75 protein-coding genes (1 of these 75 only partly in view) are annotated in these 87,329 nt (G+C 56.6%); 44 read left to right on the forward strand and 31 right to left on the reverse strand.

Going from position 1 to position 87,329, the window contains the following annotated elements; all coding sequences use genetic code 11:
- Window positions 1-38, reverse strand: partial view of a bifunctional phosphoserine phosphatase/homoserine phosphotransferase ThrH gene (gene thrH, locus RBB62_RS00775; protein ID WP_309396043.1) — the start only. The gene continues 568 nt to the left of window position 1, outside the view; the window shows 38 of its 606 coding nt (coding positions 1-38); it begins with the start codon at window positions 36-38; its stop codon lies off the left edge, out of view.
- Between the two features lie 150 nt (window positions 39-188).
- Window positions 189-680 carry a J domain-containing protein gene (locus RBB62_RS00780; RefSeq protein ID WP_309396044.1) on the reverse strand — a complete coding sequence of 164 codons (492 nt, stop codon included), beginning with the start codon at window positions 678-680 and terminating at the stop codon, window positions 189-191.
- 417 nt (window positions 681-1,097) lie between these two features.
- On the opposite strand from RBB62_RS00780, the gene RBB62_RS00785 reads away from it, so the two are divergent.
- A complete protein-coding gene (locus RBB62_RS00785; protein WP_269540651.1) occupies window positions 1,098-1,766 on the forward strand; it encodes a response regulator in 669 nt (222 codons plus the stop codon).
- Between the two features lie 158 nt (window positions 1,767-1,924).
- Here RBB62_RS00785 and RBB62_RS00790 read toward each other — a convergent pair whose 3' ends face one another.
- Window positions 1,925-2,773, reverse strand: a complete 849-nt coding sequence (locus RBB62_RS00790; protein WP_309396046.1) for a sirohydrochlorin chelatase — start codon at window positions 2,771-2,773, stop codon at window positions 1,925-1,927.
- 45 nt (window positions 2,774-2,818) lie between these two features.
- Between RBB62_RS00790 and RBB62_RS00795 the strand changes: the two genes are divergently transcribed.
- Window positions 2,819-3,421: an OmpA family protein gene (locus RBB62_RS00795; RefSeq protein WP_309396047.1), complete on the forward strand. Its 603-nt coding sequence runs from the start codon at window positions 2,819-2,821 to the stop codon at window positions 3,419-3,421.
- Window positions 3,422-3,520: 99 nt separating this feature from the next.
- On the forward strand, window positions 3,521-4,501 hold the full coding sequence (gene folE2, locus RBB62_RS00800; RefSeq protein WP_309396049.1) for a GTP cyclohydrolase FolE2: 981 nt from the start codon (window positions 3,521-3,523) through the stop codon (window positions 4,499-4,501).
- A 107-nt stretch (window positions 4,502-4,608) separates the two neighbouring features.
- Here the strand turns inward: folE2 and RBB62_RS00805 are convergent, their stop codons facing one another.
- Together RBB62_RS00805 and RBB62_RS00810 are read right to left on the reverse strand one after the other, a co-directional pair.
- Window positions 4,609-5,889, reverse strand: a complete 1,281-nt coding sequence (locus RBB62_RS00805) for a mechanosensitive ion channel family protein (RefSeq protein WP_309396051.1) — start codon at window positions 5,887-5,889, stop codon at window positions 4,609-4,611.
- A gap of 51 nt (window positions 5,890-5,940) precedes the next feature.
- The gene (locus RBB62_RS00810) at window positions 5,941-7,101 is read right to left on the reverse strand and encodes a SpoIIE family protein phosphatase (protein ID WP_309396053.1); all 1,161 of its coding nucleotides are present in this window, start codon (window positions 7,099-7,101) and stop codon (window positions 5,941-5,943) included.
- A gap of 231 nt (window positions 7,102-7,332) precedes the next feature.
- On the opposite strand from RBB62_RS00810, the gene RBB62_RS00815 reads away from it, so the two are divergent.
- Window positions 7,333-8,277: a prepilin-type N-terminal cleavage/methylation domain-containing protein gene (locus RBB62_RS00815; protein ID WP_309396055.1), complete on the forward strand. Its 945-nt coding sequence runs from the start codon at window positions 7,333-7,335 to the stop codon at window positions 8,275-8,277.
- A gap of 140 nt (window positions 8,278-8,417) precedes the next feature.
- Here RBB62_RS00815 and RBB62_RS00820 read toward each other — a convergent pair whose 3' ends face one another.
- Window positions 8,418-9,500, reverse strand: a complete 1,083-nt coding sequence (locus tag RBB62_RS00820) for a right-handed parallel beta-helix repeat-containing protein (protein WP_309396056.1) — start codon at window positions 9,498-9,500, stop codon at window positions 8,418-8,420.
- Between the two features lie 276 nt (window positions 9,501-9,776).
- On the opposite strand from RBB62_RS00820, the gene RBB62_RS00825 reads away from it, so the two are divergent.
- The 7 genes from RBB62_RS00825 (at window position 9,777) to RBB62_RS00855 (ending at window position 18,089) form a co-directional block, all read left to right on the forward strand.
- Window positions 9,777-10,598: an alpha/beta hydrolase gene (locus RBB62_RS00825; RefSeq protein WP_309396058.1), complete on the forward strand. Its 822-nt coding sequence runs from the start codon at window positions 9,777-9,779 to the stop codon at window positions 10,596-10,598.
- Complete coding sequence (locus tag RBB62_RS00830) at window positions 10,564-11,655, forward strand: LacI family DNA-binding transcriptional regulator (RefSeq protein WP_309396060.1); 1,092 nt, start codon at window positions 10,564-10,566, stop codon at window positions 11,653-11,655. The genes RBB62_RS00825 and RBB62_RS00830 overlap by 35 nt, the downstream gene beginning before the upstream one ends.
- 194 nt (window positions 11,656-11,849) lie before the next feature.
- Window positions 11,850-12,581 (forward strand): PEP-CTERM sorting domain-containing protein, encoded by a 732-nt coding sequence (locus RBB62_RS00835; protein WP_309396062.1) that lies wholly within the window; start codon window positions 11,850-11,852, stop codon window positions 12,579-12,581.
- A 165-nt stretch (window positions 12,582-12,746) separates the two neighbouring features.
- Window positions 12,747-13,928, forward strand: coding sequence for a hypothetical protein (locus RBB62_RS00840; protein ID WP_309396064.1), 1,182 nt, complete (start codon window positions 12,747-12,749; stop codon window positions 13,926-13,928).
- 167 nt (window positions 13,929-14,095) lie between these two features.
- Window positions 14,096-15,349: a hypothetical protein gene (locus tag RBB62_RS00845; protein WP_309396066.1), complete on the forward strand. Its 1,254-nt coding sequence runs from the start codon at window positions 14,096-14,098 to the stop codon at window positions 15,347-15,349.
- Window positions 15,350-15,465: 116 nt separating this feature from the next.
- Window positions 15,466-17,556: a hypothetical protein gene (locus RBB62_RS00850; RefSeq protein WP_309396068.1), complete on the forward strand. Its 2,091-nt coding sequence runs from the start codon at window positions 15,466-15,468 to the stop codon at window positions 17,554-17,556.
- A complete protein-coding gene (locus RBB62_RS00855; RefSeq protein WP_309396070.1) occupies window positions 17,556-18,089 on the forward strand; it encodes a hypothetical protein in 534 nt (177 codons plus the stop codon). Before RBB62_RS00850 ends, RBB62_RS00855 begins: the two co-directional genes overlap by 1 nt.
- Window positions 18,090-18,236: 147 nt before the next feature.
- On the opposite strand, the gene RBB62_RS00860 is transcribed toward RBB62_RS00855, so the two are convergent.
- From RBB62_RS00860 to RBB62_RS00875, 4 genes are all read right to left on the reverse strand, one after another.
- Entirely contained in the window at window positions 18,237-18,704 is a 468-nt protein-coding gene (locus RBB62_RS00860) for a hypothetical protein (RefSeq protein ID WP_309396072.1), read from the reverse strand.
- On the reverse strand, window positions 18,688-19,026 hold the full coding sequence (gene cutA, locus RBB62_RS00865; RefSeq protein WP_309396074.1) for a divalent-cation tolerance protein CutA: 339 nt from the start codon (window positions 19,024-19,026) through the stop codon (window positions 18,688-18,690). The genes RBB62_RS00860 and cutA overlap by 17 nt, the downstream gene beginning before the upstream one ends.
- A gap of 826 nt (window positions 19,027-19,852) precedes the next feature.
- On the reverse strand, window positions 19,853-20,800 hold the full coding sequence (gene trxB, locus RBB62_RS00870) for a thioredoxin-disulfide reductase (protein ID WP_309396076.1): 948 nt from the start codon (window positions 20,798-20,800) through the stop codon (window positions 19,853-19,855).
- Window positions 20,801-20,957: 157 nt separating this feature from the next.
- The gene (locus RBB62_RS00875; protein ID WP_309396078.1) at window positions 20,958-21,584 is read right to left on the reverse strand and encodes a peroxiredoxin; all 627 of its coding nucleotides are present in this window, start codon (window positions 21,582-21,584) and stop codon (window positions 20,958-20,960) included.
- 171 nt (window positions 21,585-21,755) lie between these two features.
- Between RBB62_RS00875 and RBB62_RS00880 the strand changes: the two genes are divergently transcribed.
- Window positions 21,756-22,766: a LysR family transcriptional regulator gene (locus tag RBB62_RS00880; protein ID WP_309396080.1), complete on the forward strand. Its 1,011-nt coding sequence runs from the start codon at window positions 21,756-21,758 to the stop codon at window positions 22,764-22,766.
- 45 nt (window positions 22,767-22,811) lie between these two features.
- On the opposite strand, the gene rpe is transcribed toward RBB62_RS00880, so the two are convergent.
- Window positions 22,812-23,462: a ribulose-phosphate 3-epimerase gene (gene rpe, locus RBB62_RS00885; RefSeq protein WP_309396082.1), complete on the reverse strand. Its 651-nt coding sequence runs from the start codon at window positions 23,460-23,462 to the stop codon at window positions 22,812-22,814.
- Between the two features lie 193 nt (window positions 23,463-23,655).
- Here rpe and RBB62_RS00890 point away from each other — a divergent pair, with 193 nt between their 5' ends.
- On the forward strand, window positions 23,656-26,367 hold the full coding sequence (locus RBB62_RS00890) for a mechanosensitive ion channel family protein (protein WP_309396084.1): 2,712 nt from the start codon (window positions 23,656-23,658) through the stop codon (window positions 26,365-26,367).
- Here RBB62_RS00890 and RBB62_RS00895 read toward each other — a convergent pair.
- On the reverse strand, window positions 26,364-26,987 hold the full coding sequence (locus tag RBB62_RS00895; protein ID WP_309396086.1) for a DUF445 domain-containing protein: 624 nt from the start codon (window positions 26,985-26,987) through the stop codon (window positions 26,364-26,366). The two genes, RBB62_RS00890 and RBB62_RS00895, sit on opposite strands and share 4 nt — an antisense overlap.
- A 51-nt stretch (window positions 26,988-27,038) precedes the next feature.
- Here RBB62_RS00895 and RBB62_RS00900 point away from each other — a divergent pair, with 51 nt between their 5' ends.
- The 5 genes from RBB62_RS00900 to RBB62_RS00920 all read left to right on the forward strand — a co-directional run bounded on the left by RBB62_RS00900 (window position 27,039) and on the right by RBB62_RS00920 (window position 33,243).
- Window positions 27,039-28,085, forward strand: coding sequence for a ligase-associated DNA damage response exonuclease (locus RBB62_RS00900; protein WP_309396088.1), 1,047 nt, complete (start codon window positions 27,039-27,041; stop codon window positions 28,083-28,085).
- Complete coding sequence (locus RBB62_RS00905) at window positions 28,082-29,692, forward strand: ATP-dependent DNA ligase (protein WP_309396090.1); 1,611 nt, start codon at window positions 28,082-28,084, stop codon at window positions 29,690-29,692. The genes RBB62_RS00900 and RBB62_RS00905 overlap by 4 nt, the downstream gene beginning before the upstream one ends.
- A 75-nt stretch (window positions 29,693-29,767) precedes the next feature.
- On the forward strand, window positions 29,768-31,027 hold the full coding sequence (locus tag RBB62_RS00910) for a glycosyltransferase family 4 protein (RefSeq protein WP_309396092.1): 1,260 nt from the start codon (window positions 29,768-29,770) through the stop codon (window positions 31,025-31,027).
- Between the two features lie 5 nt (window positions 31,028-31,032).
- The gene (locus RBB62_RS00915; RefSeq protein WP_309396094.1) at window positions 31,033-31,434 is read left to right on the forward strand and encodes a four helix bundle protein; all 402 of its coding nucleotides are present in this window, start codon (window positions 31,033-31,035) and stop codon (window positions 31,432-31,434) included.
- A gap of 60 nt (window positions 31,435-31,494) precedes the next feature.
- Window positions 31,495-33,243 carry an alpha-amylase family glycosyl hydrolase gene (locus RBB62_RS00920; RefSeq protein WP_309396096.1) on the forward strand — a complete coding sequence of 583 codons (1,749 nt, stop codon included), beginning with the start codon at window positions 31,495-31,497 and terminating at the stop codon, window positions 33,241-33,243.
- A gap of 7 nt (window positions 33,244-33,250) precedes the next feature.
- On the opposite strand, the gene RBB62_RS00925 is transcribed toward RBB62_RS00920, so the two are convergent.
- Complete coding sequence (locus tag RBB62_RS00925; RefSeq protein ID WP_309396098.1) at window positions 33,251-34,276, reverse strand: HAD family hydrolase; 1,026 nt, start codon at window positions 34,274-34,276, stop codon at window positions 33,251-33,253.
- 212 nt (window positions 34,277-34,488) lie between these two features.
- On the opposite strand from RBB62_RS00925, the gene RBB62_RS00930 reads away from it, so the two are divergent.
- Window positions 34,489-35,595, forward strand: coding sequence for a hypothetical protein (locus RBB62_RS00930; protein ID WP_309396100.1), 1,107 nt, complete (start codon window positions 34,489-34,491; stop codon window positions 35,593-35,595).
- 83 nt (window positions 35,596-35,678) lie between these two features.
- Here the strand turns inward: RBB62_RS00930 and RBB62_RS00935 are convergent, their stop codons facing one another.
- From RBB62_RS00935 to RBB62_RS00950, 4 genes are all read right to left on the reverse strand, one after another.
- Window positions 35,679-36,296 carry an HAD family hydrolase gene (locus RBB62_RS00935; RefSeq protein ID WP_309396102.1) on the reverse strand — a complete coding sequence of 206 codons (618 nt, stop codon included), beginning with the start codon at window positions 36,294-36,296 and terminating at the stop codon, window positions 35,679-35,681.
- Window positions 36,293-38,827, reverse strand: a complete 2,535-nt coding sequence (locus tag RBB62_RS00940) for a DNA topoisomerase III (protein WP_309396104.1) — start codon at window positions 38,825-38,827, stop codon at window positions 36,293-36,295. The genes RBB62_RS00935 and RBB62_RS00940 overlap by 4 nt, the downstream gene beginning before the upstream one ends.
- A 58-nt stretch (window positions 38,828-38,885) precedes the next feature.
- The gene (locus tag RBB62_RS00945; protein ID WP_309396106.1) at window positions 38,886-39,287 is read right to left on the reverse strand and encodes a GxxExxY protein; all 402 of its coding nucleotides are present in this window, start codon (window positions 39,285-39,287) and stop codon (window positions 38,886-38,888) included.
- A 61-nt stretch (window positions 39,288-39,348) separates the two neighbouring features.
- Window positions 39,349-40,431 (reverse strand): pyridoxal-phosphate-dependent aminotransferase family protein, encoded by a 1,083-nt coding sequence (locus RBB62_RS00950; RefSeq protein WP_309396108.1) that lies wholly within the window; start codon window positions 40,429-40,431, stop codon window positions 39,349-39,351.
- 245 nt (window positions 40,432-40,676) lie between these two features.
- Here RBB62_RS00950 and RBB62_RS00955 point away from each other — a divergent pair, with 245 nt between their 5' ends.
- Window positions 40,677-41,513 (forward strand): PEP-CTERM sorting domain-containing protein, encoded by an 837-nt coding sequence (locus RBB62_RS00955; RefSeq protein WP_309396110.1) that lies wholly within the window; start codon window positions 40,677-40,679, stop codon window positions 41,511-41,513.
- Here RBB62_RS00955 and RBB62_RS00960 read toward each other — a convergent pair.
- Together RBB62_RS00960 and RBB62_RS00965 are read right to left on the reverse strand one after the other, a co-directional pair.
- Entirely contained in the window at window positions 41,504-41,836 is a 333-nt protein-coding gene (locus tag RBB62_RS00960) for a hypothetical protein (RefSeq protein WP_309396112.1), read from the reverse strand. The genes RBB62_RS00955 and RBB62_RS00960 overlap by 10 nt on opposite strands.
- A 101-nt stretch (window positions 41,837-41,937) precedes the next feature.
- Entirely contained in the window at window positions 41,938-42,126 is a 189-nt protein-coding gene (locus RBB62_RS00965) for a hypothetical protein (protein ID WP_309396114.1), read from the reverse strand.
- 496 nt (window positions 42,127-42,622) lie between these two features.
- On the opposite strand from RBB62_RS00965, the gene RBB62_RS00970 reads away from it, so the two are divergent.
- The 3 genes from RBB62_RS00970 to metF all read left to right on the forward strand — a co-directional run bounded on the left by RBB62_RS00970 (window position 42,623) and on the right by metF (window position 49,395).
- Window positions 42,623-46,060 (forward strand): pyruvate carboxylase, encoded by a 3,438-nt coding sequence (locus tag RBB62_RS00970; RefSeq protein ID WP_309396116.1) that lies wholly within the window; start codon window positions 42,623-42,625, stop codon window positions 46,058-46,060.
- Window positions 46,061-47,390: 1,330 nt separating this feature from the next.
- Window positions 47,391-48,431 carry an acyltransferase gene (locus RBB62_RS00975; protein ID WP_309396118.1) on the forward strand — a complete coding sequence of 347 codons (1,041 nt, stop codon included), beginning with the start codon at window positions 47,391-47,393 and terminating at the stop codon, window positions 48,429-48,431.
- Window positions 48,432-48,510: 79 nt separating this feature from the next.
- Window positions 48,511-49,395, forward strand: a complete 885-nt coding sequence (gene metF, locus RBB62_RS00980) for a methylenetetrahydrofolate reductase [NAD(P)H] (RefSeq protein ID WP_309396120.1) — start codon at window positions 48,511-48,513, stop codon at window positions 49,393-49,395.
- A 699-nt stretch (window positions 49,396-50,094) separates the two neighbouring features.
- On the opposite strand, the gene RBB62_RS00985 is transcribed toward metF, so the two are convergent.
- Together RBB62_RS00985 and RBB62_RS00990 are read right to left on the reverse strand one after the other, a co-directional pair.
- A complete protein-coding gene (locus tag RBB62_RS00985; RefSeq protein ID WP_309396124.1) occupies window positions 50,095-51,042 on the reverse strand; it encodes an ABC transporter permease in 948 nt (315 codons plus the stop codon).
- An 87-nt stretch (window positions 51,043-51,129) separates the two neighbouring features.
- A complete protein-coding gene (locus RBB62_RS00990; protein ID WP_309396126.1) occupies window positions 51,130-52,260 on the reverse strand; it encodes an N-acetylmuramoyl-L-alanine amidase in 1,131 nt (376 codons plus the stop codon).
- A gap of 84 nt (window positions 52,261-52,344) precedes the next feature.
- Here RBB62_RS00990 and RBB62_RS00995 point away from each other — a divergent pair, with 84 nt between their 5' ends.
- On the forward strand, window positions 52,345-53,070 hold the full coding sequence (locus RBB62_RS00995) for a uracil-DNA glycosylase family protein (protein ID WP_309396128.1): 726 nt from the start codon (window positions 52,345-52,347) through the stop codon (window positions 53,068-53,070).
- Between the two features lie 220 nt (window positions 53,071-53,290).
- Here the strand turns inward: RBB62_RS00995 and rplI are convergent, their stop codons facing one another.
- The 4 genes from rplI to rpsP all read right to left on the reverse strand — a co-directional run bounded on the left by rplI (window position 53,291) and on the right by rpsP (window position 55,615).
- Window positions 53,291-53,794 carry a 50S ribosomal protein L9 gene (gene rplI / locus RBB62_RS01000; protein WP_309396130.1) on the reverse strand — a complete coding sequence of 168 codons (504 nt, stop codon included), beginning with the start codon at window positions 53,792-53,794 and terminating at the stop codon, window positions 53,291-53,293.
- 21 nt (window positions 53,795-53,815) lie between these two features.
- Window positions 53,816-54,187: a 50S ribosomal protein L19 gene (rplS, locus tag RBB62_RS01005; RefSeq protein ID WP_309396132.1), complete on the reverse strand. Its 372-nt coding sequence runs from the start codon at window positions 54,185-54,187 to the stop codon at window positions 53,816-53,818.
- Window positions 54,188-54,202: 15 nt separating this feature from the next.
- Entirely contained in the window at window positions 54,203-54,895 is a 693-nt protein-coding gene (trmD, locus tag RBB62_RS01010) for a tRNA (guanosine(37)-N1)-methyltransferase TrmD (protein ID WP_309396134.1), read from the reverse strand.
- A gap of 450 nt (window positions 54,896-55,345) precedes the next feature.
- On the reverse strand, window positions 55,346-55,615 hold the full coding sequence (rpsP, locus tag RBB62_RS01015; protein ID WP_309396136.1) for a 30S ribosomal protein S16: 270 nt from the start codon (window positions 55,613-55,615) through the stop codon (window positions 55,346-55,348).
- A 121-nt stretch (window positions 55,616-55,736) separates the two neighbouring features.
- Between rpsP and RBB62_RS01020 the strand changes: the two genes are divergently transcribed.
- From RBB62_RS01020 to RBB62_RS01070, 11 genes are all read left to right on the forward strand, one after another.
- Window positions 55,737-56,237: a cupin domain-containing protein gene (locus tag RBB62_RS01020; RefSeq protein WP_309396138.1), complete on the forward strand. Its 501-nt coding sequence runs from the start codon at window positions 55,737-55,739 to the stop codon at window positions 56,235-56,237.
- Between the two features lie 245 nt (window positions 56,238-56,482).
- Window positions 56,483-57,124: a pyridoxamine 5'-phosphate oxidase gene (pdxH, locus tag RBB62_RS01025; protein ID WP_309396140.1), complete on the forward strand. Its 642-nt coding sequence runs from the start codon at window positions 56,483-56,485 to the stop codon at window positions 57,122-57,124.
- 222 nt (window positions 57,125-57,346) lie between these two features.
- Window positions 57,347-59,263: a potassium transporter Kup gene (locus RBB62_RS01030; protein ID WP_309396142.1), complete on the forward strand. Its 1,917-nt coding sequence runs from the start codon at window positions 57,347-57,349 to the stop codon at window positions 59,261-59,263.
- 183 nt (window positions 59,264-59,446) lie between these two features.
- Window positions 59,447-60,250, forward strand: coding sequence for an SMP-30/gluconolactonase/LRE family protein (locus RBB62_RS01035; protein WP_309396144.1), 804 nt, complete (start codon window positions 59,447-59,449; stop codon window positions 60,248-60,250).
- 30 nt (window positions 60,251-60,280) lie between these two features.
- Entirely contained in the window at window positions 60,281-60,682 is a 402-nt protein-coding gene (locus RBB62_RS01040) for a Fur family transcriptional regulator (protein WP_309396147.1), read from the forward strand.
- Between the two features lie 158 nt (window positions 60,683-60,840).
- The gene (locus tag RBB62_RS01045) at window positions 60,841-61,239 is read left to right on the forward strand and encodes a hypothetical protein (protein ID WP_309396149.1); all 399 of its coding nucleotides are present in this window, start codon (window positions 60,841-60,843) and stop codon (window positions 61,237-61,239) included.
- A gap of 78 nt (window positions 61,240-61,317) precedes the next feature.
- A complete protein-coding gene (locus tag RBB62_RS01050; protein ID WP_309396151.1) occupies window positions 61,318-61,989 on the forward strand; it encodes a sulfite exporter TauE/SafE family protein in 672 nt (223 codons plus the stop codon).
- A 176-nt stretch (window positions 61,990-62,165) separates the two neighbouring features.
- Window positions 62,166-62,456, forward strand: a complete 291-nt coding sequence (locus tag RBB62_RS01055; RefSeq protein WP_309396154.1) for a hypothetical protein — start codon at window positions 62,166-62,168, stop codon at window positions 62,454-62,456.
- Between the two features lie 121 nt (window positions 62,457-62,577).
- The gene (locus RBB62_RS01060) at window positions 62,578-63,342 is read left to right on the forward strand and encodes a DeoR/GlpR family DNA-binding transcription regulator (protein ID WP_309396156.1); all 765 of its coding nucleotides are present in this window, start codon (window positions 62,578-62,580) and stop codon (window positions 63,340-63,342) included.
- Window positions 63,343-63,366: 24 nt separating this feature from the next.
- Window positions 63,367-64,782 (forward strand): rhamnulokinase, encoded by a 1,416-nt coding sequence (locus RBB62_RS01065; RefSeq protein ID WP_309396158.1) that lies wholly within the window; start codon window positions 63,367-63,369, stop codon window positions 64,780-64,782.
- A 127-nt stretch (window positions 64,783-64,909) separates the two neighbouring features.
- Window positions 64,910-65,737, forward strand: coding sequence for a hypothetical protein (locus RBB62_RS01070; protein WP_309396160.1), 828 nt, complete (start codon window positions 64,910-64,912; stop codon window positions 65,735-65,737).
- On the opposite strand, the gene RBB62_RS01075 is transcribed toward RBB62_RS01070, so the two are convergent.
- The 3 genes from RBB62_RS01075 to RBB62_RS01085 all read right to left on the reverse strand — a co-directional run bounded on the left by RBB62_RS01075 (window position 65,730) and on the right by RBB62_RS01085 (window position 69,230).
- Window positions 65,730-66,233: an NUDIX domain-containing protein gene (locus tag RBB62_RS01075; protein WP_309396162.1), complete on the reverse strand. Its 504-nt coding sequence runs from the start codon at window positions 66,231-66,233 to the stop codon at window positions 65,730-65,732. The genes RBB62_RS01070 and RBB62_RS01075 overlap by 8 nt on opposite strands.
- Window positions 66,234-66,409: 176 nt before the next feature.
- The gene (locus tag RBB62_RS01080) at window positions 66,410-67,846 is read right to left on the reverse strand and encodes a UTP--glucose-1-phosphate uridylyltransferase (protein ID WP_309396164.1); all 1,437 of its coding nucleotides are present in this window, start codon (window positions 67,844-67,846) and stop codon (window positions 66,410-66,412) included.
- Between the two features lie 691 nt (window positions 67,847-68,537).
- On the reverse strand, window positions 68,538-69,230 hold the full coding sequence (locus tag RBB62_RS01085) for a metal-dependent hydrolase (protein WP_309396165.1): 693 nt from the start codon (window positions 69,228-69,230) through the stop codon (window positions 68,538-68,540).
- 111 nt (window positions 69,231-69,341) lie between these two features.
- Here RBB62_RS01085 and RBB62_RS01090 point away from each other — a divergent pair, with 111 nt between their 5' ends.
- The 5 genes from RBB62_RS01090 (at window position 69,342) to RBB62_RS01110 (ending at window position 75,462) form a co-directional block, all read left to right on the forward strand.
- Window positions 69,342-69,929, forward strand: coding sequence for a thioredoxin family protein (locus tag RBB62_RS01090; protein ID WP_425499878.1), 588 nt, complete (start codon window positions 69,342-69,344; stop codon window positions 69,927-69,929).
- Between the two features lie 553 nt (window positions 69,930-70,482).
- Window positions 70,483-70,848, forward strand: a complete 366-nt coding sequence (locus RBB62_RS01095) for a DUF3302 domain-containing protein (protein ID WP_309396169.1) — start codon at window positions 70,483-70,485, stop codon at window positions 70,846-70,848.
- A 9-nt stretch (window positions 70,849-70,857) separates the two neighbouring features.
- Window positions 70,858-71,985 (forward strand): HlyD family secretion protein, encoded by a 1,128-nt coding sequence (locus RBB62_RS01100; protein ID WP_309396171.1) that lies wholly within the window; start codon window positions 70,858-70,860, stop codon window positions 71,983-71,985.
- Window positions 71,986-71,991: 6 nt separating this feature from the next.
- Window positions 71,992-73,470 carry an efflux transporter outer membrane subunit gene (locus RBB62_RS01105; protein ID WP_309396173.1) on the forward strand — a complete coding sequence of 493 codons (1,479 nt, stop codon included), beginning with the start codon at window positions 71,992-71,994 and terminating at the stop codon, window positions 73,468-73,470.
- Between the two features lie 84 nt (window positions 73,471-73,554).
- Complete coding sequence (locus tag RBB62_RS01110) at window positions 73,555-75,462, forward strand: hypothetical protein (RefSeq protein ID WP_309396175.1); 1,908 nt, start codon at window positions 73,555-73,557, stop codon at window positions 75,460-75,462.
- Between the two features lie 58 nt (window positions 75,463-75,520).
- Here RBB62_RS01110 and RBB62_RS01115 read toward each other — a convergent pair whose 3' ends face one another.
- Complete coding sequence (locus RBB62_RS01115; RefSeq protein WP_309396177.1) at window positions 75,521-76,660, reverse strand: mechanosensitive ion channel family protein; 1,140 nt, start codon at window positions 76,658-76,660, stop codon at window positions 75,521-75,523.
- A 123-nt stretch (window positions 76,661-76,783) separates the two neighbouring features.
- Here RBB62_RS01115 and RBB62_RS01120 point away from each other — a divergent pair, with 123 nt between their 5' ends.
- The 3 genes from RBB62_RS01120 (at window position 76,784) to RBB62_RS01130 (ending at window position 82,569) form a co-directional block, all read left to right on the forward strand.
- A complete protein-coding gene (locus RBB62_RS01120) occupies window positions 76,784-77,986 on the forward strand; it encodes a DUF2851 family protein (protein ID WP_309396179.1) in 1,203 nt (400 codons plus the stop codon).
- A gap of 82 nt (window positions 77,987-78,068) precedes the next feature.
- Window positions 78,069-81,212 carry a hypothetical protein gene (locus tag RBB62_RS01125; RefSeq protein ID WP_309396180.1) on the forward strand — a complete coding sequence of 1,048 codons (3,144 nt, stop codon included), beginning with the start codon at window positions 78,069-78,071 and terminating at the stop codon, window positions 81,210-81,212.
- A gap of 22 nt (window positions 81,213-81,234) precedes the next feature.
- Window positions 81,235-82,569 carry an anaerobic sulfatase maturase gene (locus RBB62_RS01130; protein ID WP_425499877.1) on the forward strand — a complete coding sequence of 445 codons (1,335 nt, stop codon included), beginning with the start codon at window positions 81,235-81,237 and terminating at the stop codon, window positions 82,567-82,569.
- A gap of 32 nt (window positions 82,570-82,601) precedes the next feature.
- On the opposite strand, the gene RBB62_RS01135 is transcribed toward RBB62_RS01130, so the two are convergent.
- The gene (locus RBB62_RS01135) at window positions 82,602-84,212 is read right to left on the reverse strand and encodes a GNAT family N-acetyltransferase (RefSeq protein WP_309396182.1); all 1,611 of its coding nucleotides are present in this window, start codon (window positions 84,210-84,212) and stop codon (window positions 82,602-82,604) included.
- Window positions 84,213-84,450: 238 nt separating this feature from the next.
- Between RBB62_RS01135 and recJ the strand changes: the two genes are divergently transcribed.
- On the forward strand, window positions 84,451-86,115 hold the full coding sequence (recJ, locus tag RBB62_RS01140; RefSeq protein ID WP_309396184.1) for a single-stranded-DNA-specific exonuclease RecJ: 1,665 nt from the start codon (window positions 84,451-84,453) through the stop codon (window positions 86,113-86,115).
- Between the two features lie 516 nt (window positions 86,116-86,631).
- Here the strand turns inward: recJ and RBB62_RS01145 are convergent.
- Window positions 86,632-87,069, reverse strand: a complete 438-nt coding sequence (locus tag RBB62_RS01145) for a hypothetical protein (RefSeq protein ID WP_309396186.1) — start codon at window positions 87,067-87,069, stop codon at window positions 86,632-86,634.
- Window positions 87,070-87,329 lie beyond the last annotated feature (260 nt).

Consider the following 87,329-nt stretch of genomic DNA (forward strand, 5'->3'; position numbering starts at 1 on the left):
ATAAGCACCCCTTCCAAGTCCAGGCAAACCAACTTCATGGCGTGCATCTTCGCGGGCGCGCGCTCTAGGTCAAGGGCAACGTGCCGGCAACGTGCCGTTGCATCCAATTATTTTGGGCAACGTGCCGTTGCATCCATTGATTTTTGCACTGCAAAAATGAGCGGAGAGGCAAGAGGCTTTGGGCGAAGCTACTTTTTAAAATGCGCCTTGGCGGCTTTGAAGGCCTCGTTGTATTCGCGGGTCTTTTGCTCGGCCAGCTCGACGAGCTCTTCGCCGAGGTCGGCTACGCGGTCAGGGTGGTAGCGCTTGAGGGCGTCGAGATAGGCCTTTTTGACGGCGCGGAAGTCGGCGTCGGCTGGTAGTTTAAAGATGGTGTGAAAATCTTGAGTCGCGGGAGTGCTCTTAGGCTGGGGAGGTGGTGTGGCGGTTCGTTGGCTGCTTTGGGCCTGTGTTGTCGGTTGTGGTTTAGGCTTCGGCTTGGAGTAGGAGGGGCTGCCGGGCTCGAAAAGGTGGTCCTTCTTAAATTGGCGAGTCAGCGTCAAACGTGCATGCGGATAGATGCGGCGCATTTTTTCCAAGGCCTCGCGAATAGTTTCCGCGGGCAAGGACTCCACGAACTCGCTGCCATCAGGCTGCACGAGCTGAAATTCAAACCACGGCTGATCACGCTGAGGAATCATCGGGGTGCAACAGTAGAGACCATGATGGGGGTGGCAACTCCAACTTGTTTAGTGGTATACGGGCGGGGGAATCACTCTATTCATAGCGTCGTGGCTGTGATCGAAAACGGATTTATTTGAGAGTGGAGCGCTATGCCATTTGGCCCCAGTGGAACGCCTCAATTCTTTGTCAGGTGATTTCTTGAGTGCAGTTTCTGGGGAGCCTTTGTTGGTCTGTATTGGCGAAGAAATCACTTTGTGGGGCCAGTTTTACGAAAAAAGCGTCAAAAAGCTTATATTAGGGCCGAATTGATTGGAAATTTGGATGTTTTACCTTTCCATATTGTTAGATTATGAGTTATATTTTTCATATCTCCGCAATGGAAGTTTCGACTTCATTAGTTTCTTAATCACTTAACCAACAAGACATTTTACGGCATGAAGACAGTAGCCATTATTGAAGACCAAACCGCCGTGCGCGAGATGATCGCGGATATTATCCGCTCTACGCCCGGCTTTGAAGTGATCGCCGAATCCGGCGAAGGCCAGGAAGCGCTTAACATTTGCCTGGAGCAGAAGCCAGATTTTATCGTTCTGGACATCATGCTCCCGGGGCTCAATGGCGCGGAAGTTCTGCGCCGTATTGCCAAGCAGCTCCGCAACAGCCGCGTACTCGTCTTCTCCGGCTATCAGAACCCATCCCTCGTTCGCGAGCTCCTTCAAGCTGGCGCTCATGGCTTCGTGGAGAAATCAGCTCCGCTTTCCGAGCTTCGCAAGGGTATTGATATCGTTGCCAACGGCGGTAGTTACTTTGGCCCGGAAGTCGCCCAAATGCTGCGCGAAGCTGTGCTCAACCCGAGCGCCAATGCTAAAAAGGGCGTCGAAGTCCTCACTGCCCGCGAACGCGAAATCCTTCAGCTCATCGCCGAGAGCTACAGCACCAAGGAAGTCGCGCAAAAGCTCAGCATCAGTGTGAAGACGGCGGAAAACCATCGCACCAATTTGATGAAGAAGCTCGATCTGCACGATGTTGCCAGCCTGACCCGCTTTGCGATTCAGCATGGCCTCGTCGAAGGCATGGTCCGCACCCCCCAACAAACCGCCTAAGCAGCGTCCCGCTGCACCGGTGGATTTGCCCAGTGGGCAAATGCTGATGGGCAATTACCTTTTGAAAACGCGTTCCGATTGGGGCGCGTTTTTTTGCTGACTTGATCGTTGGAGTAGCGAATGTGGAAATTCGCGATCCATTTGCGCAATGCGCAAATCTAACGGTCCAACGGGACGCTGGAGAGGATGTCTTCGATGAGGGGGTGGGCGCCGAGGGTGTCGGTGCGGAAGCAGTGAAGGCCGGGGATGTCGGATTCGGCGCTGGCGCAGATTTGCGCAATGTCGCCACCGTCGCCTGCGTGTTTGCCCGGCCCGAGGAATAACAGAGCCACAACGACATCCCCCGCAAACTCTGGCTTACGCAGTGTGCGCTCAAGGAGTGGTTCGTTGTAATCATATTCGGGGCCATCGCGACGCTCCATCGAAGCGACGGAGAACGCGCCGCAGCGAGCGCCCAGTAATCGCTGGACCTGTGCGCCGATCACATTGCGGACATCGGTTACCTTGGGCTCGGGGCTACCGTGGTCGACGACGATGACCGCCGGCTTCTTCAGCTGATGGCGGGCAATGGTGGAGTCGATGCGCTCGACGAGGGCGCGGGCAATACGGTAGCCTTGGGCGTCGGCGTCGAAGAGCGGTGGGGCTATTTCGAGTTGGAAATCGGCCCATTCGGGGTTCTCGGCGCGTAGCTTGGCGATGCGCTCTGGCAGGTAGCTGCTCAGCGCGCGGCTGGGGCCAATGAAATACGGCAGAACGCGAAAATGGCGTTCGCCGGCATGGAGGCGTCGGCGTAGGGCGGGGATGAACGTTTCTGCGGGGTGCCCGTCGAGTTGCTCGGGCGGGATCTTGCTTGAGTGCAGCACGGACACCGGCCAGACGAGTTGGCCAAGGCGCGAGGTCAGGTTATCCGCTGTGCGGCGGAGGGCGTGAATCGCTTCTGCGCGCAGCGAGCCGTTGTCGACGAGGAACAAGGTGGGGGCGATCGCGGGTTTTTTTTCAGATAACATGGAAATGACTTGCGCCTAGTATTAGGCCTGCAAAACTATGGCGGTATGTCCCGCGTTTTCAACTTCGCCTTTGTATCTTTATTCGCAGCTCTCGTTTTTTCCGGTTGTTCCGACACCGAACCCAAGCCTGATGACACTGTCATGGGCCCGCCAAATCGTCCAGCCGACCAAGACGTAATCAATGAATACGACATTGCCAATGGCGGCAACTCCTACACCGGCGGCGCTTGGAACGCGACGGACGAAACCGGCTTGGTAGAGCGCGGTGCTGGCCTTAATGGCGGTATGGGTGATGGTATGAATGGCCCGCAAAACGTGATGGACTCCATTTATTTTGGCTTCGACCAATACAGCATTCCCTCCGCGGAGCGCGCCAAGGTCGACGCTGCAGCTGATTACCTCCGCAGCAATCCCGGCGCCCGCATCATTGCGGAAGGCCACACGGACGCTATCGGCACTTCGGAGTATAACAACGGCCTCAGCGACCGTCGCGCCAACAGTGTAAAGACCTACCTTGAGCAACTCGGCATCAACGGCGGCCGCGTGGAAGTTCTCGCCATGGGCGAACTTCAGGCCGACCAAGGTGCCACCAAGGGCAGCGCAGCAACCGCTCAGGACCGCCGCGTGGACATCATTACGGTAGAGTAAACTTTTTCGTCGTCCTTCGCGGGACAGTGGAAACCCTCGAAATGGAGGGTTGCGCAATAGGCGTTTTGTGCTACGTTGTCTGGTTCGTCCTTACCTAAAATGAGTGATTCATTTTCCAGCATCAATCCGCAATCGGCCGCGCCCAAACCTGCCAAGCCGCAGGTTCACTACGACCAAAATTTCAAGGTGACTTCGGAATATCGAGAGTCCCTGCCCGATATGCAGAATGCAGATAGCGCCAATATTCACGGTGCCAATGTGCCGATTATGCAGGTGGGCATCAACAATTTCCGCCTTCCGCTCTCCTTTCTGACCGGTGACCAGCGTCAGATTACACTGGAAACATCGGTCACCGGCACAGTTTCTCTGGCTGCCGACGCGAAGGGCATCAACATGAGCCGGATCATGCGCGTGTTCTACGATTTTAAGGACCGCGTATTCGACCTTGAGCTGCTCGAAGAGATCCTCCTCCGATACAAGCAGGAGATCGGCAGCAGCCGTGCGCGTCTGAAGCTGAATTTCAACTATCCGATCCTCAAACCGAGCCTCCGCAGCAATCTCGAAGGCTGGCAGTATTATCAGGTCGCCTTCGAAGGTTTCCTCGACGATTTGAACCGATTCCGGAAGGTCATCCACTTTGATTTCGTTTACTCGTCGGCCTGCCCTTGCTCCTCGGAGCTGAGCGAGCATGCCCGCGAGGCGCGTAACATCTACGGCATCCCGCACTCGCAGCGTAGTAAGGCGCGCGTGTCGCTGGAGGTTCGCCAAGGCGAGCTGATCAGCCTCGAAGAAGTGCAGCAGCTTTGCCTCGCCGCGCTCAAGACCGAGACGCAGGTCATGGTCAAGCGTGAGGACGAGCAGGCCTTTGCCGAAATGAACGGCGCTTTCGTGAAGTTTGTCGAAGACGCCGCGCGCTTGCTCTACGAGCAGTTCGACGCCGACCGCCGCATCCGTGATTTCCAAATCGCCTGCGCGCACCTGGAGTCGCTTCACTCGCACGACGCGGTGGCGGTGATTAACAAGGGCCGCGAAGGCGGTTTCGATGCCGACTTCAGCCACTTCAAAGACCTCGTCTGCTAGCCAGCGTTCCGCTGGAGTGATAGGCAACGTGCCGTTGTATCCATAATTTTGGCCATTGGGCAAATGGTATTTCAAATGTAGCACAGGCGTCTCGCCTGTGTTTCGTTTTATACGGTTTCGTCCTCGGCGTCGGGGGCCTTAGGCGTGGCTTGGACGATGATCGGGGTGGTGCTTTTGAGGTGTAGATCGCGTTGTGGGAACGGAATTTCGATGCCCTCTTCCTTGAAGCGGTCCCAGATCTCTAGGAGCACCAGGCTTTGTACGTTGGCGACGCCTTCGTTCGGGTCGCGAATCCAGAAGCGGAGTTGCAAGTCCACCGAGCTGTCGCCAAAGCCTTTCAGCAAGCAAACAGGAGGCGGATCCTTGAGCACGCGGGTTTGCTTGGCCGCAGCAGCTTTGCAGATTTCGATGGCGCGGTGGGGGTCTTCGTTGTAGGAGATGCCCACATCAAGGCGGATACGCACGCGGTCGTGGCTGAAGGACCAGTTGACCACGCGCTGAGTGATGAGGTCTTCGTTTGGTATCAGGTGCTCGGTGCCGTCCCGGGTAATGACCGATACGTAGCGTGCGCGGAGGGAGTTGATCCAGCCATAGGTGCCTTCTAGTTCAATGACGTCGCCGGGTTTGATTGAGCGGTCGGACAGGAGGATGAAGCCGCTGATCAGGTTGGAAACGATTTTCTGGAGGCCAAAACCAAGACCAATGCCGAGGGCACCGCCAAAGATCGTTAAGGCTGACAAGTCTATGCCGACTGAGGTCAGCCCGATCACCATCGCGAGGACGATGAATATGATGCGGATAAACTTACCGATGAGCGCGCGGGTGGAAGGATTGATTCGGTCGATGGTGTCGACACGGCGCTCGATGAGCTGGGAGAGACCGATGCCGACCCACAGGGCGATGGCCAGTGAGATGGCGACTGTGATCAGGTCCCAGAAGGTCAGGGTCATGTTGCCCGCGGTGAAGGGCAGGTTTTTTCCTTTGAGAAAATCGATGACGACATCGTCAATGATCAGTACTTCGAAGGCGCTGATGAGGAAGAGAATTGTCGCGGTGGACTGCGCCCAGAATCGATCGCGAATAAATGACGTGGCGAAGCCAATTAGTGACCACAGCGTAAAGATCGTGGCAGCCATCCGAAAGATTGGCGCTGGGATGCCCGCCGACACCAATGTGATGGATATCAAGAGGCAAGCCAGAGCCAGAGCGATCAGTTCTTTGTTTTCGCCAAACCAAACCTTGGGGTTATAGCGTTCAGGCGTTTCTTTAAGCTCAGGGCGAAATGCAAGATAGAGACCCAGCCAGATCACGCTAACCACAATAACCTGCCACCAGTGGTCAGTATTCGTTGCTTCTTGCGCAGGGTAAAACCATTCCAGCGTGCTCATTAGCAAATATAATGCACGCAGCAGCGCGTTAAGTCAAGAAGGGCTAAGGGGTTACGGACCTTCAATGATGGCGAGTGTCAGGTCGTCTTCCATAGTGATCTCGTCGCCAATTTGGCGTACGCGCTCGGTAATGGAATCAGCCTGATGCTGTGGCGATAGCTGAATGGTTGAGCGAATGAGTTGTTCGAAGGACAGCTCGCCGTATGCGTCGAGAATTTCTGGGATGCCGTCAGTGTAGAGAAAAATGCGGTCTCCGGTGTCGAGCACGCCGTGCACGGTATCTGAAGACGGTTGGTCCATCAGCCCCATTGCCAGGCTTTCGGTGAAGGAGAGCGTTTCGAGCGTGCGCGTTTGCTTACGGTAGATAATGGGCGCCGGATGGCCGGCATTGGCCGCAACATAGCTTAGATGGCCGGATTTTTCCAAGAGGAAATGCCCGGATACAGCGGACATGAATCGGTTCGTAAACTGACCAATGAGCAGTTTGTTCAGGCTGGTGATGAATTCTGACGGGTCGCCATCGTATTTGGCGGCGATCTGATCAGTCAAATGCCGGACAAGGACGGTGTACATTGCAGCGGATAGACCGTGTCCGCAGACATCGCCAACAAAGAAGAAGGTGAATTTCTTGGGCGTGACCGGGAAGACGATGATATCGCCACCGACAGCCTCCATTGGCCGATAAGAGACGCCGACAGTCATACCGTCGAAGTCGGGCACACGGCCAGGGATCATCAGCTTCTGCACTTGGCGCGCGCTTTCCAGGTCGCGCGAGAGGATATCGTTCTGGTGCTGAATAACAGCCTGAGCCCGGTGTTGCTGGGTGATATCTCGCGAGATGCCCATAATGCCAGCAATTTTCCCGGATTCCAAAAAGAGTGGCACCTTGGTAGTGGAAACCCAAGTGACACTGCCATCACCCCAGACTTCGCGCTCCTCTTTGCCAATCACCGGCTTGCCGGTTAGGATAATGTTGCGCTCGTCTTCGAAGGCGTCTTTGGCGTGCTCTTCGTTGAAAAAATCGAAGTCGGTCTTGCCAACTAATTCATCCGAGCTTTGGCAACCGTGCTTTTGCGCTAGGGCTTTGCTGACGACGAGGAAACGGCTGCGCAGGTCCTTAAAATAGACACGATCGGGTGTCTGATCCATCAGCGCCTCAAACAGTTTGCGACTGCCAGGCGTCATTGGGCGCGTTATCTCGTCTTGGGACATGAGGCCAAGGCTAGAATGACTTGCGCGTAAATCAACTCATTTGCCATCTGAAATGTTAACTTCGCGAAAATGGGTGGGAAAAGAAGGAGCGTCGGCCTTCCCAGGCCGACGCTCCCATAATTGCAACGAGTTTAGGAGAAAAGTCTTACGCCAATGGCTTGTATGCTGGATTTCAACCTTCGGCGCAGCACCGTAAAATCCTCATTTATAAGCCTGTGGCTCGTTTGCTACATGGCCCACGTTGTGGCAGGCGCGAGAGAAATCAAGGTCGAACTTGGCATTAACGATATTTATGTCAGTAAATCTGTTGCGCAGTGCAGCGATCGGCTGGACGAAAGCGTTCAGATCTTTTGTTTCCCCATCTTAATCGACCTTTATGGGTTTGTGGATAATGTTACACTGCCACTTTGTTGCCATTGGTTTAGCTTATGGGATATACTACCGATAATCTTATTTACCCTTATGCGACGTCCCCCCCCAGCAGCATTCACTCTCGTTGAACTCTTAACCGTAATTGCGATCGTAGGAGTACTTTCTGCGATTTTAATCCCTGTGGTGGGTAATATTCGTGAAAAGGCAAATCAAGCAGGTTGCACGTCCAACTTGCGCCAATTGCATATGACAGCGATGGCGATTACTGCGGATAACGACGGTATTTTACCTGCTGCGCAAATTAATCACTCCGATAGTGGTTCGGATAATTCGAAATGGGTGAATACCGTCCTGGATTATGTTGATTATCCCTCGCTTAACGACTTCAAGAGGTCGTTTTCCTGCCTTAGCTATGAGGGGAACAATAGTGGCACTTTTTGGATGCTAGGGTATGCCTACAATGAAAGCCCGGCTTATCAAGGGGATAGTTCAGGCCTGCCGAATTCAAAGCTTAAGCGCTCGAACTACCGCGTAAATGATTATGATGACAAAGAGCGCATCTATTATCGCTTAAGCGAAGTGACATTCCCTGAGCGTCGCATCATGTTTGTGGATTCTGATGCTTGGCATATTAATCGTGGGTTCAGTGAGTCTATTCATCCTGATATCGAGCGTCATGGAAGTTTTGCCAATGCCGTGTTCTTTGATGGGCATGTCGAGCAAATGTTCTCGCTGGACGATATTAAGCTCTCGGTCAGCGACCCACAGAAATACACGCCAAAGAAAAAAACTGGCGAGGGTTAGTTCCTGCGCGCAGTCCTTCATCGATACTATTAACAGGACCTCCGCGCTTCATCTGAATTTGCGATGAGGTGGGCTTTGGATCGCAGAGCTTCCTCCCAGGGCAACTCTGCAATGCAAAGTCAGATGGTCGGGAACGGGCGCTAAGCAGTAGCTGCTTTGCAGATGCCAGGGTGGATGCAGCCAATATTATCCTTGAGGACGACGTTGGTACCGTGCTTGCCCAAGTCGACAAGAAGCTCTTTCTTATAGCCGCGGTCGAAGACATTATCTTTGATGATTGCGCTTTCTAGTTCGCCGATCACCAGTCCGTAGTCAGGCGATGAAGCGTCTCGTGATTCCGAGTTTGGGTCATCGGCAGAAACTTCTGCGACATTGCTCGAAATCACGATTCCCCGTGACTTAATAATACGCAGATGAGAAGAGTCGTATGGCAGGTTGCCACAGCGTGAAGGCTTGCCGTTACGGTAGAAAATATTGCCCGTCAGCGTCAGCTGAGATGATGGCACGCCGTCACGATCCTTGATGTCGATGGCGGGGCCGCCGGATCGGTCAAAGAAATTTCCGGTAATGTTGTAGTGGTCGCCACCCTCAATAGTCATGCCGGGGCCGTAGTTCCATTCGATGCGGTTGGCGGTGAAGGTGACGGAGGCGTTTTCTTCGTAGGCGCCAAAGCCGGCTTTTCCATTGCCAGTGAGCCAGTTGTCCATGATGAAGCCATCCCAGCCGCGCAGCCAAATGCCGTCACCACGGTTGTGGGAAATCATGCAGTGGCGCACACTGAAGCACCAAATGCGCTTGAAGAAAAGCCCGTGTCCGGTAAAGCCATCTACGCGGCAGCGCTCAATGCAGATTGTGGCCTCTTGGCCGTAGCCACCGTAGTCGGGCTGCTCGAGTTTTATACCATGGACACCTTCGCCGAGCTCACCACCGTTGAGGCTGAGACCGTTGATGTTGATGCCGCCAGCGTGCGAGATGTCGATCAGGCAGTTTGCCTTCGGGTCGATCAGCTCCAGAATGGAGCCACCTACATCACGGAAGCCCCAAGCAGGGTTGCCCACAAGGCCGGTAAACGGCCTCATGCGCAGCGCTCCCGTGCAGAAGCGCCCATCGGGTACATACACGGTGGTGCGAGATTCACCTGCCTTATCGAGGGCGGCCTGAATAGCGCGCGTATTATCCGTTTTGCCGTCGCCGACGGCTCCGAAGTCGAGAATGTTCAACATAGATTAAAGTATCTGTAGGGATGGCGTTTCGCATGCGGTTAAGTTGGCGTCTGCTTGCGTCAATACAGCATGTATGGGATTTTCCCTTGTTATGGTGTAATTATTTTGGCGCTTCTGACTGTTCGCGCAATGTGCTTGGCGTGTAACGTTATTCATAGACTATTTGTTGCTCATGGGAGATTCACCGAAGCGCCCTCTTGTATAATGTTTCAATTGCTTGACCTTGCTGCTGGAGAGCATGGCTATAAATTCAATTTTGCTAATTGCTTATAGCCCATGAGAAATACCCAGATTTATCTTTTTCTGACGCTCTTTATTGCTCAGACAGTCTTTGCACAGGCTGTAGAGCTGATTGAATTCAAGGAAGTTGAAGGAGAAAACCTGACGCTTCACGTCGCTTATCCGGCAGGTCATTCGCCCAGTGATCAGCGCCCTGCAGTGGTATTCTTTTTCGGAGGGGGGTGGAAGCAGGGCAAACCCGGCCAATTCTACCCGTATATTCGCGCATTGGCCAAGCAAGGCATTGTGGGCATTTCGGCTCAGTACCGTACTAAGAGTAGTCATGGGGTTGCACCAGATGTCTGTGTGAAAGACGGCAAGTCGGCAATTCGCTATGTGCGTATGCATGCGGGTGAGTTGGGCATCGATCCGAATAAAGTTCTGGCTGGCGGCGGTTCGGCAGGTGGTCATGTGGCTGCCTGCACCGCGATCGAGGATGCTCCGGAGGAAGCCCACGAGATTCATTCAATTAGCTCCAAACCCGCTGCACTCATACTGCTCAATCCGGTATTAAGCACTGGCCCCAATGGCTATGCGCACAGCTATGTGAAGAGTGCAGTGCCCGAATGGAAAACCGTTTCTCCGCTGCATCGTGTTGACGAGTTGCCGCCGACCCTAGTAGAGATTGGCGACCAGGATAATGTGTCTCCGCTGCCGATGGCGCTGGAGTTTCAGTCTGCTATGGAACAAGCTGGTCAGCGTTGCGATCTCGTACTGTTTGAAGGAGCCAAGCATGGATTTTTCAATCGGCCAGAGTACCAGCAGCAAACCTTTGAGCACATGAATGATTTCTTGCGCTCACTGGGCTACCTGGATTAATTTCAACCCAACTTTTGTTCGTCTGAGTAATCTGCCACACATCACGCTGCGAGATGTCGCGAAGGAAGCTGGCGTCAGCTTGGCTACGGTGTCTCGCGCCTTGCGGGATGACCCCAGCACGGCGGAGAAAACCCGCAAGCATGTGCAGGGAGTCGCGGAGAAATTGGGTTACCGGCCGGATCCGGCCTTGCAGGTTTTAATTGAGAGGCGCTGGCGTGGGCGCCGCGCCGATGAGGGGCTGAATCTATGTTTTCTCTACAATAGCGAGTCAGCGGACGCGCCAGTGGCGGCTAGACAGTTCAAGCGCTTCAAGGCGTCTTCGAAAGCGCTAGGTTACACGTTGATACCGATCGATATGAGTGAGTTTGCCAACGTGCAGAAGCTCATTTACCGGCTGGAATCTCAGGGCGTTTCGGGCATTGTTTTTGCGCTATTATCCTCGACTTCTTACGACATATCCGAGCTCTGCCAGCGCTTTGCCGCCGTTAGTATCAACGTCTCGCAGGTGCAGCCGAATTGTCCGATCATAACGCATGACGAATTCCGCAGCATTGAGAAAGTTTGGAAGCAACTGACTTCACTGGGTTACAAGCGTTTTGGTGTGATTTTCGAAGAATACCCGGATTCATTCTCCATGGACCAACGCCTGGGTGCGGTCTATTGCCGCCAGAGATTTGTAAAGCCAGCTGAGAACCGCATTCCGATTTTCATTTACGAGAAGAATAATCCTGAGGAGATCGAAAAACTGCGGGTGTGGTTGGACAAGTATCAGCCCGATGTGCTCCTGGGCGATACCCACCACGAGGTGGAAATACTCGATGCAATTGGCGTGCGTGTGCCTGACGATGTAGCCTTTGCTTCCGTAAATATGTGGGACCCGTCGCTGATCGGAAATATCGCGGGTTACTTCCGCGATAACGTGGTGCTTTTCGAGCGCGGCCTGCAGTTGCTCAATATGATGGTCCGCTCTGGCGCGACCGGTGCCAGCCAGGGCCAGCTTATGGAAATGGTCAACGGCGTCTGGATAGATGGTCGGACTTTGCCCGCACTGACGTAGTGTCTTTGCTGATCTGCGCTGCGCATCATTGGGATTTTTTGACGGCAGCAACTGTTGTAAGTTACTCCCTCGCTTGGTCTAAATTATCGGAGGCGTGAGGGGCTGAGTATGGTTCCATTGCTGAGGGTTTGATCCCCCTTTAGCTCTAATTATAGAGTATCGCTAACAACACTCTTCAACCCCCGTATAGATATATGAATAAGTTACTTCTCCTCGGTCTCACTTCCTGCTTTGCGCTGACCTTGAGCGCACAAACCACAATCGTCAGCAGCGTGTCTGACTTGACTTTTAGCTATAGTGGCGGTGCCAGCGAAGCCTCCTCGGGTGCAGGCACTCTCGCTATTGAAACTTCCAAGAACAGCTCGGCTACTGCGAACTTGCCCAGTACCTATCAACTGGCTGTGGGCGAGACAATGAGTATTACCCTTAGCCTTGAATTGGATAATCTCATGGCGGACACCGGTTCCTCCTTTGACATCGCTTTTGCCGATGGCGCAGAATATTATCAGGTTCGTCTCAACCCGGTTACTACCACGAACGGCATTACTTTCAGCGAAGATGGTGATTCCAACTTGGGCAAATTCGCGACGGATGCCACCTTAGGAACGGTGACCAATACAATGACCTTCACCTTGGAGCGCACCGGAACAGATGAAATGTCGTTGAGCTTCAGCAGCCCGACGCTTTCCTCGACGACTCGCACGGCGACCAATGATGTTTCGCCGATCAGCACGTCTTTCGGACAGATCATGTTTGATTTCTCTGGCAATGGTTGGAATGAAGATTTTGGCGGCAGCACTATAGTCGCAAACCTCTCTAATCTTTCTATCGAAACGACTGGCACTGTGATTCCCGAGCCTTCCACCTATGCGATGATTCTTGGCGCTGCCGTTTTGACCCTGGGGGTTATGCGCCGCCGCTCCTAAACCTTGTCTTGTCAGCATTTCGTTGTATCGGCGCAGCCCTGAGGGCTGCGTTTTTTTTAGGGCACTTCGATTAACCCAATGTCGAGACTGCCTATGACAGTTCGGTGAAATTCAAGTTGCGCTGTGGCAGAGAAGCGGATTACATGTGGCATCCGTTTATCCCTCATGCCCGTACATCACGCACTCGTTCTCAATTTTCACCAGCCTCCTCATAATCTCGACGATTTGCTCGAAACGAACCCTTGGGAAGTCAAAGAAATTCTCTTTGCCATGGACCGAATGCCCCGTGCGTTGTGGGGCTACGAAGATATTGCCCGAGTTCACCTTTCACTATCCGGCACTTTGTTGGAGTCGCTGGGGTCGCCGGAGTTTCAGGAAAAGGTCTATGGCATCGTCAAGGTAGGTGATCTGCTTTGGCAGCTGCAAAATACCAAGCTCTTCGAGGTCCTTGGGACGGGCTACTATCACCCCGTCCTGCCCCTGATCCCCAAGTGCGACTGGGAGGAGCAGCTTCGCCGCTGGAAAGGTTTGGCTCAGCATCTCTTTTGGCGGGAAGATTTTGGTGGATTTTGGCCGCCGGAAATGGGCTTCACCGTTGAGCTAATTCCTCTGCTTAAGCGCATGGGGTATCGCTATGTGATGGTGGACGATGTTTACCTGGAACCTGCGGAAGGCGAGATGTCCTGGCAGGAACTGCGCTACCGACCACACGTTGCCGAATACAAGGGCGAGGAAATCATCATCATTCCCCGTGAGCGAGAGCTCTCCAATGCCCAGCTCTCGGGGATGGACCCCGAGTGGTTCGACAGCGAGGTCAAAGAACGTACCAAATTCTGTGACTTTGAGCCGCTGGTTACCACCGCTTCCGATGGCGACAATGGGGGCTGGTTCCGTAACTACACGGCAGAATCCAATTTCTGGCATGCCTTCTACCAGCCGTTCCTCAACCGCGCACGTCTCAAGGGTGAGATCGTGCCGACCTATATCGAGGACTACATTAAAGAGCACGGTGTGGGCGGCAAGGTTAAGGTCAAGACTGGCGCCTGGAATACCGAGATGCACTACGGTGATGACTTTACTCAGTGGCAGGGCACTCAGGAGCAAAAAGATGCTTTGAGCCGAATTCACGAGATCAGCAGTGCGCTCCATTTTGTAAAGGCTCAGCGTCAGCAAGTGATGCCCCGTAACCCGGAACACGTGGACTACCACTTGGGCGAAGCACACTGGCATCTGCTTCGCGCAGAGACCAGCTGCAATCTCTATTGGGGTGAAGCATGGGTTGGTAAGGTGCACGAGGATTTAAACGCTACTTGCGCGGAGTTGGATAATGCGCGCCGGGGATTTTGATTTTCGCTGGTTGTAAGTGATTGCTATTTAGTGGTTAGCGAGTGTTGATCGGTTGCTCCTTTCGCCCGGTAAATAGGGGGTAGGGCGTTATAGCCCTACAAGAAAGGGAGTCATGGCAGTGTTAATTTCCAGTCGAAATATGCTTTAATACTTTCTGCATATTTCTTATGGGAGGGTTTAACAGTAGTTTTAGTTATGCAGTGCTGGCTGTATCTCTGTGGGTGGTGAATTCGGCGCGCGCAGACTCCACCTGGAGTGGGGCGACCAATAATAATTTCAGCAACTCGGGCAACTGGTCCGTGGGCGGTGTGCCGATCACTGGCAACGGCTCCGAAAACCAAGTTTTGACTTTCGGCACGGAATCTGGCGGTAGCCCGGACTATACCGTTACCCTTGATCAGGGCAAGAGTGGCGAGCAAAACGTTGCGGCTTTCCTGATCACTGGTGGTACGGGCTACACTTTCGACGCCAACACAGGCTATAGCTACATTACCAACGGTATCGTTAATGACGGAAGCACCATCGTAAATTCCAGTGGTTACATGGTAACGTTTGACGTCGATATCGCACAGAACAGTAACTCTGGCTTTGATGAGAATATCTGGGACGCCGGGACCGGTGGCCTGACCTTCGATGGCACCATTTCTTTTGCCAATAAGGCCAAGAATCTTGCCTTGGAAAACGGCGAGTTTTACTTCAACAACGAAGTTTCCATTTCTAATACCACTGGCTCGAGCACGATCGTTTACGCAGCTGATAGTTCCACTGTTTACATCAGTGGGACATTAGGCATTGAAGGTGATAACGCAGGACTACACGGTATCGGTATCCGAGGCGGCACCATGTTGCTCGACGGTCCGACTGGCGTCGATCTCATTCAGGACTCAGATAACAATGCCCGTGGCACTCGTCTGCAAATGGAGGGTGGCACTTTCGGCTTTACGGATGAAGACAGCGAGGTTCGCCTGGCCTCCTTCTACCGAGCACTCACGATGACCGAGGATTCCGTCATTCAGTTTGGCGATGACGTTGGCGGCGGCATCATCAGCTTCATCGACACCAATTCCGCCGCAAGTGATTTTGGCACAAGCCTGCTCTCCATCACCAATTGGAATGGCACGGAAGACGTTGGAGGCGGCACGGACCAATTTGTTTTCGCTCAGCTTTACAGTGATGGTTCGGCGGTATCCGTCGGCGACAGTCTTTGGAACGTCACTTTCGAATACAAGGGCGCGACCTACAGTTCTTTGGTCGTGGCCAGCCCAACTTATCCAGGTATGATGGAGATCGTTCCCGGAGGGATCATATTGCCGGAGCCATCGACATATGCGATGGGTGGTGTTTTGCTTTGCGCAATGGGTTATTTTGAAGTCCGCCGACGAAAAAAGCTGGCTGCGGATCGTGTTGCTCGGAAGAGCTAAAGCGTCTCGAACTGGCGCCGATTAGGCTACAGAGGATTTAACCTGTCCGCAGGTAACTCCGGGCTTCCTCTTCATGCCTTGAGGCTGTAGCTTCATCCCGATTTCAGTTCTGTCCAATGAGCACGATTACCACTTTTACTACGATCAAGGGCATCTCCTGCCCGGATTCCGTGCAGGCTGTCGCCGAAACGCGTCGCGCGCCCGCAGTTGAATTAGCTTTCACGGCCGATGGCGCCGTGCCATTCCCGCAAATCATTGTGCGCGGGCCTGCTGGCGAGATAGTCTTCAATGGCGAGGAGCTGACCGGCGACGACATTGGTGGCGTTTACTCGGTGGAGATCCCAGCCGGTAAGCTCGGCATAGGTCGCTACGAAGTGCAGTTTGAAGGCTGCCGCAAGGTCAAGTGGCGGCAAGCGGGCGGCGACCAGTGGGTCAAGGCGTTTGGTAGCTTTGAGGTCAAGCCTGCGCCACGCCCCCGCGTGACGACGAAGGATGCCAAGGCGGTCAAAATCTACTACGGCATCCACAAGCACATGCACCAGCCGTACTATGACGCCGCCAACACCGATTACTGGGATGGCGAAAAGGCGGAAATTTTCGGCACCCGCCGCGGCGCATACTCCAGCTTTATTCCGACCGCGATTCGCCACTACGTCAATGGTGGCCTTCCGTATGCCGGCCTCTCCACGAGCTGGAGCGGTTCGCTGATCGAGCAGCTCAACGGCAAGGGCGGTTTCCCCGGTTGGGCCGATCAACTCCGCTCCGTCGCGCAGGAGAAGACCACACTGGGTAACCCGCGCTGCGACTTTACAGCCTTTGGCTTTTTTCACCCGCTCATGGCGCTTATTCCGGGCCGTAACATCGTTAAGCAAATCGAGTGGCACCGCGGCATCATCGAGTCCACCTTCGGCCAACCAGCCAGCAATGTGCTTTTCCCGCCGGAAACGGCGTTCCATGTGCGCATGATTCCGGCGCTGAACGAAGCTGGGGTGAAGGCAGTCATCTACGACAGCATCCACCGTTTCCGTGCCTGTCAGGAGTATCCCTACGCGGGTTTTGAGGAAGGCATGCTCCCGCCCAACGAGTCTGAGCAGGTCAATCCGCCAGTTGACGATTGGCAGCAGCTCAACAACATTTGGGCCGCCAGCAAAATCAGCGCTTCGCTGCTGCGCCCGGAATACATCGTCTACACCGATCCGGACGGCAAGGAGCACAAGATCATCGGTGTCCCGGCCGAACGTTATATTGGTAACGAAGATGCTCGTGGCGGCTTTGGGGCGCTGCAGTATCCGTCGATCCTTGGCCAGTTGCACGACCACATGATCGAGATGGGCACCTTCGATCCCAAGCATCCGCCGTTCTTCCTGCTCCACAGCGATGGCGACAACTACGGCGGCGGCACCGACAGCTACTACGGGCACAACACTCAACGCATGGTTGAGTGGCTGCAGAACGATCCGCGTTTTGAATTATGCACCGTGAAGGATTACCTTGAGCAATTCCCGCCGGACGAGAAAAACGCCGTCCACGTGGAGCCCGGCAGCTGGGCTGGCGCCGACAACGGCGACCCGCAGTTCATGAAGTGGTTCAGCCGCTACGACCAGCCATATTCGCCCGACTTGAACAGCTGGGCCGTCCTCACCGCGCTGCAAAATTGCGTGCATGCGGTGGAAGACTCTCAGCCCGGAAACAGCAAACTCGGTGAGGCGCAGCGCCTCATGTTTACTGCTGAGACGAGCTGCTACTGGTATTGGACCGGGCAGCAAAACTGGGACCAGCAGGTGACTAACGCCGCCAACAAGGCGCTGTATATCCTTGGCGGGGATCTCGATGCCGCCGTGCAAAACGACAAGACCGGCCCAACGATTTTCGCGCCGTGGGTCATGCCGGAAAACCCGGGCGGCAAGACCTGGGGCAACCATTGCCTCAAGGACGCGCCGCGCGAAGCCACGGTCCATACTTTTGTTTACGACATTGCCGGCATCAAGGAAGTGAAGCTTACTTTGCGTTGCAAAGGTAAGAAGGCCAAGACGATCAAGCCAACCTTGCAGGAGCCGTACCCCTCGGAAACTGGCCCCGCGCGCACCGCGGATCACGTCACTTTTGAGCTGCCCGTGGGCGCTGGCGACTGCCGTTACTTCATCACCGCGACTGACCAAAAGGGCAACGTCAGCCAATCCGCGTTGGAGCGTGTGTTCCTGGCCTGATGCTGCCCGCACTCATCATTGGCGGGGTTTGCTTGACCGGAAAAACCACTTTGGCGCACGCGATTGAACGCCAAGCTGATTTTCGGGTGGAAGTTTTGGAAGGAGACGAGATGCACACCTCCGTCGCCATCGCGAAGATGCGCGCCGGTGAGCCGCTCAATGAACAGGATCGCGAAAGTTGGCGCGCGCGCATTGGCGTGCGCATTGCCCAGCGCCCGAGCGACCGGCTACGCGTCATCACGTGCTCGGCACTAACGAAGTTTACTCGCGACACTTTACGCAACTACGGCGATTGCGAATTCGTTTTTCTGACGATCTCTCAGGCACTGGCTGAGCTCCGCGCAGCTCGTCGCCTGATGGACGAAGGCGAGCATTTCTTCCAACCCGCGAAATATCCACGTTTGCTCCAGGGGCAGTTCCGGGACTTGGAGTTGCCGACGGAGGCGGAAGCAGATTGCCGAGTGGTCAACGCCGAGGATTTGAATCTGGACGCCTTCGCTGCCGAGCTGGCCAATCGCTATCGCGTGGCCTGAGTGAGCGGAAGAAGAATGAATTCTTTTGGCGCGGTCGGAGAGGTGTGGTGTTTAAACCCGATGATGAAAGCGGATTGGACGCGGATGCCAGCAGGACGCGTTTCTTTTAAGCGGATCTGTATCCTTTTTCGCTGGCCTTAGCCTGGGCTATATCTTGGACGGGTCGGGGTGCTGATAGCGTGATTGTTGTGAGGCGGGGTGAGGAGCCGACGATGTGGACGCGTTATTGACCGGGCCGACTATTTCCAAGATGTATGGCGTGCAGGTGCCCTTGGTGATGCGCTTTTCGATCACGTTAAATTGGTCACCAGTGGCAAAAGGATAGTCTGGCAAATCCTGGCGCGAATAGGGGGTTACGCGGCCATCGATGAGGAAGCGGACTTGCTCGGCATCGGAATCAGAAACCACAGCGACGCCGGGCGTTTCTTCATACGTGCACGGTCCACCCACGAGCTGAGCCGGAGAGGGGGGGGCGCTGGAGTCGTCGGTCTTGCAGCCGGTGAGTAGAGCCGCGGCAACCGCAGCGAGCAGTGTCAATGAACGGGTGGTGCGCATGGTGTTGATGATGCGACAGGGAGGGGGCGGGGTCAAGCCGGGCTTACGGCGCGTCTTCACGTTGGCTGTCGTGAACCCATGCCACGTAATCGGTCGATCCGGTGTCGGCGTAGGTGACGACCCACTGCGGCGTGTCGTAAGGGTGCAAGGCCACAAGCGCGTTGCGGACGGCTCCTTCGTGGTCGGCGGGAAACTTCAGCACGAGGCGAAACTCCTCCTCTTGGCAAAGGTCGCCCTGCCATTGGTAGATCGACGTCACGGGGCCGGTGACCTGTGCGCAGGCGACGAGCCGTTGTTCCACGAGCGCGCGGCCGATCTCGACGGCGAGCTCGCGGCTGGGCGTCGTGCTCCAGCCGATGGCGACTTGGGTTTCCGAATTCATGCAGCGGATAGTAATACGTGGGGGGAGGATTGTCAGGATTCATTTTAAGAGATGGCTGACCCCTGGGGAGGGGGGGGGGGAGGGATGTTCGAAGGTGTGTAGGTTGGGAAGTTCGCAAGTTGAGTGGGGAGGGGGGGGGCGTAGTTTTGCTGAGTTGGGAGAATTAGCCAAGGCGATGCCTGGCGGCGGACTGGTAGATCCGGCAAATGTGAGACGATGGAACGCGAATTGCGCAGCATGGAGGCAGCGCGAATCGGGAGAAAAAACAGCGGCAGGGCTATGTTGGATGCGCAGCCGAATGCAAAAGTAGTGGTAGTTTTAAGTTCATGCTGTATAAAATAGCATAAATTAAACTAAGGCCAAGAGAAATGTGCACAAAAAAGCATTTTTAGTGCACGGGGTCATTGGGCTCATTCCGTGGTGTTGTCATGAAGGGCTCGCGCTTGCGCGTTGCCGTATTCGTTCAAGCTCGGGTAGCGGCCAGCGTCCCCGCTGGCCATATTGTAGGCGAGTCAGGTCTGGTATGCTGTTTGTGGTGTTTCGCGGACATGGGGCTAGCGCGGACCGATTCCTTCTATTGGTTGCAGGCTTGGCCAGCGGGGACGCTGGCCTTTACCTAAGGTAGATCGATTGACAACCGTCAGCATGGGGGTGCGGCGCGGGGACGCGCCTGCGCTACCTATTTGTCAGACGGCATGAGCGAAGTCTGGCGATGTTGCGCCCATGAAAAAAGCGCCGGCGTGAAACCGGCGCTTTGGGAAAGCCAAGAAAAGAAATTGCCTGCCTGTGATGAGCAGTGCCTTGCCCGTGGAGGGCTCGCGTAGGCTTAGGCTTCGGCGAGCGCGGGTTGTTCGGCGAGCCAGCGCTCGGCCTCGATTGCAGCGCGGCAACCCATGCCAGCGGCAGTGATGGCCTGGCGGTAAACGTGGTCCGAACAGTCGCCGGCTACGTAGAGGCCCGGGACTTCGGTGTGCACGCCGCTCTCGTGGTCGCTGACGATGTAGCCTTCGTCGTCGAGCTTGAGGATGTCGGCTGCAAACTTGGTGTTCGGGATGTGGCCAATGGCGATGAAGATACCCTTGGCGTCGATCTCGGAAACTTCGCCCGACTTGACGTTCTTCACGCGGACGCCCTTCATCATGCCGTCGTCGTCAGCGAGGACTTCCTCGGCGACGGTGTCCCACACGCATTCGATCTTTTCGTGAGCGATGGTGCGGTCGGCCATGACCTTGGAGGCGCGCAGCTCGTCGCGGCGGTGTAGCAGGTAAACCTTGGAGGCAAAACGGGTGAGGAAGAGGGCTTCTTCGCAAGCGGTGTCGCCGCCGCCCACGACGACTACGTCCATGTTGCGGTAGAAGGCGCCGTCGCAAGTCGCGCACGTGGTGACGCCCTTGCCGCCCCACATTTCCTTTTCGCCCGGGATGCCGAGCAGGCGCGGGCCGGCACCGGTGGCGATGATGACCGTGCGCGCCTTGTAAACCTTGCCGCTTTCCGCGGTGAGGACCTTGACGCCGTCTTCGACTTCGATCTTCGCGATGAGGTCTTGCTCAAAACGGGCACCAAAGCGCGTGGCCTGCTTGCGCATGTTGTCCATGAGCATGAAGCCGTCGATGCCTTCGGGGAAGCCCGGGAAATTTTCCACTTCGGAGGTGGTGGTCAGCTGGCCGCCGGGCTGCGTTCCTTCGAGAAGCAGCGGCTCCAGATTGGCGCGCGCGGAATAAATTGCGGAGGTGAGGCCGGCGCAGCCCGTGCCCAAAATAATTACGTTTTCCATGAGATGTTAAAGCTAGAGTTGCGGGAGTCGGGAAACTCACTCCCAGGAGTTAAAAAGCCAAGTTTTGCCAGCGCGGCCGGCGGTTTGCATTGGCTGCGCTGCGTATAAAGTTGGCCGGGGCGGCAATGTTCCGCCCCAGCCGTGATGAAATCAAGCTTTACTTGCTCAGGAAGGTCGAAACGCCTTCGTGGGACGGGTTCATGGCTTCTTCGCCCTTTTCCCAGTTGATTGGGCAAACTTCGCCGTGAGCTTCGAAGTGCTGGAGCGCGTCGACCATGCGGAGGGCTTCCTTGATGGAGCGGCCTAGCGGGAGGTCGTTCACGACCTGGTGGCGCACGACGCCTTCCTTGTCGATGAGGAACAGCCCGCGGTAGGCTACGAGCTCACCGGAGGCGACGAGGTTGCCCTCGACGTCGATGTCATACTCGCCAGTGAGGACGTCGTAAGCGGAGGAAATCGTCTTGTTCGTGTCGGCCACGAGCGGGTACTTGACGCCTTCGATGCCGCCGTTGGTGCGCGGGGTGTTGACCCAGGCCCAGTGGCAGAACTCGGTGTCGGTGGAGACGCCGATGACTTCGGTGTCGCGGTCCTGGAAGGACTGGAGTTCGTTTTGGAAGGCGATGATTTCCGTCGGGCAGACGAAGGTGAAGTCCTTTGGGTAGAAGAACAGTACGACATACTTCTTACCGAGGAACTGGTCCAGGGTGAAGCTCTCGACGATCTGGCCGTTGACGACCGCCTGTGCGTTAAAATTGGGTGCTTTTTTTCCGACTAATACGGGCATGTTAACAGTGTTTGATGTTAGCTTGTTCGGGTGGTGTCAGGAACAGACATAGCGATGCCCTGCCCCTGACTGGTGAAATTTATAACCTGAAAACCGCCATTCGTGAAATATATTGTTCCTATTGTTTTAATAGGTGTTGCCTATGTTTAATGGTTGGCCCATTACAGCCTAATGGAAATGCACCAATTGCGGTATTTCAGGGCAGTGGCGCGCACGGGAAATTTTACCCGGGCAGCGGAGCAGTGTCACATTGCGCAGCCCTCGCTATCGCAACAAATCCGTAAGCTGGAGGAGGAGCTGGACGAGAAACTCATCCTGCGGCTGCCGGGCGGCAAGTCCCGCCTGACGCCGGCTGGGGAGATCCTGCTCACGCGTGCGAACCGTATCCTGGCCGAGGCGCAGAGAGCGGTGGAAGAGCTGCGCGACCGGCAAAAGGTCATCAGCGGCGCCGTCCGCATGGGGGCGATTCCGACGATTGCGCCCTTTTTGGTGCCGCAGGCGCTGCTGAACTTTAACCAGAATCATCCCGAAGTTGAACTGGTGGTGCACGAGGCGACGACTGAGCAGTTGCTGGCTCAACTGGAGCGCAACGAGTTGGACTTTGTCATCGTGAGTCCGCCCTTGGCGGGTGGCCCGTGGCAGACCGAAAAGCTGGGGCATGAGGAGTTGTTTCTCGTGACGCCCGATGGCAACCACCACATTGGCCAGCAAGCGCCAACGCTCGACGACTTGCGCGAGGAAGAATTTATCCTGATGAGTGAGGGGCATTGCCTGACAGGGCAAGTCATGCGGTTTTGCAAGCTGGCGGAGTTCCGCCCGCGCGTGCGCTTCCTGAGTGCGCAGGTGGAGACGCTCAAGGCGCTGATCCGCTCGGGTGCGGGGGTGTCATTGCTGCCGGCGATGGCGTTGGGGGATGCCTCTGCCGATGGCGGGCTGCACGTGATCAAGCTTCAGGATCCGCCGCCGCAGCGGGAGATTGTCTTTGCCTCATTGCCGGATTTTCCGCTGCCACTAGCGGCGCGCGAGTTTCAGGGCTACCTTAAGAAAGCGTTCGAACAGCGAACCCAAGTGATGAGCGATAAACCAAAGAAAAAGGCCGCCAGGAAGTCGAAGTCACCCAGCGAGAAACTCGCTACCTCTGGCAAGCCACCGCTGCGCGGCAAGCGCAAGAACCGGAACTAGAGAGCATCTTGCATCTAACTTCGGCGAATTTAGATGAAGCGTGCTTTAGCCCTGCAAGCTTGCGACGAAGGCTGGTTTGTCTGGGTTTTTAAAAAACGCGGTGCCTGCTACGAAGGTGTCGGCGCCAGCCTTCAGGCAGTCTTGGCCAGTGTTGGCGTCCACGCCGCCATCGACTTCTATGCGCCACTGGTAGCCTTTATCCACGCGCCACTTGGCGACGGTTTCGATTTTGGGCAGCACGTCGGTGCGGAACGATTGGCCACCGAATCCGGGTTGCACGGTCATCAGCAAAACGAGGTCCACGTGGTCCAGGTAGGGGAGCAGGTCTTCCACCGGCGTGCCAGGGTTGATGCAGATGCCGCACTGGGAGCCGAGCTCGCGGATACGCTTTAGTGTGGCGAGGTGGTCGTAGTCGGGCTCTGTGTGGATGGTCACATTTTGCGCTCCAGCATCGATGAAGGCTTCGATGTATTGATCGGGGCGGGAAAGCATCAAGTGGACATCGAAGAACAGTTTGCTGTCCGGGCGCAGGTCTTTGATGGTTTGTGGTCCGAAGGTGAGGTTGGGGACAAAATGGCCGTCCATAATGTCGAGGTGTATCCACTCGGCGCCGGGTGTGGCTTCAACTACGGCCAAGCTTTCGGCGAGGCGGGCGTGGTTTCCGGCAAGGATCGAAGGTGCAACCAATCGTTTCATGGAATAGCGTTGTAGACCAAAGCAGTTTTTTCTCCATCAAAAAAAGGCAGCAAGTCGGTGCGCAGAGGAAGCAATCGGGGGGATGGCCAAGTTGCTCAATCACATTGACTGTGTTCAGCGCAGAAACTGCTCAGACTGTTTTTCTCCCGTTTTTTTGCTTCCGACCGGGGTGGAAGTAGGGTTTTCTATGGGTATGGAGCGTTTGGAAGCTGTTCGTCGTGCTGCGCGTCATTGGGGTTGGCCGTGTTTGGAAGGGATGTTTGCGCGGAAGGCGTTCGATTGGCGGCAATGGGGGATTCGCTGGTTGGCTTTTGTGACGGTCATGATGGCGGCGCAGCCAGTCACTGCGGAAAGGGCCGTATCGGATGCAGAGAGGGCCGTGCAGGAGACGACTTTGCCTTACGAACCTTTGCGACCGGCGAACACCATGAGCCCGCGGGACACCATCAGGACTTTTTTGACGGAATATCAGAAGGTCGTCGATGAATACCTGGGGGAAGGGCGAGTGACTAGTAGCCGTGGCTTGGCGGCGTATGATCGCGCGTTGCGTACGCTGGATTTCAACAACACGCCCGATGGCGGTTCGCGCTGGGTGCAGACTGAGCACCTGGTTTTTCTCCAGGAAATTCTCCAGAAAATCGCCATGCCGCCGGAAGACACGATCCCCGATTACGCTGAGGTAAAGGCGAGCGGCATCACGGAATGGACAATTCCGGACACGCGCATCACGCTACGGTGCGCTGACTCCGGCCCCTACGAAGGCGAATGGCGTTTCTCGGCGCGTACCGTGCAAATGCTGCCGCGCTATTTTCGCCAGATGCGAGATATTCCTTACCGGACGGGCGGCGCCGAGAGCCTCTATGACATCATTCAGCAAGATACGGAAGGTTTGATTAACCGCGAGCGTTTGGTGGGCAATCGCTTGCGCGCCATCAACCTGGATAGCCCGCGCTCGGCCCTGGAAGGTTTTTTGAAAAATATGAATCAGGCCTACGCCTATCTGTTGCAGGTCGATGAGGCATTTAGCAAGGACGAGCCCTCCATGACAACCGAGGAAGCGGAAGCGCTCGAGCGTCTGGCTGAAGACTGCATGGAGCGCGCGGTTTCAACGCTGAACTTGAGCGAAGTTTCCGAGGCATTGCGTTATGACAGTGGCATTGAGTCAGCGATGTTGATCAAGGAGATCATCGACCGTATGGCGCCAGCGCCGCTTGACCAGATTCCCGACATCGAGATGGTGCGCCAGATGCGCAAGGATAGCGGGGGCAAGGCAATCCGCTGGACTTATCCCAATACGAAGTTGGAAATTGCTGAAATCATGGATGGCCATGACGAGGGGCTCTTTAAGTTTAGCCCGCACACCATTGAAATCGTGCGCGACGACTATGAGCGCATCAAAGATCTGCCTTACAGCGAGCGCTACTACAACCACTTTTCAGCTAAATACGACTCGGCGGATATCTCACCTGGGTTCTACGAATACTATGCGACCACTCCTGGAAACCTGATTCCGAAAGCAACTTTTTGGGGGCGTTTGGTGGATCGTTTGCCAGAGTTTATGCATGCGGCAGTCAAAGGTCAGCCGCTGTGGCAATGGATTGCAACGATCATCCTTTATGCTTTTGGTTTTATCCTCTCACTCTTGGTTTATGTGTGGACGACGCGGATGATTGGCCATTGCAAGCCGCCCTACAAAAGCTGGCTGCGTCTCTTCAGCCCCTTGTTCATTTCCGGCATTATTTTTTGGGTGACCCGGTGCATCACCAACGGTGTGAACATCACGGGACAGGCCATCCTCAGCATCCTGGCGATCGAGCGCATATTGGAAACCTTTTTAATGTCCTGGTCGGCGTTTATTCTCTGTCGGGCCTTGGCGGAAACGGTCATCATGCTGCCGCAGATTAAAGACGAGAGTGTTGACGCGAGCCTCTTGCGGCTGACCTCGCGCATCATCGGCACAGTGCTCTCAATTTGGGTGATCATTGCTGGTTTGGACGACTTGGGCATCGACATATGGCCGCTCATTGCGGGCCTTGGGGTTGGAGGCTTGGCGGTGGCGTTGGCTTTCCGGCCGACGATGGAAAACATCATTGGCAGTTTCATGATCTTTGCGGATAAGCCCTTCAAGGTCGGCCAGCGCGTCAAGGTGCTGGGCGCCGATGGCACGGTGGAGTCCATCGGCTTGCGCTCCACGAAGATCCGCCTGTTGACCGGCCACCTGACTTCGATTCCCAACGAAAAGATGGCGACTGTGGTCATCGAGAACATTGGCCAGCGTCCCTATATTCGACGCGTTTTTGATGTGACGATTACCTACGACACCAAGCCAGCGAGTATCAACCGCGCCGTGGAAATTATCCGCGAAATCCTCGCGGTGCCCGAGGGCGAAAAGGAGCCCAAGGAAGACGGCTCGACGCACCCCAATGCGAACATCAACCAGCCGGATTTCCCGCCGCGCGTTTACTTTAATAACCTGAATACCGATTCGTTGAACATTCTGGTGCTTTACTGGTACCACCCGCCAGCTTACTGGGATTTCCTTGAGCACGCGAACTGGGTCAACGTGCAGATTATGGAGCGCTTTGCGGCCGAGGGCATCGACTTTGCATTTCCCACACAAACCCTTCACTTGGCAGGCGACAAGAGCCGCCCACTCACTGTGGGCCAGCGCTGGGAAAGTGACGAGGAGGGCCAGTCGCCGATCAACTTGTTTTCGCAGGCCGCTGCCTTCGGTGCCCACAGCGCTTTGGGCAACGTTTCCTTCGCCTCGGCCAGTGATGAAATAAAGCCCGAGGGCAAGAATCCCGCGACTCCCATTGTCCCTTCCGAAGAAACGGGTGATACCTCCGACGCGCCAGTGGAAGAAGACTTAATGGACGGCGATTTGGATCAAAACAATCGCTAGCTAATCACGATCAGGATACCCACCTGCGCGAGGCCGACGACAAAGCCCAGCACGCCGCCGAGGATTTCGATCAGTTGAAATTCGCGGCTGGCGACACGCCTTACGAGCTCTTCGAGCTTATACATTTCGAAGGCCAAAATGCGGTCGCGGACAATGTCTCTGACTTGCAGGCGCGCCTCGACGTCGTTGGCGATGCGCTCGCGCATGGGCTCGATCTCGGCGTGGATGGACTCCAGCGCCATGCGCTCCAGGCTGGCGATGGTGCTTTCGTTGATCATGCCACCGATCAGTGGAATGCCGCGCAGTTTTTCCGCCACACGGCCACGGATGACTTTGCGGACAAAGCCGTCGATGTAGCTGTGCACGTCGAGCTGCTCAATCTGTTCGCGGATCAGGTGCTGGGTCAGCAGCTCCTGCTCGACGACCTCGGCCACGCGCAGTGCGATCTCCTCCTGGCGACGCGGGATGAGCCCCTGTACTTTCGCGCCAAAGCAGCGGATGGGCTGGCGTGGGCGAAACAGCATTTGAATAGCCAGCCAGTTCGTGATCCAGCCGATAAAGGCCGTCACAAATGGAATCCACGAATAGCGGATTAAGGCGTCGGTGATTTCAGGGTTCATTGGACAAAGGGACCATTTTGCATAGAGTGCGTTCCGTCTCACAACTAAATAATGCCGCGACCGCCCCTCATCCATGCCACGCCCCACGGCCTCTATTGCGAAGCTGGCGGGTTTTACATCGACCCCTGGCGGCCGGTTGATCGGGCGGTCATCACGCATGCGCACAGCGATCACGCGCGCTCGGGCTCGCGGGCCTACCTGTGCTCGCGGAGCGGGGAGGGCGTTTTGCGGCATCGCATCGGCAGCGCGTCGCCGATTGAAAGTCTGCCGTTCGGCGAGCAGACGACGATGAACGGCGTGACCGTTTCCCTGCATCCGGCAGGGCACATTCTCGGCTCGGCGCAAGTGCGTGTGGAGCATCAGGGCGAAGTCTGGGTGGTGTCCGGTGACTATAAAACGGCGCCCGACGCCGCGGCGGAAAATTACGAACCGGTGCGCTGCAATCACTTCATTACGGAGTGCACGTTTGGGCTGCCGATCTACCGCTGGCCGGATCAGGCGGATGTCTTTGCCGAGCTCAACCAATGGTGGCGTGCGAATCAGGAGCTTGGCCGGACCTCCATTGTGTTGGCCTATTCGCTGGGCAAAGCGCAGCGCGTGCTGGCGGGCGTCGATGCGAGCATCGGGCCCATTGCCGTGCATGGCGCGGTGGCGCCGTTCATGCCGCTGTATCGCCGTGAGGGCATTGAGCTGCCCGAGGTGGAAACGCTGACCAAGGACAATGCGCAGGACTATCGGGGCAAGGGGCTTGTCGTGGCACCGGGTTCGGTGCAGGGCACGACGTGGCTCAAGAAGATCGCACCGAATTCGCTGGCCTTTGCGAGTGGTTGGATGGCGGTTCGCGGCGCGCGGCGTCGCTTGTCGCTGGACCGCGGTTTCGTGCTGAGCGACCACGTGGATTGGCCGGGGCTCATTGATGCGGTCAAGGCGACTGGCGCGGAAACCATCGGCGCGACGCATGGGCACACCGCGCCGTTTATCCGCTACGCACGCGAGGTCATGGGCCTCAATGCTTACAACGTGCCGACGCATTTTGTGGGCGAGCGGATCGACCGCGAGGAGCCCGAGGAACCGCAAACGGAGTTGCCGCTGGGGTGAAGGCGTTCACGCAACTTTTCACGCGGCTCGATGAGTCCAACCGCACCAACGACAAGGTCGCGGCGATGCGGGGATACTTTGCCGAAGCGGAGCCGCGTTCGGCGGCGTGGGCGTTGTGGTTTTTGATGGGCAACAAACTCCGCGCCCCGGTGAAGACCAAGATGCTGCGCGAGTGGGCGAGCCAGCTTTCGGAGTTTCCGCTGTGGATGGTCGAGGAGTGCTACAGCCATGTGGGCGACCTGGCCGAGACGCTGGCGCTGATCCTGCCGGTAGGGAAGGGCGGCGGTGAAGAATTACCGCTTTGGCAACTGGTCGAAGAGCGTGTCATGGCGCTCGCGGATTGGGATGGCCCGCTGCAATTTCCGCTCGTGCGCGCAGCGTGGTCGACGCTCAGCAGCAGCGAGCGCTTTGTTTACAACAAGCTCATCACGGGCGGCTTTCGTGTAGGGGTGAGCCGCACGCTGGTGACGCGTGCTTTAGCCGAGCATGCCGGCATTGAGCGCGCGGTGATGGAGCACCGGTTGATGGGCGCGTGGCGTCCCTCGGCGGAAGCGTTTGAGCGCCTGCTCTCGGAAGAAGACGACGGCGAAGCCAGCGCGGCACAGCCGTATCCGTTTTTTCTGGCGTATCCACTGGAAGGTGCGCCCGCGGATTTGGGGGAGCCAGCCGACTGGCGTGCCGAGTGGAAGTGGGACGGTATTCGCGCGCAACTGATCAAGCGTCAGGGGCAGGTGATGCTCTGGTCGCGCGGCGAAGAGATGATTGCCGAGCGTTTTCCGGAGGTCACGACGTTGGCGGCGCGCTTGCCCGAGGGTACGGTGCTCGATGGCGAGTTAATGGCTTGGCGCGATGGGCGTCCGTTGTCATTTGCCGTGCTGCAAACGCGCATCGGCCGCACGAAGTTAACGCCCAAAGTATTGAAAGAAGCGCCTGCCGCCTTTCTTGCTTATGACTGTTTGGAGTTCAATGGCAGGGACCAGCGCGAGACACCGCTTCGGGTGCGCAGCGCGCTGCTGCATAAAGCGGTGGCTCCGCTGTGTTCCGAACATGCAGAGAGCTCGATTCTGCTGGCCGATGGTGTTGCTTTTCAAAATTGGGAGGACTTAACGAAGCTGCGTGAGAAGTCGCGTGAGCGCGGCGTGGAGGGGCTGATGCTCAAGCGCTGGGAGTCGCCGTATCGCGTGGGGCGCGTGAAGGGCGATTGGTGGAAGTGGAAGGTCGATCCGTATTCTGTCGACGCGGTGCTGGTGGCTGCGCAGTCGGGGCATGGTCGGCGGTCAGGTTTATTTACGGACTACACCTTTGCGCTGTGGAAGGATACGGAATTGGTGTCCTTCGCCAAAGCCTACAGCGGCTTGACTGATGCCGAGATTGCGCGGGTGGACCGCTGGGTGCGGCAGCACACGGTATCCAAGCATGGGCCGGTGCGGGTGGTTGAGCCGGAGCTGGTGTTTGAGCTGCATTTTGAGGGCATTGCGGAGTCGAGTCGGCACAAGAGTGGATTGGCGGTGCGCTTCCCGCGGATTGCGCGGTGGCGCGAAGACAAGCCTGCGGCCGAGGCGGATTCCATCGGGACGGTGCGCGCGTTGTTGCGGACTTCTGATTAGAAAGTGTGGGTTGTTGCTTGCCGCTTAATGAATTTTATACATACTGGCAGCTAATCTGCTATAGCTAAGTCGGCCATGCCCAAGAACATCGGATTTATCTCAACCCGCTTTGCCGGAACAGACGGCGTCTCTCTCGAGAGCGCAAAATGGGCCGAAGTCCTATGGGACGATCGCCATGTGAGCTACTGGTATTCAGGGCTCAACGACCGCAGTAAGGATTGCGCATACGTCGTGCCCGAGGCCTATTTTGGCCACCCGGAAAATATGTGGATCAATGAGCGTTTGTGGAATCGCACGGCGCGTGATCCGCTGGTCTCGACGCGTATTCGCGACATGGCGGACTACCTGAAGAGCACGCTGCACAATTTTGCCCGCAAGCATAACCTCGATTTCATCATTCCGCAAAACGTGCTGACGATCCCAATGCACGTGCCGCTGGGCATTGCGGTGACGGAGTTTTTGGCCGAGACGGGCATCCCGACCATTGCGCATCACCACGACTTTTATTGGGAGCGCACGCGCTTCTCGGTGGGCTGCATTCAGGACTACCTGGACCAAGCTTTCCCGCCGAGTCTGCCGAACATTCGCAACGTGGTCATCAACCGCCCGGCCGAAGAGCAGTTTGCGCTGCGCAAGGGCGACTCCGCGTTGCTGATTCCGAACGTTTTTGATTTCGATAAGCCCGCGCCGCAGCCCGATGATTATTCTGCGGATATCCGCGATGAACTCGGCCTGGAGCCGGACGATATCATGATCCTTCAGCCGACGCGCATTGTGCCCCGCAAGGGCATCGAGCACGCGATTACGGCGGTGGGCATGTTGAAAGATCCGCGTTGCAAGCTGGTCATCTCGCACGCCGCGGGCGACGAAGGCATGGACTACAAACACATGCTCGACGAGAAAGCCAAAGAGGAGGGCGTCGACATTCGTTACTTCGACAAGCGCATTGGAGAAGTCCGCCAATACGATGACGACGGCAAAAAGATTTATACGCTGTGGGACCTTTACCCGCACGCGGACTTCGTCACTTATCCGAGCACCTACGAAGGCTTCGGCAACGCGCTCCTGGAAGCGGTTTATTTCCGAAAACCCACGCTGGTCAACCGCTACTCGATCTTCATTCAAGACATCGAGCCGAAGGGCTTCCGCTTCGCACTGATGGACGGCATCGTGACCAATCGCGTGGTCAATGAAATCAAACGCATCCTCGACGAACCGGCCTACCGCGAAGAAATGTGCGAACATAATTATCGGGTCGCAAGGCGGCATTATAGCTACACGGTGCTGAGAAGGTCGTTGCGGATGTTGATGACGCAGCTGACGGGACTTAATTGAGGTCCGTGAAGATTAAAGGAAAAAGATTAAAGGAAAAAGTGGAATTCGAAGTCGCAGAAGCTTTCAAAGAATTCGAGAGCTTGCAGGTGTGGAAGCGCGCCTGTCGATTGACTGTTTCACTTTATCGCGAACTCGAATCTTTTCCTGATCGTAGTTTAAAAGATCAAATGACGCGGGCTTCAGTGTCGATTGCCTCAAACATTGCTGAAGGTTACGAGCGCAATAGCCCTAAAGATTTTGTGCGTTTTCTGCGCATTGCTAAAGGCTCAACTGGCGAATTGCGAACGCAGCTATATCTGTCTCAAGCAGTTGGTCTGTTAAGCAAAGAACAAACCGAACCACTCGTGGCTGAATGTCGCGAAATCTCCGCCATGCTCCAAGGCTTCATCAACAAGATTAAGCTCTAACTTTACCAAACTCACCGAACTTTTTCCTTTTTTCTTTAATCTTTTTCCTCCTTTTCTTCCATGATCAAATACATCGACCAAGCCATTTTTACCCGCATTAAGCGTCGGCTCTACTACTTATACGGGGACCAGGCTGACCAGCTAACCGAACGCCTCTATTACATGGTGGGGCGCTATGGAGTGGGGACGAATCCGCCGCTCAAACCCGAGCACCGCTGGACTGAAAACGACGTCTTCCTCATTACGTATGCGGATATGGTGCAGAGCCAACAAAGCACGCCGCTGGCTACGCTGAAACGCTTTGCGACAGAGCACCTCAAAGGCGCAATCAGCACGGTGCATATTTTGCCGTTTTATCCGTGGTCGAGTGATGATGGCTTCTCCGTGATCGATTACCGCGAGGTCAAGGAGGACTACGGCGACTGGAAGGACGTCGAGAATCTTGGCGATGAGTTTAAGCTGATGTTCGACTTGGTTTGTAACCATTGTTCCAGCCAAAGCCCTTGGTTCCGCGACTTCCTGATCGGCATTTCGCCGGCCAGTGAATACTTCGTCGAAATGGACCCGGAAACGGACCTCTCCGCTGTCGTGCGCCCGCGCACGTCGCCACTGCTGACGAAGACCACTACCCGCGATGGCGACGCCTATGTTTGGACGACTTTCAGCGCGGATCAAGTCGACCTGAATTGGAAGAATCCTGATCTGCTGTTTGAGTTCCTGGACATCCTCATGGTCTACATCAGCCACGGCGCAACGACGGTTCGCCTCGACGCCTGCGCCTTCATGTGGAAAGAGGTGGGGACCGATTGCCTGCACCTGCCTCAAACGCACGAGATCATCAAGCTCATGCGTGACTTCTGCGAGCTCGTGGCGCCAGAGGTGTTAATCATTACCGAGACGAATGTACCGCATGATGAAAACGTCAGCTACTTCGGTCGAAATGACGAGGCGCACATGGTTTACAACTTTAGCCTGCCGCCGCTGCTTCTACACGCGCTGCTGACCAATAGCAGCAAATACCTGACGAAGTGGGCGAAGAAACTTGAGTTCCCGGATCCAGGCGAGGGCACGTTCTTCAACTTCACTGCGTCGCACGATGGTGTGGGCGTGCGACCGCTACAGGGGCTGCTCCCACAAAAGGAATTCGATAAGCTGATCCACTCTGTGGAGCAGAGCGGGGCGCATGTATCCAAGCGGACGCTGCCCGACGGTTCGCAGAGCCCCTACGAGCTAAACATTACGTATTTCTCAGCGCTGTCCGGGCGTCATGATTCCGATGGCACGGGCGCCGCGCGCTTCCTGTGTTCTCAGGCTGTGGCGTTGGCTTTCAAGGGCGTGCCGGCAGTTTATTTCCATAGCTTGGTGGCGACGCCAAATTACCACGAAGGTGTCGAGCAGACGGGCGCTCCGCGCACGATTAACCGCCGCAAATACGACGAGCAGGAGCTGATGGATCTGCTGGGCGACAAGTCGCGCAAGCAGGGCAAGGTGTTCCGCAAATATCTACAGATGCTGCGCCGCCGCACGAACTACCCGGCCTTCCACCCGGACGGCGATCAGAAGATCATCGATGCAGGCCCAAATTTATTTGCCTTGGAGCGCACTTCGCCGCGTAAAAACCAGACGGTGTTCTGTGTGTTTAATTTCTCCGACGAGGAGCAAACCGTGGTCAACCCGAAGGACACCGAGCTGCTCAAGAAGGCGAAGAAATTCTACGACATCCTGTCGGGCAAGACCCACAGCGACGGCTCACGCGGCATTAAACTTGCGCCTTATCAGGCCATGTGGCTTGTGCCGCGAGTTGAGTAGTTTTCCTCTATTCGAACAGCTCTTTTTGCTCGTCTTCCGGTGGGAGGTTGGTGGCGGGCCTCTCCGGGGGGTGGAGGTGCTGAGGCGGCTTTTTAACGCGGAGCGCGAGCGCGGCTTCGCCTTCTTCAACAAGGCGGTCGCAAATGCGGCGCACTTGCATCTTGAGCCAGCGGTGGGTCTGCGAGGTTTGGGTGTAGTCGGCTGGGCCATAGCTGTCTACGCGGCCGTCTTGCAGGAGCTGGTCGTTTTGCAGGAATTCACTTTCGCGCTCGGGATCGTAAACGGCGAAGGTCTTGCCCCCATTGCGTCGGACCACTGAAAAGACGGGCACGTCACTGGGGCCGTCGGCGATGTAGATCATGTTTTCCATCGGCACGCGGCGATCTTCGGGCAGCATCTTGGCGTTTACGGAGATGTCCGGGTTTTTGTTGGAGCCCTTATTGATCTCAAATATGTAGCGTGTCTTGATGGTGTTATCGACCATGACGCCGATTTGGCTGATCTCGAAGTCCATCGGGATCTCCAGTTCGTTTTGCTTGAGATAGTAGGGCGCCAGGGGTGCCTCAATGAACTCACAGCCAAAGACACCATCGACTTCGGGTGCGATTTTGCTGCCACGTATCATTTCGGCAAGGCCAGTGCTGATGATGTAGTGCTCCAGCTGGATGTCGTGCTTGCGATAGGCAGCTTCGGATTTGGTGAACTCGGTTAGCTCCTTGAAAAAGTCGGGCAAGCCCGGGTAAAAGGGCAGTTCGGCGCCTAGCTCGCGCAAAATGCTGTTGCGCAGGCCTTTGAGTGGGCCGTTCTTAATGTAGCTGAGCAGGTGGTTCAGGTAAACGGTATCCGGGGAGACGTGGACACCACGATCGCCGTATATTTTCGGCAGCTCGTTGACCTCTTTCCAGAACTGCTTGCCGTCCACTTTGTAGCGGCGAAAGAGCGGCTCTTGCATGTAGCCGGGGATGAGCGTTTTATCAAAATCCCAGACGCAGGCAACGATGCGTCGACGGTTCAGGCTGTGACTTGCAGGCATGGTTGATGAATAATGCGGAAAAAAGTCCCCACAGTGCGAGACTCAAAACAAAAGAAAGTCAGCATAATCTACAGTTGAAATACTGATCTTCTCGGTATTGGATTATCAGCAGTATGGATCCTCGATTCCCCAATGGTCCACCTCATCCACCATCAGGTGGAGGCCCTATGCCGCCCTTCCCCCCAGGCATGCGACCTCCACCGGGGACTCCCATGGGCCCACCACCACGTCCCCCACGACGCAAGCCCGGTGAAGTGGACCCCAATGAAGCGCCACGCAAGGGGCGTAATTTGATTAGGGATGAGGTGATTCAGACTGCGGCTAAACCAGTGATTGCCGGTAGTGAGCAAAAGTCGCGCCCGCGCTCTAGCAAGTCAAAGGATTACCAATTGCTCAATGGGATTCGCGTCGACAAGAAGTCCTTCTGGATCGGTTTTTGTTTTGTGAGTCTAGTCCTGGTTTTAGCGGGTAGCATCCCACTTTATCTGGTGCTGAGTTCACGGGCGCAGCAGCCTGCCCAAATGGCTGAGCAAACGCCTGAGCAGGAAGGAAAGACTGAGGAAGAGGGCCCATTGTCGGGGATTGAGGCAGCGCCATTGCGCGATTCTTTTCAGGAACTCAAAAGCGCCGCTTTGAAGCGCATTGACGATCCGGCCTCGATGGTCGAGGAAATCCTCACCGGTAACGCGCAAGCAACGGGTTGGGACAAGGCGCGAACGTATTCGCTGGAAGGAACGCTAAAGACCTCCAGTCGTGAATACTTGTTGAATCTATTCGTCAAGGCACCCAATCAGGTAAGGCAGGTATTAACCATCGAGGAAATGAAGATCACAACGATTTTCAATGGTGCCAGCGGCGCTTTGCAGGCCAAGGATTTTACAAAGAACCGCGAAATGGACCGGGAGATGACCGTGGCGCAGAATATTTCCCTCTTGATGGCGTCGATCCCCAGCATGCCATTGTGGCAGTATGCGGAAAACGAGGAAGCGCTGCGCTACGAGGGTAAACGCTCGATGCACGGTATGATGTGCCATGTGATTGTTAACGAGGCTCATGCACCTTACACGATTGAGCACTTCATTGATATCGACCAACTAGTAGAACGCTATCGGACGATGGAAGGGCTCGATGAAAACGATCAGACGATACAAATCGAAGTCGCCTTTTCAGATTACCAGCGGCAGGGCGGCTTTTACGCACCTTCTCAAATTTTGGTTCACGAAAAATCCGCGATCGAAGTGAATAGCGAATTTACCATTGAGAAATGGCGCTTCAATCACGGTCTTTTACCGAGCCTCTTTCAGCTCGATAACTCGTAGAGCAAGCAAGGCAATTGGATCAGCCATTTGCGCAATACGCAAATCCGGATGCAGCGCATCCGACGGGCCAGCCGGAGGCTGGGTTAGATGCCGGCGCCGGCTGAGTAGGTTTCGGGGTCGATATAGACCCAGCGCATGCCGGCGGCTTCGGCGGCTTGAAGGCCCAGCTTGCTGTCTTCGAAGACGACGCATTTCGTCGGGTCAACGCCGAGTAGCTCCGCGGCCTTCAGGAAGCCATCGGGCGCGGGCTTGCTGTTGACCACGTCCGCCTTGGTTACGACGACTTCGAATAAATCCTCGATCCCGCAATACTTCAGCGTGCCATAAACGTGGCGTGGATCGCCGCCGGAGGCCACTGCGAGCGGATAGCCCTCGGCCTTGAGCTCGCGCGCGATTTCCGCGACTGGGTGAATCAGCTCCACGTGCTGGTGCTCGCGGCTGAAGTAGTCGTTGTTGTCCTCGACGACCACATCGGCGTCGAGGTTGTCATTAAAGCGCTCGTTGAACTGATAGACGGTGTCGTGCATGCCGACACCGGCCATCGAATAAAAAAGCTCCCAGGTGAAGTCGAACTTGGCGCCGTTTTTCTCAAAGGCGTATTTCCACGCCCGATAGTGCAGCGGCATCGTGTCGGCCAGCGTTCCGTCGCAATCAAAGATATACGCCGCAGTTTCTCCCTCCGGTAGCTTTAATTCGTTCATCCCTCTTTTTTAGCGGCCTTTTTGGCAGCCTTTTTAGCTGCTTTTTTCTTCGGGGGCCGGGGGGGAAACTCAAAACCAATCTTGCCGTCGTCCTTGAGCAGAAGGTGGGCGTCGAACAAACGACCCGTGCGGTTGGACTTGAAGCCCTTGATGAGGCCGGTCTTTTTCTCGGCCAACAGCTTCTTCACTTCCTCGGGAGGCAAGGTCTTGCTCAGCATGTTACGGCTCAAGCGGAAGGCGGGTTTGCCGTCGGGGTCGCGACCTTCGGAGACGTAGGCGTTGGGCGTTTCGCGGACGGGGCTGCCGTCCACCGGCGAGACGCCAACCTGCGGATACTGGCTGAGGTCCACGCTTTCATCGAGCGCTTCTTCGCCGTTGTTGCCGAAGTCGAGCTCCACGCGGTGTGTGCCGTTTTCCTTTGCGGTCAACTTGAGGATGGCCGAGAAGGTTTTGCCGGTCTTCGAGGAGAAGCCGTCGACGGGGCCGATCTCGCGCTTGGTAATCAGCTCCTGGACTTCTTCAAGGGAAAGCTTGCGGTTGCCGATGACCTTGTTGACTTGCAGCACCGGGTACTCACGACCGCGGATTTCCACCTTGTCCTGGGAGAACCACGCGCGGTGGTCTTCCATGAGCGGTTCGTTGTTGGTCGGCGAAACCAGGCTGGTCTTCTCGGGGGGCGGCGGGTTGTTGAGCTTGTCCACCATGTCCTGCGTGGAGTCGATGATGCCCTTCATGAAGGCGTCGCGGGAGAGCCCGCCTTCTTCGACGAGGCGCAGCTTGTGCTCCCATTCGCCAGTCATGGCGGGGGAGGTGAGCTGCTCAATGTCGAATTGCTTGAGGAACTGCATGAGGCTCTCGGCCTTTTGTGTCGGGACGAGTTCGCGGCCCTGGCGCTCCATGTAGCGTTCGTGCGCAAGGTGGTCAATGGTGGCCGCGCGGGTAGCTGGCGTGCCGAGACCCTTTTCCTTCATCGCTTCGGCCAGCTCTTCGTCGTCGAGCAGCTTGCCGGCGCTTTCCATTGCAGAGAGCAGCGTGGCTTCCGAATAGCGGGGCGGGGGCTTGGTCTGATCTTCTTCGAGGTGAGCTTCCTGGCGATCGGCAATGGCGACCTTGGGTTGCCCACTGCGGGCAAAGTCTGGATCGGTCAACGGAGTTAGCGTGTCTTCGCCGATGCCACCCTTGCCGTAAACATCCATCCAGCCGCCAACGGCGAGCACCTTACCCTCGGTCTTGAAGGAGTGGCCCGCAATCTCGCTGGTGCGCGTGGTGACGTCGAACTCCGCCGAGGGGAAGAACACGGCGATCGTGCGGCGCGCAATCATGTCGAAGACTTTGGCTTCGAGGTCGCCGAGCTTCTTGGGCTTGGCGTCGGTCGGGATGATCGCAAAGTGATCGCTGACCTGCTTGTTGTTAAAGATGCGCTTGTTGCCAGTGTGGACCCAGTCGTTGGCGAGTACCTTCTCGGCGTGGATCGCGTAGGGCTCATCGAGGTTGGCCAAGGTATTTCTCACCGTGGGACCGTAGTCTTCCGGCAGCGCCCGCGAGTCAGTTCGCGGATAGGTGATCATCTTGTGCTTTTCGTAGAGGGCCTGCGCAATGTTCAGCGTGTGGCCGGCGGCCAGGCCGAAGCGGCTGTTGGCCTCGCGCTGGAGGCTGGTCAGGTCGTAAAGGCGCGGAGCGGATTGCTTGGAGCGCTTCTTCTCTTCGGTGACGTTGGCTTCACCTGCGGCCATCACGGCCTGCACGATGGCTTCGGCGTCGGTCTTGTTCCAAATGCGGTCAGCGCGGTCGTGCTCGTCGTCGCCTTTCTTGAAATTGGGCTTCTGATAGAGGCCGGAGTATTGGCCGGCGGCTACGCCGAAATCTGCGGTAATGCGCCAGTAGTCACGGGGCTTGAAGTTGCGGATTTCCAACTCGCGCTGATAGATGAGCGAGAGGGTGGGGGTCTGCACGCGGCCAACGGTGGCGGCGCGTCCGCCCCGGCGACCAAACACGATGGTGGCGCCGCGGGTGCCGTTGATGCCGATCAGCCAGTCTGCCTCGGAGCGCGAGCGCGCGGCGTCTTGCAGCGGCTGCATCTCGGCGTCGTCGCGGAGGTTGGCGAACGCGGATTTAATGGCGTCCGGGGTCATGGACGACATCCACAGGCGCTTGACGGGCTTCTTGTTTTTGGCGAGTTCGAGGATGTAGGTAAAGATGAGCTCACCCTCGCGCCCGGCGTCACAGGCGTTGATGACGGCGCCCACGTCTTTGCGGGCAATGAGCTTTTTCAGCTCTTGAAACTTCTGCTTGGTCTTGTCGATCGGCTTGAGCTTAAACTTGTCCGGGACGATGGGCAGCGTCTTGATGGTCCAGCGCTTGAGGTCCTTGCTGATATCCTCGGGCATGTAGAGCTCCACGAGGTGGCCGACGGCCGAGCTGATCACGTATTCGTCGTTTTCGTAAAAATCGCCCTTTTTCGGGATCTTCCCCAACACGCGGGCCAGGTCGCCCGCCACGGATGGTTTCTCGGCAATAACTAAAGTTTTCATGTAATATATTTCTGACAGGGCGCTGTTTTAAACAGGAAGATCGGGAAGAACGGGAAGCTCAGTTATCCGCTCCTGGTAAGGTTAACCGGCGAATGCCGTTCTTTAAATAAGGTTCGTAAAAGTTAAGGATGAGTCCAATCGGCGCATCGAGCAAACGCATGTAGCTAAGTGTCTGGGCAATGTGGGCCGGACTGATTTTTTCAACGACCTTAAGTTCCACCAAGAGACATTCTTCAACAAAAATGTCTGCTCGAATGTATTCATCAAAAACTTCTCCACGGTATTCAATCGGCACCTTGACTTCGCGTTTGGACGCTATGCCTTCGAGCGTTAAATCCCGATTGAGAGCTTTTTGATAGATAGGTTCCAGAAGACCGGGACCGAAGTGTCGATGCACCCGAAAGGCGGAATCAATAACCGGTTTGGTTAGCTCATCTGCCTTTACGTAATTTGGATGCATCAACTTCCCGTTCTTCTCGATCTTCCTGTTTGAACCTTCGCTTGTTTGGTTAGTTCCTTGTTTACTTGGGCAGGAACTGCGGGAGGAGGTCGTCGAGCTGCTCTAGGAGTTGGGTGATGGTTTCGTCGGTTTCGTCACCCATGTTGGAGATGCGGAAGGTCTTGCCCTTCACCTTGCCGTAGCCGCCGTCGATGTCGCAGCTGTACTTGGCCTTCAGTTCCTTGCGCAGGCCTTCGAGGTCGATGCCGATCTCGTTCTTAAAGCAGCACAGGGTCTTGGAGCCGAATTCCGCCGGCGGAAGCAACTCGATGCCGTGCTTGGAGCCCCAGGCGCGGACGAGGTTGTTCAGGCGCTCGTGGCGAGCATAGCGGTTTTCGAGGCCTTCTTCGAAGATGTCCTCGAGCTTGCTTTGCAGCGCGTAAATCAGCGGGATGACCGGCGTGGACGGGGTCATGCCCTTCTCGTAGTTCTTTTGGAACTCGATGAAGTCAAAGTAGTAACCGCGGCCTTCGACTTCCTCGGCGCGCTTGAGTGCGCGTTCGGAGACGGACAGCAGGGCGAGGCCGGGAGGGCAAGCCAGGGCCTTCTGGGTGCCGGTCAGCAGCACGTCGATGCCGAGCTCGTCCTTCTTGATCGGCAGGGCGCTGAAGGAGCTGACGGTGTCGGTGATGGAGATCACATCCGGGAACTCGCGGAGGACTTCCATGATGCCTTCGAGCGGGTTCATGGTGCCGGTGGAGGTCTCGTTGTGGATGAAGGTGATCGCGTCGTATTTGCCGGTGGACAGCTCGCGGCGAACGTCTTCCGGGTCGATCGGGGTGCCCCAATCATACTGAAGCTTTCCGCAGGGGAGGCTGCAACGCTGGGCAACGTCGTTCCATTTGTCGGAGAAAGCGCCGGACATACAGTTGAGCACGCCCTTCTTCGTGACGTTGCGAATCGAGCCTTCCATCACGCCCCAGGCGGAGGAGGTGCTCAGGTAAACCGGGTCCTGCGTGTACATCAGCTCCTGGAGCTTCGGCTGGACGGCTTGAAAGAGGTTGACGAAATCCTTGCTTCGGTGGCCCATCACCCACTGGGTCATGGCTTGATAGGTTTTTTCCGAAACAGCGATCGGTCCTGGAATGAAGAGTTTATAGCTCACGTGTTTGTGCGTTGAATATTATAAAGCAGCTGCGGCTATAGAGTGGAAAGCCGTGCGGTGTCAAACGTCGCGTTGCAAAAATTAGTGAGACGCGCTGTCTCAGCCAGAGTCGCTGGGAGGCAAAGTGCCGTCCATTGTCGCCGCTCGCTGCGTCCTTTAACACGGAATTTGGGAATAAATAGGGTAAAAATTCAACAAAATCTAACGCTTGACCAAACACGATATAGGTGCATCCTGCAGAGTTCATGAGATTAACTTACCCCATACTCTGTCTTCTATCCACCGCCTCTGTTCAGGCTACTCTGATTGAATATGATGGCTTTGATTACCCCGTTAGCAGCAGCGAACCCGCAGGTTGGGTGAGCGATGGCGATTCGGATCACGCGTCGGTAGAAGCTGGCTCATTGTCTTTCCCGGACTACGCCGCTTCGACTGGCAATCAAATGGCATTGCAGAACAAGACTGCGGATTACCTTCACTCATTTGCGGCGACTGACCTCGCGGTGGGCGAGACGGTTTATTTCTCACTCTTGATGCAGATCGATTCGGTTGCTGACTTTGGCAGCCAGTTTAACGTGGTGTTCCGGCTCTACGACGCCGCTGACCCCAATGGCAGTGCGGTTTCTGTGGGCATGGGCTCCAGTACTTCAGGCAGTAACACATTCGGCTTTTCGGTTGATAACCGCAACCGCGGTTGGGGGCATACGGACGCGGTCACGGGCCCGGAAGTGTATGCGTTTGGCGAGACGCACTTGGTCGTTGGCGCCTACACGCGCGGCGCTTCAAGTGGCGATGGTGAGGTTAAGTTGTGGATCGATCCTTCCAGCTCGAGTTTTGGAGGTGCCGAGCCGGCGGTCTCCTTGAGTGAAGCCAGTTACCAGAGTGACGCCGTTTGGGATACCTTTGAAATTGCGTCGTCGGGCTCCAGCTCTTTGCCGAGTGATTGGTCGGTTGACGAGTTTCGCGTTGGTACGGATTGGGCCAGTGTGGTGCCAGCCACGATCCCCGAGCCTTCGACTTACGCGCTGCTCTTGGGTGTCGGCGTAGCGCTGATGGCCTACCGCCGCCGGACTCAACGTTGAGGCAGCTCTCTAACCACGTTAATGCCGGTGTGGAAGACCTGCTTGCCCAGATCATTGCTGGCGTCTTCCGATGATGTGTTGAGGGTGTATTCTAAAGAGAAGCTTCCACCTTCCATCAGTTCGAGGTCCAGCAGCACGTCGGTTGGCAGCTCTGTGCTGTCCCAAATCGGTAGCTCCAGCGGCTTGGGAAACTGTCGGCCATTTACGGTGTGAAGCTCAAGAATCCTCGCAGACGACTGCTTGTGGCTCTTGGCTGGGGGGATGACAACCTTGCCTTGTCCGCGAAATACTTGCCCGAGCGGAAGCCCGGTCTTGCCGACCAAGACATAACTGCCGCCGATTGAGCCCGCGGAAATCGGGATGCGATTGTCGAAATCTACTGGCTCATCGATTGGCTCTCCCGCGATGAGCTGCTTGGTGGTGGTTAGCCGCGCGCAATCAAGTCGGCGACTCCCTTGCTGCGGTCGGTGCTGACGAGCTCCTGAATGTCGACGATGGCGATCAGCTCGGCGTCCGCCACCATGTCTTCCTTGGATTTGAAAATGATCGAGGCCGACAGCGTCGAGGCTCCCAGCAGCAGCAGGCAGGCGAGCGTGATTAGCTTTTTCGTCATCCGAGGTTTGTTAAGGTTAATCGAAGCGCTCATAATTGGCAATCTACGCAATTTCGCAGATATTTCAGCGTTCTTTTTGTAAGTATATTGTCAGGTTTTTGTCAGGTGTGAGGACTGGTGAAAAATTAATTGTAGGTGTTGTAATGGTGCTGTCAGATAATTAGCCGTCGCTCGACCTTTTGTTGATGCGGAATACATCAACAACAGTTTGGACAAGGAGGCGGCCAAGGACTCAGTGGAATCTAATATGTGGGAGACCATGCAGTTGCAGTCGCCGGTAGTGAAAGGCGATTTGAAGTATTGATTGATCTGCTGCAAGCACATGTTTCATCTGCGCAGACATGATTTAAAGCAGAAGGTCGCAGATCGCTTCCTAACGTTTTATAGGGCTGTAACTCCTTTAGTAGTGGGCTTCTGTGGTCCCATATTGGTAGCGCTGGCGTGTTAAGATTCGGTAAGCCTTGACTTAATGGTTTGCTATTAGTTCTTCTACGACATGGATAAGTTGCTTGCCGCCAATCGTTCTGAAATTGCTGTCCGTATCTTCCGTAGCGCCACTGAGTTGGGTTTGCGCACCGTCGCAGTTTATGCGGATGAGGACCGTTTCGGCGTCCATCGTTTCAAGGCAGATGAATCTTATAAAGTAGGCGTCGGCAAAGGCCCCGTTGCCGCCTATCTTGATATTGAGAGCATCGTCGCCTTGGCTAAAGAGAAGGGCGTAAAATACATTCACCCGGGTTATGGTTTCCTTTCGGAAAACGCCCACTTTGCCCGCGCTTGCGCTGACAACGGCTTGGTCTTCGTGGGACCACAGCCCGAGATGCTTGAGCGCATGGGTGACAAAACCGAGGCCCGCAAAATCGCGGAGCTCGCCGAGGTGCCCACGCTCCCTGGCACGAAGGATCCGATCAAGGACCCCAAGAAGGCCAAGGCCGCTGCGAAGAAGGTTGGCTTCCCGCTGATCATCAAGGCGGCGTTCGGCGGCGGTGGCCGCGGCATGCGCGTCGTCAAAAAAGAGGCCGACCTCGAACACCTGCTGCTCGAAGCGCAGAGCGAGGCGCAGACCGCGTTTGGCAATCCCGCAGTGTTCCTGGAGCGCTACGTCGGCCGCGCCAAGCACATCGAAGTGCAGATCCTTGGCGACAAGCATGGCAACGTGATGCATCTGCATGAGCGCGATTGCTCGGTGCAGCGCCGCCACCAGAAGGTGGTCGAAGTCGCCCCGTCGATCAACCTGCCCGACGACACCCGCATCGCGCTGTGCGACGCCGCGGTCAAGGTCGCCAAGGCCGTGAATTACGAAAACGCCGGCACCGTCGAGTTCCTCTACGACCTCGACACCGACGAGTGGTTCTTCATCGAAATGAACCCCCGCGTGCAGGTGGAGCACACCGTCACGGAAGTTATCACCGGCATCGACATTGTCCGCTCGCAGATCCTCATTGCGCAGGGCAAAAAATTGACCGACCCCGAGCTCGCGCTGCCCAAGCAGGAAGACGTGCCGCGCAACGGCTTTGCCATGCAGGCCCGCATCACGACCGAGGACCCGGAAAAGAATTTCGCGCCCGACTACGGCAAGATCGTCAACTACCGCTCGGCGGCCGGTTTTGGCATCCGCTTGGATGGCGCGATGGGCGACACCGGTTCCGTCATCACGCCGTTCTACGACTCGCTGCTCGTCAAGCTGACGGCGTCCGCCTCGAGCTTCGACATTGCCTGCCACCGCATGATCCGCGCCTTGCAGGAAATGCGGATCCGCGGCGTGAAGACGAACATCCCGTTCATCGAAAACGTCGTCAACCACCCGGACTTCGTTTCCGGCATGGCGACGACCACGATGATCGACACCTCGCCCGAGCTCTTTAAATTCAAGCAGCGCAAGGACCGCGCAACGAAGCTCCTCAAGTTCCTCGGCGAGACGATTGTCAATGGCAACGACCAGGTCAAAGGCCGCCCCGTGCCGAAGATGGAGCTGCCCGTCATCATCCCCGAATACAACCACAAGGAGGCGATCCCCAAGGGCACGCGCGACTACCTGCTCAAGCACGGCGCCACGAAGTTTGCCGAGTGGACCACCAAGCAAAAGCAGCTGCTGATCACCGACACCACCTTCCGCGACGCGCACCAGAGCCTGCTCGCCGCCCGCATGCGCACCTACGACATGATGCAGGTCGCCGGCGCGATGGCCCACCGCGCGCCCGAGCTTTACTCGATGGAAATGTGGGGTGGGGCGACGTTCGACACCTCGATGCGCTTCCTCAAGGAAGGCCCGTTCAAGCGCCTGCGCGCGCTCCGCGAAAAGATCCCCAACATCTGTTTCCAAATGCTCTTCCGCGGCTCCAACGCCGTGGGCTACGCCGCCTACCCGGACAACGTCATTAAGGGCTTCATCAAGCACTCGGCCGAGGCGGGCATGGACATCTTCCGCATCTTCGACTCGCTGAATTATTTGCCGAACCTGAAGGTCGCCATGGAAACCGTCGCGGGCCAGACCCACGGCGTTTGCGAAGGCACCCTCTGCTACACCGGCAACATTCTCGACGCCAAGCGCGACAAGTATGACCTCAAATACTACGTCGATCTCGCGAAGGAACTGGAGAAAATGGGCGCGCACATCATTGCGATCAAGGACATGTCCGGCCTCTGTCATCCGCTCGCTGCGGAGAAGCTCGTCAAGACGCTGAAGCAGGAAGTCGGCACGCCGATCCATTTCCACACGCACGACTCCAGCGGCATCGCCAGCGCCTCGATCATCAAGGCCGCCGAAGCTGGCGTCGACGTCGTCGACCTCGCGATTTCGTCGCTCTCCGGCCTCACCGCGCAGCCCAACCTGAACTCGATCGTCTATGCGCTCGCCGGTTCGAAGCGCGATACCAAACTCGACCAAAAATTCCTCAACGAGCTCTCGATTTACTGGGAAGCCGTCCGCCAATACTACGGCCCCTTCGACACCTCGCCCAAGTTCGGCAGCGCCGAAGTTTACGAGCACGAAATGCCCGGCGGCCAATACACCAACCTGCGCGAGCAGGCCTCGGCCCTCGGCCTGGGCGCCCGCTGGCCCGAAGTGGTCCGCTACTACGAGGAGGTCAACGAACTCTTTGGCGACATCGTCAAGGTCACGCCGAGCTCCAAGGTGGTCGGCGACATGGCCATCTTCCTGCTCACCCGCGGCATTGAGCCAAGGGACCTCGTGAACCTCGAGCCCGGCAGCCAGCCGTTCCCCGCATCGGTCATCGACATGCTTGGCGGCGGCCTCGGACAGCCCAAGGGCGGGTTCCCGAAAAAGGTCGTCAAGACCGTCCTCGGCGACAACAAGCCGCGCAAGGGACGCCCCGGCAGCTACGCCGAGAAGATCGACCTCGACGAGACGATGGCCAAGGTCACCAAAATGCGTGGCCGCGAAGCCAACACGGACGACCTTTACAGCTACCTGATGTATCCCGACGTCTACAAGCAGCTCGTCGATTTCGTGAAGGAAAACGGCCACGCTCGCGTGCTCCCAACGCCGGCCTTCTTCTACGGGCTCAAGCCCGGCGAGGAAATTTCCGTTGAGATCGAAGAGGGCAAGACGCTCATTGTGAAGCTCATTCACGTGGGTGACGCCAATGCCGACGGCAACCGCACGCTCACCTTCGAGATGAACGGACGCGCCCGCGAAACCGTCATCCGCGACAAGTCCATTGCCTCCGAAACCCAGAAGCGCGCGCAAGCCGACGCCGGCGACGAAAAGCAGGTCGGCTCGCCGATCCCGGCCATGGTCAGCAGCGTGGCCGTCAGCGTGGGCAACAAGGTCAAGAAGGGCGACAAGCTCGTGGTCCTCGAAGCCATGAAGATGCAGAGCACGGTTTACGCGCCATGCGACGGCGTCGCGCAGGAAGTCACCGTCAAGACCGGCGACCAGGTCGACGCCAAAGACCTCCTCGTCCGCCTCTAGCCATCCAGCGTCCCGCTGGACCGTCGGATGCTTCGCATCCGGGCAGCGTGCCGGCCTGGGGTGAGCTTGTCGAATCCCTGCACCCATCGATTTGCCCATTGGGCAAATGGCCAGCAGAACGAATTCAGCAACGGCGTCCGCTCAGGGCGCCGTTTTTTTTAGGTAGCCTCTAAGAGGGCGTCTAAAAAGTCTGATCGAGTCGGCGAGATGTATTCGAGAGGCAAAATTTCGGCTTCTGAATCGAGGCGAAACCAGTTTCGTCGAGATGAAGAAATGATATTTTGACCTCGAAGACGCTCTCCGGCGAAGACCACTTGAGTTTTTAGACGCCCTCTAAGTAATGTAGGGCGACGCTTACAGGCTAGCCGCCTCGTCGCCTCACGGTCCAAATCCGTCATATTAAGGTAGCGGCCAGCGTCCCCGCTGGCCAAGCTTGGAACGAGAATGATTCAATCAGTCCACGCTACCCCTACATCCGCGAAACATGCGATCCAGATAATCAATTACTGTCAGCCTGCATGGTGGCCAGCGGGGCCGTCCCCATTGTTCTCGGCGTGGTGTCGTGCAAACTGTTCAATCGCGGCGTCCGCGCCTACTTCATGCGCAATCGGCTTGTGGTGGCGTAGGCTCGGGAAGCAGCGGACCAAGCAGGGTGATTCGCTATTCTGGCTTAGTTGGTAGTATAAAATTAAGCATTTAAATATGTTCACTAAATGATGGACGCGCTGCGGCCTTTGTGCATGATTGGAAGTTCAGTTAATCCTAACCATCCACCACCGTGAAAAATTCTCCCAATTCAGCCCTTGGCCACCCGCCTTAGCCGGCGGTTAGTCGAGTCGATGTGTCCGCGAATGCATTCGTTCGCGCGTGACGTTGTCGCCGTTGACCGAGCTCATTCGCCCCCGCACTGGTGACAGCTTTGCGGCCGGCGACGCTTGGAGGCGTTCATGCGGTTTTCCGCGCAATCTCACGCCCGATTATGCCAGCTTGCACTTCCGCGCATGGACGTTTGGACGCCCGACACAACGGGGCGTCGTCCCACTGCGCCGTGGTTTTCGGCGGCGGCGTGGTTGCCTGTTCTTTGATAGTTTGTTTGGGCGGTCGTTTTACCCCCCCCTGGCCCCCCTCCGCGCCTAGCGCCTGAGTCTCCTAGACCTGCTGAGTGACCGTTTGGGAGTTATCTTCTTCAGAATCAGAGGGGTGAGGCTTATACCTTAAAAAATAACAAAAACATAAGGGATGATTCTTGGAATTATAAGTTAATCAGATACATGGCTTACATTACTGTGTTATATTTGATCATGTGAGTGCGTCATTTAGCTGTGAGGGAGTGAAAGAAACTGTTCGTGGAAATTATGCTTACCTAGACGTGTTGCGCGTTCTTTCCGCGTTTCTCGTGGTGATGGTGCATAATTCTGCCTGTTTCCACAAAATGAACACTGTTTCGCTGGGGACTTGGCTACACGCAGATTACTTAGAGTCATTTGCCACGATTTGCGTCCCTCTGTTTTTTATGATTTCCGGGGCGCTCTTGTTAAAAAAAGACATCGAACCGCTCACATTTTACAAAAAACGGCTCCAAAGGATCATCATCCCTACGCTTGCATGGTCACTGATTTACATTGGTAGTCGGACCTATCCGGAGTTTAACCCAAATGATGTCTTTTCCTCCATCTTCATGTCGCTATTACGAGAAGAACATTACCATTTATGGTATATGTATGCGCTCTTTGGGGCCTATATTTGTATTCCATTTATGTCGCGATTGCTGAGTGGTAGCGACTTTCCCGGAGTTCGGTTGCTCGTCCTTTTTACGGCTCTTTGGTATTTGTTCTGCTCGGTGTTTCCAACCGCCAATAATGTCAGCAAGCAGGTTTTTGATATCCCCGTGGAGCCTAATTTCCGACTCAGCTTTTTCCAGGATGCCTTGGGATATATTGCGCTTGGAGCATTGCTGAATCGTGCTCCACTGCACATTCGCTACCGCAATGTTGCTCTTGTATGCCTGTTGGTTGGATACGGGGTGGTCGTTTGGGGCAACTACTGGGCTAAATCCGAGATGGGGACGCAAACGATGCTGTTTGGCTACTACAATCCTTTTGTTGTAATCATCGCTTGTGCCACCTTCTATCTGTTTCGATACACTTTGAACTCCAAGAAGTCGGGCAAGATGCTTCAATTCTTGGCTTCACTGACGCTGGGGATTTATCTCTGCCATCCGCTGGTGATGACGCAATTGCTCCGGATTGAGCTCATGCGTGAACTGTATAGCTCGAATTTCATCGTATTACGCACTCTAGTTACTTTTTTGATCAGTGGGGTTCTGACTTACGTGATCATGAAAATGCCTGTTGTTAGGCGCATCGTTTAGAACATCTCTCGTGATTCTGAGGATTAGGGATTGACGGAAAGAAAACTCCCATCAACATATCGAAATAAATTGATGCGTTATGCCTCGTAGAATTATTTCCAAGATGGCCGACGGGCACAAAGTGTTCTCGGTAGAGTTTTTCCCGCCCAAGACTGAAGAGGGTGCGCGGCAGATCCTGCGCACCGCCAACGCGCTGAAGGCCTACCAGCCGGACTTCGTGTCGATCACCTATGGGGCCGGCGGCTCCAGCCGTGAGCGCACCATCGAATACGGCGAGCTGCTGCGCGACCTGTTCAACTTCGAGGTGATGCCGCACCTGACCTGCGTCGGCCACTCCAAGGACGAACTGGCGGCGATTCTGGAGCGCTTCCAAAAGAGCAACTTCCACAACATCATGACCCTACGCGGTGATCCGCCCAAGGGCCAGGACAGCTTTGAGCCGCACCCGGACGGCCTCGCCTATGCCTCGGACCTCGTGGCCTTCATCAAGGAGCGCTTTCCAAGCTTTTGCCTCGGCGTTGGCGGCTACCCGGAGAAGCATCCGGAGGCGCCAGACATGGAAACCGACCTCGCCAACCTGAAGATCAAGGTCGATGCGGGCGCGGACTTCATCACCACGCAGCTCTTCTTCCGCAATGCGCTTTACCACGACTTCGTGAAGTCTTGCCGCGAGCGCGGCATCGAGATCCCGGTTCTGCCAGGCATCATGGCAGCCATGTCGTTCGACCAGGTGCAGCGCTTTTGCAACTTCTGTGGCTCGAGCGTGCCGCGTGAACTCCTCGGCAAGCTGGAGCTGGTCAAGGACGACGCCTCGGCCTCGGAAGCAGTCGGCGTGGACTGGGCCTTCCAGCAAATTCGCGAGCTCCTCGACCACGGGGCTCCCGGAGTCCACCTCTACATCCTCAACCGCTCCAAGGCGGCCGTAGAGCTGATCGAACGCCTCCGCGACGCCAAGGCGCTGTAGGAAGCTGGTTAATTTTCACGCGAAGACCCGTAGACCCCCAAAAAGCATTTCAAGAACGTTGGGTCTACGGGGCGAGAGTTTACCTCACGGGCGACACACACCCGGACCTCGACACGATTTGCGCTTTTCGTCGTGAGAACCAGGCGGCCTTCACGGCGTGTTTTCTTGAGGTACTGCTGCTAGAGATAACATGAAGTTGCCGGGTTGAGCAAGTGCTGGACCCGGCAACTTCATGTTATCTCTAAGCTCATAGCAGGCGAAGCGAGCCGCCACGTTGGATGGGCGCATTTAAGTAGCACAGGCGTCTCGCCTGTGTTCAGTTAGATGGATTAGGGCACAGGCGGGACGCCTATGCTACGACTGAGAGGCAGCTGTGGTGGCTCGCATGTAAGCGACGCCCTACCTCAAAATGATAGTTTGGAACCCGTCAGCATGGGGTGCGGCGCGGGGACGCGCCTGCGCTACCTAAGAGGGCGTCTAAAAACTCAAGTGGTCTTCGCTGGAGAGCGTCTTCGAGGTCAAAATATCATTTCTTCATCTCGACGAAACTGGTTTCGCCTCGATTCAGAAGCCGAACTTTTGCCTCTCGAATACATCTCGCCGACTCGATCAGAGTTTTTAGACGCCCTCTTAGAGATAAGCCATTTGCCCAATGGGCAAATCCGGATGCGAGGCATCCGACGGTGCAGCGGGACGCTGCTAGCTGAAGCGGAGTTTGGGGTTCATCACGGCTTGGACGATTTCGGCGAGCATGTTGAGCACGACCAGCAGTGTTGCGTAAAACAGCGCGCAGCCGATGACGAGCATGGCGTCGCGATTGATCGCGGCCTCGACGAAAAACCGGCCCAGGCCCGGGATGCGGAAAATGGTTTCCACGACGAATGAGCCGCTGATCAGCCCAGCCGCCGCTGGCCCGAGGAAGGACACCACCGGTAAAATGCCGTTGCGCAGGCCATGCACGCCATACACGCGCCAGCCGCTGACGCCCTTGGCGAGCGCCGTGCGCATGTAGTCCTGGTTGCGGACCTCCAGCATGCTGCCGCGCGTGAGGCGCGCAAGGTAGGCCGCGTAAAACAGACCCAGCGTGAGCGAGGGCAACACGCGGTCGCTGGCAAACTCCCAGCCCGACACGTTGAACCACTGCAGATCGAGCGCGAAATACAGCAGGAGCAGCGGCCCGATGACAAACGTGGGCAGGCAGATACCAAGCATCGCGAGGCTCATCGGCAGGTGATCAGTCCACGTGTGGGGACGCCATGCCGCGATCACGCCGGCGCTGACGCCGATCAGGATCGCGATGATCAATGAGTAGAGCCCGAGCTCGAGGGAAATGGGAATTTTCTGGCCCATAAGCTCATCCACGTCCCAGCCGGTGTAAGTCGTGGAGACGCCGAGGTCGCCCTGTAGGAGGCCGCGGATTTCGCCATCGGGCCGCGGGGCGATGCCCATAAACTGGCCGTATTGCACGATGAGCGGCTGGTCGAGACCGTATTGTTTCTCGTAAGCCTCGCGAATGTGCGTGGCGACTTCTTTCTCTTTGTCAAACGGAGAGCCGGGCGCCGCGCGCATCATGAAGAACGCCATCGTTGCCAGGAGCAACAGCACCGGGATGGTTTCGAGCAGGCGTCTGAGGATGAGCTTCGTCATGTGTCCTCCAGGTCTGCAAGGCGAGCCGGGACATCTACTGCTTGTCTTTTAGGCATTGTGAGTAAGCTAGCCATGCGGTGCGTTAGGTCAAGGTGCGGCGTAGAAACGAACTAGCGCGAGTTCGACCGCACGGGCGTAGGTTTGCGCTAATTGCTCGGGGTTTTCCTGGTAGTCTGAGTAGAAGCCGACTTCGTTCGCGACGAAGGGCTCGAGGAAAATGGTTGGGCATTGGTAAAGGCGGTTCGCCATCAGATTGCGCGCCCACACGTAGGGGTTGGGGTTGATGCGCACGGCGTTTGGGCCGGTGTAGGTGAAGGGAGGCTGAGGCGATATTTCGCGAAAGCAAACGGCCATTGTATCGGCCAGTGGGCGCTCGACTTGCCACGTGCCGCTGAGCAGGCGCTCGATCATGGCGTAGCGTTGGTCATCGTAGCTCAGCTCGTCCGCGCTGTAGGCGCCGTTGACAAGGAAGTGCGCGTAACCTTGGTCGGCGAGCTCCTTGTCTTCGGGCGTCGTTGTGCCGTCGACATGGAGGCAGAGGGTCACGTCGGGCTGGAACTGTTCGTTGACTAACTGCGCGCGCGCCTTGATCTCGCTCACCCGGTAAAACAACAGACGAGCGAGGGACTTTTCCTTCAGCTCACGGTCCTTCACGTCGAGCTCCAAGCCAGGCGTCAACTCGCGCTCGGTCACGAGCTTGGCTGCCAGCGGGCGCAGGCTTTCGGGCGTGTCGGTGGTGACGGGTTCGTTGGTTTCGCGGACTAAATAAACCGTCGCGCCAAGGGCTTCGAGTTGCGGCTTGAGCACCTTGGAAACCTCGAGCACGAACTCGCCTTCGCGGAAGAGCGGGCCGTCCGAAGTTTTCCAACTGCGGAATTCCATCGCGGCGAATTCTCCGCCGATGTGCCCCGGGTCGAGAGCAACTTTCAGGCCGGCGAGGGGGAGGGCGTCGTCGGGCTTGGTCGCGCGCCACTCATCGCGCGTGCGCCAATAGCGCGGCGGCGGGGCCGGGAGGCGGCCGTATTCGCGGAATTCGATTTCGTAGGGCTCGGCATCGTCTTCAAAGCGGAGCACGAGGGCGCGGTCGCGCTCCACGGTGACCCAGCCTTCGTTCGCGCCGTTGGGGGCGTACTGGGATTCCAGCAGCCAGCGAAAATCACTGGCGGTGAGTTGGGCTTGATATTCGCCCAAGCGCGACCAATCTGGGGCACTGCCCATCGAGGTAAGTTTCTCGGCGCCGAGCGTTCCCGCCCAGCAAAAAATCAACATCGCCATCCACCGCATCCCGACCACATTGCCCACATGACCATTGCCAAACAACTGGAAAATGCCGCGATTACGCTGCGCGACGCTGTCGACGCGCTTAGCTTCAGCGAGCCCGTCACCCACGTGTATAATCCCCTGGCGTACGCCTGGGAGTCGCATCTGCTATACATCCGGCGTTTCGGCAATTCCAAGAAGAAGGTCGTTTTTCTCGGTATGAATCCGGGCCCCTTCGGCATGGCGCAGACGGGCGTGCCGTTTGGCGAAATCGCCGCCGTGCGCGATTGGATGGGCATCACGGCTCCCGTTGGCAAGCCGCCCGTGGAGCACAAAAAGCGCCCCGTCGATGGCTTTGATTGCCCGAAAAGCGAGGTTAGCGGTCGTCGTCTGTGGGGCCTGATGATGGACCGCTTTGGCGCGCCGGAAAATTTCTTTGCCGATCATTACGTCATTAATTACTGCCCGCTGCTCTTCCTCGATGGCTCCGATGGCAAGTGCCGCAATTTAACGCCGGACAAGCTCAAGGCGTCCGACGTCAAAGACATGTATGCCGCCTGTGATGACCACCTGCGCTCGGTCCTTGACGCGCTCCAGCCCGAGTGGCTCATCGGCGTCGGTGGCTTCGGTGAGCAAAAGCTCGCCGATCTCAATTGGGACAAGCCACACAGCATTGGCAAAATTCTCCACCCGAGCCCCGCCAGCCCTGCCGCCAATCGCGGCTGGGCCGAAGCCGCCACCAAGCAACTCTCCGCCCTCGGCCTCTAGCAGCCTCCGGCTGGACCGGCGGATGCTGCGCATCCGGATTTCTGCATTGCGGAAATGGCTAATCGATGACTCTGAGGTGGCGCGGATCGTCTCGATCCGCAGTTTCATTTGCTCACATCCATCCGCAGGTCCGCGTAGGCCATCAGGCGACAATCACGCACAAAAAAAAAACCGCCCGGATGACTCCGGACGGCAATTTTTGAAAGGATTAAGCAGGAGCTTAGGCTTCGGTCTTTTCTTCCTCGGCACCTTCTTCGGCAACTTCCTCGATCGGGTTTTCGGAAACGACTTCCCATTCGAGTTCGTAGGAGACTTCCGGGTGGAGCTTCACCTTGGTGGTGTGCTTGCCCAGGGTCTTAACCGGAGTGTGGAGGTTGAGCTGCTTGCGCTCGACTTCGATGCCGTCTTCCTTGAGGCGGTCAACGAGGTCTTGAGAAGTGACGGAGCCGAACATCTTGCCACCTTCACCGGTCTTCACTGCGATAGCGATGGAGACGGTTTCGAGGCGGGCGAGGACTTGCTCAGCGTGCTCGCGCTCTTGCTTGAGGCGGGCATCCTTACGGGCCTGAAGGGCTTCGATGTGCTTTCTGTTGGCGCGGTTGACCGGGAGGGCCAGCTTGCGCGGCAGCAGGAAGTTGCGGGCGTAACCAGCCTTTACGGAGACTTGGTCGCCTTCGTGGCCGAGGTTCTCGACGGGCTCGAGGAGTAAAACGTCTTGGTTCATTGGTAAATTGCGTCTCGGGGTTTACTTCTTGCGGCCGGCTTCAATGAGGCGCTTTTCCTTAACCTCGGTAGCCTTCTTACCGATGCGGTCACGCAGGTAGTAGAGGCGAGCCTTGCGGGTGATGGACTCACGGTCGACTTCGATCTGGTCGATGTTCGGGCTGTGAATCGGGAATACCTTTTCGACGCCTTCGCCGAAGCTGATGCGGCGGACCGTGAAGGTTTCACGGATGCCGGAACCCTTGCGGGCGATAACGATGCCAGCAAAGATCTGGATACGTTCTTTGTCGCCTTCGCGAACGCGGGTGTGGACGCGCACGCCGTCACCTACCTTGAAATTGAGGCGGCTGGAGTCGAGTTGGTCCGAGGTGACTTCTTCAAGTGTGGCTTGCATGACTGGTGGGTGGAATTACTGGTGGCCTTCGGTGTCGGAGTTTTCCAACAGGTCTGGCCGGCGTTCTTTGGTTTTTAAATAGCTTTGCTCCCGCCTCCACGCTGCGATTTTCGCATGGTCGCCACTCAGTAAAACCTCCGGAACTTTCATTCCGCGGTACTCAGCTGGACGCGTGAATTGAGGAAAACCGAGGAAAGTGTCGTGAAAGGAGTCTTGCGTCAAGGATTTTTCTTCACCTAAAACGCCGGGCACATAACGGGCCACGCAATCGATCAAAACACAGGCCGGGAGGGTGCCATTGGTCAGCACATAATCGCCGATGGAGACCTCCCGCGTGACGAGTGCATCGCGCACCCGCTGGTCGATGCCCTCGTAGTGCCCGCTCACGAGAACCAAGTGCTCCTTCTGAGCGAGTTCCTTCACCAGTGGCGTGTTGAGCTGCTCGCCGTCGGGGCACAGATAAATGACCTCCGCGCCCGGCGTGGCGATCTCTTCTATAGAGTGAAAGAGCGGCTCGGGCGACAGCAGCATCCCCGCGCCCCCGCCAAATGGGCGGTCGTCGGCGGTTTTGTGCTTATTTTGGGACCAATCGCGCAAATCGTGCACGCCAATCTCCAGCAGACCCTTCTTGGTGGCCTGCCCGAGCATGCTTTCCTGCAAGTAGCCCTCGGCCATGCGAGGGAAAAGGGTGATTAGGTCGAAGCGCATTGGGTGAAATGGTGGATTCGTGGCTGGCTGGTTGGATGGAACGATTTTTTAACCGCAGAGAACGCAGAGAACGTGGAGAGCGCAGAGTTTAAATGGAGGGAGGTGTTCTGTAGATTAAGTCTTCTATACATGGATCATTCTTTTGAATGTATCCACGGTATTCTAGGCGGCCGGGTTGTTCCATTTCTTCCAATAGATCTGGCGGTAAGCTACCATTGCCTTATGTCCAAATGAAGTAGCGATCTTCATACTCACTAAACACTGCTAATTGGTAACCTTTGTAGACTACGAATTCTATTTTTTTGCTCACTCTGCGTCCTCCGCGTTCTCTGCGGTAAATTTAAAAACGTCCCGCTGGCCGTCCCCGCAGCCTCGCCAACAAAAAACCCCGGCGCGGAGCCGGGGCCAGAATGCGAGGTCAGGCAAAGGCCTGGCGTCGAGTGCCGATACTTAGGCTTCGACCGCGGCTGCTTCTGCGCGACGGGCGCGGTTGATCAGCGTGCGTGCGGTGTCGGTCGGCTTGGCGCCAACGCTTACCCAGTAGTCAACGCGCTCGAGGTTGAGCTTCAGTTCGGCGTCGTTACCGCGTGCGCACGGGTTGTAGTTGCCGAGAACTTCGTTGTGGCGGCCGTCGCGGCGGTTGCTCGCTTCAGCAACCACGATGCGGTAAACCGGATTGTGGGTGGCGCCGTGACGCTGGAGTCGGATCTTGAGTGCCATGATTAAATTAAGACTGAAAAGTGTTTTCGAGTGCTGGATTAAATGGAAAACAGAGGAAAAAATAGGTTGCCGCCAGCCCTGTCAAGCCGCATTTACTCGAAAAGCTACTGATATTTCTTTCATGGACGCAGAATCGATCATACACGATTTCGGACTCGAACCGCTGCCACACGAGGGGGGCTGGTTTCGGCGCATTTACACCGACGATGAACAAATTCCGGCCGGCGTCAAGGGCCCGGCTTGCGGTCTTTCCTCGATAATCTACTACCTGATCACCGCCGAGGGCTACTCCGCGATGCACCGCCTGATCCGCTCCACGGAGACGTTTCACTGGCACGCTGGCGACCCAATGGTGCAGCTAATTCTTCACCCGGATGGCTCTGGAGAGAAGCTGACGCTGGGTAACGACTATAGCCGTGGCCACGTCCCAATGTCGATCGTGCCGCGTGGCTCCTGGCAGGGTGCCCGGCTCTCCGACGACACGAATTACCACGGCTACGCGTTTATGAGTGTAGTCGTGACGCCAGAATTCCTCTGGGAAGACTTTGCCCTTGGCGACGCCGACGAGCTCATCGAGCAATACCCGGAGTTTAAAGACGATATTGCGCGGCTGACGCGCTAACCAGCCTCCGGCTGGACCGTCGGATGCGCTGCATCCGGATTTTTGCGGAGCAAAAATGGCTAATCGATGACTTCGAGGTAGCGCAGGCGCGTCCCCGCGCCGCACCCCATCAGAGTGGAAAAGGTAGGGCGCAGTCTCCAGACAAGCCGCCGCGTTGCCTCTCCGAAGTAGCACAGGCGGGACACCTGTGCTACGAATGCACAACTCGCCTTGCCACCCGCCGCGCCTTGCCCCATTTTACCCGTATGACCGACCCCGCAGACATGCGCCGCGAATACACCCAAGCCGGGCTTTCCGAGGAAAACGCCCTGGCCGACCCGATTGCGCAGTTTCGGCTGTGGTTCGAGCAGGCGCTCGCCGCCCAGCTCGTTGAGCCCAATGCGATGACGCTGTCCACGGTCGATGCCTATGGCGCGCCTGACTCGCGCACGGTCTTACTTAAGGCCTACGATGAGCGCGGCTTTGTGTTTTTCACGAACTACCACAGCGCCAAGGCTGGGCAGATTGAAAAGAACCCGCGCGTTTCGCTGCAATTTCCGTGGCTCGGACTGGAGCGACAGGTGAAAATCCGTGGCGCTGCCGAGAAAATTTCGACCAAAGACTCCCTGAAATACTTCCTGAGCCGCCCACGGGGCAGTCAGCTCGGGGCGTGGGTCTCGCACCAAAGCACGGTGATTTCCAACCGCAGCATCCTCGAAATGAAGCTTGCCGAGATGAAGCGGAAATTCGGCGACGGCGAAATCCCGCTGCCGGACTTCTGGGGCGGCTACCGCGTTGTGCCCGCTTTAATTGAATTCTGGCAGGGGCGCCCGAGCCGTCTGCATGACCGCCTGCAGTATTCGCAAAACGATGTGGGCGAGTGGCAGATCGAGCGTCTGGCGCCCTAGCCAGCGTCCCGCTGGACCGTCGAATGCGTTGCATCCGGATTTGGCCATTGGGCAAATGCCACTCCGTCGCTACGGCTTGCTTATAAGCGTCGCCCTACCTCAGTAAGATTGAATAATCGCCTGCCTCTTCGCTATTTGCGCAATGCGCAAATCTATCGGTCCAGCGGGACGCTGGAAATAATAGCTGGATGCGGCGGGGAGTTGCCGCCATGATGCGCAACCGTGAGTGAGAGCGCTCAAGGGGGAGATGCCGCTGCTGCGTCGAAAGCCGGGACCGCGGGCCTGATGGTCGGCGCGCTGGGCGTGGTGTTTGGCGACATCGGGACGAGCCCGCTGTATGCGTTTTCGACGGCTTGTAATTATTTGGATGCGGCCGATGTGGAGGCGTCGGTGCTCGGGATTGCGTCGCTGTTCTTTTGGTCGCTGATGCTCGTGGTGACGGTGAAATACCTGGGCTTCGTCATGCGGGCGGACAACCACGGGGAGGGCGGAGTGTTCGCGTTGATGGCTCAGCTGCGACCGTATTTTTCGTCGAAGAAAGGCACGCCGGTCGTGCTGCTGATCATGATGTTTGGCGCGGCGCTGCTGTTGGGCGACGGAGTCATTACGCCGGCTATTTCGGTGCTCAGCGCGGTCGAGGGGCTGGAGTTTTTTGAACCGCGGCTGGAGCACTACATCGTGCCGCTGTCGATGCTGATTCTGCTGGGGCTGTTTGCGGCGCAGCGCTTTGGCACGGGGAAGATCGGCGTGCTGTTTGGGCCGGTGATGCTGGTGTGGTTTATCACGCTGGGCGCTTTGGGCGCGTGGCAGCTGATGCAGCACGGGCTCGCGGTGCTGGCGGCGGTTAACCCTTACTACGCGGTGCATTTTCTGGTGATGCACTGGCAGCAGGCGATCTGGGTGATCGGCGCGGTGGTGCTTTGCGTGACGGGGGCTGAGGCGCTATTTGCCGACATGGGCCACTTCGGGCGCAAGCCGATCACGCTGGCGTGGTATTGCCTGGCGTTGCCAGGGCTGCTCTTAAATTATTTTGGGCAGGCGGCGCTGGTGCTCGCGGCGGGTAAGGCACCGGAGAATGCCTTTTACGCGCTCGTGCCCGATGGCTGGCCGACGCTCGCGCTGACAATTCTCGCCACGGTGGCGACGGTGGTGGCGTCGCAGGCGTTGATCTCGGGCTCCTTCGCGCTGGTCCGGCAGGCGATCCAGCTCCGGCTGCTGCCACCGCTGCAAATCATCCATACGAGCGAGGCGCACGAGTCGCAGATTTTCATTCCGCTGGTCAACCAATGCCTCGGCGGCGCGTGCATCCTGACGGTGCTGCTATTTCGCTCGGCCGAGAACCTCGCCGCCGCCTATGGCCTCGCCGACACCGGCGCGATGATCGTGACGAGCATTGCGTATTTCTACGTGCGGACGCGGCGTCAGGAGAAGGGCATGGCGCTGAGTTTGGCGCTGCTGGTGTTGTTCTTCTCGGTGGACTTTGCCTTCTTTGGCGCGAACTTGCTCAAGCTGTTTGCGGGCGGCTATTACCCGTTGGCGATTGCTGGCGGTGCCTTCCTGATGATGGTCACTTACCGCGCGGGGCGTCGCGCACTGCATGCGTATCATAATGACCGCCGCGAGCCGCTGAGTGCGTTTTTGGAAAAGCTGGAGCCGGGCAACTATCAGCGATTGCCGGGGACGGCGGTTTATTTAACGGGTAACAACCTGACGACGCCCACGATGCTGGCGAGCCAGCTGCGACTGTTTGGCAGCTTGCGCGAGCGGAACCTGATCCTGACGATGGCGCCGGAATCCGTGCCCCGCGTGGCGGGCGACCTGATCACCGAGACGACGCCGTTGCCCCATGGGTTTGTGCGCGTAACGGCGTCCTACGGCTACGAGGATCGGCCCGATTTGGACGCGATCATCGAGGAGGCGGAGCGTCGTTTGTTCGACGGCGCGGTGCCCGAGCCGGTGGCCTATTTTGCCTCGCGCGAACGCTATGTGCCGACGGAGGACGGCCCGATGCCGATGTTTATGCAGCGGCTGTATTCGCTCCAGCTCCGCAACGCGCGGCCGATTTATGAATACTTCCAGTGGCGCCCGGACGACTTCGTAGAGGTGATCCAGACGGTGAAGTTTGAGAAGTCGGGGTAGGGCGAACCCTGATTTGGCTCTGTGCGAAGAACGCGTTTCGGGATTTCCGCATATGTCTGTAGGTGAATTTTAGAACATCGGTAAGGTATGAGCGCTGGTTGAATTTACTTCGCTTTGCAGAGTGGGGCGTCCATTATCGCGAGGATGTTCCCCCGAATTCTCGCTGTTTTTCTTACTTTAAGTGTGTCACTGGCTTTTGCTGAGCCGCAGGTTGAGCAGTTGGCGACGGGGTTTAAATTCGTGGAAGGGCCGACGCTGAGTCCGCTCGATGGCGCGGTTTATTTCTCCGACATTCCGAATCGCAAAGTGCATCGCTGGGACCCGGAGTCGGGCGAAGTGACGGTTTTTCTCGAAGACTCGGGTGGCTCAAACGGGCTCTTGTTTGACCATGCCGGGAATTTGTTTATTTGCCAGGATAAGTCGCGTCGCCTGGCGGTGCTTGCGCCCGATGGCGAGCTGACCGTGCTGGCCGAGACTTACGACGGCGGCAAACTTAACAGCACCAACGACCTCTGGATCGACCCGCAGGGCGGCGTTTATTTTACCGATCCGAAATACGGCAAACGCGACCAGCTTGAGCAGGACGGCGAGCATGTCTATTACCTCTCGCCCGACCGCGCGCAGCTCACGCGGGTCGTTGACGACATGGTGCGCCCCAACGGGATTGTCGGTACGCCGGACGGCAAAACGCTCTACATCGCCGACCATGGCGGGCAAAAGACCTGGCGTTATAAAATTGCGGACGATGGATCGCTGTCGGACAAAGCTTTGTTCGCCGACCAGCCGTCGGACGGCATGGCGCTCGACGCCGCAGGGAACCTTTACCTGACGCACGACGGCGTGGATGTCTATTCACCGGCGGGGGAGCATTTGCAGACGATCATGCTGCCGGAGCGTCCGGCCAATGTCACCGTGATTGGCGAGGAGCCGGTGGTCCTGTTTGTAACCGCGAAAAAATCCGTTTACCGGGTCACGTTGGAGCATTGACCGGCGGCGTAAAATTTCTTGGATAAACTTATGCCGGAAACTCCCACCTTTCGTCGCACCCGCCAGCGCGAAGCCATCTACAACGTGCTGAGCGAGGCCGAGCGTCCGCTCAAATTTGAGGAGCTGCTGGAGCGCGCGCGCGAGCATTATCCCCGGCTCGGCGAGCGCACCGTCTTCCGCAACGTGCGTGAAATGCTCGATGACCACACCCTGGTTCGCGTTTATCTGCCGGGGCAGCCAGCGCGTTACGAGCTGCCAACCGGTAACCACTGCCCGCACTTTATTTGCCGCAATTGCAACAACGTGTTTGTGCTGCCGGAGGAGACCCCCGACATCCTGCCAGAGTATCGGGCAAAAATCCCTGATAATTTCGTCGCCGAAGGCGAGGAGGTGATCATCTACGGTTATTGTCGTGAGTGTCCGAAGGATTAAACTTGGGTAGATTGGGGGCTGAATGGCCCTGTAGGTAATTAAAATATCTGGCAGATTGATATGGGGGGTGTCAGTTATTTAACTGAGCATAATACACTATCGGCTGGATGGTCAGCTTAGCAAGTATTTGATAGTGTCATGGCGTCAAAAGCGATGCCATGAAAGAAGAAGCCGATCACTCCAGCTTATCCTATTCTGAGTTGTTTGACGCCGAAATGCGTCTGATCGTAACGTATGAGAATGAAGACTTTTTGCGGAGATTTGCTCAGCTCATTCCAGAAGTGATTTCTCGATCCTCGTGGCGGGTGCGGAAATTGGAGCCAACAATGTTTATCCGCCTATATGCGGCGCTGGCTCATGAGCTGGCGATGTGCCAGGAAAAATTTGGAGACTACCGAGACTGCAGCATCGCCAGTATCTGCATTAGCCTCCGCCTTCAGCGCCGACTGGAGCAGATCCTGCGCCCCCGGGTTTTGCGCCCCAAGAAGCCCGCTGGTCCGAAGAAGGAGAGCCTACAGGGCAAGCCGCCGTTTCATCGTCCGCGCTGCGTCGCTTAGAGCGCATTTGCAAACTGTATTTGCCGATTGCCTGAGGCGGAAAACTGCCGATGGTAGGGGGTGATGCTTTCCGCCGCCATGATTGATAGCGCCTCGGCTGCCTTTATTGCCGGGCTGGTGACGAGTCCGCACTGCGTTGGCATGTGTGGCCCGATTGGCTGCGCAACGTTGCCACTGGGCCAGTCGGAGAGCTCCCTGGCGTGGGCGACGGCGAGCTACCACCTGGCACGCGCGTTGGCTTATATGACGATCTGCCTGCTGGCGGGCTTGCTGGGCGGTTCAGTGCTCGATGTATTTGGGGCGGCGCCAGCGCGGTTTTTGCCGTGGGTGATGGTGGCGATGCTGCTGGCGGTGGCGTTCCGGCTGGATCGTTATTTCCCGAAGCCCAAGGCCTGGGGCGGAGTTTTTCAAAAGGCGAGCCGCAAGGTGCGTCAATTGCCGCGTTGGCTGCTGGGCGCCGGATTGGGCGGGTTGACTCCGCTGCTGCCCTGCGGGCCGCTCTATTTAATCTTCACCGTGGCGCTTTTTTCGGGGTCGGCCATCCGCGGGGCAGAGATCGGCCTTGGCTTTGCGCTGGGGACCGTGCCGCTGCTGGCCTTGGCGCAAGGGGGGTATTTTCGCTATCAGAGTAAGTTTTCGCCCACGGTGTTGCGTTGGGTGCAGCTCGTGTTCGCCTTGGCGGCCGCGGGGCTGATCGCTTTCCGAATGATCGCCAGTGACGGCGCTTTTGGCGAGCAATTCTGCCACTAGTAAGGGGCAGGAAATGCTTAGCTACAGGATCTCACCAAGGGCAACGGCGACGGGGCCCCACGCGTGGATAGGGCTGTTTGCCCAAAATGTCGCAATGCGTGTTTAGCCTTTGTTAAAGCGGCTTTCAGCGCCTGCCGAGCCTTGACCGTTGTCGGTTTTAGGGTAGCTTGATTACCATGACAAATGCCCAATCCGTCCTCGTGATCGAGGGTTTTCAATCCACTGAAGTCACCCTGAAACCAGGGCGTTGCGAGTTGCACATGAAGGGCCCTGATTCCAATCGCTTGCTGGCCGTGGAAAACTTCGTGCCGCTGAAGCGAATTGTTGATTTGTTCCTCGGTTTCGACAAGCTGGAGGTCATTGATCAGCTGAGTCCGGACAATCCCGTGGAATCCGGCCGTTTTCTGGTCCGCGCGCATCGTGGTAATGAGGTCATCAAGGGCTTCTGCGACCAATACGAAGGCTAATTCCGCCTCAGCGCTGGTCATTCAGTTTCTGCGAGGCGTGGGCTGGAAGAATTTGGCAGCTTTTGGTTGATTCCATGCAGCCAAGGCCTAATCTGGAGCAAATACCAGATTAGGAAGCCCCATGACGAACAAGCAGCGCCTCGACGAAATCGAAAAATTCATCCGTGAGCACAAGTATGCCGACCTGCATACCTTGGGGACGAAGTTTGACATCTCCCTGTCGACGGTCCGCCGAGCGCTCAACGAGCTGGAAACCAATGGCGTGATCCGACGTCACCACGGTGGCGCGAGTTTAGTGGACGAAGAATCCGCCGCCAGCGACTACGACTTTATTACGCAGGACGACCGCCAATCGGAGGAAAAACACCGGATCGCGCACAGCGTCGCGTCGAAAATTGAGTCCGGTATGACGGTCATCATCGACGGCGGCACCACGAGCTACGCCGTCGCTAAACTCCTGACGGAAAAGCGTTTAGTGGTCATTACCAACAGCCTGCCCGTGGCGGCGCTGTTCAGCGAAGTGGGCTCCTGCGAAACGATTGTCACCGGCGGCACGGTTTACGCGCGCCTCGGTATTCTCTACGGGCCAACCTGCGAGCAGGCGCTCAGCCAAGTGCACGCGGACATCGCGGTCTGCGGTTGCGCGGGCGTCACCGCCAAGGGGCTTTGGAACACGAACTCGTTCATTGTCTCCTTCCAGCAACGGATGATCGAGTCGTCTGACCAAACTTTTTACGTGGTGGACAGCAGCAAGCATGACCGCCGCGCCCTGCATTTATCCACGCCCTTTAAACCAAATCTGACCGTTGCGACGGACGCCCCGCCCCCTGATGAAATTACCCAGGCCATCCAGGAACATGGTGGGGAGCTGATCGTCGCTCAGTAAACTCCCACACCTCCCCCCTAAGCGATGAAGAAGACCCATTGCGCCGCGATTGACCTCGGCGCCACCAGCGGACGCGTCATCGTCGGCGCCTACACCGACGAGTCGCTCGAACTCACCGAAATTCACCGTTTCCCGAACGGCTTTCACCGGCTCAATGACCACGATTATTGGGACCTCGGCAGCTTCTTCAGCCACATTGAAAAGGGGCTCACGGAAGCCAAAAAGCTCTTCCCGGACCTCGTTTCCTGCGGCGTCGACACCTGGGGCGTGGACTACGCGCTGCTCGACAAAGACGGCCGCCTCGTGGCCCCCGTGCACGCCTATCGTGACGAGCGCACTGAGCCGATCCGCGACCGACTGATTGCCAAGGGCGACGACAAGCAGCTCTACGACTGGACGGGCCTGCCGCCGGTTAATTACAACACGGTAATCCAGCTTCACGAGTCGTTGACCGCCTTCCCGCACCTCCGCGAGGCCGTGGACCGCTGCCTGCTGTTGCCGGATTATTTCAACTACCTGCTGTCGGGCAAAATGGTCAACGAAGTCTCCATTGCGAGCACTGGCCAACTGCTCGACATCCAAACCGGCGGCTTCTCCAAGGAGACCCTCGACTTCTTCGGCATCCCCGAAAAGTGGTTCCAGGGCCCGGCTAAGGCGGGCGAAAACCTCGGCAAGGTCCGCAATATGCCGGGCTTGGAAGACGTCGATGTGATCCTCGCGCCCGGGCACGACACCTCGTGCGCCTTCGAGGCGATTCCCCGCATCGGCAAGGACTTGTTTGTGTCGGCGGGCACGTGGCTGCTGACCGGTGGCTTGACCGCCCAGGCGGCCTCGGGCGACGCGGCTTACGAGCTGGGCGTTTCCAACGAGCGCGACGGCCAGGGCGGCTATCGCCCGAATAAGATTTTGCTCGGCCTTTGGTTGCTCGAAAAGGTGATGCCTTACTTCGAGGGTCGCCCGACGAACGACGCCGAATGGTCCGGCCTCATCGAGCGCGCCGACGACATTGGCCGCGCCGAAGTCCTCATTGACACCAGCGACCGCTCGCTCTTCAACCCCGACAACATGAAGGAGGCCATCGACGCCAACCTGAAGCGCCAGGGAGGCCAGCCGCCGGCGGACTTGCCGGGCTACGTGAGCCTGATCTGTGATTCGCTGGGCGCGAGCGTCGCGAACACGGTCAAGGTGTTTGAGGAAATGACGGGCGAAACCTTCGACAACCTCATCATCGTGGGCGGCGGTTCGAAGAATCGCCTGCTCTGCCAGCGCATCGCAGACTTTGCGGGCATCCCCGTAACGAGCTACAAGCTGGAAGGCACCACGGTAGGCAACATCGGCTATCAGCTGCTCGGGATGGGCGTGATTCAGTCGCTCGATGAATACCGCGCCGTCGTCGCGCGAGACATCGCCAAGCAAAGCTACCGGCCCAACGTCGGGTAGGGGCCGGGTGATAATTTATCCGCATCGTTACTTACCGGGTTGACTCTGCCGCGCGCTTTACAAGCGTGTAGCTGTGTCTGTTCGCTACCGCAAACGCCGATCCCGCACGCCCCTGATTCTTGGGGGGATGATTCTTCTGCTGGCGCTGAGCGGCGCCGTTGCCTGGTATTTGAATCAGTGGAAGCCCGGCGAGGAGCCCGAGACGGATGTTGAAGCCGCCGTCTCGGAAGAGTCGGCCCCGATGAAAACCGTTAGGCTGGTTCACTATGGCTACCCGCCGCGCAACCTCGAAGAGCTGGTCGAGCGCTATGCCAAGGCGCAAGGCGGCCCGGAGAAGATTGCCCAGATTAAGAGCCTGAAGCTTCGTGGCGTGACGCGCCAGGGCGATCAGGAAATGGAGTTTCAGCAGATTAAGCGTGTGCCGTCGAGCAGCCGTATTACTTTGGAAACCGCCCAGTACGAACTGAGCACCATTACGAATGGCGACGAGGTGTGGCGCAAGTTTGGCGGCCGCCCGGAGGTCTACCGTGTTACGGGAGAAGACCGCGAACGAGTCCTCAGCGAATCGCAGATTATCAGTCCGCTCTGGACCTATCGCAATACGCCGGGCGTGCTTTCGATGATGTCTGACGAGATGTTGGACGGCGTGATCTACCACCGCGTTAAGGTAGCCATTCCGGATCAGCCTGTAGCGGTTTATTGGATCGATCCAGAAACCTATTTGGAGCGTCAGATTGTGACGACCAATGCCGAAGGTGGCGAAGTTGTCACGCTATTTGAAGACTACCGTCCGCTGGATTGGCTCGTGATTCCCTACCGCGTCGTGTTCATGAAAGATGGCGAGCTGGTTTCCGACATCGAGCTCATGACGGCCGATATGAACATCGGCGTGTTCGCGTCCTATTTTGATCCGCCGGAAATGACGGCGGAGTGGCCGCCGAAGGGCTTTAATTAATATCGCCCAAGTAAAGCGGGTCGACGGATAGCTGGCCGTCCTGGATGAATTCCAGAATCTTGCGCGGGTAGAAGTTGGCGTTGGGCAAATCTGCGAGTGGAATCCACTCGATGCCGATCTGGTTCTTGTCGCCGTTGGTGCTCAGGTCGATCACGACGCCTTCGGGCAGGCGGCAATTGAAGACCACTTCGAGCTGATGGAAATGCTTGTGCTTGCTGGCGAATGAGTGGTTGCGGCCGATGTATTCGCGGACGTAGGCCACGGTTTCAATGATCGGCTCCACGCCGATTTCTTCCCGGCACTCGCGCATGAGCGAGGTCACGAGGGTTTCGCCGTGTTGTTGCCCACCGCCCGGGAGGATATAGAAAACTTCCTCCTCGCGCGGACGCTTCATCTTGATCGCCAACAACTTACCATCCTTTATGATCAACGCACGCGATGCGCTGCGCACATTGCGAGAGTTGTGGGGAAAGATGTTGTCACCGCGAAAAGGCATAAGCGATACAGTTCTATCGCTAGCTTTCCGGCTGGCAAGCGTGGATTCAAAAGGGATTGTCACCTTTGCCCAAAAAAGAAAAACGGTCGGCATTTCCGCCGACCGTTTCTTAAAAATCCTTGTGCACCCATTCGCGCAATGCGCGAATCTCCCGGTCCAGCCGGAGGCTGGCTGGGTTAGGCGTCGAGGATGACGCCTTCCTTGATTTCCGGCTTCGGGTCGAGGCTGTTCCAGCGCTCGATGAAGGCGGCTTCGCTATCGGCAAACTTCGGGGTGATCTCGAAGACGAAGGACGGCTGGCCCTTTTCGTCGACCGGGATGCCCGCGCCGGCGGCGTTGGCCCAAGCGGTAAACTCCGCAACTTGCGCTTCGCAGCAAGTCTGCGGGGAGTCGAGGCCTTCGGCGTTCTTGACCGGAGCGAAATCGCTTTCGCGGGAGGTCTCGATGATGACCGGATTTTTGGCAAAGGGCAGGGCGTCGAACACGAACATTTCAAACTTCACGCCGTTAGGTGTCTCGGGCTTGAAGGGCTCGCCGTTGGCGTCAACGGTGGCGACCTTCTTGTCTGCGCGGTGGAAGGGCAGGGCGGCGTCAGGGTTGTCCCCGCCCATGCCTTCGACGAAGGCGCGGTCGAGCACGTGAATCGCGATGGAGCCGGCGATGTAGCGGAGCTCGCCATTGTCGTTAGTTTGGTCGGTGAGCTCGTCGGGCATGTCGCTGTATTCGACGACGACGGTGCGGCCGCGCTGGGTGCAGAAGTGGCCGACTTTTTCCTTGGAGTAAGCCTTGGGCAGCATCTTGGAAGACATCTCGCTGCCGGCGTCGATGTGGAAGCCGATCAGGGCCGGGTCGAGGAACTTCACGAGCGGATTATCCACCTGGAAGTAGGAAATGATGTCGATGCCGGCTTCCTTCATCTTGGTGGTGGCGCCGCTGCGGACGAGCGCGCGGAGGGAGCCGCCGTGGCCGTCCGGGCTCATGGCGATCTCACCCTTGTCGGCGAGGATGATTTTGCCTTCGAGGTCGACGGCGGGCATCAGGCCCTGCTTGAAGAAATGCACGGTGTCGGCGCCGAGGCCGAAGAAGTCGTTTTCCTTAAAGAAGGCTTCGGTGGCTTCGTGGTTGAGGTTGCTGGTCATCAAGAACCACGGGATCGACGCGCCGTAGCGGATGCGGGCAGCGAGCACCTTTTCGGCAAAGACCTGGAACAGCGTCGCCTTGCGGATCGGGCTTACCGGGTAGGTGCCCTTGGGGCCATCGTAGCCGAGGCGGGTGCCCTGGCCGCCAGCCACGGTAAACGCGGCCACGCGGCCAGCCTTGAGCGCTTCCTCGCCCTTGGCGCTGGCGGCTTGCCACTGCGCGGGATCACCACCGCTCTTTGGCAGCGGGATGAACGGCGCGGGCGCGAGATCCGTCAAGTCCACGCCATGATGGCCTTGGCCGAGCACGAGTGTGTTGCTCAGGCGGTCGATTTCGGAGAGGTCGATGAGCGATGCTTGCTCGATCAGGGCGTCCTTGGCGGAGTCATCCAATTGATCCCAGAAACGGAACACCTGGCCTTGGCCAGCCTGTTGGAATGAGTCGATTAGGGTGTCGGCGGAAGCGGATTTCATAGCCTGCAAAGCTATAACCCTGCTTGCAGACAGGGCAAGAGTAAGGTCGCCCGTTTTCGTCGCAAAAAGTTGTCGTTTTTGCGACATTTTTGAACTCTATGATACGTTAACTGGATCTTAGGACTACTTCGTTAAATTCATTTAGAACCGCCTCAGGAAGGTTCATGAGGTGGAAATGGCCGCAAAAAGGCTCAAAAAACACAAAGTGGTCTTCGCCGGAGAGCGTCTTCGAGGTCAAAATATCATTTCTTCATCTCGACGAAACTAGTTTCGCCTCGATTCAGAAGCCGGAATTTTGCCTCTCGAATACATCTCGCCGATTCGATCAGACTTTTTAGACGCCCTCTTAGAAATGCCTCGCCGAAAAACCTTCGGTGTTTTTTGGCAAAAAACACTGGGGCAAACTGGCAATATCCACTGGTGTTTTTCGACAGAATGCCCCGGTGTTTTGCGACACAACCAACCAGTGTTTTCCGTCGCAATCAACCAGTGTTTTGCGACACAAAACACCAGAGGGTTGCGTCACAACCGACTAGAGGTTTCCGACAAAAAACACCGGTGCATTTTCGCAAAAAACACTGGTGGTTTTTGTCAGAAGGCTCAGTTGGTTTGTGGTTGAAGCGTTGCCCTCCAGCACGGCGGTCTCCCGATTGGAGGACACGTTTCTAGCAACGCCCTGCGAGATGCTTATTTAGAACTCGATGACATCGCCGCAGGCCATGATGCAGACGGCCACGCCGGTTTCGGCGGCTTTTTCGGCAAAGGCGTCGGGGTCCTGGTCGATCATGCCGGGGAAGGTATTGTAGTGAATCGGCACGACGAGGCGCGGGCGAATGTATTCGCAGGCGATGATGGCGTCCTCCGGTCCCATGGTAAAGCGGTCACCGATGGGCAGCATGGCGAGCTCGATGTTGTAGCGGTCGCCAATCAGCTTCATGTCGCTGAAGAGGCCGGTGTCGCCCGCGTGGTAGAAACTCTTCTTATCACTGGTAACGACGATGCCTGCTGGCTGCCCCATATAGATCGGCAGACCGTTTTCGTCGGGATAGCTGGAGCTGTGGTAGGCAAACGTGAAGTTGACGCGGCCAAAGGGGAAGTCTGCGCCGCCGCCGGGATTGACGGGGGAGATCTTCACGCCGTGCTTGGCGTTGAGGTAGCTCGCGAGCTCGAAGTTTGCGATGATGGTGGCGTCGTTGGCGAGGGCAATTTCCACGGCGTCGCCCACGTGGTCCTGATGCCCGTGGGTCAGCAGGATGTAGTCGCATTTGACGTCGGCCGGGGCGACGTTGCAGCTTTCGTTTCCGGAGAGGAAAGGATCAAACAGCAGTTGTGCTCCGTCGACATCGAGGAGGCACGCAGAGTGGCCAAAGTATTGAAGTTTCATCGGCATTTGGATTATCACGGAAATTCCGGGCGCGCAATCATGGATTAGCAAGTCTGGTTGAAACACCTGTTTTGAATTGATTTGCGATTTTGTATGCCTACGCTGCTATCCATGGCAGCGGTAAACTCTACGATGCTCCCCCTGGGGACGCCAGCCCCGGAATTCGCGTTACCGGACGTGAACGGTGATACCGTGTCGCTGGGGCAGTTCGACGGTGCGTCGGCTTTCCTGATCGCATTCATCTGCAATCATTGTCCTTATGTTTTCCACATTCGGCGCGACTTTGCGCGTCTGGCAGAGGAATATCAAAGTCGTGGGGTGGCGGTCATCGCGATCAACGCCAACGACGTTGCGCAATACCCGGACGACAGCCCCGAGAAGATGAAGGCTCAGGTATTTGAGGCTGGTTACACTTTCCCCTACCTCTTTGACGAAGCGCAAACCGTGGCCAAGGCCTACCGCGCCGCCTGCACGCCGGACTTCTACGTGTTCAATCACGACCGCTACCTGTGCTACCGTGGCCAGTTTGACGACTCGCGCCCGGGCAACGGCATTTCCGTGACCGGCTCCGATGTCCGTGCCGCGCTCGACGCTACGCTCGAAGGCGAACGCATCCTCGACGATGTGCAAAAGCCGTCCATCGGCTGCAACATCAAGTGGAAGCCCGGCAACGAGCCCGACTACTTCGCCGGCACCTAGCCAGCCAGCGTCCCGCTGGACCGATAGATTCGCGCAGTGCGCGAATGTGGGGCAACGAGTGCGTCCATCCGTGGACGTAGATGTGAAACGGAGGCAGCGAGCAATTACTTAGAACATTTTTAATATTACTTGGCCGATCAGGCCGCACTGATTTTTCGCGTCCAGCAAGACGGCTTGAGCGTAGCAGGCAACTTGACGAGCCACCAAGTTGCTTTCAGTGCGAACATCGATGCCGAGTTTGACGTCCAGGTATTGTTTTTGATCTATCACCGGTTGCCGGGTTGAGCATTTGCTGGACCCGGCAACTTCATGTTTTCTCTAGCAGCCTGTCGGATTTAAATGCGCTTATGCGGGACTGGGAGCATTTCGGGGGGTGGCTTGACCCTGCCTTGTTCGTCGAAAAGTAACTCTGGGGCATTTTCGCGGCTCGAAAAATCAAATCCGACAGGCTGCTAGGTGAAATCCAATGTTGTCTTAGCGGATTTGCTGTCATACCACAGATTACCACAAAAAGAGTTAAAGGCTCTTTGGCGTGCTGCGCAGACCACAAGCTATGGACAAACTGGATTATATTTCTTTGGGGCTGATCTTTGTTTCGGTGATCGTCATCGTGTTGGGGATCGTCAAGATTCATTGCTATCCGGGGAAGATTGCCGAAGAGCGCGGTCACCCGCAGGCCAAGGCCATCGAGGTCACGTCGTTGCTTGGCTTGATCGCGTTTCCGCTATGGATGTTTGCCCTGATGTGGGCGTATTCCAATGCCATCATTGGCAAGCTCTACCGCGAAGAACCGGTGAAGGAAGAGAAGCCGCCGAAGCCCTTGCCCGAATTTTTGGAGAAACACCGTAAGCATCGCAAAGAGGCGGATAAGACTTCGGCCAAGACCGAAGATAAGCCCGAGCCCAAGGAGAAGCAATAAGGCTACGTCATGGAGCTCTTACTTACAATAGCCTACTACTTCCTCGTCCGGCTGATCTTCATCGATTACAAGCTGCTGCCGTGGAATCTCTTTTTTAAGTTCGTCGTTTGTGCCCTTTATGGTGGCGCGGCGCTGACGGAAGTTCTCATGCTGGGCCAATACACGCCCTACAGTAAGTTTGCGTTTACGCAGGCCTATGTCGTCCAGATGGCACCGGAGTTTGGCGGCCGCGTGGATGAGGTTTACGTGCAGGCCAACGAACGCGTGAAGAAGGGCGACCCGCTCTTCAAAATGGACGCTCAGCCATGGGAAGACCGGGTGCGTGAGCACGAGGCGCAATTGGTTCTCGCCAAGACGCAGGTTGCCGCGATGGACGCGCAGGTGGAAGAGGCGCAGGCCCGCGTGGAGCAGGCCAAGGCTCAGTTGGCGCTTGATCAGGAAAAGCTTTCCGAACTCACTGCCGCCAATCAGAAGAACGCCGTTGCCACGATTCGCATTCAGCAGCAGGAGCAAAGTGTGCGTAACTCCGAGGCGCAGCTCAAGGTGAACCAAGCAGCCTTGCGCGCATCGCTGATTGCTTACGACGCCAAGCTGGACGGCGTGCATGCGCAGGTGGCCGAAATCGAAGCAAAACTTGCCTCTGCAAAATACAATTTGGAGCACACGATTATCCGGGCACCTGCCAACGGCTACGTGCCGAATATGCAGCTTTATCCGGGTTCGTTCATCCGCATGAAGTCGCCGGTCATGCCCTTCGTCAACGAGGAGGAATACTGGATCGTCGGCGGCTTTGACCAACGCGGCATGCAGCATGTTCGTGAGGGGGACAAGGCTGAGATCGCCTTTGAGATGTATCCGGGGGAGGTCTTTGAGGCGGAGGTCGTTAGCATCGGTTGGGCATCTTACGGCGCGCAGGGCATCCCAAGTGGCGTTTTGCAGGAAGGTCAAAATCACCCGAGTATGGAGTTTGCGATCCGCTTGAAGCTTACCGAGGAAAATCCGAAGTATCCCATGCGCTTTGGGGCAGCTTCGCTGGTGGCGGTGCACTCTAAAGAAGCGATCGACTTGCTGGTGGTTATCCGGCAAATCGAGATCCGCTCCGAGAGTTACCTGAACTACCTGTTCAACCCATTCTAAGAACGGATGGAACGCACGATGGAAAAAGCGCGCCCCCGGATTGGACTGCTCTTGTTATTCGCCTTGTTGGGCGGTTGCACAGTGGGGCCAGACTATAAAAAAGCGGAGATCGAAACGCCGGCTTCCTGGAGTAACCCTATCCAAAACGAGCCGCCGGAAGATCCCGTAGCGCCGCTTGAAGACTGGTGGACTATTTTTAATGACCCGGTGCTCGATGGCCTGATTGAGGACGCACATGAGTCGAATTTGACATTGCAGGCAGCGCTCGGCAGCGTGCGCGAGGCGCGGGCGCGTTTAGCCTACGCGGGCGCTCAGAACCTGCCGGAAGCCAATGTTTTCGGCAAACCTTCGACCACCAAGATTAGTGACAATGGAGCCTTCCGCCAGATTGCACCTCCGGGTGGATTTAAGGGCCAGAGCATGATGATTTTCGGCCTCGATGCCGCCTGGGAAATCGACATTTTTGGCCGCAATCGTCGGGAGGTAGAGGCCGAAAGTGCACGCTACGAATCGTCGATCGAAACGTATCGCGATGCGCTCGTCTCGCTCTATTCGGAAGTGGCTCTAGCCTATATCGAAATCCTCTCTTATCAGGCGCACATTGCCAAGGCTCAGAGTAACATCGACGTTCAGCAAAAGGCCTTGGCGCTCACGGAAGAACGCTTCCGCGACGGTCTCACTTCGGCGCTCGATATTGAGCAGGCCAAGTCCAACCTTTACTCGACGCAGGCCGCAGTGCCGCTCTTTCGCTTGCGCATGAACGAAGCCTACAACCGCTTGGCCGTGCTTTGCGGCAAAGATGCAGGCTCGCTCCAAGGCCAGATTGCGGACACCGGAACTTTGCCCACACCGCAGATGGATGTCTCTGCCGGGGTGCCAGCTGATATCATGCGCCAGCGTCCGGACATCCGGCGCGCGGAGCGTCAAGCCGCGGCTGCGACAGCGATGATTGGCGTGGCCGAGGCCGATCTTTACCCGCGTTTTGCGCTGAAGGGATCCATTGGTTTGGAGTCCAGTTCGGTGAGCTCGTTGTTTGATTCCTCCAGCCTGATCTGGACAGTCGCCGCGCCAATTCATTGGAATGTTTTCACCGCGGGCCGCACGCTGGACCACATCGAGATCAAGGAAGAGCAGGCCAAGCAAGCGGTGCTCAACTACCGCGAGACCGTGCTCGTGGCGCTGGAAGAAGTGGAGAATGCGATCACCGGTTTCAACGAGTACCGCATTCGGCATCGTCACCTGATCGAGGCGACGAAGGCCACGGAAAACGCGGTGGAGCTGGTCACCACGCAGTATGAAAATGGCCTGACCGATTTTAATAACGTCCTCGATATGCAGCGCGCGCTTTACGATCAGGAAAACAAGCTGGTGAGCAGCAAGACGGACTCGCTGCGCAACGTGGTTGCGCTCTACAAGGCGATGGGCGGCGGCTGGCAACCTCCCGAGGAAACAGAGATCATCGAAGACGCGGTTAACGCGCAGTAGGTTCTATCACACATCGGCTGCTTTCGTGGTTGTCGGGAATAAACAAGACTGGTAGCGTTTCTAATTGTTCGACCTACTTTGCTTATGATGCGAAACCTTTTCTTTGCCGGACTCCTCGCTCCACTTAGCCTGCTCGCGATCGCGCCAACGCCGGCTGAGCTGCGCCAATACAATGGCGCCGCTTTTGGTGCGTTTCCGGTGGAGTATCCCAGCACGCCGAGCGGGCAGTCCACCAAGATAAAGGCGTTTGGCGAATACACCTTGGCGGATATCGACGGCGAGCTGGGTTACATTCAGTCGTTGGGCGTTAATCAGGTGAAGACCTACGCGCACGCGGTGTGGGCGCCATTCGGGCAGTATGACCAAGGGCTTCAGCAATACATCGAAGGCTGGAATACCATCAACAGCAACCCGAACTCGACGACCGCTGCGACGCCCCTAGGGCAGTTGAATAACCCTTTCGCCAACTGGTCCTTTGCTACCGTGGGCACGAAATGGGTAATCCCGTTGGCGGCTGAACGCGGCATGGAAATGTTCGCCACGGCAAACGTGAGCAGCGGCACTTTGGCGAGCTCGCCGACTGGCGTGCCCGCGACGGTCGACATTAAATACCGCGTCAAAGGAACGCTGAAGACGATGACGGTGGACACCACTGGCTACACCAGTGCACATTGGGATGTGGAGCTGGCGCTGGCCGCAATTGCCAATGATCGCCTGACCCTCACGCAGCCTACGACGAGCACGGGCAGTTATTCCGTGGCGACGAAGTCGGGGCAGAATCGTACTTACGTGAAGGCGCTGATCATCGGCAACGAAGTGCTTTCGACGGGCGGCATGACTGCGGCGCAGGTCAAAACGATGGTGGCCTTTGCGAAGACGCGCCGCGACGCCTATGGGCTCACCAAGGCCGAGCTGCCGATCACCACCTGCACGAACAGCCTTGGCAATTGGCAGAATATGCAGTCGGACGTGTTGCCCGAGATCGAGACCTATATTGTTTTCAACACCTACGGGATGCCGTTCGTGAGCGTGGGCGGCACGAATCAGGCGAGTCCAACTGGCCTGAGTACCACGAACCCCGCGAAGTCAGTTGGCGATCAAGTCATCACGAACATCCAGGCATTTAAGGCGTGGCTCGCCACGACAGCGCAGAATGGATTGACGGTTGTGGTAGGCGAGCATGGTTACCCTTCAAAAACGGTGGCCAGCGACCCGAATGATCTCTTTAACAATACCCATGCTGGCGAGTATTACTGCGGTAGCACGAGCCCGGCATACGAAGGCGTGCTCAACGCAATTGCGGAGGAGGGCGTGCTGGCGTTTTTCTTCGAGGCCTTCGATGAGCCTTGGAAGGACTTAACGTATCCGACCGACGGCACGGAGAATTATTGGGGCGTCGCGACGGTCAGCCAGACCGAGCGCCGCGTGCCGAGCAATATCTATGATCCCTCCACTTACAAGGTGTGGGAGTATCCGCAGAGCTACGCGCAGAAAACGAATTATTGCTCACCACTGCTGCCAGCCTCGACGCGTGACACGGATGGCGATGGCCTGACGGATGATTTTGAAGCACAGATTGTCAATGCGCGCGTAGATGACGGCTTGCTAGGCTATGAGCATGTGCAACCAGGCGACGATTTCGATGGCGATGGCCTGACAGAAATTCAGGAGCATGGCTTGGGCACCAGCCCCGTTAGCAATGATTCCGACAATGATTTGTTCAACGACCTGACCGAAGTGAATTTTGGCTCGGACCCGAATGATCTACGTAGCTTGCCGGTCGCGCAGGCGGCAGTCTCGGCCTTTGAGTTTCGTTTTGTGAGTGAGGCTGGCTACATCTATCAGGTCGAGTATTCGCCGAACCTCGTGATCTGGGAACCGGTAGGGTCGTCGGTCGTGGGCGACGGTGAGCGACAGAGCATCTTTGTTTCGACTGAGGGACGCAGCAAAAACCGCGAAAACTACCGCCTGGGCGTGTCGTTAGCGGAGTAAAGGTGTGACTGGGAATTGCTATTATCGCAGTGGTACTTCATGCCAAGCTGAAGGCAGCTTAACTGTCGAGTGGAATGCTGGGGAGATTGAGGGGGCGTTTCTCATCTCCGGCCAAGTAGACCGTTTGGGACGGGAACGCGAAGTCGATGTCGGCTTCGCCAAAGGCGCGAAAAATGCGTAGGTTTAGCCATTGGCTGTGCTCCAGATAATCCCAATACTTTGGTGGCTGAAACCAGTAAATGCAGATAATGTTCAGAGAGTCAGCATTGAGATCATTAAAATAAACACGCGGCAGCAAATCGCCTTGGTTGATGCGTTCGTTCATCTTGGTGGATTCATCGTCCTCCTTATACGCCAATAGGTCTCGGAGAATATTGACCGCTTCTTCAATTTTTTCCGGTGGAGTATCATAGGTGATGGTCACGTTCATGATACGCCGGATAAAGGGACGTTTGCCGATATTGTGGATTGTTTTCTTATATAGTTGGCCATTGGGAATTGTAACCAGGTGGCCGTCGAGCCGCTCCATGCGCGTGCAGGTTAGGCCGACTTCGGTAATCACGCCATCGTGGCCATCTATGTTGCAGCGGTCGCCGATTTCAAACGGCTTATTCATAAAGAGGAACACCGAGCCAAACAGGTTGCCGATGCTTTCCTGCGCTGCCAGGCCGAAGGCGAGTGAGGCAATCCCGAGTCCGGCTAGGATAGTGGTGATGTCTTTCGTGCTGATGATCTGAATGACCTGCAGGATGATGACCGCGATGATGACCACGCGCATCGTCTTGCAAATGAGTGGTATGAGCATGGCGTCCATGCGGGTATCATCCTTTTGTGCATGTCGGTGAAGCATGAACTCTGGCACCGCGACAAGGTGCAAAACAAGCGTCCCAAAGGATAGCACGATCAGAATTGAAGCAGCGACATCAGCAATGTGCTCCAAGTTTCCTGGGAAGATAATTAGGTTAACACCTATGTTGAAGCCAATTGCCATGCCAATCGCGCCCAGCGACTGACCTACGGAGCGGTAGAATACGTGGATGATGTTTTCTTCCTGATCAGAGATTCGGCTCCCGGCCTTTCTTACTGCGATCTCGCAGATCTTACCGATCACGAAGCCTATTGCTACGCAGGCGAGTGCCAGCAAGTATTGCCAAATTTTATTGCCGAGGAAGTCAGTGGTGAGGAAGTCGCTGTTCATCTGTTGATATATAAAAGTGAGGACTCGCCTTAATGCAAATTTGATTCCAAATCGGAAAAGTTCATACCTTCGCTTTGCTTTGCGCTTGGCGGTTCCGTACAATGCCTTACGTTATCCTTTACCATGACTGCATTACCGACTGCTCAGCCCTGCGCGCCGTTGGAAGTTGCCGAGCTGCCCGGCGAGTTCGGCCCGGTGAGTCTTTCCGAGCTCGTGGTGCAGCGCATTTGGCTACGGCAAGACTTCATGCATGATAAATTGCGCACGCAAGGAGGGCGCAGTCTGCTTATTCGCAAACCCGGGCAGTGGAACCTCCAAGAAGGACCGGACTTTCGCGATGCCATAATCGAAATCGACGGCGAGCGAATTGACGGCGACATCGAAATACATTTCTATCCGGGGGATTGGTTTGACCACGGGCACGAGGCGGATGACGACTTCGGCCGCGTGGTGTTGCACGTGGTGGTGTTCGACGACGGTTCCCGCCCGGCCTACACTTCGCTCGGCGCGCAGCCGGAGGTGCTGGTGCTGCTGCCCCTACTCAGCCGTGATCTGGAATCCCATGCTATGGAGGACGCGCTCCTCGCATTGGAGCGTCGCGACCACGTGGACTTGCTTGCTTTCTACTTGGGCCTCACGCCGGAAGCGCGCGTTTTTGATTTGCGTGACCTCGCCTTCGAGCGTTGGCAGCAAAAGCGCCGCTACGCCAAGATGCGCTTGGAGCGCTTGGGCTGGCGTCTGGCCTTGCATCATGCAATGCTTGAGGTGTTGGGCTTTCGCCGCAACCGTGCGCCAATGATTGCGTTGGCTGAGCATTTTCCGCCGGAGGAGATAGTGGAGCATTCGGCAGACGAGCTGTTCGACTTCGCCCAAGGGCGCTGGAAACTTGCGGGCCTACGCCCGGCCAATCATCCACGCCGCCGTTTGGAGCAATACCAAGCGCTGCTCACGAATTGCCCGGACTGGCCTCAGGCCATGCTGCAATGGGCGGGGCTCCGCGCGAACGCAGATCCAGACGAGCTGACCTCACTCGTGCGCCGCAACTCTGGCTTCACTGCCTTGCGCGCCGAGTTGGCGGACGGCATTTTGGCCAGTTTCTTGACTGGACCACGGCTCGATACGCTGGTGGTCGACGCCTTGCTCCCTCTCGCATCCGTTGAGACCGGACGTGACTTGTTTGGTCTGTGGCATCACTGGATGGCGGGTGATTCGCCAGCGGCGCTTCTGCAATTCCTGCGGGAGGCGGGAGTTTGCCATTCCAGGCAGCCGCGTTGTAATGGCCTGCTTCAGGGGGCGCTTCAGCGCTTCTTTACGAGTGGTTTATGAGGCCGCCGCGTTAATTTTTTGACCCAAAACTTGTGACAACTGTCGAAGTGGATAACCTTTTGACTTAACCCAAGGCTACTCAATGAAGAAATTTCTCAAAATCATCCTGATCCTCGCCGTGTTGCTCATCATCGTGGGCGTCATTGCCGCCGTGGTCGTGACCCGCCCCGGTTTCCAAAAATCCATTTTCCTCAGCACGATGGAAGGTAAGGTGGACAAGGTGGAGGTCGGTACGCTTTCGGCTGGCACGTCCAAAGTCTCCATCCAAGCACTTGAGATCGAGCAGGCAGGCGCGCTGGTGAAACTCGGTGACCTGCAGTTGACCTATTCGCTGTGGGACTTCGTTTTCGCTAAGGAAATCCGCATCGATGAACTCGTGGTCTCAGATTTGCTCGTCGATACTACGAAAATGAAGCCCAGTGGTGATAAGGGCGAGTCTTCTGAGCCTTCAATTGAGGGTGGCGCCCCAAAATTTGGCGGCATTTTCGAAAACGCCGAGGTGCCAGTGAAGCTCTATATCGGCAAGGTTGACGTGAATGGCAAAGCCCTACTGCCCGCTCGACAAGTGGACTTCAAGCTTTCCGGCGGAGACATCGCACCCGGCCAGGAAGGCAAGCTTACGCTTAAGGGCGATCTGCTCGATGAGACACCCGGCGCCGCCGCTGAAAGGCTCGCCTTGCACGGTGAGATCAAGCTGAACCAAACGTCAGAGCAAAAGCTAAACCGCATATCTTTTGACGGCGACATATCTGCGAGCGGTGGCACGCTGGCTCAACCGGCTAGCCTCGCCATTGCTTTGGAGGCGGATAAAAAAGACGCGACGGAAGTCTATCAACTGAGTGTCAGTCGTGATGGGCAAGAGCTTGCAAAGCTGGAGTCCACTTTTACGCCTGCCTCGGAGTCACTCGTGGGCGGGGTGACGGCTAATGTTGACCGTGCGGCGCTGACGCCATTTCTGATGGGTGCGGATTTACCGGATTTCACGTTGATCATGGACGAGCAATTCCAACTCGACGGCAAAGCGAAGAAATTCGATGTGGTCGGCACGTTGCAGCTTGATCTGCGCAACCTCGCCCAGTGGAAGCCCGAGTTGGCCAACGTGGGTGGAGGCACGCTGAAGGCGAACTTGAAATCCACCCTTCAGACCGGGCAAATTTTATTGGAAACCCTGGACGCGCATTTTGTTACCAACAGCGGCCGCAAGCTGCTTGCGCTGGAGCTCAAGCGTAAGTTCACGATCAAGGTTGTAGATGGCAAGCCGCAGCTTGATGGCCAGTCTGGTGAGCTGCTGACTGTGGACCTGCAGAATTTGCCAGTGGCTTGGCTGAATCCATTTTTGAAAGGGACGTCTCTATCTGGCGACGAAATCACGGCCGGGATGTCGATTACGGCTCAAAGTGAGTCGGATATTAATTTGGTCGGCACGAAGCCTTTGCAGATTGGTCAACTCAGTGTGAAGCAGGGTGAAAAGCCACTTTTGAACCGTGTCGATATTGCGGTTTTGCCTCAGGCGGACCTTAGCGGTGAGCGACTGACGGTGAAGCTGGAAGATTTATCCTTGGCCAGCGGTGGCCAGCAGTTGGTGACTGGGGCGATCGTGGCTGATGTGCAGGACACCAAAACGCCAGCGGACACGACTGCGGTCAACATCAGCTTGAATGGTAATCTGGCTAAGCTACTCGAACAACCGGTGTTGGTGCCCTACGCTGGATTTGCGGGAGGCAATTACTCATTGGCAGGCACGACTACGCCTCAGGCCGGAGAGTTGGGGCTAAATCTTACACTCGTCCTCAGTGACCTTACGCTCAAGCAGACATTCGATCAGCTCTCCACCGCGAGTCTGTCAGTGGTTGGTGCTGTGGATGGCGCTGATAGGATGGACCTCAAGGGAAAGCTGTCGGTTAAAGGAGGGTCTCTGGTTAGTGATGCAGCGCTTTCGGCCAAGGTTAATCGCAGCGATGGTAAGAACCAGTTCGATGTTGAATTGACCGGGGACATGCTAAGCATTGACCAACTACAGTTATTGGCGGCCGGTTTTAAAAATCCTGATATCGCGAGTGATTCGGAGGCGCAGCCGGAAGTTGTTGAGCAACTCGCGAAGCCTACGGGACCAGATGAAACAGCAGCCTGGGCCGGTAATGACGGTACGTTTGATTTAACTTACGGGCAGGTCATTTATGGAAAGACGACGCTCAAGCAATTTGTCGGTAAACTGCTAATCAATGACCAGACGCTGCGGATCACGCCGCTGCAAGCGCAGATCAACGATGCCCCGGTCAGCGCCAAGGCGATAATTGATTTCACTGCTGGTGTGGCGAAGCCCTATGCGCTTGATACGAGCATCGATTTACAGGGGCTCGAAGTGGGCACGCTTACCACTAAGACGGGTAAGGCGCAGGACGCCGGCATCACTGGTCCGTTTTCTTTCAAGGGTGAGGCCAAGGGCAGTGCGCCGACGCTGGGCCAGTTGGGCGACCTCGTGCTCTTCAACCTAGCGCTCAAAGGCGGACCAGGTGTGGTACGCACCGAAGGCAGCGCAGTCGGCAGTGCGGTCTCGGGCATTGGCGCTGGGCTCGGGCTTGTGACGGATATTACGAGCGCATTTGGAGTGACTGGCGTTAAGAATAATCCGGCCGTGCAACAGGTTAATGGTATGTTGGCCGCCATTAGCGAAGAAATTGTCTACGACGAGATTTCACTGGAGGCCAGCCGCAAGGAAAACCTCAACGTTAACTTGGATGACTTCGTGCTGCTTAGCTCTAAGAACAACATGAAGTTTAAGGGCGCGGGCAAGATTACCTATCAGGAGGACGTCCCGATGACGGAACAGCCGATGGTCATTGCTGCTCAGCTGTGGACGAAGGGCAACCAGCTTAAATTGATTTCGGACCTCAAGCTCGCTGGTTCCTCGACGGACAAGGAGGGCTTTGTGGCTGGACCGCAGTTTCAGATCACCGGCACGCTGTCTGATCCGGATTATTACAGCAGTCTGGCTAGCACGATTCTGGGTAATTTGCCCAATATCGTCACTGGTTTGGTGGGCGGTGCTGCGGACTCAGCCACAAATACGCTTGGCGTTACTGATAGTAACGCCCAAGATTCTGGCACTGATCAATCTACAGATCAGTCTCAACCGCAGAATAAAAATCAAGAAGCCGCCCGTGCCATTGGTGGTCTTTTTCAGGGGCTTCTCAATTCCCAGCAGAAAAAAGATCAGCAAGAATAGTATCTAAGCAGTAACGAATCACATGCCCCAAAGCCCGCGAATCCAAATCGATGAACGCCTAACGAGAGGTCCCCAGCACGAGCAAGCGTCTGCTCCATTTCACGTGATGACCAAGCCCATCGGGCCGCTGTGTAACCTCGATTGCGAATACTGCTTCTACCTCGAAAAGGAAAACCTCTTCGCATCGAACGAGCGCTTTAAGATGGACGACAAAACCCTCGAGGCCTACGTCCGCAACTACATCGAGTCTCAGCCGGAGCACAATGTCACCTTTGCCTGGCAGGGCGGCGAGCCCACGCTCATGGGCGTGAAGTTCTTCCAGAAGGTCGTCAAATTCCAGAAGCAATACGCCAACGGGCGCACCATTGAAAACGCCCTGCAGACCAATGGCACGCTGCTCAACGACGAGTGGTGCCAGTTCCTTCATGACGAAAATTTTCTCGTCGGCATCAGCATCGACGGCCCGGAAGACATCCACAATCACTACCGCGTCGACAAGAAAAAGGGCCCGTCCTACGGTCAGGTCATCCGCGGCATCGAGCTCGCCAAAAAGCACAAGGTCGAGTTTAACACGCTGACCTGCGTCCACGCCGGCAACGTCGACAAGCCGCAGGAAGTTTACAAGTTTCTGCGCAACATAGGCAGCGGCTATTTGCAGTTTATCCCCATTGTCGAACGCCTGCCGGACAAGGATTCGCGCGACATCGGCCTTCAGCTCGCGCATCCGCCGGACTTCCGTAGCCCGCCCATCGAAAAGCGCCCGCCCGTCATGGCAGACTGGGCGGTGGACCCGCATAAGTTCGGCAGCTTCCTGTGCTCGATTTTCGACCGATGGGTCACGCGCGATGTCGGCAAGACCTTCGTGCAGATCATCGACATGTCGCTGGGCAAGTGGCTTAACATCCCCGGCGGCCTGTGTGTGTTCAGTGAGACTTGTGGCAAGGCAATGGCCATCGAGCACAATGGCGACGTCTACGCCTGCGACCACTACGTTTACCCGCGCTACAAAGTGGGTAATGTGCTTAACCAGTCGCTGGGATCCATTGTCGATAGCGACGCGATGAAGCAGTTTGGTCAGGACAAAAAGACCGGCCTTCCGCAGCAATGCGTGAAGTGCGACGTCCGTTTCGCCTGCCACGGGGAGTGCCCAAAGCACCGCTTCACGTGGACCAAGGACGGCGAATTCGGCCTGAATTACCTCTGTCCGAGCTACTTGAAATTTTTCCGCCACATCGATCCAGCCATGCAGATCATGGCCCAGCTCTACCGCAACCGTCGCCCTCCGGCGGACATCATGCAATTGCTGAAGAAAGACCCGAAGTTGTTGGATAAGCAGCGGGTAGCCAGTCGACGCTAGTGGTGGGGGCTGCGCTAGGGAAAGTGTGTGTGCTACCTTGGTAGGTCCAGTGGGACTGATTTCGTCGCGTCGGCGTGTGGCGCGGGGGCGTTTTGCAGCTTGGCGCGGATTTCGAAGAGATCCGTGCGGCGGTCGAAGCGCGGACGGACGGCGCCGGTGTTGCGGGCGCGGTGCAGGTCGGAGATATCCAGATCGCTGATGAGCAGGGTTTCGACGTTTGAATCGGCGATGGCCTGAATGCCGTCCCGGGCGAACTCGAAATCGCTCGGCGTGTAGATCGCGGCCTGGCCGTAGTGCACGTCCATCGCGGGCACACTGGGCAAATTGCCAATGATACCGGCCGTGACGACGTAGATCTGGTTTTCGATCGCGCGGGCCTGCGCGCAGTATTTTACGCGGAGGTGCCCCTGGCGGTTGTCCGTGCAGTAGGGGACGAAAATAATTTCGCAGCCCTGGTCGGCCAGGTAGCGCGTGGCCTCGGGGAATTCGATGTCGTAGCAGATCTGCACGCCGATTTTGCACTTGGGCGTATCGACCACGTAGAGCTCGCTGCCGCCGTCGATGCCCCAGTATTTGCGCTCGGCAGGGGTGATGTGGAGTTTGGGCTGGGCGATGTACTCGCCGTCGGGCGAAAAAACGAGGCTCTTATTAAAGATCTTGCCGCTGTCGTCGCTGGCGGGGATCGGATGGCTGCCAGCAATGAGATAGCAGCCGTATTTGCGCGCGAGGCCGGACATCAGTTCGATAAATTGGTCCGTCAGCTCAGAAAGTTTGCGAATTCCCTCCAGCGCGGCGAGATTCGGCATCGTGGAAAGCAGCTGGACGGAGAAAAACTCCGGAAAAAGCACGAATTCGCTGCCGTAGTCGGCCGCCGTTTCGATGAAATACTCGGTTTGCGCCGCAAAATCGGCGAAATCTTTAATGCCGCGCACCTTGTATTGCACGCAGGAGACGCGAACTTTGCTCGTTTGGCCTTCTTCCGGCGGCTCATAGTCGGGGTTGAGCCACTCGATGAGGCTCGCGTTGTTGAGGCTGTTGGGGTCGGGCAGGTAATTTTTTAAGATATCCCGCAAAACAAAGCCTTCGCGGAGCTGGAAACTGAGCACGAGGTCCTTCATTTCGCCCTCAACGACGCGTCGCGCGTATTCCTCGGGCGACATTTTGTCGGCGTGCTCGCGGTAGTTCCACAGGCGGCCGCCGGCCAGAATGCGACGCAAATTGAGGTCGCGGCAGAGTTTGCGGCGTCCTTCATAGAGCGCAGCGCCAATGCCGAGGCCACGGGAATCGGGGTCTACATAGACGTCCGCGCCGTAAAGCGTGTCGCCCTGCGGGTTGTGATTGTGGAAATAACCGCCGTCGGTGATGCCGGCGTAGGTGTGTGGGCGGAGCGGGTCGCCGCCCAGATTGACAATCAGGCTACAGGTCGCGCCAAGGATTTTGCCATCAACCGTGGCCACGAGCTGCCCTTGCGGGAAATAGCGTAGGTGGCTGCGCAAGTGGCCTTCGCACCACACGACGTTTTCTTCGGCCAGATTCGGGTAAGATTTCTTGTTGAGCTCGACCAAACTGGAAATGTCGGCGGCGTTAGCGGGGCGAATGTGGATCTCATGGCCCTTAGGGCCGGTCGACGTGTATGGCTGCATATGGGTAATATTGTCGCTCAAATGCGTTTTGAAATCAAGTGGGCACAGTGAGGATTCTTGGTTTTGGGGAGGGGTGGGGCTCTATATGTCTTTGTTGACGGGGGCTCGTGGTGGCTTGAGGAGCTTAGTTGTAGAAAAGAAGGGAGTGCTATTCGCAAAAGCGTTGCCAAGGTTGTGGGTTTTTGGTCGTTTAGAGTTTTGCATGTTCTGGCGGACGATTGACACACCCAAAGAAGCTATGAAGCGCCTAAGGCGTGAGTTGGGTGTCTCCAAGGTTGTCGCAACGCTGCTGGCCCAGCGCGGTTTTTTGGAGCCAGAGGACGCAGAGCGCCACTTGAACCCACGTTTGGCGCACCTCGATGACCCGTTTTCCATCTATAATATGGACCCAGCGGTCGACCGGCTCATCGACGCCATGCACAAAGGCGAGGAAATTTGCCTCGTCGGCGACTACGATGTAGACGGCGTTACGAGCACTTCGCTGATGGTCATGATCCTCCGCCGACTCGGCGTGAGCCCGCGTTTTTATGTGCCGCGCCGTCTGGATGAAGGCTATGGTCTGAGCGAAGCCGCCTTGGAGCGCATTTTAGGCGATGGTAAACCGGACTTGTTTGTCGCGCTGGATTGCGGGACGAACTCCGTGCAGGAAGTTGCTTCGCTACGGGCGCAAGGCGTGGACGTTCTTGTTATAGATCACCACCAGTCGAAGGATGAGACGCCGGCGGACGCGATTTTGATCAATCCGCACATTTCCGGCCAAAGCGAGGCAGCGTGGGGCGATAGTTGCACGGTGGGGCTGGTCTTTAAATTTGTCCACGCGCTGGTCAAACGCCTCCGCGAACAGGGCGACCCGACCGCGAAAGAAATTGTTTTGCGGGATTATTTAGACCTCGTGGCGCTGGGAACGGTGGCCGACCTCGTGCCTTTGCGTGACGAAAACCGCATCTTTACCCGCTTCGGGCTGCAATGCCTGGGCCGCACGGAGCGCCCTGGTCTGTTGGCGTTGATGCAGGTAGCGGGTCTTGAGTTGGAACAACCACTGGCCACGACAGACATCGCATTCCGCCTGGGACCCCGCATTAATGCAAGTGGTCGGCTGGGAGACGCTGCTGTCCCGGTGAATCTTTTGCTGAGCGAAGAATACAGCGAATGCCTGGAAATCGCACGCGAGCTCGACGAACGTAACCGCGAACGCCAGTCCATCGAGCGCGCTATCTTTGAGGAAGCGCGGGAGCAGGCCTTGGCGCAAGGCAACGCCGCGGGGCTCGTGGTTTATGGCAAAGATTGGCATCCCGGCGTGGTGGGGATTGTTGCGGGTAAGCTCGCAAAGGAATTTTACCGTCCTTGCCTGGCGCTGGGCGGAGAAGGTGATTTTGCCAAGGGAAGTGGGCGCAGCGTGGCGGGGATTGACCTACAGGCGGCGCTGCATCTGTGCGACTCGCTCTTTGTGGAGTGGGGCGGGCACCCAATGGCGGTCGGCGTTACTTTAGAAGCGGTTAATGTAGAAAAGCTCCGCCCGGCCTTTGCTGATGCGGTGCAAACCGTGGTTCCCGAGCCGCCGGAGCAGGAAATTGAGATAGCTGCCTGGCTGGATGCGAATCAATTGGGGGGCGATGTCGTCGCTGCCTTAGAGGAATTGCAACCGTATGGGCAGTCGCACCCAACGCCGGTTATTGGCCTGCGCGGTGTGCGTTTGACGGATAATCCCTTGGTTTTTGCTGGTCGCCACGCGCGTTTTCGCTTCCAGGGAACGAGCGGAGCGCCGTTTTCTGCCGTAGCCTGGGGAATGGGGAATCGTCCACCGCCCGTGGGTAAAGAGATCGAATTAGCCGTAAAATTGGGCTGGAATCGCTGGCAAGGCCGTTGCGAACCGCAGGCCGAAGTGCTGGATTGGCGCGCATAGGGGCGTTTTTTCGCACTTAAATCGTTGGTTGGTGGGCGTTTGACTACCGCTGTGGAGAAAGAAACCGCGGCAAATTTCGGATTTGGGTGCGTTACTGGGATGGTTTTGAGGCGGAAAAACGAGGCTGCTTTGCGTACGAAACCAGCGCTTTAGTTGGAAAAAGGGCAAAGTTTGGCGCTGAAGTTCGTTGCTAATGGCTTCTGTTAGCTAAAGAGGGTGTCCGTGAGGGCTTTGTTTATGCGGGTTCTGGGTCTGTGGATAACTTTCTTCATTATTTTTAAAATATTACTTGCCGAAGTGAGTCTAAACCTTAGCTTCCGTCATCTTTCCCTGATGACTGGCCTCGCCGGTCGGAAGCGAAAATGTTCTTTTAAAGGTTTATCTAGGAGCTCAGTTGAGCGCGAAAAAAACTTAAAACTTTTTCTTGCTAACCAATTTATTTCCGCCAGTGTCTGCAACCTTTCCCACGAAGCGCCGCTTCGAAGGGAGCTTGAAAAGCCGCCTTCGGGTAGCGATTCAAATGTTCTTTAAAAGGTCTCTAACGAGTGAAATTGGAAAGTTGAAAAAAGTTAAAACTTTTTCTTGCCAACCGGAAATTTTCCGCCAGTGTCTGCAACCTTTCCCACGGAGCGTCGCTTCGAAGGGAGCTTGAAAAGCCGCCTTCGGGTAGCGATTCAAATGTTCTTTAAAAGGTCTCGCACGAGCGAAATTGGAAAGTTGAAAAAAAGTTAAAACTTTTTCTTGCCAACCGAAAATTTCCTGCCAGTGTCTGCAACCTTTCCCACGAAGCGCCGCTTCGAAGGGAGTTTGAAAAGCCGCCTTCGGGTAGCGATTCAAATGTTCTTTAAAAGGTTCGTTACGAGCAGGTTTCGGAGAAATTAAAAAGTTGAAACTTTTTACTTGCCAACTGAAATTGCTCCGGTAGCTTTCACCACCTTTCGCCTGAAGCGCCAAGCTTCAAGCGGAGAAGGAATCCCAACTAAGTGTTGGTGATTATGTTCTTAATAGGGTTAGTGATTCGGCTAATTTTTTCTTCAAAAAAGTTTAACTCTTTTATTGACGAAACAAATTAAAAGCCTAGCTTCCACGACCTTCCGCTGGTCGCCAAAAGGCGAACGCGAAACTAAATTTGTTCTTCTGAAAGTTTTTTGAAAAAAGTGGTTGACGAACCGAAGATGAATCTTCTTTATGGCCGTCTTTCCCCCATCGCCAAA

The organism is Cerasicoccus maritimus (assembly GCA_031296935.1).
Lineage (GTDB): Bacteria > Verrucomicrobiota > Verrucomicrobiia > Opitutales > Cerasicoccaceae > Cerasicoccus > Cerasicoccus maritimus.

What these genes read in the sequence shown, in the direction of transcription:
- RBB62_RS00780 (WP_309396044.1), bottom strand. Translation starts at nt 680, where the DNA reads ATGATTCCTCAGCGTGATCAGCCGTGGTTTGAATTTCAGCTCGTGCAG.
- RBB62_RS00785 (WP_269540651.1), top strand. Translation starts at nt 1,098, where the DNA reads ATGAAGACAGTAGCCATTATTGAAGACCAAACCGCCGTGCGCGAGATG.
- RBB62_RS00790 (WP_309396046.1), bottom strand. Translation starts at nt 2,773, where the DNA reads ATGTTATCTGAAAAAAAACCCGCGATCGCCCCCACCTTGTTCCTCGTC.
- RBB62_RS00795 (WP_309396047.1), top strand. Translation starts at nt 2,819, where the DNA reads ATGTCCCGCGTTTTCAACTTCGCCTTTGTATCTTTATTCGCAGCTCTC.
- folE2 (WP_309396049.1), top strand. Translation starts at nt 3,521, where the DNA reads ATGAGTGATTCATTTTCCAGCATCAATCCGCAATCGGCCGCGCCCAAA.
- RBB62_RS00805 (WP_309396051.1), bottom strand. Translation starts at nt 5,889, where the DNA reads ATGAGCACGCTGGAATGGTTTTACCCTGCGCAAGAAGCAACGAATACT.
- RBB62_RS00810 (WP_309396053.1), bottom strand. Translation starts at nt 7,101, where the DNA reads ATGTCCCAAGACGAGATAACGCGCCCAATGACGCCTGGCAGTCGCAAA.
- RBB62_RS00815 (WP_309396055.1), top strand. Translation starts at nt 7,333, where the DNA reads ATGGCCCACGTTGTGGCAGGCGCGAGAGAAATCAAGGTCGAACTTGGC.
- RBB62_RS00820 (WP_309396056.1), bottom strand. Translation starts at nt 9,500, where the DNA reads ATGTTGAACATTCTCGACTTCGGAGCCGTCGGCGACGGCAAAACGGAT.
- RBB62_RS00825 (WP_309396058.1), top strand. Translation starts at nt 9,777, where the DNA reads ATGAGAAATACCCAGATTTATCTTTTTCTGACGCTCTTTATTGCTCAG.
- RBB62_RS00830 (WP_309396060.1), top strand. Translation starts at nt 10,564, where the DNA reads ATGATTTCTTGCGCTCACTGGGCTACCTGGATTAATTTCAACCCAACT.
- RBB62_RS00835 (WP_309396062.1), top strand. Translation starts at nt 11,850, where the DNA reads ATGAATAAGTTACTTCTCCTCGGTCTCACTTCCTGCTTTGCGCTGACC.
- RBB62_RS00840 (WP_309396064.1), top strand. Translation starts at nt 12,747, where the DNA reads ATGCCCGTACATCACGCACTCGTTCTCAATTTTCACCAGCCTCCTCAT.
- RBB62_RS00845 (WP_309396066.1), top strand. Translation starts at nt 14,096, where the DNA reads ATGGGAGGGTTTAACAGTAGTTTTAGTTATGCAGTGCTGGCTGTATCT.
- RBB62_RS00850 (WP_309396068.1), top strand. Translation starts at nt 15,466, where the DNA reads ATGAGCACGATTACCACTTTTACTACGATCAAGGGCATCTCCTGCCCG.
- RBB62_RS00855 (WP_309396070.1), top strand. Translation starts at nt 17,556, where the DNA reads ATGCTGCCCGCACTCATCATTGGCGGGGTTTGCTTGACCGGAAAAACC.
- cutA (WP_309396074.1), bottom strand. Translation starts at nt 19,026, where the DNA reads ATGAATTCGGAAACCCAAGTCGCCATCGGCTGGAGCACGACGCCCAGC.
- trxB (WP_309396076.1), bottom strand. Translation starts at nt 20,800, where the DNA reads ATGGAAAACGTAATTATTTTGGGCACGGGCTGCGCCGGCCTCACCTCC.
- RBB62_RS00875 (WP_309396078.1), bottom strand. Translation starts at nt 21,584, where the DNA reads ATGCCCGTATTAGTCGGAAAAAAAGCACCCAATTTTAACGCACAGGCG.
- RBB62_RS00880 (WP_309396080.1), top strand. Translation starts at nt 21,756, where the DNA reads ATGGAAATGCACCAATTGCGGTATTTCAGGGCAGTGGCGCGCACGGGA.
- rpe (WP_309396082.1), bottom strand. Translation starts at nt 23,462, where the DNA reads ATGAAACGATTGGTTGCACCTTCGATCCTTGCCGGAAACCACGCCCGC.
- RBB62_RS00890 (WP_309396084.1), top strand. Translation starts at nt 23,656, where the DNA reads ATGGAGCGTTTGGAAGCTGTTCGTCGTGCTGCGCGTCATTGGGGTTGG.
- RBB62_RS00895 (WP_309396086.1), bottom strand. Translation starts at nt 26,987, where the DNA reads ATGAACCCTGAAATCACCGACGCCTTAATCCGCTATTCGTGGATTCCA.
- RBB62_RS00900 (WP_309396088.1), top strand. Translation starts at nt 27,039, where the DNA reads ATGCCGCGACCGCCCCTCATCCATGCCACGCCCCACGGCCTCTATTGC.
- RBB62_RS00910 (WP_309396092.1), top strand. Translation starts at nt 29,768, where the DNA reads ATGCCCAAGAACATCGGATTTATCTCAACCCGCTTTGCCGGAACAGAC.
- RBB62_RS00920 (WP_309396096.1), top strand. Translation starts at nt 31,495, where the DNA reads ATGATCAAATACATCGACCAAGCCATTTTTACCCGCATTAAGCGTCGG.
- RBB62_RS00925 (WP_309396098.1), bottom strand. Translation starts at nt 34,276, where the DNA reads ATGCCTGCAAGTCACAGCCTGAACCGTCGACGCATCGTTGCCTGCGTC.
- RBB62_RS00930 (WP_309396100.1), top strand. Translation starts at nt 34,489, where the DNA reads ATGGGCCCACCACCACGTCCCCCACGACGCAAGCCCGGTGAAGTGGAC.
- RBB62_RS00935 (WP_309396102.1), bottom strand. Translation starts at nt 36,296, where the DNA reads ATGAACGAATTAAAGCTACCGGAGGGAGAAACTGCGGCGTATATCTTT.
- RBB62_RS00940 (WP_309396104.1), bottom strand. Translation starts at nt 38,827, where the DNA reads ATGAAAACTTTAGTTATTGCCGAGAAACCATCCGTGGCGGGCGACCTG.
- RBB62_RS00945 (WP_309396106.1), bottom strand. Translation starts at nt 39,287, where the DNA reads ATGCATCCAAATTACGTAAAGGCAGATGAGCTAACCAAACCGGTTATT.
- RBB62_RS00955 (WP_309396110.1), top strand. Translation starts at nt 40,677, where the DNA reads ATGAGATTAACTTACCCCATACTCTGTCTTCTATCCACCGCCTCTGTT.
- RBB62_RS00965 (WP_309396114.1), bottom strand. Translation starts at nt 42,126, where the DNA reads ATGACGAAAAAGCTAATCACGCTCGCCTGCCTGCTGCTGCTGGGAGCC.
- RBB62_RS00970 (WP_309396116.1), top strand. Translation starts at nt 42,623, where the DNA reads ATGGATAAGTTGCTTGCCGCCAATCGTTCTGAAATTGCTGTCCGTATC.
- metF (WP_309396120.1), top strand. Translation starts at nt 48,511, where the DNA reads ATGCCTCGTAGAATTATTTCCAAGATGGCCGACGGGCACAAAGTGTTC.
- RBB62_RS00985 (WP_309396124.1), bottom strand. Translation starts at nt 51,042, where the DNA reads ATGACGAAGCTCATCCTCAGACGCCTGCTCGAAACCATCCCGGTGCTG.
- RBB62_RS00990 (WP_309396126.1), bottom strand. Translation starts at nt 52,260, where the DNA reads ATGGGCAGTGCCCCAGATTGGTCGCGCTTGGGCGAATATCAAGCCCAA.
- RBB62_RS00995 (WP_309396128.1), top strand. Translation starts at nt 52,345, where the DNA reads ATGACCATTGCCAAACAACTGGAAAATGCCGCGATTACGCTGCGCGAC.
- rplI (WP_309396130.1), bottom strand. Translation starts at nt 53,794, where the DNA reads ATGAACCAAGACGTTTTACTCCTCGAGCCCGTCGAGAACCTCGGCCAC.
- rplS (WP_309396132.1), bottom strand. Translation starts at nt 54,187, where the DNA reads ATGCAAGCCACACTTGAAGAAGTCACCTCGGACCAACTCGACTCCAGC.
- trmD (WP_309396134.1), bottom strand. Translation starts at nt 54,895, where the DNA reads ATGCGCTTCGACCTAATCACCCTTTTCCCTCGCATGGCCGAGGGCTAC.
- rpsP (WP_309396136.1), bottom strand. Translation starts at nt 55,615, where the DNA reads ATGGCACTCAAGATCCGACTCCAGCGTCACGGCGCCACCCACAATCCG.
- RBB62_RS01020 (WP_309396138.1), top strand. Translation starts at nt 55,737, where the DNA reads ATGGACGCAGAATCGATCATACACGATTTCGGACTCGAACCGCTGCCA.
- pdxH (WP_309396140.1), top strand. Translation starts at nt 56,483, where the DNA reads ATGACCGACCCCGCAGACATGCGCCGCGAATACACCCAAGCCGGGCTT.
- RBB62_RS01040 (WP_309396147.1), top strand. Translation starts at nt 60,281, where the DNA reads ATGCCGGAAACTCCCACCTTTCGTCGCACCCGCCAGCGCGAAGCCATC.
- RBB62_RS01045 (WP_309396149.1), top strand. Translation starts at nt 60,841, where the DNA reads ATGAAAGAAGAAGCCGATCACTCCAGCTTATCCTATTCTGAGTTGTTT.
- RBB62_RS01050 (WP_309396151.1), top strand. Translation starts at nt 61,318, where the DNA reads ATGATTGATAGCGCCTCGGCTGCCTTTATTGCCGGGCTGGTGACGAGT.
- RBB62_RS01055 (WP_309396154.1), top strand. Translation starts at nt 62,166, where the DNA reads ATGACAAATGCCCAATCCGTCCTCGTGATCGAGGGTTTTCAATCCACT.
- RBB62_RS01060 (WP_309396156.1), top strand. Translation starts at nt 62,578, where the DNA reads ATGACGAACAAGCAGCGCCTCGACGAAATCGAAAAATTCATCCGTGAG.
- RBB62_RS01065 (WP_309396158.1), top strand. Translation starts at nt 63,367, where the DNA reads ATGAAGAAGACCCATTGCGCCGCGATTGACCTCGGCGCCACCAGCGGA.
- RBB62_RS01070 (WP_309396160.1), top strand. Translation starts at nt 64,910, where the DNA reads ATGATTCTTCTGCTGGCGCTGAGCGGCGCCGTTGCCTGGTATTTGAAT.
- RBB62_RS01075 (WP_309396162.1), bottom strand. Translation starts at nt 66,233, where the DNA reads ATGCCTTTTCGCGGTGACAACATCTTTCCCCACAACTCTCGCAATGTG.
- RBB62_RS01080 (WP_309396164.1), bottom strand. Translation starts at nt 67,846, where the DNA reads ATGAAATCCGCTTCCGCCGACACCCTAATCGACTCATTCCAACAGGCT.
- RBB62_RS01085 (WP_309396165.1), bottom strand. Translation starts at nt 69,230, where the DNA reads ATGAAACTTCAATACTTTGGCCACTCTGCGTGCCTCCTCGATGTCGAC.
- RBB62_RS01090 (WP_425499878.1), top strand. Translation starts at nt 69,342, where the DNA reads ATGGCAGCGGTAAACTCTACGATGCTCCCCCTGGGGACGCCAGCCCCG.
- RBB62_RS01095 (WP_309396169.1), top strand. Translation starts at nt 70,483, where the DNA reads ATGGACAAACTGGATTATATTTCTTTGGGGCTGATCTTTGTTTCGGTG.
- RBB62_RS01100 (WP_309396171.1), top strand. Translation starts at nt 70,858, where the DNA reads ATGGAGCTCTTACTTACAATAGCCTACTACTTCCTCGTCCGGCTGATC.
- RBB62_RS01105 (WP_309396173.1), top strand. Translation starts at nt 71,992, where the DNA reads ATGGAACGCACGATGGAAAAAGCGCGCCCCCGGATTGGACTGCTCTTG.
- RBB62_RS01110 (WP_309396175.1), top strand. Translation starts at nt 73,555, where the DNA reads ATGATGCGAAACCTTTTCTTTGCCGGACTCCTCGCTCCACTTAGCCTG.
- RBB62_RS01115 (WP_309396177.1), bottom strand. Translation starts at nt 76,660, where the DNA reads ATGAACAGCGACTTCCTCACCACTGACTTCCTCGGCAATAAAATTTGG.
- RBB62_RS01120 (WP_309396179.1), top strand. Translation starts at nt 76,784, where the DNA reads ATGACTGCATTACCGACTGCTCAGCCCTGCGCGCCGTTGGAAGTTGCC.
- RBB62_RS01125 (WP_309396180.1), top strand. Translation starts at nt 78,069, where the DNA reads ATGAAGAAATTTCTCAAAATCATCCTGATCCTCGCCGTGTTGCTCATC.
- RBB62_RS01130 (WP_425499877.1), top strand. Translation starts at nt 81,235, where the DNA reads ATGCCCCAAAGCCCGCGAATCCAAATCGATGAACGCCTAACGAGAGGT.
- RBB62_RS01135 (WP_309396182.1), bottom strand. Translation starts at nt 84,212, where the DNA reads ATGCAGCCATACACGTCGACCGGCCCTAAGGGCCATGAGATCCACATT.
- recJ (WP_309396184.1), top strand. Translation starts at nt 84,451, where the DNA reads ATGAAGCGCCTAAGGCGTGAGTTGGGTGTCTCCAAGGTTGTCGCAACG.